This window comes from Clostridium sp. NSJ-49, assembly GCF_014287725.1.
GTDB classification, from domain to species: Bacteria; Bacillota; Clostridia; order Clostridiales; family Clostridiaceae; genus Clostridium; species Clostridium disporicum_B.
This window is the reverse complement of record NZ_JACOOP010000003.1, coordinates 1-115,343: the sequence shown is the minus strand read 5'-3', so window position 1 is coordinate 115,343 and position 115,343 is coordinate 1. Positions and strand designations below refer to the sequence as shown.

Here is a 115,343-nt window from a genome sequence, read left to right as displayed (position 1 = left end):
GGCTAGTCCAACTCCTACGATTACTCTACCCACTTGTTCTAATATTTGAGATACTCCAGATGGGGTCATGTTCTGTAATCCCTGAAAAAATCCTCTAAAAATAGTCATAATAGAAACTGCTATAGGTGCAAATGAAATTCCTATTAAAGCGTAATAAGATTTTGGATCCCATTTTAGAAAAGAAATAATAGGTTTTGCAAAGAAAAATAATACACAGGACGTACCTATTCCTAACACTAACATTAAATAAGTTGATTCTTTAACTATTTCGTATGTACCTTCTATATCTCCTACTGCATTTCTTTCTGATATCATCTTAGACATAGCTACTGGTACACCTGACGCTATAGCTACAAAAAACATATATAATGGATAAGATAATTGATAATATCCTATTCCTTCATCACCTATTAATAATATAAGTGGCCACCTAAAAAATAATCCTAAGAACTTGGCTATTATTCCAGCAGCTCCTAGAATTATACTTCCTTTAATCAAAGATTGCTTTTTCATAAAATACCTCCAAACTTATAAAGTTTTTTATCACTAATAATAATTATTATTTTAAGTTTAGAGGTATTATTACTAATTTATTCTGTAACATTAATTTTTTACAATTACGATTGCTTAATATCAACTTTATTGTTCCATTTGTTTTCCTAAAAAAGCAGCCGCAGTTTCTGCAAGCTTTAATTCAAGATCAGTGAATTTTTCATTCTCTTCTTTTGAAATTATTAATACAGCTCCTATTGCATCTCCTTCAGCAATTATTGGTGCTACAACTTGATTTGAATATAACTTTTCATCCTCATCATTATGTAGAGGGATTGTCTTGTTTTGCTCTGTAATTATTACAGCTTTTCTATCATTCATAACGTTTTCTAATTCAGAACTTATTTTTCTTTCTAAGTAATCTTTTTTAGGCGCTCCACTCGCTGATATAAATGTATCTTTGTCCGCAATTAACACAATATGTCCAATTGATCCTTGTAAGCTTTCGGCATATTCCTTTGAAAAATCAGTTAACTCGCCTATTGGAGAATATTTTTTAAGAATTACTCCACCTTCTCTATCGGTGAATATTTCCAATGGGTCTCCTTCTCTTATTCTTAAAGTTCTTCTTATTTCTTTTGGTATAACCACTCTTCCCAAATCATCAATACGTCTAACAATTCCTGTTGCTTTCATTACTTTGAGTTACCTCCTTAAATAATTATAAATATCTTACTGCAATATTATTATTTGAGTTATTAGAAATTTTATACACATATACCCAATATTTATCCGTATCTAATCAAAGAGGAATTAATTCAATTCTATGGCAAGAAATCTAATGTTAGCTTATTTTAATATATTTTTATAATAAAAAAATTCAGAGAATAATAACATTCTCTGAATTTTAATTATATTTTATTTAATTAAAGTCTATTTTCGTAAAGTTTTACTTTATATTCTTTCTTTAATGAAGCTAATTCATTTTCATATATACTATTTTTCTCTTCATTTTCTAAAGTAGCTTTTATTTCCTCTTTTAGTTCATCATTAAACTCTTTTGGAGTTGTTTCTGTAACATTTGTAGCCTCTATTATATGATATCCATAATATCCTTTAATAGGTTCTGAAACTTCTCCTTCTTTAAGAGGTTTTAATCCTTCTAAGAATAAAGGATCATAATTAGATTGATTATGAGAAACTGTACCTAAATCTTCAGCTATAGGTAACGCTTGATCTTCTTCAGTAGCATCTGTAGCTGTAGCTTTTGCTTTATTTCCTTCATATTCTGTAAATAAAGCATCAAAAGTAGTTTCTCCACTCTTTATTTTTTCACTTGCAGCATTTGCTTCTTCTTCCGTTTGGAATAATAAATGTCTTGCGTCAGCTTGCCCGTAATTTACATATTCATCTTTGTGTTCTTCATAATATTTATTTATTTGGTCATCAGTTATGTTTATATCTTTAAACATATCATCTTTAACCTTTTGAATTACTACTTGATTTTCTAAAAACTCTTTAAAAGTTTCATCAGTATATCCATAATACTCTTTAGCTTGTGCAAATGCTTCTTCTCCACCCCAAGCTTCTTGTATTTCAGCTGTTCTTTCAGCTACTTCTTTATCTAATTCTTCTTGAGTAGGTACTAAACCTCTCTTTTCAGCTTCTAAATAAAGTACTTTTTCTTCTACTAAAGCTTCTAAAACTTGTTGTCTTACTTCTTTTAGTCTAGCTTTAAGATCATCATCTATATTTGATTCAAAGTCTTCACCATATTGTTTCTTTAGATAATCAATATCAGCCTTTAACTCAGTATCAACATCACCTAGAGTTATTTTTTCGCTTCCAACTTTAGCTAAAACAGTATTTTGTATAGCTTCTGGAGTCTTTTGTATTAAATTACATCCTGCCATTGAAAAAGCCATTGTTGCAACGACTGCAGCAAGTACTATTCTTTTTATTCTTCTCAAATCATTTCCCTCACTTTACATATTATAGTTGCTATCTATACTAGTATATCAATAATATTCCTTTTATTCAAACTTTACCATCTGATTTTTCTATGAATTTTCAATAACCTTTAATAGCATTTCTCTATAGAATTTTAATGCTTCTTCCTTCTTTATTGTGTTTAGCTTAACTGCAAAAGAAGGGTTTTCTCCAAAATATATAACTACATTTTCTTTATAATGTTTTAATAAAATCTTATATATATTGTTGTATCCTTTAAAATCTGATGCAAATTTAAATCTAATTTCTTTTGGAATTTCTTTTATTTCTTCTATAGACAATTCCTTAGCTAAGCTCTTAATATAAGCTATATCCATAAGATTATAAACAGCATCTGGTATACTAGAATATCTATCTTCTAGTTCCTCTTTAATATATTGATAATCTTCAATATTACTTATAGCAGCAATCTTTTTATAAACTTCAATCTTTTGAATTTCATCTTCAATGTATCTTGAAGGAACATAAGCATCAACCTTTATATCCACTGTTGTTTCAACAGGTTCCTTATCAATCTCTCCTTTAATAAGTTTTACTGTATCTTCTAGCATTCTACAATATAAATCATACCCTATAGTAGCCATATGTCCATGCTGTGCTGATCCCATCATATTACCAGCACCTCTTATCTCTAAGTCTCTCATTGCAATTTTAAATCCTGATCCAAGTTCCGTAAAATCTTTTAGGGCTTTCAATCTTTTCTCTGCAACTTCAGTTAGCACCTTATCTTTAGTATAGATAAAGTATGCATAAGCAATTCTATTAGATCTACCTACTCTTCCTCTTAATTGGTAAAGTTGGGATAATCCCATCTTATCTGAGTCATGAACTATCATGGTATTAACGTTTGGAATATCTATACCAGTTTCTATGATCGTTGTACATACAAGAACATTATATTCCTTATTCATAAATGCAATCATTTCTTTTTCTAATTCCTTTTCAGTCATTTGACCATGAATTATTCCTACTTTACATTCTGGAACTAAATCTTTAATATAATTAGCCATATCCTGAATAGTGCCTACTCTGTTATAAACAAAATACACCTGACCATCTCTACTTATTTCTCTTAATATAGCATCTTTTATCAATTGGTCCTTTTGCTCTACTACATATGTCTGGATAGGATATCTCTCCTCCGGTGGTGTTTCAATAACCGAAATATCTCTCACCCCAGTCAATGACATATGCAATGTTCTAGGAATTGGCGTTGCACTTAATGTTAATACATCAACATTTTTCTTTAATCCTTTAATCTTTTCTTTTTGAGCGACCCCAAATCTTTGCTCTTCATCTATAATTAATAAACCTAAATCCTTAAACATTATATCTTTTGATACTAATCTGTGGGTTCCTATTAAAATATCAACATTACCTTCTTTTAAAGATTGTAAAGTAGCTTTTTGCTGTTTTGCTGTTCTAAATCTACTTATCATATCAATCTTAACAGGGAAGTCTGAAAATCTCTTTATAAAGTTTTTATAGTGCTGTTCAGCTAAGATAGTTGTAGGTACTAAGAATGCAACTTGCTTTCCATCCATAACAGCTTTGAATGCTGCTCTTATAGCTACTTCTGTTTTACCATATCCAACGTCTCCACAAAGCAATCTATCCATAGGTTTATCTGATTCCATATCATGCTTTATTTCCTCTAATGATGTCAATTGGTCAGGTGTTTCTTCATATGGGAACTCATCTTCAAACTGTCTTTGCCACTCTGTATCTTTAGAATATTTATAACCAGTCAAAGTAGACCTAGCTGCATATAACTTCACTAAATCTTCTGCAATTTCATTTATAGATTTTCTTACTTTAGCTTTAGCCTTTTGCCACTCAACTCCTCCAAGTTTATTTATCTTTGGAGTTTTTCCTTCACTTCCAATATATTTCTGAACTAAATCTAATTGATCTACTGGAACATATAGTTTATCACCTTTATCATAAACTATATCTAAATAATCCCTTGTACTTCCAGCGACTTCAATTTGTTTAATACCTTTAAATACACCAATACCATGATTAGCATGTACTACATAATCCCCAGGCTTTAACTCTGCAAAGCTTCGTATTTTTGAAACACCTTTTCTTTGTGCTACTTTTTTAGTAAGCTTTCTCTTAGCTTCTCCAAATACTTCTTTATCTGAGATTATGCATAAATTTAAATCTGGATATTCAAATCCTTTAAGTAAATTACCAAAAGTAATTACAACTTCACCTGGTTTAATATCTTCTATTACATCTTTATAAACACTTTCAACTTCTCTATCTCTTAAGGTCTCAACTAACCTTTCACCTCTTACCCTTGTACCTGATAATATAACAGTTCTGTAGCCCTTACTTTTTTTATCTTTGATATCATCTATCAATAAATCTAACTGACCATGATAATGGCTTAATGTCATTTGATTAAACCCTATATCTTCATATGTCGATATCAAATCAGTATTTTCTAAAAATGTGTTTACAACAATAACATCTTCTTTATTTATATTTATAGCAAGCTCTTCTTTATCTAATAACAACTTATTTTGAGATGGAAGAATATCTCCCCTTTGAAGAAATGCAGTATAATTTTCGCTAAATTCATAATATATACTATCAATTTTGCCTTTACATCTCTTTATATCATCTATTATAAATAAATACCCTTCTAAATAATCAAATAAGCTTTCAGGTTTATCATAAAAATAAGGTAGATAACTATCTACTGTCTCAAATGTATAACTTTCTTTTAATGATTCTAAGTTCTTTCTAACAATATTAGTTAACTTATCTATTCTCTCATTATCATTTTTACTAGTGTTATCTAATATAGTATTTAATTCTTCTCTTATTTTTTCACTTGCTTTTTCTTGAACCTGAGAGTTTATTATTATCTCTTTAGCAGGGAATATATCAAAACTCTTTATCTTTTCTATACTACGTTGAGATTCAGTATTAAACGTTCTTATAGAGTCTACCTCATCTCCAAAAAGTTCAACTCTATAAGGATAAACAGACGTAGGAGGAAATACATCTAGTATCCCTCCTCTATAAGAAAATTCACCTTTTCCTTCAACAGCTTCAACTCTCTCATATCCACATTCTATTAACTTTTGAGATAATTCCTTTAAATCTAATTCAGACCCTTGTGCAATATTTATACTATAATTATAGTAATATTCTCTCGGTGTATATAAAGATGTTAAAGCATCAATAGAAGTTATAATTATCTTCTTCTCTTTATTTTGTAAAATCTCCTTAATAACTTTTAATCTAGCCCATCTCAAATCACCCGAAATAGCATCTATGTTATAAAAAACTACCTCTCTTACTGGGAAATAGTAAACATCAGTTGAGTAAAGACTTAAATCTTCATATAAATTCTTAGCCTCAATATCACTATGTGTAACTATAACTATAGAGTTTTCTCTATTTTCAAAAATACCATTTATTAAATAGCTTTTTCCAGATTCTGATAATCCATAAGCACTTAGTGGATATTGACCTTTATTCATACATCCTAATAAACGGTTAAATTCTTCATTATCTCTTAAGGGCTTCATTATCCCCTCTAATCTCATCAAAATACACCTTCCTTAATCACTTATGGCACTTGCCTTAAACCCGTTAAATTTATTCATCGCTTCTTTTGTATCTTTTGATAAAATAGTTGTAACTGCTTCTGATGTTGCCATTATTGATTCTCTTAGGATTTCTATTTCACTATTTGAAAACTTTCCTAATACATGAGAAACTAGGTCTCCCTTTGGACCTCCTACACCTATCTTAACTCTTGGAAATACATCGCTTGATAAATTGGCTATTATGCTCTTTATCCCATTATGTCCACCATGACTTCCTTTTTCTCTAATTCTTAATCTTCCTACCTCTAAGCTTATGTCATCGTATATAACAATTATTTCTTCATTAGATATTTTATAAAAATTAACTACTTCTCTTATACTTTCTCCACTTAAGTTCATATATGTTGTTGGTTTAAGTAAGATAACCTTTTTACCATTTATCATACCTTCCCCAAATATACCTTTAAATTTTATCCTATTTAATTCTATATTATACTTATCAGCTATATAATCTACAGCTTCAAAACCTATATTATGTCTAGTTCCTTCATATTCTTTTCCTGGGTTTCCTAATCCTACTATTAAAAACATCTTATAATTTCCTCCTAAGCATATAGACCTATTGTATATTATACCATTTTATCGCTACGTTTTATTATACATTTTATTTTCAATATAAAAAAGTACAAAACATCTTAACCTAAATGACAAATAAAAAAACGGCAAATTATAAATAATTTGCCTTTAATTATGTATGACCATATATCTATTATCTTAGTTTTAATTTATATTTACCTCTATCTCTTCTATAGTTCCTTCTCTTAAAACCGTACATTTTAGAACATCTCCAGTTTTTTTATTTTGAAGTACAGCAGTGGCATCATCTACAGTTATTATTGGAGTATTATCTACTTCTAGTATTATATCTGTCGGTTTAATTCCAGCTTTATAAGCATCTCCATTCTTATCTAAATCCTGAACATAAAATCCTTTATACTCAGTGTTTTTATCTGCTATTATACCACCTTCATTAATTCCCAGAACACTTTTAAATGCATTACTAGAATTAATTACAATCTGCAAATCTCTTATTTGAATTCCATAATAAAACCCACTATCTTTATTAGCCTCTGATAAACTATAACTTGCTAAACCTATTACTTCACCTTTAGAATTACAAATAGGTCCACCTGCATTTTTCTTATTTATAGGTGCACTTATTTGAAGTAATTGATATGATTTTCCTTCTAATCTTGTATTTTCTCCTATAGATGTTATTATTCCTGGGCTGACAGTATCTACAGTATTATCACCTACAGTTTTACCTAATACTGCAACCCCCTGTCCTATAAGCAACTCATCGCTTTTAGCAAATTTCACAGGAACTAACTCCTCATCAGTTTTTATTTTTATTATAGCTAAATCGATATCTTCATTTTTTACCATTAATTTTGCATTTATAGGTTCAACGCTATTATCTGATAACTTAACAACTATATTAGAAAAATCTTTTATCAAAGAATAATTTGTAAGTATGCTTCCACTTTCATCTAAAATTATCCCAGTAGTATTATTTTCATTATTCAAATTAAATCCTTCTGATGAATTTTCAATAGTAACAATTGAAGGATTTATAGTATTTATAATCTTTGTATAATCCGTTATAATCATTTCATCATTAGCAAATTCTTCAATAATCTTTATAGCATTTCCATACTTAATATCCATCATTATTCCTGAAAAAACTGCTCCTGATCCTGCTGCAATAATTAAATATATAAAAAGCTTAGCTCCAAATCTAATACTTGATTTAGTTCTCTTTTTTTTAAAACTTATATTATAATCTTTCTCTTCATAATTTTTAATTTTTTCTCTTTGAACCTTATTACGGACCATAGCATCCCCTCCAAATGCATCTTAGTTAATCAGCTCTTTTTAACGAAAAAGTAAATTTTACCCCTTTTCCGTCTATATTTTCCACCCAAACATCTTCATTATGTTGAGATAAAATCAATCTTACTATAGGTAGCCCTAATCCCGTACTTACTTTATTGGTTCTTGATTTATCACTTTTATAAAATCTATCCCAAATATTATTTAAATCTTCTTTTGATATATTTTCACCTGAGTTAAATATACTTATATATATCTTTTCTCCTTTTGTATAAGTAGTTACTTCTATTTGCCCTTTATCATTACTATATTTTATAGCATTTTCAAGAAGATTTGTTAGAACTTGAATTATTCTATCTCTATCAGCTATTACATAATTTCTCTTCTCTTCAAAAACAGCTCTTACATCTAATCCTTTACTTTTAATTTTCCCTTCAAGATTTAATATACAAAGACTTATAACTCCATTTATATCAAAATCAATCTTTTGTAAATTAAACTTACCTGCTTCCATTGCAGATATATCTAATAAATCATTTACTAATCTAGCAAGTCTATTTATCTCTTCATATACTATTTTAAAGTAATACGTTTCCTTATCCTTTGGTATAACACCATCTAAGATTCCTCCAACGAAACCCTTTATAGAAGTTATCGGAGACCTCAGCTCATGAGACACATTTGATATAAATTCTTTTCTAGTATTATCAACCTTTTCTAATGATTCAGCCATACTATTAAAAGATTCCGCTAATTGACCAATCTCATCATTTGATCTTACATCAACTCTTTCATTAACGTTTCCTTGAGTTAACCTTTTAGCGGCATTATTTATTTCTTCTAAAGGCTTAACTACTAATCTATTTGCGAAGTAATTTATAATCAAACCTGAAATTATCATTGCAACTACTATCGATATCCATATCATCCACATTATATTTTTACCTGCATAAGCACTATTAGGAATCATGATTATAGATCCTTCTATTTCCCCATTAGAATACATAGGCTTAACATAACTTAATAACTGTCCATTTTTTAATAGCACAACTGCTTTCCCATACTTTTTCATTTCATCAATTTTAGATTTAATGTTTTCTGGTATTTGAACTTTTGTATACTTAATATCATCATACTTAGAATTTGAAACTATATAAATATACCCTAATTTATCTACTACTATTCCATCAGTATTACTTGCCATACTTGCCATAGTCAAGATTTTCTCTACTTCATTATAATCATTCTCTTGTCTTAAATACCCTCTTACCGTTTCCTCTACTATAGCTATTTGTTTATCAATAATCTCTATTCTTTGTTCTGTATAACTAACATTAATCCATACAGTTGATATAAGTCCAACTAAAGTTAGTACTCCACCTGTTATTGAAGCAAAAGTTATTATTAGCTTTCTTACTATACTTCTTTTTTTCAAGCTTACTTCACCTCAAATTTATAGCCAACGCCCCAAACAGTTTGAACTTCCCAACCTTCTCCGCCTTTTATCTTTTCTCTTAATCTTTTTATGTGAACATCCACAGTTCTTGAATCTCCTGGATAATCATATCCCCATACTTCATACATTAGTTGTTCTCTTGTAAATACCTTATTAGGATTACTAGCCATAAAGTGAAGTAATTCTAATTCCTTAGGAGCTAACTTTACATTATTCCCTTTATAAACTACCTCATATGCACCAATATCTATAGTTAATCCATTAAATTTTAATAAATCATCATTTGTTGTTGGTGTAGTATATCTTCTTGAAACAGCCTTAACTCTAGCCATAAGCTCTTTTGGATCAAAAGGCTTTACTATATAATCATCTGCTCCAAGCTCTAAGGCTAATACCTTATCAAAAACTTCACCTTTAGCTGTAAGCATTATCACAGGTATGTTAGACGTCTTTCTTATATATTTAAGAACTTCCATTCCATCTTTTCCTGGTAACATAATATCTAATATTACTAATCCAATATTTTGTTCATTAACAATATTACATGCATCTATTCCATTAAAACATTGTCTTGTTTCGTATCCTGAACTTTTTAAATACATATCTATTAATTCGTTTATATGCGTATCATCATCTACAATTAAAACTTTTCCAAATTTATCATCCATTCCAATTCCACCTTCCCTTATAAATATTTTATACTATAAATATTTAAACAATAATAGTTTTCTCATAAAGTTTACATTTGTTACACAATATTAATAAAAAAAGGAGTTATTTTTGAATAACTCCTCTTTTTTTATCTCTATGTTATTAGTTCTCGAATAATTTACTTATTGGTTCATCATCGTAAATTCTCTTTATTGCTTCTGCAAATAAAGGAGCTACAGATATTGATTGGAACTTTTCTAAGTCATCTCTTTCTGGTAATGGAATAGTATTTAACATAACTAATTCCTCTATAGCAGAACCATTTATTCTTTCGAAGGCAGGTCCTGATAATACTCCATGAGTACAACAAGCATAAACATGAGTTGCGCCTAGGTCTTTTAACGCATTTGCAGCATTTGCTATAGTTCCAGCAGTATCAATCATATCATCGATTAAGATACATCTCTTTCCTTCAACATCTCCGATTATGTTCATTATTTCAGAAACATTAGCCTTTGGTCTTCTCTTATCAATTATAGCTATAGGAGCATGTAATTTATCTGCAAACTTTCTAGCTCTTGTAACACTTCCTAAGTCTGGAGATACAACAACTACGTCATCTTGATCTTCAAATCCTTTGTTAACGAAGTACTTAGCTAATATTGGTGAACCTAACATGTGATCAACTGGAATATTGAAATATCCTTGAATTTGAGCTGCATGTAAGTCCATAGTTAATACTCTATCTGCTCCGGCTGCAGTTAAAATGTCAGCAACTAATTTTGCTGTTATTGGATCTCTTGATTTTGCTTTTCTATCTTGTCTTGCATACCCATAATAAGGCATAACTGCTGTAATTCTTCCTGCAGATGCTCTCTTAAATGCATCTATCATTATTAAAAGTTCCATTAAGTTATTATTAACAGGAGAGCTTGTAGATTGTACTATAAATACATCACATCCTCTTACTGTTTCACTTATATCTACAGATATTTCTCCATCACTAAAAGTAGAAACTTTAGCTTGCCCTAGTGGAATACCTAGTAAATCAGCAATCTCTTTTGCTAATTCTGGGTGAGAATTTCCTGTAAATATCTTTATACTCTTTCCATGCGTTATCATAAGTATGAGAACCTCCTTAAAATTGCTTTACATAGTTTGTTTATAAACAAAATAAATATATATTAATTTAAATTATTTCTTTAATAATCCTCTTTTTTCTACCCATCCTGGAATATTTCTTTGTTTTGCTCTTGCTACTGCAAGTTCCCCACTCTTAACATCATCTGTTATAGTTGATCCAGCTGCGATATAAGTGTTATCCTCAACTTTAACTGGTGAAATTAAATTTGTATTACATCCAATAAAGCTATTATTTCCTATAATAGTTTTATTTTTATTTTTACCATCATAATTTACAGTAACCGTACCGCAACCAAAGTTACAGCTTTCTCCAACTTCAGCATCTCCAACATATGTTAAGTGAGATACTTTAGTATTGTTACCAATTATCGATTTCTTTATTTCAACGAAATCTCCAATTCTTACATGACTACCTATAACTGAATCTGGACGAATATATGCAAATGGTCCAACAGTAGTATTATCACCTATCTTACTATCTAAAATAACTGAAGATTGAATTTCAACTTCATTTTCTATAGTACTATTATTAATTCTTGAATTTGGATATAATGTGCATCTTTCTCCTATAACTGTATTACCTTCTAATACGTTACCTGGATATACTATTGTATCTTTTCCTATAATAACGTCAGCACCAATATAAGTATTATTTGGATCTATTAACGTAACCCCATTATCCATATGCTTTGCATTTATTCTTTTTCTTAGTATAGCTTCAACCTGAGCTAATTGAGCTCTTGAGTTAACACCTAAAGTTTCTTCAAAATCTATAACTACAGCTCCAACTTTTTCTCCTTGAGATTTAAGTATTCCTATAACATCAGTTAAGTAATACTCTCCTTGTGAGTTATTGTTAGATAACTTATCTAAAGCTTCTAATAATTTTTCTATATCAAAGCAATATACTCCCGCATTCATCTCTGTAACTTTTAATTCTTCTTCGTTACAATCTTTATGCTCAACTATCTTTAATACTTCATTTCCATCTCTGATTATTCTTCCATAACCTGTCGCATCATCTAAAATTGAAGTTAAAAGAGTTGCTTTATTATTATTTGAATTATGTTCTTCAAATAAGCTAACTACTGTTTCTTCTGTAATCAATGGCGCATCTCCACAGAATATAGCAACTGTTCCCTTCTTATCTTTTAAGAAATCTACAGCACACTTTACTGCGTGTCCTGTTCCAAGTTGCTCTGCTTGAAGCGAGTAGCTTACTTCTCTTGATGAAGTCTTTTCCTTAACTAATTCTGAACCTTTACCTATTATTACATTGATATCTGAAATGTCAGCTTTTCTTAAAGTATCAATAACATGATTAACCATTTCTTTTCCACAAACTTTATGTAGAACCTTAGGTAAATCTGATTTTATTCTAGTCCCTTGCCCAGCTGCTAAGATTAAAGCACATTTATACATAAATTCACCTCTTTTATATAAATCAAGGACAAAATTTTAATTTTATCCAAAAACGTTCGTATGTATTCTTATATATTATATTTCATAAGAATAATTATTTCAACCTTTGCTAAAAGAATATATATCATTAATTTATCCAAAAAAATAAAAGGAGTTTCATCTCCTTTTATTTTTGCAATTATTCGTTTACAACATTGACATCTTCTTGCATAGCTTCTTCATAAGCCGCTAATATAGAAGATTGCATTTTTTCTCTTGTGTCAGTGTTTATAGGATGTGCGATATCCTTAAACTCTCCATCAGGTGTCTTTCTACTTGGCATTGCAATGAATAAACCATTTTGTCCTTCGATAACTTTAATATCATGGACAACAAATTCATTATCAAAAGTTACAGAAACTATAGCTTTCATTTTTCCTTCTGTAGCTATTTTTCTGATTCTAACGTCTGTGATTGTCACTTCACTTCACCTCCAGTTGCTTTATAATAGATATATTTCTATAAAAAGTTTTAAAACCCTTTTTTTTACTAAAATTTCTTATTTATCTAAAAGCAACTGTAGATTTTATATTATTTAATAAATTCTGATGGTCTTACATGTAGTTCTTCTGTATTCTCATCAAATTCTAATTCAATAAGGGCTATGTACTCACTAGCTCTCTTATTTTTTATACCTATATTATCAACTAACACACCTGTTCCTACTAATTCAGAATCAAATTCTTTTAAAAGGTCTTTTATCCCTTGAGCAGTTCCACCACCTCTTAAAAAGTCATCTATAAATACACATTTGCTTGATGGTTTCATTGACTTTTTAGCTAAGGACATTTGTTGAATTCTTCCGCTTGTTCCTGAAACATAATTTATAGTAACAGTTGGTCCTTCTGTTATTTTGTTATCTCTTCTTATTATAACTAACTCAATTCCTAAACATTTAGCAACTTCATAAGCTAATGGAATACCTTTAGTTTCTACAGTTACTATATAATCAATATTCATATCTTTAAAATATGAAGCTAAAATTACACCTGCTTTACTAATTATTTGAGGATTATACATTATATCTGTTAAGTAAACAAAATTTCCTGGTACTATTCTGCCTTCTTCTGTTAGTAAATCACATAATTCATTGCAAAATTCTAACTTACTTGCACTTCCCATATCTGGTATAAACTTTATTCCACCTGCTGCTCCTGAAATAGTTTCAATTTTACCCATCTCTAATTTTTCTAATAATTCTCTTACTATTACTATATCTTCACTTATTGTAGATTTAGCAGCATTTAAAAGTTCCGAAAATTTATTTAATCCAACAACTTTGTTAGGAGTCTCTGTCAATATCTTCGTAATGGCAACAACTCTATTGTTTCTACTTAATTTTTCCATAACCCTTTTCCTTCCTTTTTATTCAAAATCCGAATTATTCCAACTTCAATTCGCCCTAATATTCATATTCTATTCTATATTACTTCTATTATCAATAGTTTTAACTACTTAATTTTAAATAATTCTTACAATTATAATTGAATTTTATATTTATATCCATAATTTTTTTATATATTTATGAAAATTTGTGTTCAACTTCATAAATTTGTATATAATTATAAATGAAACTATTCTATTTAAAAGGAGTTGATATTTTGTCTTTTGATTTAAATACTGATAAAAACAAGAAAGTTCACTTCATCGGTATAGGCGGAGTAAGTATGAGTGGACTTGCTGCTGTTTTATTAACTAAAGGATATAAAGTTTCTGGTTCTGATGCAAAAGAATCTGAAGTGTTAAATAAATTAAGAAAATCTGGTGCTGAAATATACATAGGTCACAATAAAAACAACATTAAAAATGTGGATTTAATAGTATATACTGCTGCAATTCCTGCTAGTAATCCAGAAATAATAGAAGCAAAAGAAAAAAACATTGAACTAATGGATAGAGCCGAGTTCTTAGGATATATAATGAAAGGTCATAAATATAATGTAGCTGTAGCTGGTACTCACGGTAAAACTACAACTACTTCTATGCTTTCGCATATAACTTTAAATGCAAACCTTGACCCAACTATTTTAGTTGGTGGTGATGTTGACGCTATACATGGTAATTTTAAAATAGGTGAAAGTGAATATTTCGTTACTGAAGCTTGTGAGTATAAGGCATCTTTCCTAAAATTCTTTCCTTACATAGGAATAATATTAAATATTGATGCAGATCACTTAGATTATTATAAAGATATAAATCATATAGAAGACACATTTAAAAAATTCTCTGACTTAATTCCATCAGATGGATATTTAGTTGGTTGTGCAGAAGATGCTAGAGTTATGGAAGTTTTAAATTATGCAAAATGTAATACTATAAGTTATGGTATAAATAAGGGTGATGTAACTGCACGTAATATAAAGTTCAATAATAGAGGTTGCGCAAGCTTTAGAGTATTTAAAGATGATACCTATCTTTTCGATATTGAATTAAATACAACAGGATCGCATAATATATTAAATGCATTAGCTAGTATTTGTACTTCTCTTATATTAAATATACCTCATGAATATATAGTTGAAGGTTTATTTGATTGTAAGGGAGCTCACAAACGTTTCGAGCATAAAGGTGAATTTAATGGGGCTACAATAATTGATGATTACGCTCATCATCCTGTAGAAATTGCTGCTACTTTATCAACAGCTAAGATTATTCCTCATAAAAAAATATATTGTGTTTTCCAACCACATACTTACACAAGAACTAAAACTCTTTTTGAAGAGTTTACTAATTGCTTTAAAGATTCAGATGAACTTATTTTAATGGACATATATGCTGCAAGAGAAAAAGATACTGGTCTTATTTCATCTGATCAATTAGGAGATGCAATTAGAGCAACTGGTTTAAATTGTATAAATCTTCATACTCATAAAGATGTTGCAGATTATCTTGCTTCAAAGGTTGAAAAAGACGATTTAATTCTTACTGTTGGAGCTGGAGATGTTGTTAAAGTAGGAGAACTTTTACTAAATAGATAAAAATTAAGAGGTGATTTTAATGGATTTATTAACTCAAATTAAAGCTTCTGCTGATTTCATATTAAGCAAAAGTAATTACAAACCTGAAATTGGACTAATACTTGGTTCTGGACTAGGATCTTTAGCTGATTCTATAGAAAACCCAGAATTCTATAATTACTCTGATATTCCTAATTTCCCTACTTCAACTGTTGAAGGCCATGCTGGAAGATTAGTTATAGGAACTTTAGGTGGAAAACAAGTTGTTGCAATGCAAGGTAGATTCCACTATTACGAAGGATATTCTATGGAAAAAATAACTTTTCCAGTAAGAGTTATGAAATTATTAGGAGTATCAAAGCTTATAGTAACTAACGCTTGTGGTGCTGTTAATAAAGATTTTAACGCTGGAGATTTAATGGTTATAACTGACCATATAAACTTCTCTGGTTCAAATCCTTTATTCGGACATAATTTAGATGAGTTTGGGCCAAGATTCCCAGATATGTCTGAGGCATATAACTTAGAATTAAGAAATAAGGTATTAAATGTAGGTAAAGAACTTGGAATAGATTTAAAACAAGGTGTATATGTAATGTTCTCAGGTCCAACTTATGAAACTCCAGCTGAAGTAAAATTCGCTAGAATTATGGGTGGAGATGCTGTTGGTATGTCTACTGTTCCTGAAGTTATAGTTGCAAATCACTGTGGAATCAAAACAGTTGGTATCTCATGCTTAACTAACATGGCTGCAGGTATTTTAGATCAACCTTTAAATCATGAAGAAGTTATCGAAACTTCTGCTAGAGTTAAAAATGACTTTATAAAATTAATGAATAGAGTTATTGAAGTAATTTAATACTTAAAAATATAACTTTCTAATAAAAAGTCGGCATAAAGCCGGCTTTTTCATCTTTTTTTCTCAATTTTGAAAGAAAATTTTTTTCATTTATTCTCATAACATTCCCCTTACTGAGCCTCTACTTTATATAACGAAATATTTATATTAATCTTACACTTTCCATATAAAAATTTTATCATAAAAAAATAAGAGCTAAGTTTAACTTAACTCTTATTATAATTAACTATCTTTTACATATTACCTAATTAACTATTGCCTATTTAAATTACAGTAATTTCTTTAGTAACTGAATTTAGAACTTCACATCCATCCTTTGTTACAAGAACTAAATCTTCAATTCTTACTCCTATATTATCTTTTAGGTATATACCAGGTTCTACAGAGAATATCATTCCAGCCTTTACTTCATCATGATTTACTGAACTTACATTACCAAAATCATGAACTTCAATTCCTATACTATGCCCTGTTCTGTGAGTAAAATATTCTCCATATCCAGCATCAGTTATTAAGTTTCTAGCAGCCTTATCTATATCTGAGAATTTAACTCCTTCTTTTATTATAGAAATAGCCTTTTCATTAGCATTTTTAACTATATTATAAATTTCAGCATGCTCTTTACTTGGTTCTTTCCCTATAAAGACTGTTCTAGTCATATCAGAGCAGTAGTTTTTATATCTTCCACCAATATCTAAAACTACACTATCTCCAACTTTAATCTTATCCTTACCTGTTCCATGATGAGGATCTGCTCCATTTGGACTAGTAGCTATTATTGGAGAGAATGAAAATCCTGATGCACCTTCTTCTTCATATATCTCTGATAAAAGATTAGCATAATATTTTTCAGAATTTCCTGGTTTTAAATTCTTCCAAAGCTTTAGCATAACGGCATCATTAATTTTAGAAGCTTCTTTCATTATTTGAATCTCTTCTGCATCTTTAATAGCTCTTAACATATCAATTATTGGTGATGAATTTGTAAATGTTTTAACTACATTTCTCTCCATTAAGTCAATTAAGAAAGTTGCACGAAGATCTTTATCTACACCTAAAACTTCCCCAGCCTTAACTATCTTAGCTAATCTATCTATTGGATTTTCAATATCATCGTACCAAACAATTTCTACACCTAAGTCTTCGTGTATAGGGAAAAGCTTATTTACTATAAATTTATGATTTCCATTAGCATCTAAATATAATGCTAAAAATCTCTCACCTGGATGAATCATTTTTCCTGTTAAGTAAAAAATAGATTCAGGCGATGTAACAAGTATTTGAGATAAATTATTTTTTTCCATTTGAACTAATACATTTTTAACTCTTGAATCTTTCATTTTTCATACCTTCCATTCATATTCCTATTTAATCATTTTAATTTATAAAAAAATGAGTTTCTTTAATAAATAATACTTCAAAATTTTTATAATATCTATAACTTTGAATTTATTCTTTTATTAATAAATTTGAATGTTATAATTATATTATTAGTAAATAGGAGGAAATAAATTTATGAAAATAGCTGCAATCTCAGACATTCACGGAAACTTATATGCACTTATGAAAGTGCTTGAAGATATAGATGAACAAAAAGTTGATAAGATAATCTGTCTTGGTGATTTAGTAGGATATGGACCACATCCTAATGAAGTAGTTGCTTTAATAAGAAGAAGAGAGATTCCATGTATAAAGGGTAATTACGATGCTTCTGTTGTAGATGGTGATTATACTTATATTAGAAATACAACTATAAATTCTTTTTCTTTACCTTGGGCTGTTAATGAAGTTAGAGTTTCTAATAAATACTATTTAGATTCTCTACCTCTTAAATTAGAATATTCTATTAATGGAGTTAATATAGTATTTACTCACGGAAGTCCTGAAAAAATAAATGAGTACTTATTTGAAAATGGAGAAAATACCGTTCAAGCAATGAACAACTTTACAGGTGATGTTTTAGTTTGTGCACATACCCACATACCTTCTTGCAAAAAATTTGATAATAAACTTTATATTAATGTAGGTAGTGTAGGAAAACCTAAAATTGGTCGCCCTAACTGCACTTATGCACTTATAGATATTTCTGATGACGGTGAAGTAAATGTTTCTATTAGAGAAATTGAATATGAATTCAAAAGAATAGTTAAGGATTGTGCTATGTTAAACTTCCCTAATTCAATAACTCACTCTTATGAAAGTGGCCAAGAATAACTTTTAGTACCGTTAGTTAAATAATTATATTTCTTTGATGTTTAGAAGTAATTTGCTTATTCAAAGAGATAAATATAGCCTTCAGCTAGTGTATATTCTAGCTGAAGGCTTTTTTATTAATTAAATTTATATTTTTCATTCTATGACTCTTTAAGTGTACCTACAACAGTTCCATTTTTTAATATATCCAAATTATTTGAATGACACCCTTCAAAGTATGCTGTTAAATCCTGTCCTGCCATTAAACCATAATGCATTCCACCTTGCCATTGTAGAATTTTTGTAAAGTCATATACGACTCCATTTACAGCTGCATAAACTGGCATTCCATTTTTACCATTATACTTGCTTAATTCCTGCTTAGTAAAAACCCTATCTCCTCTATTTTCTTCTTTTAACTTACCAACTACTCTTGCTTTCTTTATTAAATTTAACTTTTTACTATGACACTTATAATACTCTTCAGTTAATACTTGGCCTGCTAACATTCCATGATGTTGTCCATTTTTCCACTTATTTATTTTACTTACATCATAAATTATCCCATCTATAGCTATATAAGGCGGCTTTCCATCTTTCCCATTAAACTCAGAAAGCTCTTGCTCTGTAAGTATAATCTCCTCTCTTTCAATATTATGTTTCTCGTTACTCTTTTTCTTTCTTTTCCTATTTTCATTACTATCATTTTCTTTCTCTTCGATATTATTATCAATACACTCATCATTATAATCATTTTCATTATTCTCTTTAGTATTCTTAATATCCTTATCCTCTTTATGTTTCTTATTTTCTAAATGTTTGTTTATCTCATCACATATATTACTAATAGATTTAAGTATGTTATCTATAGATTCTTTAGGATAGTCTTGAATTGATATCTTTAGTCTATTTAGTTCTTCATATTTTTCTTGTAAAAAATCCTTCTTATTCATTACAACCTCCAATGAATACTCTATAAATATATATTATGAATTTAGGTTGCAAATGTTAGTAAAGTATTGTAAAATCGAATTATTAAAATTAAGGTAGAGTTTAATAAATCTAACTTATAACCTTAACACTAATTAAGATTTATTCATATAATTATATTAACTATGATGAGAAGAGTAACTTTTAAATGTAGTCTTAGCGAGTAAGGGATGGTGTAAGCCTTATACGAAGTTAAAAGCGAAGAACATCTCGGAGTTTCTAACCGAAAAAGCAATTGCTTGTGTAGGCTTAGACGGCTAAATACCGTTAATAATTTACTAAGTGGCCTTTTTAGGCAATTTGGGTGGTACCACGTAAGTAATCCTTTCGTCCCATATTTTATGGGAACGAGAGGTTTTTTATTTTATTTAATAATGTTACAAGGAGGTAAAATTTTATGAAAAACGAAGTTTTAGTTAAATCACTTTACAGAAATTCTGAAGAGTTTTTCTCTAAGGATATTGTTATATCTGGATGGATAAGAACTTTAAGAGCATCTAACGCATTTGGGTTTATAGAAGTAAACGATGGTAGTTTCTTCAAAAACGTTCAGGTGGTTTTTGATAATAATTTAGAAAACTTTAAAGAAGTATCAAAGCTTCCAATAAGTTCATCTATAAAAGTAATGGGTACTTTAGTTGCTACACCTGAGGCTAAACAACCTTTTGAAATACAAGCAAAAGAAGTAGTTATTGAAGGTATGTCTGATTCAGATTATCCACTACAAAAGAAAAGACATACATTTGAATATTTAAGAACAATAGCTCACTTAAGACCAAGAAGTAATGCTTTCTCTGCAGTATTCAGAGTACGTTCAGTAGCTGCTTATGCTATCCATAAGTTCTTCCAAGACCAAGGATTTGTTTATACAAACACTCCAATCTTAACAGGTAGTGACTGTGAAGGTGCTGGAGAAATGTTTAGAGTAAGTACTTTAGACTTAGATAACATTCCAAGAACTGAAGATGGAAAAATAAACTATAAGGAAGATTTCTTTGGAAAAGAAACTAACCTTACAGTTTCTGGTCAATTAAACGCTGAATGTTACGCTTTAGCATTTAGAAATGTTTATACTTTTGGACCAACTTTCAGAGCTGAAAATTCAAATACAGCTAGACACGCTGCTGAATTCTGGATGGTTGAACCTGAAATAGCTTTTGCTGACTTACAAGATGATATGGAGTTAGCTGAAGCAATGTTAAAATACGTAATCAAATACGTTATGGATGAATGTCCTGAAGAAATGGCATTCTTTAATCAGTTTATAGAAAAAGGACTATTAGATAAATTAAATCACATAGTATCTTCTGATTTCGGAAAAGTTACTTATACTGAAGCAGTTGAAATGTTAAAGAATTGTGGTAAGACTTTCGAATATCCAGTTGAATGGGGAATTGACCTTCAAACTGAACATGAAAGATATTTAACTGAAGAAATATTCAAAAGACCAGTATTCGTTACTGACTATCCAAAAGACATTAAGGCATTCTATATGAGACTTAACGATGATGGAAAAACTGTTGCAGCAACTGACTGTTTAGTTCCTGGAATAGGAGAAATCATCGGTGGAAGCCAAAGAGAAGAAAGACTTGATGTATTAAAGGCTAGAATGGCTGAATTAAATCTTAAAGAGGAAGATTACTGGTGGTATTTAGAGCTTAGAAAATACGGAGAAACTAAGCATGCTGGATTTGGTCTTGGATTTGAAAGATTAATAATGTACATCACTGGTATGTCTAACATAAGAGACGTAATTCCATTCCCAAGAACAACTGGTCAATCAGACTTCTAAAAAAATAGAGCCCTAAAAGGGTTCTATTTTTTTAACTTTTTTTATTTTTTTACAAATATGTTGTATATAAATTCTAATTTAAGTCCATACTTATAATGTAATAACAACTTGCATTTAATGCAGGTCCCATCCCCCCATTATTAATGAAAAAGCGCGCAAGCGCTTTTTTTGTGTTCTTTTATAATAATCCATCTAAAAACTTAGTTATTAAGCAAATTCTAATATTCTAAAATAGATATTTTGTCTCTAAGTAAGCTCTCTTTTACATCTATTATTCTTTGATTACTAGACCCTCTAAATCTAAGTCCATCCTCCTTTTTATCCAATTGAAATTTTCCATCTACTAATACATCAATATTTTCAAGCAATTCTCTAACTTCATTATCATTTTCCATCTTTTCTAATAGACTCTCAAATGTATATCCTGTATAACACCATATATTTAATCCAGCATCTTTAAAAGCCTTAGCCATATATGCAAATTTATCTGCTTGTTCTAAAGGGTCTCCTCCACTAAAAGTTACACCTTTTATCATTTTATTTTTTAATACATCTTCTATAAGCTCATCCATATTTCTTACTTCTCCACCTGAAAAGTCATGTGTTTCTGGATTAAAACAACCTTCACAATTATGTTTACAACCTTGTGAAAAAAATACTCTTCTCATTCCCGGTCCATTTACTAAACTTTCATAAGCAATACCTGATAATCTTACTTCCTTTACCAATATAACCACCTCATATATCATTAAACCTATTTATTCTTAGCTAATTAATATATCTGCAAAACTCTTCAACAACTTCTATCGTAGATACAGTTTCACCTAAATCTATTATTAACTTTATCTACGACACTCATAACCTCCCTATCTTAATTTTAAAATATATTATTGTATTATTTTGACTTTATCCATATTTTTAAAAACACTAAACTAACTATAATAATTATTAAAAAAATAAAGTTACCTACATTAATGCTAGTAACTTTATTTCTTTGAAATCATCTATTTATAAGAATTTTTCTTTCCGCTAAAATGACAATACCTATCTTGTCTTTCTTCATATTTTCCTGGGCCAAACCTTTCATCTAAACTTAAATATCCTGTTACTCTGGATACTCCTTGAATATTACTTCCTTTGCAGTTTGGACAAGTTACTTCATGACTAAATAAATAATTACCACAATCCTTGCAATATCTTATATGAAAATTTATTCCTACATAGCTTATATTAGTTTCTTTATAAGCATAGTTTAATATATCCATGATAGTCTCCGGTGATGGCCTATCATCAACTTCTATATAAGATATATGTCCTGCGTTACAAAGCTTATGATAAGGTGCTTCAATATCAATTTTATCCTTTATTGATATTGGGTATTTTACTGGTATGTGATAACTATTAGTGTAATATTCCTTATCCGTTACACCTTCTATAATTCCATAAACCTTTTTATCATTTTTTATAAATTTTCCTGATAAGCCTTCTGCTGGAGTAGCATAACAGCTCCAATTTAAATTAGTCTCCTCAACTAATCTATCTGTATATTGCCTAATAAAACCTACTATCTTTAGTCCTAATTCTCTTGACTCTTTACTCTCACCATGATGCTTTCCAGTTAAAGCAACTAGTGCTTCAGCAAGGCCTATAAAACCAATTCCCCAAGTTCCTTGCTTTAATATTGGTTCAATAGAATCATCCTCTTTTAACCCTTCTGAGCCCCTTAGTAGTCCTTGACCTGCTACAAAAGGTAAATCCTTAACTTTAAGATTTTTAAGAACTCCATATCTATTTAGGAGTGCTTCTTTTGCTAATGATAATCTTTGTTGTAATATTTCAAAAAACTTATCAATATTTTTTCCTGATTCTATAGCTACTCTTGGAAGGTTTATTGTAACTGGTGCTATATTTCCTCTTCCTTTACAACCTGGCTCTCCATTAACATTTTTCATTAAATAAGTCCTACATCCCATAGTTGCTGGCATATATCCCTTATCATAAAATTCTTTATTGAAATCTGCATCTATATTCATAAATGTAGGATTCATTCTTTTAGATGCTACTCTACATGCTAATTGATATAGATAATGATATGGATCTTTAGGCTCCCTATTTACACCTTCTTTTACTCTAAAAATGATATTAGGGAATATAGGTTGTTCTCCCTTTCCTAATCCTTTTTCATATTCTTCTAAAAATGCTTCGCATACAAGTGCAGCATCTCTTGTATATGGAATACCTAAATTTATAGAACTAAATGGAACCTGTGATCCTGCACGAGAATGCATAGTATTTAGATTAAATACTATTCCTTGCATAGCTTGATGAATTCTCTTATTTAATTTTTTTTCTACTAATTCATCTAATCTTTCCTCGTCAATTCCAAGCTCCTCTAATTCCTTTCTTATTTCTTGTCTTGTAGGTTCTATGAATACACTTATATCGTTATCGAAATCTGGATGAGATTGACCTCCAAACATATCATTTTGACTTGATTGAAGTAATATGCAAGAAAGTTCCGCTGCAGTTTCTATTCTTTTTGGAGGACATATTGTTCCATAACCTGTATTAAAGCCTTTTTCCAAAATCTCTTTTGTTGGTATATGAAGACAATTTATTGTAAGATTATAAGAGTCTAAATCATGAAAATATAACTCTCCATTTTCATGTGCCTTTGCTAAGTGCTTAGGCATAGTAGCTAAATTGTGCCATTTATTAGATTCAGAAGCTATTCTCAATAACTTTGAACTAAAATTATTCCCAACATTCGCGTTATCTCTATCAGTTTCGATTCCTATCTTATTAATCGCTTTCATCAAATCTGATTTTATCTCTCTAACTCGTGTTCTTTCAATTCTGTAAGTTGAATATACCTTTTGAATTTTTTCATATCCGCTATCATTTAAAGCTTTTTCAACTAAATTTTGTACTTCTTCTACAGATACTTTTTCTTTTCCAGTCATCTCTATATAATTTATAGCTTTTTGTACGATATCTAATACTTGGCTTTCTCTAAGGTTATATTCAATCTCCTTAGCAGCTTTTTTTATAGCATTAGCAATTTTATCTGAATTAAATCTTACTTCTCTACCATCCCTCTTTACCACATATAGCATTTTCTTCACTCCCTACACACAATATCTTGTATTATAATTATAATTTTTTTAAAATTTTAAAGCAATTTCGATTTACCTATATAGCTGGTAATCTAGCCTTATTTTTGAATGTTTTTTTATTTTATCTTCCTTTTTTAACACTTATTAAATATGTCTATTTTATTTTAAATTGTACAAAATATATAACAGATATTATCAATACTGATAACTATATATACATTATCAATATTGATAATGATATCTTTTATGATATAATAAAATTAATAAAATAATTTCGGAGGATTAATTATGCAAAAAATTGCTTTAATAACCGATAGCGGTAGTGACCTAAGCTTAGAAGAACTTAGAGAATATAATGTAAACTTATTACCACTTAGAATTTCTTATTCTACTGGTGAATATCAAGATAAAATAGATATAAAAGCTAGTGATGTTTATGCGAACTTAGATAAAGAGGTACCAAAAACATCTTTACCAAGCCCAGAAACAACTGAAAAAATACTAACTAAATTAGAAGAAGAAGGATATACTCATGTAATAGCAATATGTATATCTGGTGGTCTTTCTGGAACAGCTAATTCATTAAGATTAAGCTTAGAAGATCATCCTAACCTTACTTCTTATGTTTACGATACTAAAATCTTAGCTTATCCTGAAGGTGAAATAGTTATAGAAGTATCAAAGCTTATAAAGTCTGGAAAAACTTTCGAAGAAATAATCGAAGCTCTACCTAAAATTCGTGAAAAAATAACTGGTTACTTTACTATAGATACCTTAGAATATTTAAAAAAAGGTGGAAGAATCGGAAGAGTTGCCGGAACTCTTGGAGAAATGTTAAATTTAAAACCTATAATTACAACAGATGAAAATGGTGTATACTACAATATTGTTAAAGCTAGAGGCAGAAAACAAGCTTTATCAAAACTTACTGATATATTAAAAACACACCTTGCAAAAAACAAATGTGATGTAACTGTACTTCAAGGTGGTTGTGAAGCTGAAGCCATCAAATACATGGAGTCATTAAAAGGATTAGACAACATTAATAGCTTAAAACTTTCTGAAATCAGTCCTGCTCTTGGTGTACATGGCGGTCCAGGATTAATGGGCTTCTGTGTAAAGGTTGTTGATTAATAATTATGGCTAATTATGATTTTAGCAACATAGAAGATCTAAAGGCAGAAGAAAAGAGGCTCCATGAAGAGTATAAGCAAAAACTTTCTGAACTAAAAAAGGTTCAGAAAGAAAAAGAAGCTGTTGGGCAAGTATTCGCTAAAGGACTTTTACCTATATATGTTTTATATATATTAAGTATGGGACCTACTAACGGCAACGACATATCAACAAAAATATCTGAAAGAACAAAAGGACTTTGGTCTCCTAGTACTGGTGGTATATATCCATTATTAAAAAAGCTAGAAAAAGAAGGCCTAGTTGTTGGTGAATGGAATGATTTAAAAAAGAAAACTCAAAAATTGTATTCTTTAACTCCTCTGGGTGAAAAGGAGTTTTCTTACAGAAAATCTTTATTAAAGCCAAAGATTGAAGAATCTTTAAAAGTATTTAGATTAGTTTATGGTGATTTGTATTTATAAATTTTACACTTAAGGGAAAACCTTAGGTGTATTTTTTTTTAAAATTACATAAACTAACACAAAGTTATCTAAGGAGGAATAAATATGAAAGGAACTATTTTAGATTATACGCCAACGGAAGTATTTGTCTTATTAGAAGATGACTCAGTTGTTACTCTACCATTATCATCATTCAGCCATACATCTCCAATAGGTAGTAATATAAGTTTAGATAGATTGTACAACGGCACTTATAGTATTAATTATAAACCTTCTAACATACATGATAAATCTATTGACTTTTTTTAGAAATTTATATAATATATCTTATATAAGGTGCTAGGGGTGCCAATTGGCTGAGAGATGATTTTATCATTAACCCTTCTTTACCTGATCTGGGTAATACCAGCGTAGGGAAGCTATATACGGATTTTTATTATTTTCGTTTAACTGGTACCTCTTGCGCAAAACAAGGAGGTATTTTTTTATGACAAATTTTCTAGCAACCTTATCAGAAAATTTTAAAACACTATTTAGTAGTCCATTAACACTACTAACATTACTTGCATGCGGTATTTTACTAATTGCATTTATCAAATTTAAATCTATAAAATTTAATGCTCAACTTATGGCTAGAATTGGACTAGCTTTAGCATTAGCTATCATATTAGATATGATAAAGCTTTACACATTCCCTAATGGTGGTGGAAGCGTATCTCTTGGTAGCATGATTCCTATATTTATAATCTCATATGTTTATGGACCATCTGTTGGGATATTTACAGGATTCCTTTTTGGCTTATTAAAGCTAATGATTAATCCGTATATATTAAGTCCTATTCAAGTACTATTTGATTATCCTCTTCCATTTATGGCTGTAGGGATAGCTGGCTTCTTTAGGGATAAAAAACTAATTGGAGCTACTGTAGGAATGTTTTTAAGATTTATATGCCATTTTATTTCTGGAGTTGTTTTCTTTGGTGAATATGCACCTGCTGGTATGTCTCCTGCAATATATTCATTAGCAGTAAATGGTCCAGCTGTAGGTGTAGAACTTTTAATTTGTTTAGTAATATTAGGATTACTACCTTTAAATCAAATATTAAAAACACTTAATCCGAGTTCAAATATTAATATATAAAAAAAGATGCCCATTAGGCATCTTTTTTTAATCTACTGATATTGCACTTACTGGACAGCTATTAGCTGCATCTTGTGCTTCATCTTCTTTTCCTGCTGGAACTTCATCCACTATTGTATGTGCTTTTCCGTCATCATTCATATCAAATACTTCTGGACAGATTGATGGACACATTCCACATCCAATACAAGTTTCTTGATCTACGTTTGCTTTCATAATTATCACCTCTTATAAAAAATCACAATACTAATTTTCCCCAGATGGTGATTTTTATGTATCGCTTTTTACTTTTTAATATAATCCTTCAAAAATTAAACTATATAAGCTATTATCTTTTATATATTCCTCTGCTCTTCCTTCGTTGACAGCCTCAGTTAATTCTAAGTTTATAGGTAATTCTCCTAATAAAGGCAATCCTAAATATTCTGCATGCTCCTCTGATGACTTATTGCTAAATACTTTTAATTTCTTATCACAATCTGTACATACTATATATGCCATATTCTCAATTAAACCTTTAATTTTTATATTCATTTTCTCAGCCATAGATACTACTTTCTTAACTATCATAGAAACCATATCTTGTGGCGTTGATACTACTACAAGCTCATATATAGGAAAACTTTGCATTATAGTTAGCGTTATATCTGAAGTTCCTGGTGGCATATCAATTATTAAGTAATCTAATTCTCCCCAATTTGTATCAGTAAACATTTGAGTAAGAACTCCAGTTACTACTGGTCCTCTCCATATAACTGGCTCATCTTCCTTTGGTATTAAAAGATTCATAGACATTACTTTTATTCCACTCTTAGTTATAACTGGTTCAAAAATCGCATTATTTTCATCCACAGCTATCATTCTAGCTCTTTGTTCATTTATACCAAAGAATCTTGGCATTGATGGTCCTGTTATATCGGCATCTAATACTCCAACCTTATATCCTTTTTTAGCTAAATTAACTGCTAAAATCCCTGATACTGTAGACTTTCCAACTCCACCTTTTCCACTTATAACTCCAATTACATTTTTTATTTTTCCATGTTTTATTGATATTTTTCCACAATTATTTTCTGCTGATTTACTAGCATTGCAGCTTGCTTTACTTGAACATGTTGAACAATTTCCCATTTCTCTCTCCTCCTTACCAATCTTTAGGTTTATTGTTTGCTTCACTTACTTTAATATTCCATTCCTTAAATTCATTCACTGCAGTTATGAAATATTCATCAGTGTATTTTTGTATTCTATCATTAACAGTTATCTTCGTTTTATAATTTGTACTATCATATCCTCTATTTTTAACTGTTATTACTAAATCAAAATTTTCATCATTGTTTTTTACTAAGTCTATATTAGGAGCTATTTTTCTAGCTTTTTCTAAAAAGCTCTTTAAATCAATTGAAAATACGTATTTTAAACATTCAATATCTCCTTGAATATTTATTCCTATATTATAATCACTTAGCTTTATTTTATCTTTAATAACATTTAATACATCTAAAATTGATTGATAGTATATATAATCAAAATCTCTTGGTTTTCTTATAAATGAAAGATTCTGTATTATTCCTTCATCTAACCTCTTAGATGTTGTGAAAATATCATTATCATTGTAAAAATTACCTTCATCAGAACCAACTACATAATAAAAGTTTCTTACTTCTTCACCTATTTGAAATTCAAATATATAATCAGGCTCTAATGTTGACTTACTTTCGCTTACTTTTGATTTTGCTAAGAGTTGATACATATTTTTTATAGCACTATCCTCTGTTACAATAAACTTAAAACCTGGATCTCTAGTACTTTGAATACTAATTTTACTTACATTATTATTATTTAAAAACTCAAAATACTCATTCCTAATTCCAAATTTTTTCTCTATACTTTCTATAGGATTACATCCTCCTAAGATAGTCATAGTTACTAGAAAAATTGATAACAAAGTTACTTTTGCTTTTCTTGTCATTTTTTTCTCCTTTATATACCTTTTAATTAAAGTAATTAGGAGAAGTATAAATACTTCTCCTAATTATAAATAATTATAATACTTTAATTAATTAATCGCAAACATTAATGTTACATATTTCCTATACATTTCCCAATTATTGCATAGGAACAACCACAGTTGAGTTCTTATAATCATAGAACATTAACCAACATCCTACTTCATCACTGTCATTATCATTTACCCATGTAACAAATCCAGTCTTTCCATCATAAGGTTGTTCATCTTTATCTTTCTTTCCTGGAATTCCATAAACTATATATTTTAAGTTTCCTTCAGAATCACATTTATATCCTAACATAAAATATCCATGTTTTTTAATATAAGGATAGTAGTTAAGCATAGGATAATACGCTAAAGTATATTTATTATAATTAGACATATTACACATTTCATATAAATCATTTACAGGAACCTTATACCATTTTGTATATTTAACTTCCTTATATTTACCCTTACATCTTTCGAATCCGTTAGCTACTGCTTCAAAATATTCTCCTATACTACCTCTTATATCAGAAGCATCTGGGTCAAATTCCTTAACGGCTTCTATTTGTTCTTCATACTCTTCAAACTTACCTCTTAAGTTTTCCCTAGGAACATATGGAACTTCCTCTACCTTCGGCTCTTCTACTTTTTCTTCTTCTACTTTAGTCTCTTCTGTATTTACTTCTTCTGCCCTAGGTTCTTCTTGAACCTTATCATTATTATCATCTTTACTAATTGAAGAAATTTCTACAGGTTTATCATCATCATCTCTCTTTTTATGTTCACACTTATCTGATTTCTTTTCTGATTTTTTATCTGACTTTTTATCATCCTTACAGTCATCTTTCTTAGGCTTTTTCTCCATAGTTATTGGTTTATGTTCATTGCATTTTACAACCTTATAATTCTTCCAATTGTCTGAAGGTTGTTCACTATTTAAAAATCCACACATAACATATATAGGTAGTCCATCTTTCATTTTAGTCACAGCAGCTCCACATATCTTATCAAAGCTAACTCCTAATCCACCTATATTAGACGCATCATACTCTTTTGTTATTTCTCCCTTACCAGTATCACTTATTACTATTTTTCCAAGATCGATTATTTGTTTGCAATCTTTCTTACAGCAGATAAGTACCATATGATAATCATCAGTATCTTTTTTCAAGTTTTGAGCATAGAAAGAAACTTTGCATTTTTCTGCTCTTGCTTCAATCTTAGAATATCCTGATAGCGTTTTACCTGTTGCATTAGAATATCCTCTCTCGTCTTCTTGCAATATTATAAAGTTTCTATACAATTTATTGTTACTTGCCACTCTATAGAACCTCCAATTTATATAAATTCCATATATTATATGCATTGCATAGCCAAATATGTTAATAATTAAAACTGAAGAATTTATAATTATTAATTAATGAAAAAAGCCAGCTTTCGCTGACTTTAATTATTAATTATTTAAATTATTTCATTTATACAATTAGATAATGTTGCAAATTCTTGTATAGTTAGTGTTTCTCCTCTTCTCTTAGGATCAACTCCAGCCTTTTCAAATGCCTCTTCTAATTTTTCTTTTGCTGGTCCAATGCTCTTTACGCCATTCCATAAAGTTTTTCTTCTCATATTAAATGAATTTCTTATTATATCAAAGAATAATTTTTCATTATCTACCTTTACTTTTGGTTCATCAAGTTTATCTAATCTTATAACTATAGAATCTACCTTTGGTCTTGGTATAAAACAAGCAGGTGGTACTTTTCTAACAATCTTAGTATTACAATAGTATTGAACCAATAAAGTTAATGCACCATAATCCTTATTACCAGGTTCTGCATTCATTCTCTCTGCTACTTCCTTTTGAATCATTATAGTTAATGATTTAAACTTATGCTTTTCCTTCAATAGCTTTACTATTATTGGAGTTGTAACATAATATGGAAGATTAGCAACTAGTTTTACGCTTTTCTCGTCACCTATTATCTCATCAAAGTTTACTTTTAATGCATCATTATGTATAAGACTAAAATTAGAATATCCTCCTAATTCTTCTGTAAGTATTGGTATTAGGGTATCATCTAATTCTATAGCTACAACTCTTTTAGCTATTTTTAATAATTGAGCTGTTAATGTACCTACCCCTGGTCCTATTTCTATAACTAAATCCTCTGGACCAACATCAGCTCCATCTACTATGTCTCTTGGAACAGATTGATCTACTAAAAAGTTTTGTCCTAAGCTTTTAGTAAATTTAAAATTATATTTTTTAACCAATTCGGCTGTTTTTACATCTTGTATATCCATCTATTTACCCTCTTCTAATTTTTTATCTATTTTATTTATAGCATTTATAAATTCTTCTTTAGTAATTCCGTAATTATTTAATCTAGATAACATTTGATTTGCATTACCATATCCTATTCCTAGCTCTTTTCCTAGTTCAATTCTTCTTGCCTTAGAATTACTATCTCCAGTAAGCTTGAAATAAATCATATCCTCATAATCAAATACTTTTTCTTTTACTTCTAATGTTACCTTAGCTCTATTTAATGCTTCTATTATAACTTCAGGAGTTGCATTTTCTACACCTATATCATCGCCCTTAATTCCGTCTTCTTGAGCAATATAAGCATGCTTTATCCCTGGCACTCTTTTAGCTATTATTTTTCTTATTTTTTCTCCAGCGAAATCTGGATCAGTAAGAACTATTACACCTTTTCTCTTTTGGGCTTCTTTAATTCTTGCTATTACCTTTGCATTAATTCCAAATCCACCAACTGCTATCATTTCTGCATCTACTGCTTGCTTTACTGCAGTAATATCGTCTCTTCCCTCTACTACTATAACTTCTTTAATCAAAGTACTATCTTCCTTTCATAGTATATCTTATATTACTGTATCCCTATATCTCTATTATGTCAAACTTTATAATAGCAAATCCACTCTTATAAAAAATTAGAATTTACATTTTTTATAATATATATTTTTATTTGTACACATATAAAAAGAGGCTAGTCCAAACTAACCTCTTTCCTTTACCATTCTCCTGGATAAGCTAATATATATACAGGCACACCATATTTTCTACCCCAACTGGTAGCGTGATCGTGACTATTTACATATATATCAATTATACTTCCTTGAATAGCTCCTCCTGTATCTGCGGCAACAGCTTTTCCATAGCCATCAACATATACTAATGATCCTAGCGGAATTACTCTTGGATCGACAGCTATAGTACTTATACCATTAGGGTTGTACACTGGAACAGTTCCAGTAGCGGTGATTCCATCACCTGTATAAGCTGTAGACTCACAATACAGAAGTTCTTTATAATCAAGAACCTCTCCACTTCTACTTGCGAAGGTCCTTCTTGTTCCCTGAACAATTATTTCATTTACTGGTTCGGCTACTACCTTAGAACCTACTACTTCTCTAGAAACCTCTTTGCCATCTTTTTTCAGTACTCTATAAGTAATTTCTTTTTGCCCAGGAACTCCTTCTTGTCTAATTTCTTCAACACTTATGTCTAAACTTCCATCTTCTTCTGTAACTGTATCAAATTGAATTGTCTCAGTTGCGACTTCTTTTACCTCTTCAACCTTAACTAATTTAATTTGTAAATTCTTTTGTATTTTTGTATCAAGATTAGGCTCAACCTCATCTATATTCTTTATAAATTCAATTCCTTGTGACTTAAGCGCTTCGTATTCAGCATCTAACATATCTTCTACAGTTTTTTCAGCTGTTAAAATTGATAATTCCTTATCCATTGTTATTAACTGAACCTCTACAGCTTTCGTAATTGTTATCTTTTCGCCTTCTGATAATCTGTCATCTAAAGCTGGCTGCACTTTGTCCTTTTCAGTAAGTTCTATTCCTTGATCTAATACTAGATCTTTAACAGTCCCTTTAAACGTTGTAACTTTTACTTCATTTCCATCTACAACTAACGTTACAGTTTTTCTCAGACTCGCTACAGATAATGCTATAACTACCGTCACAATAGCACATAACAAAATCTTTGCCTTAGGACTATTAGAAAAATTTCTTTTAAGGTATTCCTTACATTTTTCTATCATCTACCTAAACCTCCTTTGGCAAGAGTGTATTTGAATTATATTATAATTCAATACTTTTTGTCAAATTTACCACTCTTACTATATTTAACTACTAAAAATGTACCACTGTACATAAAAAATAAAATAAATAAAATGATAGCTGTTTTTATAGTTATTAAAATGTTAAGTTTTTGATGATATTATGTTAATTTTGATGGAAATAAAAGGAAAACCTGTAGTATTATTTTACTTTACTTTTCTCTTGAAATCAACCTCTCAAAATTCTCATTTAATTTGATATTTGCATTAATCGGGTCAATTTTCTTTATTTCAGCTATTTGTTCTATTATACATTCAATATAATCCGATTTATTCCTTTTTCCTCTATTAGGTACTGGTGCCATATAAGGGCAATCAGTTTCAACTAATAATCTATCAATAGGAATTTCATCCACTACTTCTACTATTTTTTTAGCATTTTTAAATGTAACTACTCCTGTTACTCCTATATAATAACCTAATTTTACACATTCTTTAGCAAATTCTACACTACCTGAAAAACAATGAACTATCCCCTTAACCTCTGGATATTCCTTCATTATATCTAGTGTATCTTTATGTGCATCCCTATCATGAATAACAACTGGAAGTTTTAACTCTCTAGCTAATTCCATCTGTTCTCTAAAGACTCTTTTTTGAGTTTCTCTATCTGGATTCTCTTCCCAATAATAATCTAATCCTATTTCTCCAATAGCTAATATCTTTTTATTAGAATTAGCCTTTTCTATAATCTCAGCTCTAACGTCTTCATTATAATCATAAGCATCACTTGGATGTATCCCTAATGCCCCATATATAAAATCATACTTTAATGTTAATTCATTAGTTGTAGTTAAGCTTTTTCTAGAGCAAGCACAATTTAATACTCCTATAACTCCAGCTTCTTGAATCTGTTTTAATACCTCTTCTCTATCTTCATCAAAAGCCTCATCATCATAGTGAGCATGTGTATCAAAAATCTTATATTTAGGTTCCATAATATATCTCCTTATTTTTCAATTTAAATCATTATTCTTATTATACCAAAGCTCAAAATTTTGATAAGTATATAAACATTAAATTTCAATCTTATATATTCTTATGTGGAACAAGAATAGGAACAATTTCCATTTTTTCCTATACGCGTGTATATGCGTGTACGCGCACCTATAATTACTTATTATTTATTATTCGTTCTTAATATATAATTCTTGTTCCAATTTCCTTTATGGTGTAACACCTCTCATTAATTGAATCTTACATAAAATGAACCTTTATAATCATTTAGATAAACTTCTACCTTTTGTCCTGGTTCTACAAACATTCCTTCAGTAAATTCTTCAGCTGAAATTTTATCTGTTTCTGATTTTAAATTTCCATCTTTATCGTATACCTTCACCACTATATAGCCTTTTTCTCTTTCTCCCTTACACCAAAAGCTATGCTGATTAGATGTAATTGTATATTCTAAAACGTCTGTTGTTCTTTCATTAAATACCCTACCTTGATATCCGCTTGTATCAAAAGTGTTAATCTCTTCAGCGTAGCTTCCAGTAATTCCAGAGAAACTAACGTAGCTTACTACGAACATACCCACAAATAAAATTGCTAATACTACTATTATAGAAACTACTATTATAATAGGTTTATTATTTATTTTTCTTTTACTATTAGCTATTTCATCAGGTAGTTCTGTTGTACAATTAGGACAGAATCTCCACCCCGGTTGAACATTTTGTCCACAGTTAGGACAAAAGTTTCCACACCTTTCCCCACAGTATGGGCATAACTTTAAGTCTTTTGGTACTTCTTTTCCACAGTTATTGCATCTTCTTCTATCGCTTCTACTAACTATTGCATAAACTATAATTCCAACTGGAAATGCTATAAATGCAGCTATAGTCCATAGCCACCAATACTCTTCTCCTCTTTTTCTTGAATCAAGAGCAACCCAAATAGCTTGCCATATAAATAATCCAAAAATTATAGCCATAAAAATCATTGGCATAAACATAATTAACATAAAATTTCTCCCCCTTTTCTAATAAGACTTCTTTCTTTTTATTATAGGTATAATAAGTAACATCATCATTGATACAGAAACAAAATAATATCCTATAATTAATTTAGGTATATTCATAATCCTTTTATCAATAACTGCTATCCTAGGCATAATTATAGCTAAGCATGTTATTAGTGATACAAATACAACTATTAATATAGAAATAAAAATCGCTCTTTTTACTCTCTTTCTTTCACGCTTTTTATCAAACTGTTTATCTACTATAGAAAATATGTCTAACTCTTTTATATATCCTAACTTATCTAAGCTTTCATCATTTAACATATTACTATCATCCATTTATATCACACCTCACTTCCTACTAATTTCTTTTTTAACCTTGATGCAGTATAGAACACTCTAGATTTTACAGTTCCCTCAGAACATTTAAATACCTTAGAGATTTCTTCATAAGAATATCCATAATAATGTTTCAATATAAATGATATTCGTTTTTCATAAGGCATTTTTTTCAACTCTTTAAGCATCTCTTCCACTTGTAGCCTATCTAATATAGTGTCGGTTTCATTATTTTCAATGTGGCTTAACTCTATTTCATAACTATAATCCATTTTTTTATTTTTTCTTATAATATCTCTATAATAATTAATAGATATTGATATTAACCATGATTGAAATTTCGATTTCCCTTTGAACTTATTTATATTAACAACAGCTTTTAAGCAAACTTCTTGAACTATATCTTGAGTTAGATCTTCATTAGCAGTCATTTTCAGGGTAAATCCATATAGAGCTTTATAATTATTCTGAAGCAATATGTTCATGGCATGTTTATTGCCATCTTGAGCTTTTTTGATTAGCTCTATCTCCTCCACTCTTAATACCCCCTTAAATTAACTTTCATTATTAAGACGTAATATCTTCAAAATAGTTCATTTTAATTTCAAAAAATTTTGTTAATATTTTCTTTCCTTTTTTGACACTTAATTGACACAAAGAAAGGGTAATATAATACTTGTAAAGTAGTTAAAGCATTATTATTTACCCCTAAAAAACCACCTTAAATGAAACTCAAAATCTCTGATTTTATTAGTTGAAGTTACATTTCAGTAGAAAGAGTTTCCTTATAAAGAATGGTAACTAGAGCCGACGTCCCCCAACTTAGGCTCTAGTTTTTTTTAATTTCTTTTCTCTTTTAATCTTAAAACTTCATCAATAGCTCTTCTTTTATCAATTCTCTTTAGTTCTAAATCAACCTCTTTTAATATTCCATCTCTTTTTTCTATAAGACTCCATATAGGTTCATTAATACTTAAGGAAGTTCTTATATTTTCACAAATATTAGGCATAAATGGTTCTAATAAATTAGCTATATTAGCTACTATTTGAATATTATTATAGACCTTATTCTTGCAGTAATCAGGATTCTTCTCTGCCATGTCCCATAATAAATTTTCTTTAAAATCTTTATTAGCCTTTCTGCAAAAAGCCATTATATTATTTAACGCACTATTAAAATGCCCCTCTTCAATATCGTCTCCAACGCTAAAATATAAATCTAAAATTTCATTTTTTAAACTTTCCTCTATAATTCCACTTGGTATTCTCGGCCCATAATTTTTTCTTGAGAAAGTTATGACCCTTTGTACATAGTGCGAAAAAGTACTTACCAAATCAAAATTATTTACATTTATATAATCCCTCCATGAAAAATCAGTATCCTTATCTTCTGGAGAGTTTAGCATAAGATAATATCTAAAACTATCTACGTTATAATTCTTTGTAATATAATCAGCCCATAATGCCCAATTCTTAACTGATGAGAATGGTTTTCCTTCTAGTTTTAAATGCTCACTTGATATCATTCTTAAATTAGGATTTTTAATTCCTACTCCACATAAAATAGCTGGGAAAATAACAGTATGGAAAGGTATATTATCTTTTCCGTGAACAAAATAAACCCTTGAATCATCTCCGCTCCAATATTCTTTCCAATCCTCTCCTCTTTCACTTAGACATTTCATACTGGCAGTAAGATATCCCATTACCGCTTCAATCCATACATATATTTTTTTATCTTCATATCCGTCTAACGGTACATCAACGCCCCAATTAAAATCTCTTGTTACAGCTCTATCCCTTAATCCTTCATCAAGATATCTTTTTAATATTTTTTTGGCATTTTCTCTCCATCCATCTTCATTATCAAATATGTACTTTACATCATCCTCAAACTTAGATAAAGCAAAGAATAAATGTTTTGACCCATCTACTATTTCTTCATATATATATCCTTTTTCATATAAATCTAAAATAAATTTTTTTACCTTTTCTTGGTGATATTCAGAATGAGTTTTTTCAAAAATATCAAAAGAAAATCCTAAAGATTTAAAACATTTTTGAAATTCCTTATGATATTTTTCTACAGCTTCTAACGGAGATATCCCCTCTTCTTCTGCTCTATTAGTAACAGGAGTACCATGACAGTCAGTTCCTGATATAAATACAACATTATCTCCCATCATTCTATGATACCTAGCTAAAATGTCCCCAGGTAACCATACAGCAATTCTTCCTAAATGAAGTGGTCCATTAGCATAAGGCCATGCATTTCCTATAATTATATTCATTAAATAACCCCCTTTTATTGCTACAAAGATGAAAAGTTCACCTACAGTGAAAGTGAAAATATTGCTTTAGCAAAACTTTTCACTATAAAATAAGGAGCCTAATGGCTCCTTTGTTTTAAGTGAAACTTCCTCTATCGTCAAATCAATACACTTATAGTGTAACTTCAAAATACCCAATCACAGACTTGAGCTTTTAGTCAAATTCAACTAACTAAATCAAAGATTTAAAATCTAGAGGAAACACCGACTCACATACGTTCGTCTGTGTAAGTTCGACTGGCTAAATCAGAGATTTAGAGTCTTAGAGGAAACACCGACTCACATCCGTTCGTAGGTGTAAGTTCGACTAGCTAAATCAGAGATTTAGAGTCTCACTTATCTTACTTGGCTTCCTGTTGGTAGTTCACCTGGACTTACTAGGTTTAATACACTATCATCGTCTGTAGCTGCAGCAAGTATCATACCTTGAGATAATTCTCCTCTTAATGTTACTGGCTTTAAGTTAGCTACTAAAACAACGTATTTTCCTACTAATTCTTCTGGTTTATAGAATTTAGCTATTCCTGATACTACCTGTCTTTCTTCACCATTTAAATCTACTTTTAATTTTAATAATTTTTTTGCTCCCTTGATTGGTTCACAAGCAGTTACTTTAACTACTCTTAAGTCAAGCTTAGCAAAATCATCTATTGTGATTTCCTCTTTAATTGGAGTTATTTCTCTCTTTTCTTCAACTTTTTGTTGTGCTGCTAATTGTTCTGCTTTTTTCTTTTCAACTACCTCTAATATTGCTTTTACATCTAGTCTTGGGAAAATTGCTTCACCTCTATTAACCTTTGTTCCAGCAGCTGTTCCATCAAATGAATGTAAGCTTTCTAAATCTGTTTTTGAAATATTAACTTGTTCATTGATTTTTGCACTTGTTTCTGGTAAGAATGGTGCAATTAAGCTTGATATAAATCTTATACTTTCACATAAATTATAAAGTACTGTAGCAAGTCTATCCTTTTGAGATTCATCTTTTCCAAGAACCCAAGGAGTAGTTTCATCTATATATTTATTTGTTCTTCTAATTAAGTTCCATATTTGATCTAAAGCATCTGCAATTCTTAAATGCTCCATCTTATCTGCAACTTTTTTAGGAGTTTCAAGCGCTAATGAGATAAGCTCATCATCTACAGCTTCTTTAACCATTGGTACTGGAATTACTCCGTCAAAATACTTTTCAACCATTGTAACTGTTCTAGAAACAAGGTTTCCTAAAGTATTAGCTAAATCTGAGTTAACTCTTTCAGTAACTAATTCCCAAGTGATTGTTCCGTCATTATCGAATGGCATTTCATGAAGAACGAAGTAACGAACTGCATCAACACCAAATAATTCTACTAAATCATCAGCGTATATAACATTACCTTTAGACTTACTCATTTTTCCGTCACCTTGTAATAACCATGGATGACCGAAAATTTGCTTTGGTAATGGAATATCAAGAGCCATTAACATAATTGGCCAGTAAATAGTATGGAATCTTAAAATATCCTTACCTATTAAGTGTAAATCTGCTGGCCAGAATTTTGTATACGCTTCTGCATGATTTCCATCTAAATCATATCCTAAACCAGTTATATAGTTTGAAAGAGCATCAAGCCATACATATACAACGTGTTTATCATCAAAATCAACTGGAATACCCCACTTAAACGATGTTCTTGATACACATAAATCTTGTAATCCTGGTAATAAGAAGTTGTTCATCATTTCATTTTTACGTGATTCTGGTTGAATAAACTCTGGATGAGTGTTTATATGCTCAATTAATCTATCTGTATATTTGCTAAGCTTTAAGAAATATGCTTCTTCTTGAGCTGGTTGAACTTCTCTTCCACAGTCAGGACACTTACCATCAACTAATTGTGATGAAGTAAAGAAAGATTCACATGGTGTACAATATAATCCTTCATAGTGACCTTTATATATATCCCCTTGTTCGTAAAGCTTCTTGAATATTTTTTGAACTTGTTTTTCATGATACTCATCAGTTGTTCTGATAAATTTATCATAAGAAGTATTCATTAAATCCCAAATTCCTTTAATTTCACCTGCTATATTATCAACAAATTCCTTTGGTGTAATACCAGCTTCTTGAGCTTTTAACTCAATTTTTTGACCATGTTCGTCTGTTCCTGTTTGGAATTGAACATCATAGCCTTGTAATCTCTTATATCTTGCTATACTATCAGCTAAAACTACCTCATAAGTATTACCTATATGTGGCTTACCTGAAGTATATGCAATTGCAGTAGTTATATAATATGGTTTTTTAGTCATATTTCTTCCTCCTTTTTTCTAATTAATAATTAAGATATAGGAATTTAAATTTTGATATTTTCGTTAAATATTCACTTCTAATTATTAATTTTTAATTATAAAAAAATCCTCTATATAGGTTAATTACCCATATAGAGGCGTTATATACGCGTTACCACTCTATTTTTACATTTATCTCACAATAAATATCTCACTAGGTGACTATCATCACCGTGCAATATAACGGTTGCTACCGTATTATCCTAATCATAAGACTCAGATAATCTGCTCCAAGACCATCTTCATAAAGTTCAATGACGCTAGCTTTCACCAAATCCTAGCTCTCTTTAGACATATTCCTAAACTACTCTTCTTTTCTATGCATTTATTAATTTTATAATATGCTAAAATGTAAAAACTGTCAATAAGCAAAAATAAAAGCTGTGCCCCCATGCACAGCCTTTATATAGCCCCTATTATTTTCTTATTTTGCTAAAGCGCCTGTTTCAGCTTCTATGTTAGCTTCATCTACCTTCTTACCAAATATTTGTACCCCAACATATACAGCAACTAGTGCTAATGGTAATACTAGATATATAGGTAATCCTAAACCTGCTGGAATATAACCAAATAATATTGTTATTGTTGCAACAAATAATGAATACCATATTTGTGTATTAACGTGATTTATGTGGTTACATCCTGCACCCATTGATGAAAGTATTGTTGTATCTGAAATTGGTGAACAATGATCTCCAAATATTGCTCCTGTTAATACTGCACTTGTAGAAACTACTATAAATGACATTTCAGGATTAATTGAATGTGCAAGAGGTATTGCTAATGGCATTAATATACTCATTGTTCCATATGCAGTTCCAGTTGAGAATGATATTACTGCTCCTAGAACGAATATTAAACTTGGTAATAAAAATGCTGGTATAGCACCTTGTAAAGCTTCAACTAAATAATATGCAGTTCCAAGTTCTTTAATTACTGAACCTAAAGACCAAGCTAATATAAGAATAACTCCTGTAATAATTAGCCCTTTCATTCCATCTACCCAAGTTTCTATAGCTTCACTTAAAGTAAATATCTTTTTACTAACAGCCATAATTATAGTTACAACTGATGCAAATAATGCTGATTGGAATAATGCTACTGAAGCATCTGCTGCTGAGAAAGCTTCCATTATTCCTGCAAATGACATTGGTGAGTTAGTCATTATTTGTTGAAGTGCTACGTTATCTCCACCCATTATTGAGCTATATCCACTATAGTAGAATGCTACTAACGCTGAAATAATTAGTGTCCCTATTGGAATAATTGCATTCCATATGCTAAGCTCTACACCTTCTTTTGGTTCTAATTCATCCATTTGTGAAGATGATGCTGCTATCTCTTCAACAATATCTTTATTTCTCTTTCTTGCAGCTATTTCAGCTTTTCTCATTGGTCCAAATTCTTTTAAAGTAACTGCTGTAATAATTATAAATGCAAGAATTAATATGTTGTAAAATCTATATGGTATAGTTTGAAGGAATACTCCAAATCCACTTGCTTCTACACCTATTTGATTAAACCCTTCACCTATTAAGCTAACTTCTAATCCAATCCAAGTTGATATTATTGCAAGTCCAGCTACTGGCGCTGCAGTTGCATCAATTATAAATGCTAATCTTTCTCTTGAAATCTTCATCTTATCAGCTACTGGTCGCATTATAGGTCCAACTATAAGTGAATTTGCGTAATCATCAAAGAATACGAATAATCCTAATAACCAAGTTATTAATTGAGTGCTTCTTGCAGTCTTTGCTTTTTTTGCTAAAGCTTCTGCTATAGCCTTAGCTCCACCCATTTTACCTACTAGATTAATAACTCCTCCAATTGCCAATACCTGAAGTATTATACCTGCATTCCACGGATCTGCTAAAGAATTTAATGCTCTTGTAACAAAATCTAAGAATGCTTGTATAAGTGCATAAAACACATTATATCCTGTAAGGCTAATTAAAAAACTACCTGATAAAATCCCTATAAATAAAGAAATAACAACGTTCTTAGTAATAAATGCTAATACTATCGCTACTATTGGTGGTATTAAAGTTAATAACCCAAATCTTTCTGCATTTACTGCTGCTGGTTCTAACTCACTGGCAAATGCCATTGTTGTTGATAAAGTAAAAATAATCATTGTTAGTAGGATTACTCTAAATCCCGTCTTTTTCATTTTTGTTTCCCCCTAATTAATATATTTTTTGTGAATAATTAAAGGGTTTTGCTTTTGTGCAATAAAAAGAGCCTTGAGTTAACACTCAAGGCCCTAAAATTGCATTAAAAAATTAGGTCTTCCTCAAATGATAGCTCACCACAAAAACAAGTTTGTGACAGTGATATATATATTATATACATCCCCAGCTATACAACCTTAAAGCATTAGTTGTATGCTTCGGCGATAATTCCTTTCCTATTAACTCACAGTGCTTACCTCATCAATAGTACTCTTAAGTATCGCGCCTCTACCTTTATTTATTCACGATTAATTTATTATAATTATACACATTATATTTGTTCTTGACAATACCATTTTATAACTTTTTTAAGTATATTTATTTAATGTTATTATTATACTTAGCCATAAAAGTTTCTATTTCTTCCACAGTCTTTATCATTCCACTTGTCAAATTTACTACTCCATCTTTCGTTACTAGAATATCGTCTTCTATTCTTATGCCCATATTTTCTTCTTCAATATAAATTCCTGGTTCTACTGTATATACTACACCTTCTTTAAATGTTATATCTCTATGAGGTGTTTCTAAATCATGAGTATCTAGTCCTAAACTATGTCCAATGCTATGAAAATAATACTTACTAACCTCTGATTTTTCTTTTATAAGTCCAAGTTTAATACATTCTTCAGCTATTAGATCAGTAGCTTTTTTATTGATATCTCTAAATGTTTTTCCTGGTTTTATATCATTTATTATTTCTTCGTTAACCTTTAAAACAGCATTATAAACAGCTTTTTGTCTCTCTGTAAATTTTCCGTTTACAGGGAAGGCTCTCGAAATATCTGCATTATAAAAGTTATATTGTGCTCCTAAATCAAACTGAATTAAATCTCCGTCTTTTAATTCTGAATCATTTGCTACATAGTGTAATGTAGCTGCATTTTTTCCTGCAGCTGAAATAGTTTTAAATGCAAAATCCTTTACCCCATTATTTTTACATACAAAATCAAAATATGATTCTAATTGATATTCTTTTATTCCTGCTTTAGAATTTTTCATTAAAGCTTCAATACCTTCGATAGTTATTGATATAGCTTTTTTTATGTTATCAACTTCTTCTTCACTTTTTACTAGTCGTAATTCTCCAAATATACTAAATATATTTTTAATCATTACTTGTGGATATTTAGAAATTATATTCTTAGCAAATTCATTTGCTATACTAGATGTTGAAGAAATATTATCTCTTTCTAAATCTAAGTATAGATTCACTTCTTCTTTTAAGCAAAGCAATCTATGAATCTCTGAATCAAATTGACTTTTAAATTTTACGTCTTCAATACCACTAATTTCAGTAGCTTCATCTTTACGAATACTCTTTCCTATCCATCTCTCTAAATCAGGGTCTATATCTTTTATAAATAATGTACTCTTCTCACTTCCACCTACTTTACTCATTACAAGAATATGATTTTCTTCACTTATCCCTGTTGAATAGTAAAAGTTTCTATTAGGCGTAAATGGATATGCTTCATCTGCAGTCTTTTTAGGCGCATTACCTGCAAATAAAATCACAATTGAATTATATTTTATTTTTTCAAATAATCTTTTTCTATTATTTTTAAAAAAATCTGCCTTCATATACTTTTTCTCCTTTGCGTATTAAATTAACAGCTACAATTAATAAATATTATATCTATAAAAACAAAATTTTTCCATAAACTTTTAAAATATAAGAATTTTTACCATTAATATTGCCATAATAATTGCTGTCATATCAGCCATCACTGCAGCCCAAACTGTATGTCTTACTTTTTTAATTTTAACTGCACCAAAGTATACCGTTACAGTATAAAATATAGTTTCTGTAGTTCCCATTATTACTGATGATACTAACCCTATAAACGTATCTGGTCCATAATTTTTAAGTATATCAGTAAATATCCCCATAGCTCCACTTCCTGACAGAGGTTTTACTAAAACAAGAGGAACTACTTCTTTAGGTAAACCTATTAATCCTGATATAGGAGAGATAAGATTATTTAACATATCTAAAAGCTTAGCTTCCCTAAATATATGAACCGCCAAAATCATAGCTAAAAGATAAGGAAAAATATTCATACATACCTTTAATCCATCTTTTGCACCTTCAACAAACCAATCATAAACCTTTCTTCCCTTAAACATCCCATAAGTTATTATTATAAATACTATTATAGGAATTATACTTTTAGTTATATATTGAAACATACTCTATCCCTCCTTAAAAATATCTCTGAAGAATTTTAGCACATATAACACCTACAATAGCCGCCACCGTGGTTGATATAATCGCAGGTAAAATTATTACCCCAGGATTTGTAGACCCTGCTGCCGCTCTTATAGAAATTACCGTGGATGGTACTAACTGAACACAAGCCGCGTTAAGTACAAGAAATAACGCCATATCATTACTAGCTCTTCCTTTATCTCTATTTAATCTATCCATTTCTTCCATCGCTTTTATCCCAAAAGGTGTAGCAGCATTTCCTAACCCCATCATATTAGCAGTTATATTCATTACAATTGCCCCTAATGCTTTTTCATCCTTTGCTGCTTCCTTAAAAATCACTTTAAGTATCGGTTTCATAAGCTTTGCTAACTTCTCTGTTAATCCACTTTTTTCAGCAACCTTCATTACTCCACACCAAAAGCACATTAATCCAACTAAACTTATAATAAAAGTAACGGTACTATCTATAGAACTAATTATTGTATTAGACATAGCTTCCCCATTGCCAGTAAATATACTAACTAGTATTCCTAGAAAAATCATTATAAACCATATGTAATTTATCATTTACTATCCCCCCAATTTAATTAATAGTTAATAGTTAAGATTTAGTAGTTATTAGCTTTTATAAAACCGTTCCTTATTTTTATTAATAGTGTAAAATAACAAATTAAAAGTTATGAATAAAACTATTCCGTAATTTTTATATTATGTTTTAAATTCAGTTCAGCTGAATTTAAACCTTAACTTTTTACTTTTAATTATTAATTTTATAAACGCGTGGAACTGTTGATTTTTCACTTCTTAACTTTTCTCTTTTAACTGTTAACTATTTAAAATATATGCCTTGCAACGTCTATTTATTAGTGATAGGATAAAGATAAATACTATATTAGTTTTACTTTAAATATAAGGAGATGTACCGATGAAAGAATCAAACTTAAAATTAGCTCAAAGAGACATAGAGGAAGCATTAAAAACGGTTGAAGAAATGGAAGAATTCGTTGATACAATAGATGCCCCAAAAGAAGTTTTAAAGGAAAAATTCTATACTTTAACTCAAAAGGTACAACAATTAGAAGATATATTAAAAAATGAAGGAATATTATAAAATAACATATTTTATTCAAAATAAAAAAAGATAGCTTACCCATAGCTATCTTTTTATTATCTTGTTTACTAAATTATTATTACACCCATTTAACTTATACTCTCATAAAATAACACATACATAGTTGAATTTTTTAACCCATTTTATCTTATTTAGTAAACGTTATCAACCTTATGTATATAGTTTACCATATTTTCTTTATTATTACAATCTTTATAAATAAAAAAAATAAGTCGTATAAAACGACTTATTTACAACTTTCTCTTTGTATTAACTTATAATCTAATACATATTGACCTTCTTCTAAAGGTTTATTATTTAAGATTTTAATTAACATTCTCATAGCTACAGATCCCATATCATAACTTGGTTGATTTACTGTAGTTAATCTTGGATAGAAATATGATGCTACAGCGTTATTATTAAATCCTATAACACTAACGTCATCTGGAGTATTAATTCCCTTTTCTCTTAATCCATTTATAACTCCCATAGCTATTTCATCTGATGCACATACAACCCCTTCAAATTTTTTAGAAAGGCTTAAGAATTTTTCCGCAGCATCACTACCTGTCTTGTATTTAAGATTTTGAAGGTATACTAAATCTTCATCAACTTCTAATCCAGCTTCTTTTAAAGCTTTTTCGTATCCTAAGAATCTATCTCCCCAAGCATTAGCTACCTCTTTCTTTACTCCTACAAAGGCAATATTTTTTATTCCTTTTTCAAGTAAATGCTTAGTTGCTTCATATGAAGCCTCTATGTTATCTATAGTTACGCTTGGTAATCTTCCTTCTCTGTCTTTTGTTTCAACTAAAACAGTTTTTAAATCTAAATCATTAATAATATCTAGAGATTCTTCTTGTAATGAAGAGCTCATGTAGATAACTCCATCTACCATTTTCTCTTTCAATACTCTTAAGTAATCTTTTTCTTTATCGTAGTCAAAGTCTGAGTTACATAATATAACGTTATAATCATATATATTAGCAACATCTTCTGCTCCTCTAACTATTTCAGGATAAAATCCACTTGATATATCTGGAACTAATATTCCTATTGTCTTCGTTCTTTGAGTCTTTAAGCTTCTAGCTACGATATTTGGTCTGTATCCTAATTTTTTTATTGCATCCAATACCTTTTTCTTTGTATCTTCATTTACAACATCTATATCATTAAGTACTCTAGAAACCGTAGCTATTGAAACGCCCGCTTCTCTTGCAACATCTTTAATAGAAGTAGCCATGTCAACATCACTCCATTTTTTTCATTTTAATTATTAATTATACCGTTTTTTCATTAGTTGTACAAGAACATATAAGTATTTTATTAATATAATATAATTTTGAACTAATTTATCTATCTTTATATATTCTTTCAAAAAAAGAAGGGAATTATGAGTTAATTCCCTTCTTTACCATAATATTTTTAAATTATTTAACTACTTCTACTGTCATATTTAATTTTTCACCATTAATAACAGTTTCAGTATAATCATAATCTCCATTAAATACTATTTCTTGAGTTAAAGTTTCTTTCTTTATAGTATCAGCAAACTTTTTGATAACGCCTTCTAGCATTTCATTTCCTGCTACATATAAATTAATCTTATCTGCAACTTCAAATCCTTTATCTTTTCTCATATTTTGAATCTTAGAAATCATTTCTCTTACGTGACCTTCTTCTCTAAGTTCTTCTGAAATATGAGTATCAAGAACAACACCTATTGAACCTTCACCAGCAAATGCATATCCTTCTAAACCTTGCATTGTAACTAATAAGTTTTCCTTATTAAGTTCAATTTCAGTTCCATCAACATTTATAGTTACTGTTTCCCCATTTTGGATAGCTTGAGCTAATTCCATTTGGTTTCTAGCAGCTATTTCTTTTCTGATTCCAGGTATCATCTTACCATAAGCTCTTCCTAATACAGGTAGGTTTGGCTTGATTTCAAAGTTAACATATTTAGAAAGGTCAGCACCAAATTCTACTTCTTTGATATTTAACTCATCAGTTATGATATCTCCGTAGTATTCTGGAAGTGAATCTGTTGAAATAAGCATCTTAGAAAGTGGCTGTCTATTCTTAATGTTAGCACCATTTCTTGCACTTCTTCCAAGCTTAACGATTGTGTAAGCTAAATCCATTTCCTTTTCTAAATCTTTATTTATAGCACTTTCATCAACTTGTGGCCATGAACATAAGTGAATGCTTTCTGGAGCATTATTGTCTAATCCAGTTACTAAGTTTTGATAAATTTCTTCTGTTATAAATGGTACGAATGGAGCTGCAACCTTTATTAAAGTAGTTAATACTCTGTATAAAGTTACATAAGCACCAATCTTATCATCAGTTAATTCTTGAGACCAGTATCTTCCTCTATTTCTTCTTACATACCAGTTTGATAACTCATCTGTGAAATCTTCAATAGCTAAAGCAGCTTGAGTTATTTGGTATGAATCTAACATAGAGTCAACGTCCTTAACTAATGTGTTAAGCTTAGACATAATCCATTTATCCATAACATTTTCTGATACGAAATCAGCATAGTTAAGCGGATTGAATTGGTCTAATTCAGCATATAGAACGTAGAATGAGTAAACATTCCATAATGTTCCCATGAACTTTCTTCCTGCTTCACCAACATCATCAACTGAGAATCTTGTTGGTAACCATGGAGCACTTGCAGTGTAGAAATGCCATCTTGTAGCATCAGCACCTTGAGCATCTAATACTGTGAATGGATCTACAACATTACCCTTAGATTTTGACATCTTTAAGCCCTTCTTATCTAGAACGTGACCTAAGACTATACAGTTTTCAAATGGATTTCTATCAAATATAGCAGTTGAAATTGCTAATAATGTGTAGAACCATCCTCTTGTTTGGTCAACAGCTTCTGATATAAATTGAGCTGGGAAGTTTTCCTCGAATAATTCCTTATTTTCAAATGGGTAGTGTAATTGTGCAAATGGCATTGAACCTGAGTCAAACCAACAGTCAATAACTTCGTTAGTTCTTGTCATTTCTTTTCCACACTTTTCACACTTTAAGTGAACATTGTCTATATAAGGTTTGTGTAATTCGATATCTTCTGGAACATTTATTCCCTTTTCTCTTAATTCTTCGATGCTTCCGATACATTCTTTATGTCCGCATTCACATCCCCAAATTGGAAGTGGAGTTCCCCAATATCTATCTCTTGAAATACCCCAGTCGATAACATTTTCTAAGAACTTACCAAATCTACCTGTTCTTATGTTATCTGGGTACCAGTTAATCTTATTATTGTTTTCTAAAAGCTTATCTCTTAGAGTTGTCATTGCAACAAACCAGCTTTCCTTTGGATAGTAAAGAAGTGGTGTGTCACATCTCCAACAATGTGGATATGAGTGAAGGTGTCTTTCTGATTTAAATAACTTGTTGTTTTCTTCAAGCCATTTACAGATGCTTTCATCACATTTCTTAACGAATTTTCCTGCCCATGGAGTAACTTCTTCTACGAATCTACCTTCTCTGTCAACTAAGTTAATGAAAGTGATTCCATTAGCTTTAGCTACTAAGCTGTCATCTTCACCGTAAGCTGGAGCTATATGAACTATACCAGTACCATCTGATAAAGTAACGTAATCACCGTGAATTACTTCAAATGCTTTACCTTCAACTTTACCGAAAGGCATTAATTGTTCATACTTAGTTCCTAAAAGTTCAGTTCCAGGGAATTCTCTAACTATTTCATAATCTTCGCCTAAAACTTTCGCTGCTAAATCTTTAGCTAATATTAATGTTTCTTCTCCAACTTTTGCTTCTACATAAGTGTATGCTTTGTTTATACATAAAGCTAAGTTTGAAGGTAATGTCCAAGGAGTTGTTGTCCAAGCTAAGATATACTTATTCTCTTCTCCTTCAACTTTAAATTTAGCTATACAAGTTAAGTCCTTAACGTCTTTATATCCTTGAGCAACTTCGTGAGATGATAATGCAGTTCCACATCTTGGGCAGTATGGCATTACTTTGTGTCCTTCATATAAAAGACCTTTATCCCACATTTGTTTTAATGCCCACCAAACTGATTCGATGTATGGGTTATGATAAGTTACATATGGATTTTCCATATCAACCCAATAACCGATTTGGTTAGTCATCTTTTCCCACATACTTACGTAAGTAAATACGCTTTCTTTACATTCTTTAACGAATTTTTCAACTCCGTACTCTTCTATTTGTTCTTTACCTGAAATTCCAAGCTTCTTTTCGATTTCAAGTTCAACTGGAAGTCCGTGAGTATCCCAACCAGCTTTTCTTATAACCTTATATCCCTTCATAACCTTGTATCTTGGGATTATATCCTTCATAACTCTTGTTAAAACGTGTCCTACGTGAGGTCTACCGTTTGCTGTTGGAGGTCCATCATAGAAAGTGAAATATTCACCATCTTGGTTCATATCAAAATTCTTTTTTATGACATTTCTTGCAGTCCAAAGATTTGCAACTTCTTTTTCTAAGCCAACAAAACCATTTGGAAGTTCTACTTTTTTGTACATATTGCTTCTCCCTTCTCTTAATGTAATTACTTATTTTGCTTTAAATTGAAATAATAAATATTTTTACATTATCCTTAGTATCAACATCTTTAGTATCAACCTTTAAATAAGAAAAATTACTTAAATTAAATATATATAATTTTTATATAATAAAAAAACTCCATCCAAAAGGACGAAGTGTTATTCGCTATACCACCTATGGTTATTAAGCTCACATTATATATAAAACGAGCCATATCTTCAGATACTATCATATCCTATCCTTTAACGCAGGATTACGGGATAGCTTAATTGTCAAACTTTCAGCCTCCAACTCATAGGTGATTTTCTTAAAGCATTTCTATGATTTCACACCAACCAATCACTCTCTTAAAGAAAAAACTTAAATACTTTTCCTAATCATAGTTTTTAACGGTTCTATTATATATTATGAAAAGTTCATTGTCAATTACATCCAAAAACTGTTTTATTTTATAATATTAGTTTTAATAAAATACTTTACTATCAAAAGACGAATAATAATAGCATACTTAGTATAAAGTTTGCATTAATAATCATTATTAATTAATATTGACTTTTGTTTTTTCTATTATTATAATTAAATCATAGATTATTATATTAGTTCTCTAATAAGATGGTTCTTAATATTTAGGAGTGGATACACTATGGAAAACAATAATTTAAATCAAGAGATTCTTGATAAGATAACTAAGGTTTGTGTATGTAAAGCTATTTCTAGAGCAACAATTAAAGACGTAATAGCTAAAGGAGCTCATACTGTTGATGATGTTGTAAAAGTAACTGGTGCTTGTACTGGTGGCTGCAAAGGCTTTAGATGCAAAGATAAAATTCAAACTTTAATAAACGATCATTTAAATAGTAATTAACATTAACTTTAATATACATATCCCCAAATATGTAGAATATCCTATAATTTATATTGTAGGATATTTTTTTGCAACTAAAATGAACTAGCAATATAAAATATTACTAGTTCATCTACAGTAGCATAGGTATTGAGTTATCTTTACCCATCCTTGCTACATTAATAGTATGTGATTTTTTCTTTTAATTATACATAAGTGAAATCTAAGTTTTCGATTCACTCATACAAACTTGACTAAAAGTCCAAATTTTAATTTGGTTACTTGAAGTTACACTGTAAGTGTACATCTACTAAATATATATTGGTAGTATTTTTCACTACTTATTATTTTTCTGTTCTTCTATTTTTTGAGCTAAATCATTTAAATATTCCCATCTTTCATATTTATGTTCTAATTCAGCTTCAACCTCTTCTTTTTCCTTCATCAATTCTTGAAGTTTTCCAAAATCTCTAGAGTTTTTTTCCATTAATATATCTATTTCAGATATTTTATTTTCTAAGTTTTCTATATCTTCATCAATAGTTTCAAATTCTCTTTCTTCTTTATAAGTAAATTTTAACTTTTTCTCTTTTACTCTTTCTTTTTTCTCAGATAAATCTTTAGGCTTCTCTGAAGCTTTTTCTTGTTTATTTATAGCTTCCTCATATTCTTTAGTTAATAGGTAATCGCTATAGTTTCCTGTGTATATTCTTATATTACCATTACCTTCATAAGCAAAAATTTTATTACATATTCTATCTAAGAAATATCTATCATGGGATACAGTTATAACTACTCCACCGAAGTCATCAAGATAATCTTCTAATCTCTTAAGAGTTTCTATATCTAAATCGTTAGTAGGCTCATCTAATAAAAGTACATTAGGGGAATCCATAAGAACTCTTAAAAGATGAAGTCTTCTTCTTTCTCCACCTGATAACTTTCCAATTGGAGTCCATTGTAAAGTTCCATCAAATAAGAACTTTTCACACATTTGAGATGCAGTTATTCTTTCTCCTGTAGCTGTTTGTAAATACTCTGCTACTTCTTTTATATACTCAATAGCTCTCATATCTGGATTCATGTGCTCATCATCTTGAGAGAAGCAAGCTATTCTAACTGTTTCCCCTTTTACGATTTCTCCACTATCAGGTTTTAATTTCTCTTCTAACATTTTAATTAATGTAGATTTACCTACACCATTTTCACCAACTATACCTATTCTATCTTGTCTAGTCACAATATAGCTAAAATCTTTTATTAACTGCTTATCGCCAAAGCTCTTAGATATATTTTCAATTTCAATTATCTTCTTACCAAGTCTACTTCCCATAACTGATATTTCAACATTTTCAGATTGTTCATATACCTTTCGATTAACAAGTTCATCAAATCTATCTAATCTTGCTTTTTGTTTAGTTGTTCTAGCCTTTGCACCTCTTCTAACCCACGCAAGCTCTTTTCTTATAAGGTTTTGTCTCTTTTCTTCTGATGCTTGCTCAATTTCCATTCTCTCCATCTTCTTTTCCAAGAAAACAGAGTAATTACCTTCATAGCTAAACAGTCTTCCTTGGTCCAATTCTAAAATTCTGTTTGTAACTCTATCTAAGAAATATCTATCGTGAGTTATCATTAATAAAGCACCTTTTCTGCTATTTAAATATTCTTCTAACCAGTTTATAGTTTCATTATCTAAGTGGTTAGTAGGCTCATCTAGTATTAATAATTCACATGGAGTTATTAATGCAGAAGCAAGCATTACTCTCTTCTTTTGTCCCCCAGAAAGAGTACTTACTTTTGCTTCAAAATCATTTATTCCAAGCTTAGTTAATACAACTTTTGCTTCACTTTCTAGTCCCCAAAGATTTAAAGCATCTATTTTTCCTTGAAGCTTTATTAACTTATTATTTAAATCTTCATTAGAAGGATTTTTACTTATTTCTTCTAATACTTCTTCATAATCTCTTAATAAACTCATTTCTTCAGAGTTTCCTCTAAATACTTGCTCTATAACTGTTGCATTTTCATCATAGTTAGGACTTTGTGAAAGATATTCTATTCTTACTCTATTTCCTTTAGTTACAGTTCCTGAATCTGGCTCTTCAACACCTGCAATTATTTTTAAAAATGTTGATTTCCCAGTACCATTCACTCCTATGATACCTATTTTTTCACCTTCATTTATTCCTAATGATATATTATCTACTAATATTTTTTCCGAATAACTTTTACTTATATTTTCTAATGTAATTAAATTCATAAAATCATCCTCTTCATTTTCGAATCTTATGTTCTTATTATAATATAACTACTAGTTTTATTAAATGTTATGTATAATAAAATAATACTAAATAAAAATCAAAGGAGTCATTTATGGATAAAAATAAAATGATAAAGAATACTAAAGACTTCGTAAAAGAAAAGCTATACGGTGAAGGTGGTGGCCATGATTGGTTTCATATAGAAAGAGTTTATAATTTAGCTAAATTTATTGGTGAAAAAGAAAATGCTGACCTTTTTATAGTCGAAATGACTGCATTATTACATGATATTGATGATTGGAAATTTTCAGATGGTACTGAAACTAATACTACTGTTACAGAAAACTTTTTAAATTCTATAGATGTATCTAAAGATGATATAAATAAAATTATATCTATTATTAAAACTATGTCCTTTAAAGGTGGTGTAGTAGATTCTACTCAAATTTCTATTGAAGGTAAGGTCGTTCAAGATGCTGATAGACTAGATGCCATTGGTGCTATTGGAATAGCTAGAACTTTTGCTTATGGTGGTAGTAAAGGAAGACCTATTTATGACCCATCTGTAGCTCCAATCAACTTTGAAAGTTTAGAACAAGTTAAAAACCTAGAAAATCATACTGTAAATCATTTTTACGAAAAACTATTAAAGCTAAAAGACCTAATGAATACAAAAACAGCTAAAGAAATAGCTAAAAAAAGACATGAATTTATGGAAAGCTTTTTAGATGAGTTTTATTCTGAGTGGAATTTTCCTGGGAAATAATATTAGGCAATAATTGTTGCAGTTATTATAGTTAATAATATTCATAATAACAAATTACTATTAAAACTTATATAAAAAACATTAAAAGTAGCCTTAGTTAACCACTATAAATAACTAAAGCTACTTTTCACATCTATTTTAATTATATATTATTCTTACACTATTAATCATTATCTTTAGATATTATTACTCTCATATTTTCATCATATTTAATCCCTAATTCTTTAGATAGCTTATCATTTAACTTTGTAAGTTTATCATGATACTCTTTATACTCACTACTTAATATTTTCATGTTAGGTAAAAATATATCATAGTATCCACTGCTATTAAAAAATTCATTAAGTTGCTTTTTAAACTTATAAAAAGGATTCATAACTTTTAATAATGATTTATCATTTTGTTTTTCTATATTATCCAATAATTTTTGCTTATACTTTTCTAACTCTTCGCCTTCTGCATTTAGCATATTGTTTATTTCATTTCTTGTATCATCATTTATTTTCTTTGATATTTCATCACTTATATTCTCATATCCAATTTGAATAAATCTAGGTATTTTTATTTCAGGAACATTATCTAAAAATTCAACAATATTAATCCATGCTTCATATTTATCAGGAGTATCTATAGGTTCATTTAAGTATGGTGCAAAATGATATGCTAAATATTTTCCCATTCCATCAGGAAAAGCTCTAATCAACTCTCTCTTAATAAATTCTCCATTATTTTTTTCACTTTCAATAATCTCATCATTTAATTGTTTTATTGAAATTCTATCGAAGTTATTTTCTATTATTTCTTCTAAATATCTCTTTTGCATTTTTATTTGAATTTCTTTATTTTGTTTATCTTTAATAATGTTATTAATTATATCTTTCTTATCTCTACTCTTTATTATTACCTTAATATCTTTAATGCTTATATCTAATTTTCTATACAAGGATATTTCATTTAATAAAGCTATATCCTCTTGTGAATAATTTCTATATCCATTATCGCTCTTTATAGGCTTTATTAATCCTTGTTTTTCATAATATTCAATTGCTTTCTTTGTTAAGCCTGTTAATTTACATACTTCATTTATTAACATATAACCACCTCTAATTTAGATGTTAATCTAATGCCCTAGGTATCAGTCAATAACAATTTATTACTTTTAAATTTTCATATTCTTTGTGATACGGTTCTCAGTAACTATTGCAAGTACTAATAGTTTTACCATTTTATTCTTCTGTTTGTTTTCTACATAATTATGGTATAATTCTAAAGTACAATTTAAAAGTTGAATGTGGGCTACTGGTATCACTCACCTTTCTTGTGAAAGGAGGTGATACTAATGAGTAACGATGATTTAATGTTACTATTTACAGCAGGTATATTCTTAATAGCATTATTAACATTTATAGTGTTACTTATAGAAAAAATCTCAAAAAAATAGTAGCCCCATCTCGCAATTGGAAAGCTACTATTTTTTATCTAATAAAAACATAGTGATACCAGTTGCCTAAGCAACTAGAATTGTATATTTAGTAGAGTGTTGACGCACTCTACTTTTTTATTTTCTGAACTTCTTATTTATATTATATCAAATTTTTATAAAAAATAAACTTAAATATATTTAATAATAATATCTTTATAAAAATATGTTGTGGCAAAAAAGTGCTCCCCTATTTAAGAGTAGCACTTCTTTCTTAGTATACGCTAATCCTGCTCATAAGCCAATATATCTCCAGTATTAGCATCTACTTCATAACTATATTCTCTATTATTATAATAAAATTCTACTTCATATTTTTGAATCCCATAATCAAAATCTAATTCTGTCCTTTTGAAAGTAACTTGATTACTTGTTAAACCTGCATGTGATAATACAATTTGTTTTGCTTCTTCTACTGAAATCTTAGCTATGTTATTTACATTGCTTTGATTATTATTGTTTTGAATATAATCATACTCCATATCATAATCATATTGTATAATTTGTCCATTATATGCGTTAATTTCATAATCATATTCTTTACCATTACAATAAAACTCTATGTCGTATTTTTGAATTCCATCATCAAAATCCTTGTTTGCTTGAACAAATGTTACTTGATCACTACTTAATCCTGCATGTGATAATACAATTTGTTTTGCTTTATCTAATGAAATATCACCTGTATTATTTACATTATTATTTTGTATACTAGATTCAGTGTTATTCCCATTACCGTTATTTGCTACACCTGAATTTGTACATCCTATTAAGCTAATACTAACTGTTACTATAATCGCTGCTAAACTTAATTTTTTCATTTTTTCTCCTTTTGTTAAATATAATTTATATCACTTGAAATATACACTTATCCTCGTATATTTATCTAATTCACTATCTATTTGAATTTTAGCATTATAATTATTTGCTATTCTATTTGCAATGGATAATCCAATTCCAAAAGAATTATTATTTACTCTAGATTTATCAATCTTGTAGAATCTCTTCATTACATTATTAATTTCATTCTCTGGAATTCCAATCCCATTATCCTTAACTTCTAATTTTAATTTACTAGCTTCTTTTTTTAATGTTATTTCAATTTCTATATTATCCTTATTGTTATATTTTATAGAATTATCAATAAATATAATTAATAATTGTTTTAAATCATTTGGGTCAATTTTCATATTTATATCTTCATCAGTATTAACGATATATTTTACATTTGGCTTTAAAACTCTATATTCTTCTATAACCTCATCAACTACTATTATCGGATTAATTTCTTCTAATTTATCTAAGTTTATTTCTGATTTTTCTGCTTTAGATAGTAATAACATATCATTTACTAATTTTTTTAATCTTTCAACTTCTTTTAAACATATATCCAATGATTTCTCTAAACGATCTTTATCATTCTTTCCCCATCTTTTAAGCATACTTAAGTGTCCATGAAGTGCTGTCAGCGGTGTTTTTAATTCATGTGATGCATCTGACACAAATCTACTTTGCTCATGAAATGCTTCTTCTAATTCATCCATCATTGAGTTAAAAACAATATTTACTTTATCAATCTCATCATTTAGTCCTGAAATCTCAGCTCTTTTATTGATACCATTTTCCTTTATTTCATTCATAGTTGTTGTAAGCCTTCTAAGTCTATTTATAAAATTCTTTGAAACGTAAATAGCTCCTATACCACTTAAAATCAATCCTAAAATTAATGTAAAAATTAAAATTTGAAAAGAGTTTTCAGTAAAATCCTTCAACATCTCATTTTCTCTAGCTATCTGTAATGTATATTCGGACCCTGCTATATTTATTGGGGCTGTTAGTACCATATATATATCAGAATCAAAAAATCTAGGTTTAATTGAAATATCTTTATTTAAATAATCAAATTTAATATTTTCCCATACTTCAGATAGAGATTCATAGTATATTTTGTTTGATGAATAAATCCTAATATATTCATCATCATTTGCTAAATGTTGTAAGTATTGATAAAAACTATTTTCTGATATTTGTACGTTTATATCTTGAGATAAACTAACTATCTCTTTATACCTATCTTTTAATAAATCTCTTTCATATTCATCTGTAAACATACCAAATGCAATTAGTTGACCAATTGTATATATAAATAAAATTAAACCAATTATAAAAAATGATTTTTTCATAAATTCTAAAAATATAGGTACCTTTTTAGTTTTCATTATTAGCTCCTCATAATATAACCAACTGATCTAACTGTTTGTATATATTGTTCCTTATTCTCATTATTTAACTTTGACCTTAAATATCTGATATATACATCTATAACATTAGTTTCTGGTTCATATCCATATCCCCATATTTTTTCTAATAGTTCTTCTCTAGTAACCACCTTATCCTTGTTATCTAGCAATATCATTAATAATTCATACTCTTTATTAGTTAAATTTATCTCATTACCATCTTTTTTAACAATTCTTGAACTTTTATTAATTGTGATGTCCTTAAATTTTATTATGTAATTATTTGAATTATCTTGCCTTCTAAATACTACTTCAATACGTGCAAGTAATTCTTCTATTGCAAATGGTTTTGCTATGTAATCATCCGCTCCTATTTGAAGACCATTAACCTTATCCATTACACTATCCTTTGCACTGAGCATTATTACCGTGGACTGTTTTTCTCTCTTTAATCTTCTACATATTTCAAAACCATTCATAGAAGGTAACATAACGTCTAATATTATAAGATCATATTCGTTTTTTAAAGCTTCTTCCAAACCTTCTCTACCATCTTCTTTAATGCAAACATTATATCCTTCATATTCTAATTCTCCTTTTACAAAGTCAGAAATATTTGCTTCATCTTCAACAATTAATATGTTTTTCACAGTGATTGCTCCTTATTTAATTCATATTTGAATTTTAATCATAATAGCTATCTAAATCTGTAATAACACCTAGGCTAGAATTTACATCAGCCTTTATCAGCATATTATTTTTATCTTTTATTTTAAATTCATATTCAAAACTAAAAGTATCTAAATCTAATCTTTTATTAACTCTTACTATTTCTCCTTGAACTGATTGAAGTACTATTGCTTTTGCTTCTTCAACTGTATAATTAATATTAGATTTTGCTATACTATAAACAGTTGCAAATGCTGCAATACCTAATCCAGCTATTATGGCTACTACTATTGATGCTCTTTTTATTAATTTTCTTTTATTTGTTTTTATTTTATCTCTTATTGTTTCTAAATATTCATTCATATTATCTTCTCCTTCTTGCTAATCTGTAATTGAATTATATAATACAAGCTAATATCTTTCATGAAGACAAAATTAGAGTAAAATTAAAATTTTTTAATCTTTTTACACAAAATATACACCAACTGTAATTATTAATATTAAGTGTAATTTCTTTTTCTAGTAATAAAAATATAAATTCAACTAACAAAACTCAAATTTTAAGTTTCTCCATTATACTTATTAAAAATTTCAAAAAAAAATAGTAGTCTTTTCATATAAAAAGATTCTACTATTTCTATAACTTATTTATTAATACTACTATTTTTAATATTCACTTCTCTTTATTCTAAGATTTAATTTCTAATCGCTGACATTCACACATCAATTTTTCTATTAATTAATTCTAACTTCTCTTTTCTCTTCAATTGCTTTATCTCATATTCTCTCTTCATTGCATCTATCTTATCTTCAAACTCTTCATAATATACTAATTCCACTGGTAATCTAGCCTTTGTATATTTTGCTCCTTTACCAGTGGAATGCGCTTTAAATCTTTTCTCCAAATTGTTTGTCCAACCAGTATATAGACTATCATCACTACACTTTAAAATATAAACATAATTCATATCAACTTATCCATCCACATCTTTATTGTATACATTTATTATAATATTCCTTATTTATATGTAAAAGGCATTGTATAAAAGTAAGAATCATTTTTTTAATTGCACCTTATTTTCACATAAGTAAAGAGCTGTTCATCGAACAGCTCTTCTTACTTAGTATTTAATATTATAAATCTTTTTCATCATATAAATGACAAGCTATTTTATGTCCATTTTTCATTACTCTTAATGTTGGTGCTTCTTTAGTACAGATATCCATACATTCTGGACAACGTGTATTAAATTTACATCCAACTGGTGGATTAGCTGGAGATGGAAGATCTCCCTCTAATATAGTTCTATCCATCTTAACATCTGGATCCGGTACTGGAACTGCACTTAATAATGCCTTAGTATATGGATGCATAGGATTATTAAATAGCTCCTCAGTTGTTGCATATTCAACTAAATTTCCTAAGTACATTACACCTATTACATGAGAAATATATTTTATTACTGATAAATCATGCGATATAAATAAATAAGAAATACCTCTCTTTTCTTGAAGTTCTCTCATTAAGTTTATTATTTGTGCTTGAATAGAAACATCTAATGCACTTACTGGTTCATCAGCAATAATTAAACTTGGATTAAGAGCTAATGCACGGGCAATACATATACGTTGACGTTGTCCTCCTGAGAATTCATGTGGGTAACGATCTATATGATATGGTCTTAATCCACAATCCTCCATTATTTGCATTATATATTCTCTATACTGCTCTTTTGGAACTATTCCATGTGCTCTTACAGCTTCACCTATAATTTCACCAACAGGCATACGAGGATCCAATGAAGAGTATGGGTCTTGGAAAATAATTTGAGCTTGTGGTCTAATTTTTTGAAGCTCTTTTTTAGACATTTTAAATATGTCTTTTCCATTTAATATAGCTTCACCTTCTGTAGGTTCTACTAATCTTAGTATTGTACGTCCTATTGTAGTTTTTCCACAACCAGATTCACCTACTAGCCCAAATGTTTGTCCTTTTTTTATTTCAAAAGACACCCCATCAACTGACTTAACATGTCCAACAACATGTTGGAATACACCAGCTTTTATAGGGAAATGCTTCTTTAAATTTTTAACTTCTAAAATATTTTGGCTACTCATAATTACCTCCTTAGTTATTTATAAAGATGACAGCTTACTTTATGTGTTTGTGTTATTTCCTTAATAGGAGGGTAATCTCCAAAACATTCATCATTACACTTATCACATCTATTTTTGAAGTAACAGTGATTTGGCATATTAATTGGATTTGGAACATTTCCAGGTATAGAATATAGCTTATCATTACCTTCATTCATACTTGGTAAAGACTTAATTAACCCAATAGTATATGGATGTTTAGGATCTTTAAATATTTCATGTACTGTTCCTTTTTCTATTACTCTACCTGCATACATAACAACTACATAATCACACATACTAGCTACTACTCCAAGGTCATGAGTTATAAGCATTATAGATGCATTTATTTTATCCTTCAAATCACGAAGTAAATCTAATATTTGCGCCTGAATAGTAACGTCTAATGCTGTTGTAGGCTCATCTGCAACAATTAATTGAGGGTCGCAGCATAATGCCATTGCAATTACAATTCTTTGTTTCATACCACCACTTAATTCGTGAGGATATCTATTAACTATACCTTCTGGATTAGCTATACCTACTAGTTTTAATAATTCTATTACCCTAGTTTCTACATCTGCTTTTTTCATCTTAGGGTCATGCAACATAATTGGTTCAGCTAATTGATCACCAATTGTAAACACTGGATTTAAACTAGTCATAGGTTCTTGGAAAATCATTGAGATTTCATTTCCACGTAACTTTTGCATTTCTGTTAAAGGAAGTTTAGCAATATCTACTGCCTTTCCTGAACTTTTATTATTAAATCTTATTTCTCCACCAACAATTTGTCCTTGTGGTCCTTGTAATAATCTCATTATAGAAAGACTAGTTACAGATTTACCACATCCTGATTCACCTACTACACCTACTGTAGCTCCTCTTGGGATATCAAAAGATACTCCATCAACAGCTTTTACAGTTCCTGTATCAGTAAAGAAGTGAGTTTGTAAATTATGAAACTCTAATATATTATTTTCATCCCTCATAGTTACTGTATAATGAGATTCTGGTACATTTTTAAGTTTCTTATCCTTATTATACTTCTTATACATCTTTGAGTTGAATTTCTTTATTTCTTTCATTTTAGCTCTTTGTTTCTTTTTATATTCTTTATTATTCATTTCCACTTCTACTCACCTACCTCTTCATCCTTGGATCGAATGCATCTCTTAAACCATCACCAATAAAGTTAAAGGCCATAACTATGAATAATATCATTATTCCTGGTGGTAACCAAATATTTAAGTAATTTTTCATTATTACAGTACTATTAACCGCATTAACCATATTACCTAATGATGCATATGGGAATGAAAGTCCTACTCCTAAGTAGCTTAAAGCTGATTCAGTTAATATGAAACTACCAAGATCCATAGTAGCCATTACTATGATTACTGGAGTAACATTAGGAATTAGATGCTTAAATATCTTACGACTTACACTTAAACCACAAGCTTCTGCTGCTTGCATATAATCCATTTCACGTATTGAAAGAATTTGTCCTCTAATCATTCTCGCAACACCTGCCCAGTTGAATACCCCCATTATAAGCATTAAGAAATAAATCTTCATCTGAGGCTTTACTCCAAAGGCAGCCATCAATGATGATGTAACAAGCATTAACGGGAAGAATGGTATACAATAGAATATTTCAACTAATCTCATGATTAACATATCTATCTTTCCGCCATAATAACCAGCTATTCCTCCTAAAGTTACTCCTAACAGCAACTCAATGATTGTTACAACTACACTGAACATTATGGATATTCTTCCACCGTACATAAGTCTAGTTAATACGTCACGACCATCAGCATCAGTACCTAAAGGGTGAGAAGCTGACATTGGAGCTTTTACATTAACTCCTACATTCTTCCCTTTAATTCCTTCCGTATCAGTCATTCTTATTTCTTCACCAGTTGTTTGATTTATATAAAATATTTCATATTCTCCATAAGGTGAAAATAATGGTCCTACAAATGAGAACAAGGAAATTGCTAAAATAATACATACCCCTAAAATAGCTAACTTGTTTCTTAAAAATCTTTTCATTATTAGCTGACCTGGAGTTTGAATTATTTGGTTTTTCTCAAAACTATCTTGTTCTTCTTGGTTAGATTGCTTAATGTTTTTTAATTCTTCTGCAGTTATCATCAAAACCCCTCCTAATTATATCTAACTCTCGGATCAACTACTGCGTATAATATATCTGAAATAAGTGTTCCAAGTAATGTAAGTACAGCCATAAACATTAGGTATCCCATTAAGAAAGGTAAATCCTTATTTTGAACTGCATCAAGAGCTGCTTTTCCTAATCCAGGAATAGAGAATATTCCTTCTGATATTATTGCTCCTGCAAACAAGCTTGGTATTGTTCCTCCGATAAATGTTACTATTGGAATTAATGTATTTCTAAATCCATGCTTTCCTATTACTTTACGCTCAGATAAACCTTTAGCACGTGCAGTTCTTATATAGTCAGCATTTAATACTTCTAACATATTTGTTCTAACATATCTTAACCATCCACCAATACCAGTTATTACAAACACTGTAATTGGTAAAATAAAATGGTATCCAATATCTAAAGTTAATCTAAATCCTGTAAAATTTTCTCTTGCCGTTACCATACCTGATAAAGGAACCCATCCCAGTCCCATAGCAAAAACTCTTTGTAAAACAGCTGCTAAGAAGAAGCTTGGTAAGGATATTCCTGCTAATGCAAGAAAAACTATAAGATAATCTGTTTTTGTATATTGTTTTGTAGCCGCAAGTATTCCGAGCGGAATCGCTATACAGAGCTGTATAACAAAAGCAATTGCTGCTAATGAGAAAGATGTCCACATTCTGCTCTTTATTACTTCAGTAACAGGCTTTGCATAAAGGAATGATTTTCCGAAATCTCCTGTGATAGCTTTTTTTATCCAAGTTACATATCCTTCAATAACAGTTCCATTTAACCCATAAGATTCTCTTAAAAACTCTTTTTGTTCCGCTGTTATACTTGGATTTCCTGATGTCATTTGCTCAATAAAGTCCCCAGGCATTAAACGTAATATCCCATAAATCATGAATGATACTCCGAAAAGAACAACTATACTAATTAATATACGACGTATAACATATTGCTTCATAGATACACCTCTTTCGTTCAGATTTAAAATTATTTAATGATATTTTTTATATTGGCTAATTAATACTTTATTCACACATTTGCAATAAATAAATTACATTTAAAGTATTTAATGATATTAGTTACTACAGTATTTACTTTTACATTTCAATTAAATTTTAGTTTTATAATCATTGCACTAGATAACTTAAATTTAATTTATTTATTGTAACTATATGTAAAATATGAGGATGCTAATTAAAACATCCTCATACATTAATACTATAGAACTAATTTAATTCTAATAAATGAATTTCATTTACATAATTGTAATAAGTTGAAGTATTTGAAGGAATTGTGTCAACGTTAATTGTATTAGGGTTATAAATTAATAAGTTTTTACGTTGGTAAACTGGCATATAAGTAGCCCAACTCATAATTTGGTCTAACTCTTCTGCAACTAATTCTTTTCTTTCCTCAATGTCAAGAGTTTGCATTACTTGTTTTAAATATTCATCAACTTTTGCATCTTGTACCCAAGTTCTATTAGATCCACCTGATTTAGTAGATTCACTACCGAAGATTTGAGTTAAGTCACAGTTTGTAGATTTACCCCAAGCCATAACCCACATATCAACGTCATCGTTGTTTATACGGTTAGTTAATATTGAGAAGTCAACGTCACTAACTATTAATTCAGCTCCTAACTCTTCCATATCAGATTTCATTTGAGTTAAGATTGGTGTAGATGGATGTGATGAAGCATCTCCTATAGCAACTTCTACTGAAAGTTGTTTTCCATCTTTCATTAACTTACCATTTTCTTGTACATATCCAGCTTCTAAGAAACAAGCTAAAGCTTTTTCTTTATCATATCCCCAATATTCTTCTGCATCTTGTGGATATTCTGCTAATGTTGGAGTCATTGGTCTTTCTATAACTTGAGCTAATTCACCATAGTAAGTATTTACTGCTTGTTCTCTAGTCATTAAGTGCATTAAACCTTCACGAACTTTTAACTCTGGAACTCTCTTAGCAGATATTGCTATATATCCATATCCAGGGTTACCAACTAAAGAATATTCAATTCCGTTAGCTTCTAATTCATCCATTAATTCTAAAGAAGCACTTGGATCTGTTATATCTATATCACCTGAAATAATTGCATTAACTTTTTGTTGTTCATCAATTACTTGGTATTTAATATTTTCTATCTTAGGAGTACCTAAGAAGTAATCATCAAATCTTTCAACGTGTACAACGTTGTTATTGTATCCAACCCATTTGAATGGTCCAGAACCCATTGGAGTACCACTCTTAGCTTTTACCATTGATAAGTCACCTTTAACAAATCCCTCACCATAGTAATGTTCTGGTGTTAAGTAAGTTTGTGCTAATTGACGGTCTCCGATTATATTGATTCCATTAACTAATACTGTACAAGTTAAATCATCAACTTTCTTAATACCTTCGATTTCTGGAACATCAATACCATCAGCTAAACCTTGGTTTATATAGTCTTCAGAATATACATTTGTCCAGTAAGTAACTGCATCATATCCATCAGCATACTTTTCATATTCACATTTAGCTAATAATTTTAAGAATTCATCACTCTTTGAAGCAACGCTATCAGCCTCATATCCTTCATCCTTTAAATATTGAACGAAAGTTCTTCCATCTCCAACATCTCCATTTGGATCCCCAGCATACCAACCTTCACAGTTAGTAGCAATTAAATATTCTATAAACCCTTCTTCAGTTGCAGCTTTTGCATTAGCTTCTTCAGAAATTTTAGCTACTTTTGATGTATAATCAGCATCATCATAGTAGTATTCCTTTAAACCAACTATATCTAAAGAAGTAACGAATGTAGACATACCATCATATGTTGGGTCTGCCATTACATAATAACTAAATATTAAGTCATCAATAGTAACATCTTCACCATCATGGAACTTCATTCCTTCTTTTAATTTAATTGTATAAAGTGTTTGTACAGTTCCATCTTCAGCTTTAACTTCTTCTGAACTTATGTGACCAGCCTTGTCCACTAATTCATTATTTTCATTTAATTCTGATACTACGCTGAATACTGTTTCAAATGCTTGTGCATCATATGCTGTAGTATAGAAAAATGGATTAAATACTCCATTAAATGATTGAGTACCAATAACTAATGTATTATTGCTACTACCACCAGAATTGCTACTGTCCCCACCGTCGCTAGTTGATTTATTACCACAGCCAACAGTTAGTAACATAGTACTGGCTAATAGTAATGCAAGTATCTTCCTTTTCATGTTATTTCCCCCTTTTTATCTTTGTCATTTTTATAAATTTATATAAAGTGCTAAATTTTATAGCAATTATACTCTTTTATTCTAATTTATATTGTGTTTACTACTATTTTTACTTATTTTACATTTTATTACATATATATGTGTTGGTAAAATTTTACCATAATCATTTTATTAAGTCAATCATGTTTTTTATATTTTTTTAATATTTATTTTTATCATTTATTTTTAATTTGTCACAAAATGTGCTTTTTTAGTTTCATTTTGTTATATTAATATAATTTTAATAGACTTGTTTTAATAAATTGATTTTTAATTATTGATTTATTAATAGTTATGTTATAATCTTATAAGACTTATTTCATAAAGGAGATGTTTACAAATGAATTGTAAATTTTATTTACATAAAGGTAAAAATAAGAGAGCAGAACAAGGTCGTCCTTGGATATATATAGATGAAATAAATGAATATGATGGCGATTATGAAAATGGCGATATAGTTGAGGTATATAATCATAAGAATTATTTTATTGGAAAAGGTTATATAAATGACCAAAGTAAAATCACTATCAGAATAATGACTAGAGATATAAATGAGGAAATCAATGAAGATTTTTTCAAAAAGAGATTTGCTGCTGCATGGGATTACAGAAAAACTGTAATAGATACATCTTCTTGTAGATTTATATTTGGTGAAGCTGATTTCTTACCTGGATTAACAGTTGATAAATTTGGTGATTATTACGTAATTCAAATTTCTACTTTAGGCATGGACAAATATAGAGATATAATCGTTAAAATATTAGTTGAAGAATATGGTGCTAAAGGTGTTTATGAAAGAAGTGACATAAAGACTAGAGAAATTGAAGGTTTAGAACAAACTAAAGGATTCTTAACAGAACCTTTCGATACTAATATTGAAATAGTTGAAAATGGAGTTAAATATATAGTTGATTTAGAGAATGGTCAAAAGACTGGATTCTTCCTAGATCAAAAGGAAAATAGAGCTGCAATGCATAGAATATGCAAAGGTAGAGATGTTTTAGACTGCTTTACTCATACTGGTTCATTTGCTTTAAACGCTGGAATAGCTGGGGCAAAATCTGTATTAGGTATAGATGTTTCTCAACATGCTATAGACTGTGCAACAAGAAACGCAGAGCTTAATAATCTTCAAGATACTGTTAAATTTGAATGTCATAATGCTTTTGATGTTCTTGGTGATTGGTCAAGAGAAGGAAGACAATTTGATGTTGTTATCTTAGATCCCCCAGCCTTCACTAAATCTAGAAATACAGTTAATGCTGCAATAAGAGGTTATAAGGAGATTAACCTTAGAGGACTAAAAATGGTTAAACCAGGTGGATACTTCGCTACATGCTCTTGCTCTCACTATATGAGTGAAGAACAACTTAAAAAGACAGTTCTAGAAGCTGCTCACGATGCTAGAAGAACTTTAAGACAAATAGAGGTAAGAACTCAAAGTTCAGATCATCCAATCCTTTGGAATTCAGATGAATCATACTACTTAAAATTCTTCATCTTCCAAGTAGTTTAATCAATTAAGCATAAATAATTAAAAAATAAAGCCAGCAAAGCTGGCTTTATTTTTTTATAAACTAATTTCATCATTAATCATTAATTTTTAATTCTTACTTATTAATTAAAGTTATCTATGTTAATAAGTAACATTACAATATTTTATATTTTTTTCTTCGTAATTTAAATTATCATAAATATTTCTTATAATTTCTGAAATATCTTCATTTGACTCGTAACATCTATTATCTATATTTATTAAATTTCCTTTAACTTCTATAGTATGATTAACCTCTCCAGTTGTTTGTATTAAAAAATCCCACTCTGATATTCCTTGGTCAATTACTTCAAATTTATATAATTTATTAATTGACTCTATAATATTATTAATATCTTCTTCTTTATTAACAAATTTAAATTTTGCCTCCCCAGATAGTGACTTAATAGTTAATTCTTTTACCTCATTTTGATTAATAATAAAATCTTCACTATTTTCTAAACTATAATTTGATATTTCTGGTTCAGGTATACTACTCCTTTGAACACTATCTGATTGCATATCCATAGTAGTACTCTCATTTATTGTTAAACTACCATTAAATACTGTATATCTTAATCCAACAAAAAATACTAACGCAAAACAAGCTACCATAGATATTATTTTTCTATTCTTATACCACTTTTCTTTTTTATTATCTTCTAAACACTTTAAAGTTTCTTCTATTTTGAGATTAAAAGATTCTGGTAAAGTGAATTCATTATTTTCATCTTCAGTTTTTTTCTTTAAAAACTCATCAAACTTATCCATGAAGATCCTCCCTTAAAATATTATATAACTTCTCTTTCGCTCTCGATAATCTCGACTTTACTGTACCTTCTTTTATCCCTAAAGCATTTGCTATATCTTTATATTTCATATCTTCAAAATAAAATAATATAGTTGTAGTTCTCAAGTCCTCATCCAATGAATTTATAGCATTATACAATGTTAAATCCTTATATTTATCATTAACTTGTACATTAATAAAATGTTCATTTTCAACACTTATCTCTTTACTTCTCTTTTTATAAATAGTATTGCTTTCATTTATTACTATTCTTATAAGCCAAGTCTTAAATAAACTCTCATCTTTTAAGGATTTTATATTTTTATATGCTTTTAGTATTGCTTCAGAAACAGCATCTTCCACATCTTCTTCTTTACTTAATATAGATTTTGCTACTCTATACATTGACATTTTATTTATTCTGATTAGATTACAAAAAGCATCTTTATCACCATTTTTTGCTCTTCTTACTTCTATGCTCACAACTTTATTATTCTGAGTCTCCATTGAAGCTTCCACATAATCCGCTCCCTTCAAAAATTAGACTTTTAACATCTTTAATTTGTTCCCTTAAATGTTATTTTAAATTAAAAAAGAGTGCTATGCACTCTTTATTTGTAAAAATAAAACATTCTTACTTTTCTATATAATTTTTCCCTTGATAAATATCATTATCTTCTAATGCTTTATCTATAGAATTTAAAACTTCCCACTTCTTTAAACTCCACATTGGTCCAATTAAACTTTCTCTTGGAGCATCTCCTGTTAGTCTATGTACGACCATTTCTTGTGGTAACATAGCTATTCCTTTACATATTAAATCAATATAGTCTTCTTGACTTAATAATTGTAATTCTCCGCTCTCATATTGTTTAACCATTTGTGTTCCTTTCATTAAATGAAGTAAATGGAACTTTATTCCTTGAGCTCCTGAATGAGCTACATAATCAACAGTCTTTAGCATGTCTTCTTTAGTCTCACCTGGTAATCCAAAAATAGTATGTACTACAACTTCGATATTTCTATCCTGAAGTTTCTTTATTCCTTCTTTAAAAACTTCAAAATCATATCCTCTATTAAAGTTTCTTGCACTTTCATCATTAACAGTTTGAAGCCCAAGCTCTACCCAAAGATATGTTTTCTTACTTATCTCTTCAAGTAAATCTACTACATCATCATCTAAACAGTCAGGTCTTGTTGCTATAGATAATGCTACTACATTTTCTTGGCTTATTGCTTCTTCATACTTTTGACGTAACTCTTCTACTGGAGCATAAGTATTAGTATAGGCTTGAAAGTAAGCAATATACTTTCCATCTTTCCACTTTTTCTCCATCATCTTTTTTCTATCAGCAAACTGTTCATTAATAGATAATATTCTACTACCAGCATAGTCACCTGAACCTCTAGCACTACAGAATGTACATCCTCCCTTAGCTACTTTCCCATCTCTATTAGGACAAGTAAATCCACCGTCTAATGATATTTTATATATTTTCTCATTAAATTTATTTCTTAGGAAATAATTTAAGCTATGATATCTCTTACCATTCCATTCTTTTCTCATATATAACTCCTATTTTAATGATATTAAAAGGAAATCAGCTAAATACTGATTCCCTTTTAATTAATTTTATTATTAACTATTTTAAAACACTCATCTATTAATTACAACTTATTAATTTCCAAGTTTTCTAAATCTAAAATATATTCCCCACTTAGAGCTTCTTGTTGTCCTTCAGAAGTCGTTACTTTAAATTTAAAAACATCTTCTTCAAACTTTCCATTAGAAATATTATATTTTTCTTCTGGGAACATAGTATCTAACTCAGTTTGAATTAATTCTCCATTATCACTTTTATATAGTCTAACTCTTTCTTTATTATACTTATTGTTATAGTTTACTTGTAAGATATCCTCTTCTTCTGAAAAAACAAATTTTGTTACTTCGCTATCCTTCAATAAATCTATAGTAACTAACTTTTGTGCAATAGGTTTTTCTAAAGCGTCCTCTAATACATCAATATTTTCAGTACCTAAACTTGCTCCTGAATTACCACCTTCATTTCCTGGTTGAGCACTAGTCATTAATGCTTCATCTATGTACGCTATACATATATATGAATCTTTATTATCGGTTGTTGTTATTGCAATTCTTTTTCCTGTAAAACTTAAACAAACCTTTCCAAATGACTGCTTAGGAACTATATCTTTGTAAAGCATTATATTATTATCTTTTAAGTATGTATCTTTAGGTAAATTGCTTAAACTAATAATTAAACTACTCTTGCCACCTTCTTCTCCTATTACACGTAACCCATTACCCTTTGTATAAATTTCTTTTTCTGATTTAGATTTTATTTCATCAATCTTATATTCGTTATGTTGTTTTTTTATTTTAAAAGTAATATTCTCTAAATCACTTTTAGGTTCAACATCTGAACTTCTTACTATATTATAAATAAAATATGCATAATTACTACCTTCTATAGATTCATCAGATTTAAAAGAAATAATTTTTGAAACACCTTCTCCTGTGTTTTTATTAGAACTTACTAACTCTTCTGAAAGCAAATTATTTGCAGCATCAAGATTTCCTGAAATAACATTATTCAAATAATCTTTTACTATATTATTTGCTTTTTGCATATCAAATAAGTTAATAGCTACATCATCTTTATCTTCTACTTTAGAACATCCAGTTAAAATTGATATTGTTAGCATTATAATTACAATTAGTGATTTATTTATTTTCAATTTGATAACCACCTTTAATATTATTCTTTCTAAAACTAGTTATATAATTTTATTTTTTCTATAAAATTCTCTCTTATTCATAAATAAAGAATAAAACTAATGTAAAACTTATATATTTTATATTAGGAATATATTGGAGGGATGTAATTGAAAAAAGATTTAACTAAAATTTTTCAGATAGCTGTAGTATTTATAGGGACTATTGTTGGAGCTGGGCTTGCTTCTGGTAAAGAAATAACTCAGTTCTTTACATCATATGGATTAAGTAGCTTTATTGGCATAATATGTTGTGGTATTTTTTATATCATAATGGGCTCTATTATTTGTAAAATAGGAATAGCTTATAAACTTAATTCTTATACTGACGTATTAAAAGTAATTAGTCCAAATTTATTAGGAAAGATAACTGGAATAATAACTACTGTTTACTTGCTTTCTAGCGCATCTATAATTTTAGCTGGAAGTGGGGCTTTAATTAATCAATTTTTTGGTATACCTAAAATTGTCGGAACTTTAATTATGCTTGGAGTAGCATCTATATTTTTGTTAAGAGATACAAACGGTTTAATTGAAGTAAATTCTTTTATTGTTCCATCACTTATAACAACTATTTCTGTAATCTTCATACTTTATTGCCTATTCTCTAATGATACACTTAGTTTTGAATTTATTAATAGTTTTGAACCTCAAAAAAGCGGAATTGTTTTATCTACTATCCTTTATGCTGGATACAATGTTCTATGTTGCTCTGGAGTTCTAGTTCCTTTAAGTAATGAAGTAAAAAAACCTAAGATTATGACTTATGGAGTTATTTTCGGTGCATTAGGTTTAACAGTTCTTTCTTGTATAATTAACTTATTATTATTTATAAATCAACCATATATATATCAATACGAAATACCTCTATTATTAGTAGCTCAAAGATTTGGTAATATAATTCAAGCTATATTGCTAATAATAATCTGGTTAGAAATGTTCTCTACAGAAGTTTCTGATGTTTACTCTATAAGTAAAAGTTTAGAACAAACTTTTAATATAAAATTTAAACATGGTATTTTCTTAGTACTTGCAGTAGCACTACCTATATCACAAATAGGATTTAGTAATTTAATATCTATACTTTACCCTCTATTTGGGATATTAAGCTTAATATTTATCTCTCAATGCATTTACTTTTACATTAAACATAAAAAAGAACTTAACTGTTAATCATGTTAACAGTTAAATATTTATTTGAATACACTTATAAAAAATATGCCTACGGCACAATTTCTCTGCCGTGGGCATATTTCTTTTCATATAAGATAAACACTTCTCTGTACAAGCCACTCTTATCTTCACTTAGTAACTAAATTAGTCTTCAAAATAAGTTAAGCTAGGTATATTCTTGTTATTCATTATATCAAATGATACTGGTGGTATAAATGTTCTCTTAACTGATCCTCTTAATTCTGCTATTCTTGTTACTCCAACATATACGTCTGATATCTTATACCATGTTGCATAATCGACTATCCCTGTCTGTGGTAGATTAAATATGCTTTGAAATACCTTTACTGATTCTTTGGTTGAATCTCCATAGACTCCATCAACAGCGACCTTAGGTATAAGCGGATAATTCTGTGCTATTCTATTTAGTTGCTCTTGTATAGTTTGAACCTCTGGTCCACTTGATCCTACAGTTAAATCATAACCAGGATAAGATTTAGGTGAACCTTCAACAACTTCAGCTGTTACAAGTTCTATATCATCTCCATAAAAATGAGTTAGTATATCATATGGTGTCTTTCCTTGATCACCAAGATATTTACTTCCCCATTGAGTCATCCATCCAGGACATTGAACGTTTTTACCATCACAATATTGAGTTAATAAAGGTTGCTTTCTTCCATATCTCCTAATATAACTTGAAAATATATCATCGACTATAACACTTATGCTGTCATATAAATTTCTACCATAATTAAATGCATGGTCATATGCAGTAGAGTTAGTTATGTCGTAATTTTTTCCTTTTCCCCTATACCATTCTGTATATATTCTATTAAGAGTAAAAGATATTATTGCATATACATTAGCTCTTATTGTACTTTCAGGCCAAGTAGAATAAATTTCACAAGAAGCTACATTTTTAATGTAATCTTTATAAGGAACTTTGTAATTAGGTGCAGAATCATTATTTGGGCTTCCATCATGAACTGTTATATATTCAGGTACTACTGGTTTTGGAAGTACAACCCCACTTGTTGGTGGTGGTAATGGTTTATCTACTTCTTCTGGTATCTTTGATGGATAATTACCGTTTAAGGTATGTGGGGCTATATTTATAATATCAGCTCTTGTCTTTCTACTGATAATATCGCTAGCCGAAATTAAATAACAAGGTTGAATTGCAAGAGATTGAGAAAAGATTTGAATTCCATTTACTGTTAAATCTTGAAATCCAGCTCTCTCAATTCTTAAATCATATAAACTGTATGGTGTTGGTCTTGATGGCTCCTGAGAATATGCAAATGGAGGAGCATCTAATTCTATTATTTCAGTTTCTCCTGATGAATTTGTGACAAGATTTACTTCTTTACTTTCCCCTTCTTGACCTGCTGATGGCTTCAATATAGCTTTAGTCCCATCTACTGGGATATAGGTATCATTTACGTAACATTGTATCTTTAATCTTCCCTTTTCAGCCATAATTTCTCCTTAATATATTTCTCCACTAATATAAATATGATTTCTAATCTTAATTAGTTACTACATTAATCTTCTTTAGGCTTTCGTACAAATAAACTTCCAACGTTATATTCATCATACCTACTCTGATTATCAAATTTCGGTGAATATACATCCCTTATTACATCAAAAACTTTTTCTAAATCAAACATTCCATAACCCCAATCTCTATTAGGATATATATCTCCCTGCCTTCCATTTGCTCCACTTATAATGTATGATTTTATCTGATTAGAATATAAAGTTGGGTCATTACCATCTACTATTGCCCACTGTAATATTAATGCACATCCTCCCGCAACAACAGCTCCTCCCACAGATGCTCCTGTAATTGTAGTAGTTCCTCCACCTGGTCTCGCAACTAAAGCATTTACTCCTCCTGCTGCAATCTCTGGTTTTATTCTTCCATCTCTTGTATATCCTCTTCCTGACTCTCCAACTACTGAGTTATTATTTTGATTATAATATGCTACTGATATAGCTCCAGATGCTGTGCTCGGAAGTGTTAATGTAGTATCCTCAACCGGACTTAAAAACTTTGTATCTGCATCTATTAATTCTCTTTGAGGTATCCATGCATAGTAATTTCCATTTACTATATATTCACCTGTCAATCTAAACTTCCAAATACCTTCTCTTATGTTTGATGCTTGTATAGATATCAATCCATCTCCTGTAGTTTGCTCTGGACTTGTAAAATTAACAATCATTTCAGTTCCTTCATAAGTAAACTTTATTCTTTCCTTATTGGTGTTTTTCGATGTTAGATTAGGAATAATTTCACCTGAAGGAGATATGATTGAAAGAACTACTCTATTAGGTTTGTTCATCCATATTTCAATAGGCAACACTTTTTGTTTAGAGCCCATTCTTATTTGTATATCCTTATAATCACCAGTTTTTTCGATTACACCTTGTGTATGCGTCTCAGTATTACCTTGATTTCCAGTAGGAGTTACTAAAACTGTACCAATTCTTCCACTATTATTATTAATACTCCCTTCTACAATACCGTTTCCTGTATGTGAGCCCATATTGCTACCAAGAGGAATATATACAACTACTGGTCTATTGACTTCCTTCGCAACAGCTGTTATATATCTAATACCTAGTAATACACTCCATGGAGTATAGCTTGGAACATTTGAATCTATGAATGCTCTCTCTAATTCAGTTTTACTAGCTTGAGTTAGCTTAACTATTACAAACTCACAATCTGGTGCTGCTCCTTTTAAATCTGGATTTATTCCCCGACCTCCAATAATACTAGCCATAGCCGTTCCATGGCCTATAGTATCTTTAGTTGCTACTAATGTATAAGGATCTCCTCCACTTTTTTGTAACTTTATAGCTTCTGTTATTTGTTCCTCAGTATATTCTATTCCATAATTTAAATTATAAATTTCTTTATTTCCTTGTATAGTTTGGTCCCATATTCTGAATATCCTTGATGTATCATCTTCCCTCATAAATTCTTGATTTAGGTAGTCAATTCCAGTATCTACTATTCCTACAAGTACTCCTCTTCCATTTAATCTTAAATAAGGATTCTGCCTTATACTCTCTATCCCACTAGCTTCTAATGGTGTAATTTGATTTAAAGTTAATATTGTAGATATTTCTATATCAATTATTTTTATACCTAATTTTTCTATATCAGGAATGTTATTTTCAGGAGTAATTAATATAGCAAATGTCTCAGATATAATAACACCTTTAGTATCTGGCAATTTTAAAGCTTGTAAAAAAGCTTCTCTCGTCGGAATCTCAACTAATAAAAATACATCATTCTTATCGGTATTACTTGAAGTAGTAGGTGTTACAGTATTTGTAGCATTATTACCTGTATTTATGTTTGTATTGCTACTTGGCTGATTATTATTTGTTACTGTATTTGTACCATTTGTGCTTGGTACAATATTTTCTTGTCTATTACCTTTTTCTTTTTCATTTTTGTCTCTAAGTAAACTATTAATAACCTCAGTTATTAAACTTAAACTATCATAAGCACAAACTTCTCCATATCCCCAAGATGGATCTGGGTAAATAACATCTCTTCTATCCCTCTTAGCTCCTAATAATATATAATATCTTAATCTCTCTCCATATAAATATGGATCATTAAACTTTACAGTCCCCCATTCCATCATTAATGCACATATTCCTGTTACACTAGGAGTTGCCATTGATGTTCCTGATTTAGCTGCAAAGCTTCTATTAGGTATAGCTGATTCTATGTTTTCACCTGGTGCAACAATATCTGGCTTTATTTCTCCTCCGTTATATAATCTTCCTCTTCCGCTAAAAGGCGAAATAGTATTTGTTAAAAAGTTATAGCTTCCAACAGATATTACATTTCTAACAGTTGCAGGAATACCTAATGTATTATATACAGTAGGATTTAAGAATTTTGTACTTACATTTAGCCCCTCAGATATAGGGAGCCACATATCAAAATTTCCCTCATAATCATTTATTCTTCTTAGAACTATTGTCCATTGTCCACTAGAAATAAAAGTATTTACTCCAAATAATACAATTCCTATTTCACCGCTAATATCAAATGGCTTAGGTCCTGTATCATATATATCATACCTACTTGAACCAACAACTCCACTATTAAAGCCTTCAATTAAATTTATTATGCCACTACTTTTCCCTTCGGGAGATATAAGCTCTAGGCTCAATTGTGGTAAAACTGATTTATATAAATTTATAGAAACCATAGTTTCATCGCTAGCAACGTTAAAATTTATTCTATTTTCATTATTTATGTCTCCACCTATATGGTGAGCTGCTTCCCCCTCATTTCCTGCAGCAATTACTATAGTTATTTTCTCTAAAGAGGATACAGTTTGAATATATTGTTCTAAAAGACTACTTCCATTATGAGCTCCATCATTAGTGCTTAAGCTAATATTAACTACCAGTGGCATTTGTAATTCTTTTGACCTATCAACAAGAAATTTCAAACCTCGCATTATTAATGTACTTAATGAAAACCTAGTCCTTGTTACCTTTACCATTGCAATAGAACTCTTTGGTGCAACACCATAATAGTTTTTATCTATTTTACCTCCAGCACAAGCTATTCCAGCTACATGAGTTCCATGTCCTACTACATCTGTTAAGTTAACTACTGATAATGGATCGTTAGAATTTAATGCTTGATTTATCATTTCTTTATCATATACTTTACCGTCACCATCCAGGTCATATATATATTCAATTCTAGTTGTTCCATCATCATTTCTAAATGCTGGATGAGTATAATCTATTCCAGTATCTATGAATCCAACTAATGTGCCTTCTCCTAACAAACCATAAGCTCCTTGAGCTGTTTGAACACATGAAGCCCTATTTGCTTGTGCATCTGTTAAATATAAACTCTTTGGTAGCTCTATATATTGAATTACAGGACTAAGAGTTAAATCCACAATCTTATCCACATGTATTTTTACTAAACCGAAGTTATAGCCTAAATCTTCATAAGTTCCACCTAAGTTATCCACAGTTTGTCTAACTTTATCCACAGCTTCGCCAGAAATAATAACAACCTCTATTAAATCATCTGCCGATTTATTTAAATAAGTGCTTGATATATTCAATTTATTTAGAATTTCTGCCGGTAATTTTTTCAGTGTACCTAATAGATCTTGCCTTAATTTATTATTTTCTATAATTTTCACCCCAAAAAAATTCTTTAATCTAATATATGCTTATTACTTAAACTTTGTATTTATTGCAATAAAAAAAGATGCCTTTTGGCATCTTTTATAAAGTAATTTCTATTCTTTCTAATTTTGCTACAACTTCGAATTCCTTAACTGTAACAGTTTCAGTCATTAGGGCTCCCCCGTTGCTAACTAATAGATATTTAGAATTACCTAAACTTTTTAATTGTCTTATAATTCTTTCCCCTTTATAATCAACAAGGAAAATTCCATTATTGCTAGGTTCTTTTACTAAATGAGCAAAAGCTAAATCACCTTTAATCATTCTAAATCCAGACATTTCATTATCTTGAATTTCTATGTATAGAACCTTATCCTGCGGAAAACCTTCAACCTTATTCGAGCGAACAGGCAATTCTTTTTTTCCTTTTATATTGTTTAAACTATAATCAAAAATAGGTACACTTTTTAATACTGAAGCGAAGGCATCATTCCAAACTTCAGTTGTTTCAACCTTTTTAGGCTTCTTATTAACTTCTAAAGTCTTTCTTTCTTCCATAAGAGCTTCATCAGTAACTACCATATTTATATCATTTAAATCTGTATTTAATATTTTAGCTGCTTTATCTATAAAAGATTCTTGAACTACTTTTCTACCAAGTTCAACATCATTTATATATTTTTCTGCAACACCTAATTTTTTAGCAAGTACCTTTTGAGACATCCCAGACTTTAATCTTGCTTCTTTAATTCTTTGCCCAACTCTACTCATTTGATTTTATTCCTTTCTATTTCTTAAATGCCATTCTCGCTCTTCTATTAAATGGTTTATTAAATAATTAAAAGTCCAATTAATAGAGTTTGGCGTTACCATAGCTAAAACTCCACCTTTTATTTTAGTTCTAGTTAAAGCTATAGCTTCTCTCAATTCACTCTCTGGAAAGTTATTATATATTATTGCTTTCTCTTTTATAGGATTATTATTAATAATTTCAAATCTTAATCCATCGAGTACCTCTTTTAAAGTCATTTCACACATATCAGGTAATACATTAATAACTTTATAATTAAATTCATTTAACCATTCTAATTCATCATTAGTTAGACCATAAGCTAAAATACACTTATTATTATCCAACATCTCAATCCCCCATAATTATACTATTCTATTATTGCTGGCTCATCGAACTTTTCACCAAATGTATCAACAGTTACTTTCTTCATAACTTGATCTTCGTATGGTTTATCATTGTAATCTGTTTTAGTTACAACTATCTTATCAGCTACATCCATACCTTCTATAACTTTACCAAATGAAGCGTATTGTCCATCAAGATGTGGAGCATCTGCAACCATAATGAAGAATTGGCTTCCTGCTGAGTCTGGGCTCATAGCTCTTGCCATTGAAAGAACTCCTCTTGTATGTTTTAAATCATTTTTAAATCCATTTCTAGAGAACTCACCCTTTATTGAATATCCAGGTCCTCCAATTCCCATACCTTCTGGGCATCCACCTTGAATCATAAATCCTGGTATTACTCTATGGAATATTAATCCATCATAAAATCCTCTATTTATTAAATCAACAAAGTTCTTTACTGTATTTGGAGCTACTTCTGGATATAATTCAGCTTTTATAACTCCTCCGTTTTCCATTTCGAATGTTACTATTGGGTTTTTCATAAAAAATACCTCTCTTTCATTTTGCTATAACTTATTATTATCATATTTATCTACAGCAATTCAATAATTTAGCATTAAATTGTTGAATTATTTTCAAAAAAATAAGCTTCGATAGTAACGAAGCTTAAAAAAACTGTATTATTAATTGTTATATTAAAATGTTGTTCCTAAAACAACCCTAGAATAATCTGAATAATTCGTCAAATTTTTAACAGAAATATGTTTAAAAACATACTCTCTTCCTAACTTTTCTATTAACTCTGAGAAAAGGCAAGTCAAAAATGATGTTGAAATTCTATCGTATCCTTCAAAATCTAATACTATGCCTGATTCTATATTTTTTCTTATGCTATCCTTTAAAACTATAGCATCTTCGCATGAATAGCTATTTCCTAATAAATTTTTTACCTTAATATCCTTTCTCATGATTAATCCCCCTCTATATTTTAAAATTTTCTGAAAATTCCTTCTTATGTTATTATAATACATCACACTTAATTGATTGTCAATATTTTAACGATATTTTTTTATGATTTTATATATATCTGTTTTTAGTAATAGTATTTAAAGTAAAAAAGAAGCCTTTCGGCCTCTTGCTATAAATTTATTAATTTCCAACTTAAATCTATGAATCTCTCTTCATCTGATGAATTATATACTTCTATCTTCCCTTTTTGATGAGAATCATTTAAGAGATCTTTTTCTGCTAATCTCCTTTTTATTTCTCTTGCAGTACCTAGTCCACCATCAATAATTTCTATATCATTTCCTATTACATTCTTGATTGCCTCGCTAACAAATGGATAATGAGTACATCCTAAAACTATAGAAGAAGTATTACTACTATCATATCCATGAAGTTTTTCTTTTAAATACTCTTCTAATTCTTCTCCCGTAAAATTCCCATTTTCAACGAATTCCATTAATCCCTCACATGGTATTGGAATTATATCAGCTTTATCTTTGTATCTATTTAATAAATATTTAAACTTATCTTGTTTTACTGTCATAGGCGTAGCCATCATTAATATCTTGCCTTTTTTACCCAGTTCTACTGCTGGCTTTATTGCTGGCTCTATACCTACTAATGGTATATCAGGATATACTAATCTTAATTCTGCTACAGCTGCACTAGTTGCAGTATTGCATGCTACAACTATGCCCTTTGCTCCTTTTTCTAATAAAAACTCAACAGTATTAAATGTTAAATCTCTTATTTCCTTTTTTGTCTTTGTCCCATATGGTGCATTTTTTGAGTCTCCGAAATATATATAATTCTCATTAGGCATTATCTTAAGTGCTTCTCTTAATACACTTATTCCTCCTAATCCAGAATCTAAAAAACCTATTGGCATCTCTTTCTTATTCAAGGTATTCTCACTCCAATTTATATAGTCCAAATTTATAATAAAACTTACTACTAAATTATTCAAGCAAATACACTGTATATAACTACAAAATAAAAAATCTAATTCTTTTATTATTTGTTAATATCTATGTGTAATTTTAAATTTGGAATATCACTTATATTACTTATAAATATTCTATACCTTTATAGAAAGTAAATCTACTTACTTTTTTATTATCTATTTAATATTCCATTACATCCATGATGGAATGCTAACTTTTTCTTTTTCAATAATGCTTGAGTTTATCTTTCTACTTCTCTTTTGAGAATTTCTAGTTACTAATTCTTGTGCTTCATTTATACTCTTTGCCTTAAATACTATTGTCCATCCATTTTTATCATATTTCCCAGCACACATAACATATTTATCATCATCTTTATTTACCCCGTTTGTCATGTCATACACAAAGCTATTTAACTCTCCAATATTTTTATAATTAAGTTTAACAAAAATCCCTCTATTACCTTTCATATCGCACCTCCGAACTGTTGTTCTGATGTTATTTTATCAGAACATTCGTTCTTGGTCAATATATATTTCAACATTTTTTTACAAATTTATTACCTTAAATTAACTTTACTTCTTATTTGTTTTTAAAATAATTTTTCTAGAGATAGCTCTAGGTAATAATTTATTTGCATTTACTAATACTTTATTTTTAAATCCAGGAATTATAATAACTTCTCCTTTTTTAAACTTATCATATCCTACTTTAGCTACTATATCTGCATTCATAAGATACTTCTTAGCCTTTTCTGATTTCTTTATACCTGCTTTGCTTTGAAAACTAGTTCTAACAGGCCCTGGGCAAAGACACGATATATTTATTCCATATTCTTTTACCTCTTCATGAATTGCTTCGGTAAGATTTAACACATATGCTTTAGATGCATAATATGTAGCCATTCTTGGTCCTGATGCAAAAGCTGCTGTAGAAGCAACATTTAATATTCCTCCTGATTTCTTTTCAATCATCTTTGGTAAAAAATATTTAGTTAATTTAGTTAACGCTTTTATATTTATATCTATTAACTTCTCTTCCGTTTTCCAATCTATCTCTGCAAATTCTCCAAATGAACCAATCCCTGCATTGTTAACTAAAATATTTATATCTATTTCATTCTTATTAATATATTTTATAAGCTTATCAACTTCATCTTCTCTTGATAAATCTACATCTAACATGATAATTTTATTTTTTTCATTATTTAACTTATCTACTGCCATTTGTAATTTTTCTTTATCTCTAGCTACTAATATCAAATTATAGCCATCTCTTTCAAAAAGCTTTGCTAACTCATACCCTATTCCACTTGATGCTCCTGTAATTAAAACATAATTATTATCCATACTTTTCCTCCAATTCTTATAAAACCATTATATCATCTTATATTAGCAGTAGTATCTACGAAATTAGTCGATATTTTCCCTTATTTCGCTCCCATATTATTACATTTTTCTCAATATAAGTTATGTTACTGTATATATTGTAAAGACAATCTATACAATATATACAAAGGGGGATTTTATGAAAGATGCAACAATAATGCTTCGTGTTACAGCCGAGCAGAAATTAGCAATAAAACGTACAGCTAGAAAACTTGGGCTCACTATAACAGAATTTACGCTTCTAAGTCTTATGAAAGCAATTAGTGATACTGAAACTAGCCAAAATTCCGAAGTTACATTAGATTTGCTTAGCTCTAAAGATGATTAAACATATAAATACCATATAATCGCCATATAATAACCATACAAAATTTCAATTAATTATTTTTGAACATAACTTTTTTTATGCAAAAAAGCATACTGGTGTATAACCAACATATAATCACCATACAATTACAATAAAAAAAATTTATAAAAGGATGTGATAGAAATGAGAATAAGTGCTGATATTGGATATAATACTACTAATTTTATAGGCGAAAATATGGAAGGTTCCTTCCTTTCAACAATAAAAGAACAAACTCATGAATTAGAAACTGCTAAATATGTTGTAGAATATAATAATAAAACTTATTTAATAGGAAATACTGATGGTTTTACTAGTACTGAGCAGAGCAGAGAGAAAGATGCTATATTCCACCTTTGCTTATATACTGCTATTGCTGCTTCTATGACTAATACTATAGATAATAATGTTAGATTAATCACTGGTTTACCAGCTCAATTTTTTGCTGAGCAAAAGTTACCTCTAATAAGAGCTCTAAAAGATAGACAAGTTGCTCTTAAAATTAATGGTAAATTTAAAAGTTTTACTATAACTAGTGTTATAGTCTTCCCTCAGTCTGCCGGTTTATTTTTATATGATAAGTCATTAGTAGAAAAGGATACCTTAGTTGTTGATATTGGCGGTGGTACAGTTGATATAACTTATATGAGTCAAGGACAATTTAAAGAAGCTAAAACCTACCCTCTTGGAGTTAACAGTATGTATGATACGTTACTTCAAACACTATCTAAATATGGAATTAACTATTCTAATCGCATGAAAGCGCAAGAACTAATTGATGATCGTTGCATTTATGTAGAAGGGAAAGAAATAGACATATCTAAAGATATAGATAGTATATTAAGCTTTAAAGCTAAAGAAATTATTAACTCTATAAAGCAGTCTTTTCCTGAACAATCCAAATACTCTAGATGGCTTTTTATTGGTGGTGGGTCACTCTTACTTAAAAAATATTTATCTGAATACAAAGTTCTTGATGATGCTCAAATGATAAATGTAAAAACTTATGATATTATAGGACGAACTAAGAATGCATAAGAAAATAAAAACAACTATCACCCTATCTAGCCATATTAAAGAATTTGCCACAGAAGAAGCTAAAAGCTTAGGTTTAGATTTTTCTGCTTATATAACCGTTCTTATTGCAGAAAAGCTCCGTGGTTACAATGTTATAAATACTATGCCTGCTCCTATTTCAACTAACTTAGATACATCTATTAAGGATATACCTGTTGAACCTAAAGAAGAAATTGATGAATTCCAAATCGACGAATTGGACAGGCTGTTATCATTAACAGCAGATGAGTAAAACTCATCTGCTGTTGTGTTTTTTGTATTACTTGTTATTACAATCTATACAATTTATACATTTAATTTGTGTCTTTTTAATATTTCTATATTAACTAAGAAAAAATCCTTAATTTGAGCTAAAACCTCTCTCCTCTTATATTTCTTCATTCTGTCATAAGGTCTTAAATCTGATGGTATCCCATACGCTTTTATTCCAAGCCTTCTTGCAATATATATAGCTCTTGGTAGATGATATCTATTAGTAGATATTATTGCACTATTTATATGAAAAATATCTTTTGCTCTATACATACTGTCATATGTACAAAGCCCTAATCCATCTAACAAAATTATGTCGCTATCTATCTCTTCATAATTTCTCTTAATCCATCTCTTCATTACTAAAACCTCATTATACGTTTCATCTTTTTCTTCACCTGTAAGTAAAATAGCTTTACAATCATTATTTAAATACGCTTCTACACCAGTCTTAATTCTATCTGCTAGAAGATCACATGGATTTCCATCTGCTCGCACTCCCGCCCCTAACACGATAACAGCATCACACTTACCTATTACTGAATTTTTATTTAATATATATCTTTTATCGTAACTTTTTATTATTAGTAATATAGTTATAAAACTTAAAGCTGCCAAAATAACAATTATTAAACAACCCCACAATATATATTCCATATATACTCCTAAAAAAATAATATAGTATATTGTATGTTATATTTAATTTTTTTGTATCTTTATTTTACCATGTATAACCTTATTCTATTCTTTCTTATCGCCATCAAAATGACACAAAACAGGTATATTATTAAATACATAAAGTAGTTAAAGCATTATTATTTACCCCTAAAAAACCACCATAAATAAAAAACTAGTACCAAATGTCCCCCAACTATGGTACTAGTTTTTTTTGTTATAATTCAATATTCATTTTTACATGAGGTATATTCACTTCGTCATACACATCTGAAATCACCTTAAACCCTACACTTTCATATAAGTCCTTAACGTATAATTGTGCAGATAAAACCACTGTGCTTTCATTTAGATTATTTTTTATAAACTCTAAAGAAGCTTCCATCATCTTTTTGGCTACGCCTTTTCTTCTGTGACTTTGGAGTACTAAAACTCTTCCAATGGATATATTGTCATATCCCATTCCCTTAGGAACTATTCTTGAATAAGCTACAACTATTCCCTCTTCTTTTAACATTACATGATGACATTTCTTATCTTTATCATCAAAATCTTGCTCTGAAGTAATCTCCTGTTCACAAACAAAAACCTCAAACCTAGACTTAGCAATCTCATACATCTCATCAACGGTTAAGTCATTAAAAGATTTTATTTCAAAATCCATATACTCCTCAACTCCTTTCATCTTTTACGAAATCAAACTACCTTATTTGTCCGTTTCCATAAATAATATATTTAATAGTAGTAAGTTCTTTTAATCCCATAGGTCCTCTTGCATGAAGCTTTTGAGTGCTTATTCCTATCTCAGCTCCAAAACCAAACTCTTCACCATCTGTAAATCTAGTTGATGCATTAACATAAACTGCTGCTGAATTTACCCTTTGTAAGAATTTTTGTGAATTTTCATAGCTCTTTGTAACTATAGCTTCAGAATGTCCTGAACTAAAGCTATTTATATGAGTTATAGCTTCGTCTATATCTTTAACAACTTTAACACCTATCTTATAATCTAGATATTCGTTGTACCATTCTTCTTCTGATGCAAGAATTATATCTTTATCATAAGCTATAGCACTTTCATCTCCTCTTACTTCTACTCCGCTAGCTCTTAGCTCTTTTAATATAAATGGCATAAAGTCATCAGCTATCTTTTCATTAACTAATAACTTCTCTGCTGCATTACAAACTGATGGTCTTGAAGTCTTAGCATTTATAACTATATTCTTAGCCATTTCAAAATCACATTCTTCATCAATATATATGTGACAATTTCCTGTTCCTGTTTCTATTACTGGCACAGTTGCATTATTTACTACAGCTTTAATCAGCCCTGCTCCACCTCTTGGAATAAGAACATCTATATAGTCATTTAATCTCATCATTTCAGTAGCTACTTCTCTACTAGTATCTTCTATTAATTTAATACTATTTTCTGGTAAGTCTACAGATTTTAAAGCTTCAATTAGTACCTTTACTATAGCTTTATTAGAATATATAGCTTCTTTACCACCTCTTAATATAACTGCACTTCCCGCTTTAAAACAAAGTCCTGCAGCATCACTAGTTACATTAGGTCTAGCTTCATAGATTATTCCTATTACTCCCATAGCAACTCTTTTTTGACCTATTTGTAGTCCATTTGGTCTAGTCCACATTGATACAACTTCGCCTACTGGATCTGGAAGGCTAGCAACTTGTCTTAATCCATTAGCCATTCCTTCTACTCTTTTTTCATCTAACGATAATCTATCTAACATAGCTTTAGCTGTACCTCTATTCACAGCTTCTTGCAAATCTATTTTATTTGCTTCAATTATAAAGTCTTTGTATTTTACAAGATAATCAGCCATAGCTAATAAACCTTTATTTTTTTCACCTGTAGATAAATTGCCTAATATATTAGAAGCTTCTTTTGCTTTTTGTCCTTTTAAAATTAACTCACTCATAATTCATCCTCCTAATTATTTTTAAGAAATAATGTTCCAATTTCATTGCCATTCATTATATCTAATAGAATAGTTGGTTCATTACCATTTGCTAATATCATATGTACTCCAAATGATGTTGCAGTTTTAGCCGCAGTTAATTTAGTTGCCATTCCACCAGTTCCAAGGCTACTTCCTGCACCTCCAGCACATGCTTCTAGCTCCGGAGTTATACATTCTACAACTTTTATAAGTTTAGAGTTTGGGTTTTTTCTCGGATCTGAATCATAGAATCCATCAATATCAGAAAGAATTATTAAAAGATCTGCTGAAACCAATCCAGCAACTATCGCAGATAAGTTATCATTATCACCAAATCTAACTATATTTTCTATTTCATCTATAGCCACTGTATCATTTTCATTAACTATAGGTATTATTTTATTTTCTATTAAAGTTTCAAATGTATTTACAACGTTCTCTCTTACATGGTCATCTTCTATTACATCTCTTGTAAGGAGCACTTGTCCCACAACGTGACTATACTCTCCAAAAAATTTACTATATATATGCATAAGTTCACATTGTCCTACGGCAGCTGCTGCTTGCTTCTCTTTTATCGTTTTTGGCTTTTCTTTAAGTTTTAGTTTATTAACACCTACTCCAACAGCACCTGATGTTACAAGAATAACTTCTTTTCCACTATTCATTAAATCAGAAATAACCCTTGTTAATTTCTCAATTCTAGTTAGATTTATATTTCCATTATCATAAGTAAGCGTTGATGTTCCTACCTTTACAACTATTCTGTTGCAATTCTTTAGTTCATTTCTATATTCCAAGATTCTCAGCTCCTATACTTTATACTTATCTTTATATTATAATTATTTTCAATTATTTTTACCATAAAAATCAATATTCTATTTATTCTTATTTTTATGCATAAAGACTATTGATTTTTTATATTTTTGCATATAAAATTAGTATTGTTGCATAAATATTAATTTTTACATAAAGGGGGATACAAAATGGACATATCAAATTCTAAATCATTCAGTGAAAATAAATTTAATTTTAAAAACAATATAAAATTTATCATACCTTCATTATTAGGTGTATTATTATTCATGACACCAATTAGCTATAATGGGGATATTACAATACCTGTTGCAATACTATCTAATAAGCTAACAGAATTACTTGGGGGTTCATTACCTTATATAATTGCTGCAACATTAGCTATATCAGGTATAATGACTTTTATAACTTCTGTTTTTAAACCTAAGTTTATTTTAGAAAATAATTTTTTAAAATCATTATTTAGTACAACACCTCTTTGGGCTATTTCAAGAATTGTTGGTAGCATCTTTGGTGTATTAACTTTATTACAAGTAGGTCCTGAGTTCATAATTAGTGATGTATCTGGTGGGTTTGTATTTAATGATTTATTAACTATTCTTTTCTCAATATTCCTTTTTGCAGGATTATTACTACCATTATTACTTAACTTTGGATTATTAGAATTCGTTGGTTCCCTTTTAACTAAGGTTATGAGACCTTTGTTTAAATTACCAGGACGTTCATCAATAGATTGTATCACTTCATGGCTTGGAGATGGTACTTTAGGAATAATATTAACAAGTAAACAATATGAAGATGGATTTTACACTGAAAGAGAAGCAGCTGTAGTTAGTACTACATTCTCTGCTGTATCAATAACATTTAGCTTAATTGTTATTCAAACTATAGGACTTAATGGAATGTTTATACCATTCTACTTAACAGTAACTTTTGCTGGTATAGTAGCTGCAATAATAGTTCCTAGAATACCACCACTTTCAAAGAAAAAAGATATTTATTATAAAGGTAAAAAAGCTGAAAATTCTTCAGAAGATGTTCCTGAAGGACATACATCTTTAAGCTGGGGATATAAATGTGCTATAGAAAAGGCTTCTCAAAATTCAGATGCAAAAAACTTCTTTGTAGAAGGATTTAAAAATATATTAGATATGTGGATGGGAGTTCTTCCAATAGTAATGTGTTTTGCTACAATAGCACTTGTAATTGCTGAATTTACTCCAATATTTAGAATATTAGGATTACCATTTGTACCTGTACTACAATTATTACAAGTACCTGAAGCTGTAGCAGCTTCTCAAACATTAGTTGTTGGATTCGCAGATATGCTATTACCATCAGTTATAGCTTCTACTACAATAACTAATGAAATGACTAAGTTTATAATTGCTTGTGTATCTGTAACACAGCTTATATACATGTCAGAAGTAGGTGGAGTTTTACTTGGTTCAAAAGTTCCTGTAAACTTAAAAGAAATATTAATAATTTTTGTAGAAAGAACTTTAATAACACTACCTGTTATTGTACTAATAGCAAACTTCCTTTACTAATTAAAAGTAATAAAGAATACTTAATTATAAAATCAGCCCAAGAGGCTGATTTTTTTATGATAAAAAAAGAAACTGCATAAGCAGTTTCCACCTAAATTTTTAATTATTAATTCTTCACTTTTAATTTTCTAAATCTATTATATGATGCCATTATTTCTTGTTTTCTTGGCATAGCAAAGCTTCCGTATCCACCTTTTATCTTATCTATATCTATTAGATTGTTATCTAAAACCTCATAAGCTTTATCTACAGCTTCTTTTAGGTTTAAGCCTTTATTCATTAAATTAATTTCTACGTACTTCATAAATGCACCAATGGTATTTAGTTGCTCTGAATCTACTATTTGCTCTACAGCTCTTAAATCTATATTTTCTTTATTTATAGAAATTCCATCTACTCCTAAAGACTTAGTTTTTACTCCTTTTGGTCCAAACTCTATTGTTCCTTTTTGTAAAATTCTCTTAGTATTTATAGTAACATCAATTTCCTTATTATGATCTACTATTCCTCTGCTTAATGATTTTGCTCTTTCTGTAACTTCAAAAGGCTCATAATTATCCATTTGAATTACTAAATCAGCTATATCAAAAAAGTCTCCACAACTTCCCGCTACAAGTATCGTTGAAATTCCTAATTTATTATAAAGACTTTTAGCTACATCTATATAAGGTGTTATTGGTTCCTTTTCCTTTGCCACTAATTGTTGCATTATACTATCTCTAATCATAAAGTTTGTTGCAGAAGTATCTTCATCTATTAGTAATGTATTAGCCCCTGCTTCAATTCCTTCAACAATATTAGCAGCCTGCGAAGTACTTCCACTAGCATTTTCAGTATCAAAGCTAGTTGTATTCTTTCCATTAGGAAGATTGTTTATAAAAAGACTTATATCTGTCTTACTTATAGCTCTTCCATCTTCTGCTCTTACCTTTAAAGCTGTATCTTCTGTAATTACAAATTCTCTTCCATCACCTTCTATATGGTTATATACTCCTAATTCTAAAGCTCTTAGTAATGTAGATTTACCATGATATCCACCACCTACGATAAGTGTTATTCCTTTAGGTATTCCCATTCCTCTTATAACTCCCTTATTAGGCGTATTAAATTCCACTTCAAGCTCTTTAGGTGATATAAATCTTTTTCCATCTCTTAATGGTCTTGATGATACTCCACTTTCTCTAGGAAGTATTGAATTATTAGCTACAAATGCTACTAATCCTCTATTATTAAGATTTTCTCTAATATATGTTTGGTCTTCAACAAGTTTTACTCTATTTATTAACGCTTTATAATCTATATTATTGTATATAAGTGTATTCTCTACTAAAGTAGGTACTACATTAAATAATATTTTTTCCAACTCTTTAGCTAATACACTTCTTCCTTTTGCAGGGAATCCAACATAAAATCTAACTTCTATTTTACCTTTATCAAATATAACTGAAGTCCTGTCCAAGATTTCTTGAGGACATCTACTAATTTCAATTAATCCACTTTTTCCTGAACCAAATATCTTTTCACCATATTTTCGTATATTTTTACTAAATAATCTAGTTAGAAAATCGCATACTGCTATATTTTTGTATTTTAAATCTAATAAGCTACTAGGAAATTTAGCTACATTATTATCTACTATTATTCTTACTCTTGAAGGTGATGCAAAAGGATCACCTTGAACATGATCTATACTCAAAATAAAGTTTCCAAAATCATATTGTCCTTCTAAATCTTTATATGATTTATATCCTCTGCCATCTATTCTCTGTAATTCTCTTTTTAAATCATTTTGATTTTTCATGCTACTCCCCTTTTACTTCTGAAAAAAATTCATCTATTAATTTTTCACTAGCTCTTCTATACATATTGCTCATATTTACAAATGAACAAAGAAGTAAGAATTTCTTTTCAAAATCACCCTGTAAATCAGATTTGCTTTCTATTAATGCTTCTATCTCTCTTTCTTTATCAGCAACGCCCTTTTTAAATTCTAATACATCATTTTCTGATTCATCTAGAAATGAGCCATATAATTCTCTTAAAGGATAAGATTCATCTTCTGAGAAACTATCAATTATTTTATTTAAGCTTAGCTTTATATCATTAATAGATAAAGCCCCTTTCAAATTGTATATTAATGACATAAGTATTATATGTTCTTTTGTATACTTTTTATTTTTGATAGGTAATAAAAGCTTTCCCTTAGCATAATTATTTATCATCGTCTTAGTTAGAATCTTATCATCTTCAGTTCTTTTTAATGATGATAATTTTCCTTCAAAAAGTTGAATAACTTGATCCATATATAAATCAATTTCAGGGATATCATCCATAGCTATTCCATTTATAAAATCCATATCATTTATTAATTCATTTATATCCATACTTCCTCCTAGTAGTTTTTCAAACTACATTTAATAGTTCATTATATTTTAATAATAATAGTATTTCAAAGATATTTCAAGAAAAAGCCAAATATTCAATAATAAATAAGTAAATTCTGCTAAAATCAACTTTGACTGTAAGTACCATTTGGTCAATAATATAAATATAATATCACATAGTTTTAAAAACTATATTGTATCGTGAGGTGTTTTTATGTATAAAAAATTAAGAGAACCAATTAACTCTATTACTCATTTATCTGGTGCTGTATTTTCATTTATTGCTTTATTCGCAATGTTAGCTAAAGCCTTTGTAACAAATGCTTCTAACATATCTATTGCATCCGTAACTATTTTCGGAATTAGCTTAATACTCTTATATACTGTATCAGGAACTTATCACGGTATAATTTCTTCTGATAAAATAATTAACTTTTTACAAAAATTAGATCATTCAATGATTTTTATATTAATAGCTGGTTCTTATGCTCCATTCTGTTTGATTGCATTAGGTGGAACATTAGGAAGAAATATGTTTTTAGTTATGATTTCAATAGCAATTGCAGGAATAGTATTTAAGCTTTGTTGGTTTAGTGCTCCAAGATGGTTACAAACAGCTCTTTATATAGCAATGGGTTGGAGTGCAATATTTGTTATTAAACCACTATCTGCAGCTTTATCACCTATAAGTATCTTCTTATTAGTACTTGGCGGAGTATTTTATACAATTGGTGGCGTAATCTATGCTACTAAATCACAAAAATTTAAAATAGGTAACTTTGGATTTCACGAAATATTTCATGTATTTATATTATTAGGTAGTTTAACTCACTTTATTTGTGTATTTACGTACTTATTATAAAAATAAACCGAAGTAAGGCAGGTAAAATTATGAATTTATCCTATTCACTTAGAGCTTATGAAGAAGGAATGGCTGATGGAATAAAAGAAGGCCATTTTTCCTTACTAATTAAATTACTAAAGAAAAAATTTAAACACATACCTGAAAAATATATAGATTTATTAACTGATTTAGAAAATGATACAATTATCTCTATTGCATTAAGAATTTTTGAATTTGAAACTTTAGAAGATTTAGATGTATTTCTTTTGGTTAATAAGAAATAGTGGTTGTTTTATTCGACCACTATTTTTTATTATCTTCATCCTTTTATTCCATATATAACCTATAAATTCATTTCATCCATAGCTCTTTTTTTATCGAAAATATATATTAATACACTAAAAGCTATTAAAACTCCTAATAATCTTTTTCTTCATTTTTTGTTAGGAAAATTTTTACAAAGATATTTTTTGTAATTTTCTCACTAATTCACTTGACGAATAATGTATATTTATATGTAAAGTTAAAGACTTTATGTTATAATAGCTGAAGAATAATAAATGAAATGGGGTATGTTTAGTGATTAATGTAATAAACGTAAGTTTAAGATACGGATCTCGTAAACTATTTGAAGATGTAAATATCAAATTTACTCCTGGTAACTGTTACGGTGTTATAGGTGCTAACGGTGCTGGAAAGAGTACATTTTTAAAGATATTATCTGGAGAGGTTGAACCAAATACTGGTGAAGTAATAATTGCTCCAAATACTAGAATGTCTGTTTTAAAACAAGACCATTACCAATATGATGAGTTTCAAGTATTAGAAACAGTTATAATGGGTAACAAAAGATTATATGACATAATGAAAGAAAAAGATGCTTTATACGCTAAGCCAGATTTCTCTGATGAAGATGGAATAAAGGCTGCTGAACTTGAAGGTGAATTTGCTGAGCTTAACGGTTGGGAAGCTGAATCAGAAGCATCATCATTATTACAAGGATTAGGAATAGGAACTGATGCTCACTACAAAACGGTTTCTGAATTAACTGGTGGAGAAAAGGTTAAAGTATTACTTGCTCAAGCTTTATTTGGTAACCCTGGAATATTAATTCTAGATGAGCCTACTAACCACTTAGATATAAAATCAATCAAATGGCTTCAAGATTTCTTAGGTGATTTTGAAGGAACAGTTATAGTTGTATCGCATGATAGACACTTCTTAAACGAAGTATGTACTCATATGGCTGACGTTGACTTTGGTAAGATTAAGTTATATGTTGGTAACTATGACTTCTGGTATGAATCAAGCCAATTAGCTACTCAAATGGCTAAAGACCAAAACAAGAAAAAAGAAGAAAAGATTAAAGAATTACAAGAGTTCATCGCTAGATTCAGTGCTAACGCTTCTAAATCTAAGCAAGCAACATCTCGTAAGAAGTTATTAGATAAGATTACATTAGATGATATCCAACCTTCAAGCAGAAGATATCCTTTCGTTGGATTTAAACCTGAAAGAGAAGTTGGTAACGACATATTAGTAGTTGAAGGATTATCTAAAACTATTGATGGAGTTAAAGTTTTAGATAACGTAAGCTTCAGAGTAAATAAAGAAGATAAAATTGCTTTCATCGGTAACGAAATAGCAATAACTACTTTATTTAAAATAATTAACGGAGAAATGGAACCTGATGCTGGTGCATATAAATGGGGAATAACTATTACAACTGCTTACTTCCCTAAAGATAACTCAGAATTCTTCAACGATTGTACTTTAAGCTTAGTTGATTGGTTAAGACAATTCTCTGAAGAAAAATCTGAAAGTTACATAAGAGGATTCTTAGGAAGAATGTTATTCTCTGGAGAAGAAGCTTTAAAAGAAGCTAACGTATTATCTGGAGGAGAAAAGGTTAGATGTATGCTTTCTAAAATGATGCTTTCTAACGCTAACGTATTAGTTTTAGATGGACCTACTAACCACCTTGACCTTGAATCTATTACAGCTGTAAATAATGGTTTAAAAGACTACAACAGTAACGTACTGTTTGCTTCTCACGACCACCAATTTGTGCAAACTGTAGCTAACAGAATAATTAAAATTGATGATAATGGATCAATCTTCGATAGATCTATGACTTACGACGAATTCTTAGAAAAATTCGGAGAATAATTAAAAGTGGCCAAATGGTCACTTTTTTTATTTAAGTTTATACTCTTTATAAAGCTCCCAAGTATGATTGCTCCACTTATAGATACATATGTTATCAAAATAGCTTTCAAAATAACAAGGTCTCAATTGAACATAATCCCATAGTTCAGTAAATTTTCTTCTTACATTTTTTGATGACACAGTTACATGAAATACTTTATTTTTTCCATCTTTTTTATCAAAATTAATGTAAGGTATCCTCTCTAATTCATCTATTAATCTATCATGAACCTCTTTACCCTCCTTAGACATGTTAAGCTTCATATAAACAACCCTATCATCAAAATGATCATATTCATCTATTATTAACGGAGATTTTTTTTCATGACTACAGAAATTTTCTAAAGTTTTTTCTAACAATTCAATACTACCTTCATGCTCAAAAGGTGCTTTTATAGTAAAATGTGCCGGAAGTTTAGAAGATTTAAGTCCTAAATCATTAAAGACATCTTTTCTAAGATTATTATTAAATTCTCCTGCTTCACCTTTTATTATAGCTACTATAACATATGTCTCACTCATAATACTTTCTCCTTCACTAATATTTTTAATAATTATATTTATATAATTTCCTTATTGTAATAATATAAAACTTTATTTAGCATAATAAAAAAAGCGACCCAAAGGCCACTTTTTTTATTAACACTTAAAAATTAGTTAAATAAATTTATAAGAGATTTCTCTTTCATTTACTGCTAATTTTTACTATTAATTTTTAATTAAATTAAGCTGCTTCTTCTACTTTGTGTTCTTGATGGCTTTTTTCAGCTGAAACTTCCCAATGGATTACGAAAGCAAGCACTGCTCTTAACACTATAATAGCACCTAATATCCATATTTCTTCCATTTTAGTTACTAAAACAGTTTTTAGTATCTCTGCACCCATCTTAAATTCTAGAGCTAAAGATAAAGCTTGTCCTAAATCTATTTTTATGTTGTAATGACCTTTTCCTATTAAATTCATTACGTATTCTCCAAAAGCCTTTACCCCAGCTACTAAGATAATAACTACACCTATTAGCTCTAATAAGCTAATAACTACTGGGATAACGCTTTCTAATAAATGATGTAACATAAAAAAATTCCCCCCCCCTATATTATGTAAAATTCCTTTACTATTATAATCCATATATATCATTAAATCTATATAAAGTTAACATAAATATGTTAATATAATAATAAACTTACAAGATTAAAATTTTTTTCTAGGAGAAATTATTATGATAAAAATTTATAATAGAAATACTCAAAAGTACGATGTTGAAAATGTTGCAGGAGGAAATTATATAAAATGGTGTTATGAATCTCCTGTAGGAAAAAGCTTAACAGAACTATTAATAAAGAAAAAACTCTTTTCTAAGATTTATGGAAATTACTGTGATACTAATTTTAGCAAAAAGAAGGTTTCAAGCTTTATTAAAAATTTTGATATAGATATGTCCGTATGTAAAAATAATATAGATGATTTCAAGAACTTTAATGATTTCTTTATTAGAGAATTAAAGGAAGATGCTCGCCCTATAGATAAAGATAAAAGTAAACTTATCTCTCCTGGTGATGGACGTCTAATTGCCTATACTGATATATCTATAAATGATTTAGTTCAAGTAAAAAATATAACTTATAGTTTATCAGAACTTATTCAAGATGATAGTATTGCTAAAGAATACGAAGGTGGAGTTTGCTTAATACTAAGGTTATGTCCTACCGATTATCACAGATTTCATTTTATAGATTGGGGTACTTGTGAAAAAACACACTTTATTCCAGGTAATTATTATTCAGTTAATCCAACTGCATTAGAAAGAGTTTCTAAGCTTTACTGTCAAAACAAGCGTGAATGGTGTGTATTTCATTCTGAAAACTTTGGTGACATTATTCATGTAGAAGTTGGTGCAACTTGTGTTGGGTCAATAATTCAAACTTATAAAGAAAATACTCATATTTCAAAAGGTGAAGAAAAAGGCTATTTTAAGTTTGGAGGCTCAACCACTATACTTTTATTTAAATCTAATACTATAATAGTAGATGAAGATATTCTTACTCAATCATCTTTAGGATTTGAAACAAAAGTAAATATGGGTGAAACTATAGGAAAAAAGTTTAAATAATTTTTTGGTATTTAGAATGGAGGCTTATATATGGGGGATTTAATTTATAGATTACTTTTATTTTTAAATGATAGTCGTGAAGAAACATTAAACTATACCATAGCATTAACTATGATTCGCAATATTAGGGATATACCTAATATGACTATAAATAAACTAGCTGATATGTGTTATACATCACCAGCTGCTATCAGTCGTTTTTGTCGCAAACTAGGTTATTCTAGTCTGTCAGAATTTAAAAAAGCTTTATCTATTTCAATTAATACTAATTTTGATAATAGTTTTTCTAAGCCAAGAGGATTTAAAACTAAGAGAAATAGAGAAGAAATTCTAGAATTAATGCATGATGAAATTTGTAATGAACTTACACTTACTAAAAACTCCTTAGATTTAAAACTTATAGACAGAGTTATTGATTTAATTTATAGAAGTGACCACATTTGTATATTTGGTACTTTATTTTCTCAATTAATGTGTCAACAATTACAAACTAATTTCGCAAGAGTAGGAAAACTAATAAATATAGCTACTGATATCCAAGCTCAAGAAAAGCTTGCAAGCTCATTAACTCCTAATTCTTTAGCTATACTTATTTCTCCAACTGGTAGATTCATAGCTTACCATGAACGTGTATGGAACAACCTTTTGGCTACTGATTGCAAAATTGTTACTATAACAGAAAATAGAGAAAATAAATATAAAGAAGGTTCTGATTACATAATTTATCTAGCCCAATCAGAGTACAATAATCAATACTCGCCAGAAAACCAACATGCTCTTATGATGCTAGTTGAATATCTATTTATAAGATACGCAGATTTATATAGCCACTACTAATGGCATTTAAAAGTTATACTATTAATTATAAATAATTGATAACTTTAATTTCATAAAAAATAAAGCCAGCATATGCTGGCTTTATTCATTAACTTTCACTTTTAATTTTTAACTAAAATTCAGCTCTTTCTACTTTTTCAATTTGCTCTATAACATTCTTGAATTGTGGTAAGTATTTTTTGTGAGCTAATAACATTTCGTTTAATAATTTTCTTCCTTCAGTATCATCAGATACTAATGGGTTAGTTGTCATTGCTAGTAATGCAGTATTGTAATCTCCAGTATATGCAGCTTCTGCAGCTAATCTTTCAAATGCTTTGATTTGAGAAACTAAACCTTGAGCAAAGATTGGAAGATCAGTAACTGTATCAACTGGTACTGGCCCGTCTTTAGTTATCTTACAGCTAATTTCTATAGCTGACTCATCTTCAAACATCTTTAATCTTCCGTTGTTCTTAGTGTTTACAGCTAAAACTGTTCCCTTATCATTATAGATACTTGAAATAACTTCACAAGCAACATCTGAGTAGTGAGCTCCACCTCTCTTAGATAACTCTTCTGGTTTTTCTTGTAACTCAACATTTTTATATAATTCAAATAAGCTCTTTTCAACAGCCATAACAACTTCAGCTCTTGTTTGACCTTTTTTGTATTCTTCTAATTCATGCTCAAGCATATCTCTCTTCTTATAGTAATATCTATGATATGGACATGGCATTAATCCTGTTGCTTTTATGAAAGCTGGATCCCATCCCATTGCAGCAATATTAGCCATTGATTGAGAGTTATCGCTGTTTAACATTTTTTCCATTACTTCTGCAGTAACATCATTTCCATCAAGGTATACTCTTTGACCATATACCATATGGTTTAATCCAACTTGGTCCATAGTTATTCTTGACTTATCTACTCCTAGTAAATCAGCAGCTCCAAATTCCATTCCTATTGGAACATTACATACCCCTATAACTTTCTTGTGATCACTATATCTTAATAACGCTTCTGTAACTACTCCAGCTGGGTTTGTAAAGTTAATTAACCAAGCATTTGGACATAAGTCTTGCATTTCTTTAGCTATATCTAAAATAACTGGAACTGTTCTTAAAGCTTTGAAAAGCCCACCTGCTCCATTTGTTTCTTGACCTAAAAATCCGTGACTTAGAGGAATTCTTTCGTCCTTAGCTCTAGCTTTTAATAATCCTACTCTTAATTGAGTTGTAACGAAATCAGCATCTTTTAAAGCTTCTTTTCTGTCTAGAGTTAAATGTATTTCCATTGGCACTCCAGCTTTTTCTACCATTCTCTTAGCTAAAGCTCCAACTATTTCTAATTTTTCTTTTCCTTCTTCTATATCTACAAGCCAGTATTCTGCTACTGGTAATTCACTATATCTCTTAATTAATCCTTCTACTAATTCTGGTGTATAGCTTGACCCTCCACCAATTGTAACTATTTTTAAACCTTTTTTACTCATGGCACTTCATCTCCCCTTCACATCTTATGTCTCTATTATAAAGTAATATTTGTATTATTATTTTCATTTTTTGAAAACGAAACCATGGATGTGATAAAAAGCTTTTATTTGTCTATAATTGCTTTTATGTTCTTAATAAATTTATTTTCATCTCCATCAAATATTACTATATGTATTCCCATCTCTTTTGCTCTTATTGAAACTGGTCCTTTACATGGTTCTCTTGTAGCTACAAGAATCTTATATGCATTCTTACCTCCTATTTTATTTGCATATACATTTAACTCATTTAGAGCCATTTCATTATATTTTTCACTATCTTTACAAGATATTACTATAGGCACAGAATCTTTAACAGCTACAACATCAACTTCATTTCTTACAATTCTATTTTCATTGCTCCAAAGAAATACAACACCATTTCTTGCCTCATCTATTTCTTTTATTTTTTTTATTAAATTATTAGTTGCAATCTCTAACCAAGTTCCACTTTTAAACATAAATCCTTTTATATACTTATTCAAAAATGTTACTTCAATATTTTCATTTTTCTCAGTATATTGTAGTTCATTCATATCTTCTAACTTTTTAAGTATATTATTTAATAATACTTTTTCCTCTTGAGTTAGCAACTTTATATTAATCTCTATTTTGTTTGGAGCTTCTTCAATATGCTTAAATATATTTGTATCATATAATTTTTGTTTATGCTTATTCCAAATATCTAAATGTTTATATATCTGCTCTGATAAATATATTAAATCTTTTTTATTACATAGCTCTGAAGAATCTTCTACTAATTCTCCTCCTGCTGCATTAATAATATCTTTTATATCTAAATCATCAAATTCTTCATATGTTAAATCTATTCCATTATTAAATGTATATATTTTTTTATTTTTGACATCCGTATATATAGCTTTTATATTATTTTTTATACTAAGTTCTAATAAAGCTAATGAATTTATTCTCTTTCCACCTGTAACATTAATTATTAAATCATCACTTCTATTTCTTTTAACTAAATCTGTTAGCTTATCAATTTCTCCTTCTTCAATAATTACATCATTCATTTTTACAGTAGGAAAATTTTTATTATAATAATTTTTTATATTATCAATTAAATCCACCTGATTATTTTGTCTAATAAATATAACTTCATTAACTTTATATCTAGTTGTAGCTAATATATTTCCTTCATTGTGTTCATCTAATTGGTTAATTAATAATCCCACTTGTTTTTACCTACTCTTTCTATATAAATTAGTATTATTAATTTGCCCAAAATAAAAAGCACTTATTTATAAAAATAAATAAGTGCTTGGCAGAGCGTAAAGGAATCGAACCCTTAATGCGCCGTCCGTAGCGGCGTGTTATATCCGTTTAACTAACGCTCCACATTAACAATTCCTATGATATCACAAAGATTAACATTTTTCAAGAATAAATCATTAATTATTCGCTTAGATAAATATCTGAGAATTCTATTTCTAACATTTGTATTTTACTAGATATACTATTATCAATTCCTTCTATATGTTCTTCTAAAATTCTAGGAATAGTAACTATAAACTCTGCACCTTCATTTTCTCTACTATTTATGCTTATATTTCCACCATGAGCCTTTACTAAGTAATTTGTTAAATCTAAGCCTATTCCACTTCCTATATACTCTTTAGCTGATCTATTAGAACATTGATAGAATCTATTAAATATTTTATCCTGTTCTTCCTTGGATATTCCTTTTCCTTTATCTTTTACAGATATATTAATATTTTAACTATCTATATTTAAATATACAAATATTTCAGAATCCATTGGTGAAAACTTTATTGCATTAGATAACAAATTCATAACTATTCTATCTATAGCTTCTGGGTCTGCAGAAACTATACATTCTTCTTTATTAGTATCAAATATTAATTGAATATTTTTCTCTAAAGAATACCTCTCTATGCATTCAACAGTGCCTTCAATCATTGATACAATATCCATATTTCTTTTTTCTAGTTTATAATAATTATTTTCTAACCTACTAGTATCAATTAAATTATTAATCAACTTTAATATTTTATAACTATTTCTTTTTATTATATTCATGTATCTCTTTTCATCTCTAATGTTCCAATCATTGTGCTCAATAAACTGTAAAGCAGAAATAATAACATTTAGATGACTACGCATATCATGAGTTATATTTAAAGTGAAATTTTCTTTTTTTTCATTTTCTTGTTTTAAATAATTAACCTCTTCTTCAAAATCATTTATAATCATTTGTAAATTTTCATCTAAATTATTACCTCTTATTCCCATATTTCCTCCTATATTCCCCAAGTAAACCTTTATTCAAAATTTTACCATATTTCTATTTATAAAACAAGTTTAAATAAAATTTTACTAAAAAACTAATTATTAACTGTAATTTAATGTATAAAGTTAAATTACTTTGTTAATAAAAAAATCCAGCATAACTGGATTTTTTTATTACATATCATTTTTATTTATCTTTATAATATCATCATACACAACAAAATTTATTCCAAATATTAATATTAAACCTCCAATAAACATTGTATATTTACCTATAGGCAATATTAATCCTAATATAGTTGGTAAAGTTATTGAATACATTGCAAGCTTAAATATATTTCCATAAGATAATCTTTGTTTATTTAGTAGCATACTTAATAATCCGGCTAATGACATCATGAATGAGTAGAAAAGCATATCTATAAATTTAATTATAATTATTATTGGTATCATAAAATATTTTAGTACTCTTAACTCTTTTATAAATAAATCTATTACTTGGTTATTAAAATCTATTTTATCTAACCCAAAATCAGCATATTTATAAACAATCTCTTCACTACCATTTTTAATTACAATTCCATCCTTTAAAATTACTGTAGATAAATCCTTATGAACAGTAATATTTCTTAAGCTATCTACTTCATCTACAGTTTTATCCGTATCAACTAATAACACTGTACTTCCCTGCTCTTCTTTATATGGTGATGTTTCAAAATTTAACAATCCATTCTTCATTTCAAAATTTAATTTTCCATCTTGGTATGCTTTATAAATAACCTCTTCTACTACCCCTATTGTACTAACAACTGTTATACCTTGAAATAATCCAAAAATTGTAGCCAGAATAAAAACATATAAGAAAGCTTTTCCTAATGTATCTTTTGCTAAATATATATATCTTTTAGGATTTAAACTCCACTTAAATCTATTTATCATATTTATTTTTTCTTTCATGATTCCTCCACATATGTAAGAATTTATTCTATCTTTAGTATATCATAATTCTCCATGACCTATATGTATAATTTCTGTAAATTTAAAAGTAATTGTTTATTTTTCTCAATATTGGTCAAAAATTACTATATAGCGAATTTAGGAGGGATTTTTATTGGATTTTAAAAAATCTAGAATTACTATATTAAAAATATTAATATCTACTGTATTACTATTTTTATTAACTTTATCGGTGAATTATTATATTAATTATAATTATTCAAAAACTTTAAATACTTTCTATTCAGAATTTAATCAATGTGATTTTAATGATGCAAAAGAAACTTTATCTGATAATAGTTTTGTTTTAAAACTAAAGAAAAAAGCTATGACATCAGAAGTATCTAAATACTTTACTTCTATTATAACTACATTGTGTAATGAATTAAAAAATAATAATATTACTTCTGATCAGGCTGTTACTGTATTTAAAGAAATAAAAAGCTATGATATTCTCGATGAATCTTTAGATAAATTAATCTTAACTTTAGATCAAGACTATGTATTAGAAGATTCTTCACTTTATAAACATTATTTAGATTTAGCATTAGAAAAATATAATGTAGGTCAGTATTCAGAAGCTATAGAGATGTTTTCTAAAATACCTTACTCTCAGCTTGAATATTATAATACAGCACAAGACTATATAGAAAAATGTAAGGACTCTTATAAACAGTCTCTATTTAATGAAGCTGATAAATTATCTGAAGAAGATTATTATACAAAAGCTATAGATTTATTATCAAATGTAGACGAATCAATTGTATCTTCTACTGATAAAGATATACAAAACAAAATATCTTCTATAGAAATAGCTAGAGAGGAATATTTATCTTCACAATATTATATAGATAATGCTCAACCTACTTCTACATCATTATTACAAAATCTAAATTCTGAAACAATAAATACATTAAATATAGAAAGTAATACACCGTATCTTATATATGTAAATTTAAATGATCAAAAAACTTATGTTTATGAAGGTTCTAGTAATAATTGGACCTTAGAAAAAGATTTTCCTTGTTCTAGCGGAATAGAAAGTGAGGCTACACCTAAGGGTGTATATACTATAACAGGACGTGGTGATTGGTTCTACTCTGATGAATATGAACAAGGTGGCAAGTATTGGGTTCAATTCTGGGGTGATTATTTATTCCATTCACTACCTTATGACGAAACTCAAAATACAATAGTTGATTATACTTTAGGAGTTCCTGCATCTCATGGCTGTATCAGATTGGCTGTTGAAGATTCAAAATGGCTATTTGAAAACATGCCTGATGATACAAAAGTAATAATAAACTAATAATTAAGAAAAAATAATTAATGATTAATATAGGAATTATTTAAAACATTTCTATATTAATCATTTTTTTAATTCACTAATATTAGGTAGTTTTATTTTTATTATGCTAAAATAAAATTATATTTTATTTTATAGTAAGGATGAATTTGATGAATATTAATATTCCTAAAAATGTTAAATATATTATAGATACATTTTATCAAAATAATTATGAAGCTTATATGGTTGGTGGCTGCGTTAGAGATAGCCTTTTAGGTCTTTCTCCTAAAGACTATGATATTACAACTTCAGCTACACCTAATATCACAGAAAATCTATTTTCAAAAACAATTCCTACTGGTATAGAACACGGTACTATTACTGTAGTTATAGAAAAAGAGAACTTCGAAGTAACCACCTATAGAACTGAAGGAAAGTATGTTGATAATAGACGCCCAGAATCTGTTCATTTCGTTTCAAATTTAAAAGAAGATTTGTCTAGAAGAGATTTTACCATAAATGCCTTTGCTTATAATGATAAAGCTGGCTTAGTAGATTATTTTGGTGGTTTAAATGATCTTAATAATAAGATTATTAAAGCTGTTGGTGACCCTAATATAAGATTTCAAGAAGATGCTCTTAGAATGCTTAGAGCTATCAGATTCAGTGCTCAATTAAATTTCACTATAGAGACTAATACGCTAAATGCAATTAAAGGTAATTGTAACTTAATTAAAAATATAAGTATTGAAAGAATTAGAGATGAGCTATGTAAATTACTTATAAGTGATAATCCATCAAAAGGTCTTATTCTTTTAAGAGATACAGGAATTTTAGAATTAGTTTTACCTGAGATAAATTCTTTAGTTCAATATACTCCATTGTGTAATAACCATAATAGAGATGTTTTTGAACATACTTTGAAAGTAATAAATAATACTGAATCTGACCTTCTTCTTAGACTATCAGCTTTATTTCATGATGTTGGTAAGCTTAATACCTTAGTAGCCTTACCAAATGGTCATCACTACTTTCCTGAGCACAACATAGAAAGCGCTAATATGACTAAAGACATATTAAAAAGGTTGAAGTTTGATAATGAAACTATTGATAGAGTATGTGCTATAATTTATGACCATTTAGTTCTAATGCCTAGCTATATGCCTACTGATGGTGAAATTAAAAGATTATTAAATCGAGTTGGTCCAAAAAATATATTTATTTTATTTGAATTACAGAGAGCAGATATAAATTCATTATGGGATCCTGTTCCGTTTTTAACCAAAGTAGATTATATATCAAACAAAACTAAAGAAATACTTGAAAATAAGGAACCTTTAACTATTAAAGATTTAGATATAGATGGTTCAATTTTAATAAAAGAGTTAGATTTAAAACCCGGAAAAGTTTTAGGTGATATTCTTAATTACTTATTAGAAAAAGTACTTGATGATAAAAACTTAAACTCTAAAGATAAACTTATAAACTTATCAAAAAGTTATTTAAATAACTTAAATGACTCACATTAACTTATTTAACCTATTTGTTATGTGAGTCATCTCTACCAACTGATATTGCTGAGTTTATATAATATTTTTAATACTGACATACATGACTTACCTATTTTTTATATAATATATATCTAAATGAGTTTTTCTTTTTTAATTTTTTTATTTTGCATATTATACTCATTAAATTTACGTAAGTCATGTATATCATGTTATAAAGTTAGTAATTTCAATGCTTTTCTTGACTTTCACAAAATAATTAATATAAGTTATGTAAGTCACAGTATTATATATCTATCATCTCTATGAAATGAACCCTCACTATAACCTAACAACTTTATCAATATAAAATAAATAAAGGTAACTTTCCTTTACCTGCTTTCCTGTTACTTTTTCTAAAGCTTCTTTATAATAAGCAAGTTGAGTTCTATATCTATCTATAATATCTTCTTCTTTTCCTTCTTCTACATAATCAGTTTTATAATCTACAAGAACTATTTCATTATCTTCTTGGAAGAAAAGATCTATAATACCTTGAAGTCTTACCTTTTCATCTTCGTAAATTTTTTTTTCTAAATTTTCTCCTAACTGTAAACTACTTACCTCTGTAAAGAAAGGAAACTCCCTACGAACTAAATTATTATTATTGAAAGCTTTTAATACTCTTTTTCCCAAATCGCTAGTATAGAAGTTATATATCTTTTTAAACCAAATCGTTGATGCCTCTTGTTCTGTAAGAGATTTATCTAATACCATTTCTTCAATTTGTGCTTTTATCTCACTTATAGAGTTAACTCTACTTAAATTCAGTTTTTGCATAACATAATGCATTATAGTTCCTCTTTCAGCTGCACTTAATCCTTTTTCTTCTTGTAAGAATTTTGGCTTAATTAGAGGCTTTTCTTTGAATATTTCTAAAGTTGCTATTCCATCATATTCATAATCACTCATCTTTAAATCTGATACAGATACATTACTTGGAAGCATTGCTCCTTCTTTATACTTATATTTATATCCAAGTCTTCTTTCTATTTCTTTATCTATAGATTTAATATTTTCAGCCTCTTCAATTAAATTTATTTCATTTTGTTCATCTACTACTTCAATTTCCTTGTTAGTAATTAATAAATCTTTATTCCAGAACTTAATCTTCCATTTAGAATAATCAACTCTAACAAGATCCCTTGTTACTCCTGCTACTTCTCTTAATATTTCTCCATCAGCATGCTTACACATAGCTAAGGCAATCCAATCTAAGTATGACTTTCCTTTCAATACTTCTGAAGGTAATATTATTTTTTCATCTAATGATGCTGAAGAAACCCAATTATTAATAGCTTTTTCTAAATCTCTTGTAGCTCCTGTTATTATTAACTTCTCTTTTGCTCTTGTAAATGCTACATAAAGAATTCTCATTTCTTCGGATAATGTTTCAAGTCTAATTCTTTTCTTTATAGCTTCCTTTGCTAATGTAGTATAAGCATTTCTTTTTTCTAAATTTACATAATCAGGTCCAAAGCCTAGCTCTTCATGATAAAGAATAGATGAATTTAAATCCATTAAGTTAAATTGCTTTCCTGTACCTGCACAGAATACTACTGGGAACTCAAGACCTTTACTTTTATGAATACTCATAATTCTAACTACATCTTCATTTTCTCCAAGTACCTTTGCACTTCCCATATCTCCTGAGGATTTTCTTAACTTATTTATAAAGTTTATAAAGTTAAATAATCCTTTAAAGCTTGTGCTTTCAAACTGTTTAGCTCTTTGGAATAAAATCTTTAAGTTTGCCTGTCTTAACTTACCATTAGGCATTGCTCCAACATATCCGTAATAAGCTGTATCCATATATAGATACCATATAAATTCATCTATTGGAGTGTATACTGATTTTTCTCTCCATACATTTAAGTTATCTATAATAGATATACACTTTTCTTTTAACTCTTTATTAGCTTCTATATTTCCTTCTGAAACTTCTTTTATAATTTCATAAAAATATAAATCTTTATTTAATAATCTTAAATCACTTAACTCTTCAGCTGAAAACCCTACTATTGGCGATCTTAATACTGCTATCATAGGGACATCTTGAAGTGGATTATCTATTATCTTTAATAAAGACATTATTGTTCTTATTTCTATAGACTCAAAATAACCACTACCTGTATCTGCATACACTGGTATTCCTTCATTCCCTAGCTCTTCTAAAAATATTTCTGACCAATTTTTCGTAGCTCTAAGTAAGATAACAATATCTTTATACTTTATATTTCTATATTCATTAGTATCTTTATCAAATACTTTAAAAGTTTTTCCATCTTTTTCAGTAAACAACTCTTTTATTCTTTTACTTATAATCTTAGCTTCTAGGGCTATAGAATCAACATCTTCTTCCTCTTCAACCTTTTCCCCATCTTCTCTTTCTTCTATTACCTCAACTTCTTCAACCTTAGCAATTCCTGACTTATCTAATATATGTAGTTCGATTTCTCCACCTACAACAGTATCTAAATCAGTATTTTCCTTATAGCTAGCACCTAAATTTAATGCTTCTTCATCTGTATATTCAAGCTCACCAACTATAGTAGACATAACCATCTTAAATATATAATTTGAGCCGCTAATTACTTCCTCTCTACTACGGAAATTTTTATATAATTGAATCTTTCTATCTCTACCGCCTTCTTCAAGAGGATACCTATTATATTTATCTAAGAATAGTTCTGGTTTAGCTTGCCTAAATCTATATATACTTTGTTTTACATCTCCAACCATAAATACATTAGGTTCATCTAAATTTTTTCTAGAAACTAAATCTATTATGGTCTCTTGAACATTATTAGAATCTTGATATTCATCTACTAAAACCTCATCAAAATACTCTCTAAAATGTTCTGCAACTTGTGAAGGAATTACATTGCCATCTTCATCTTTATCTATTAATATTTTTAAGCATAGGTGCTCTAAATCGTTAAAGTCTAAAAGATTCTTATCTCTCTTCCTTTGAGTAAATCTCTCGCCAAACTCTAATGTTATATTAGCTAAAGTTTTCATACATGGATAAACTCTCTTTATACCTTCTAATGCTTCTTCAGGCGTAAAAGTAAAACTATCCTCTATAAGCTTTGCAAGCTTCTTCTTTATCGAATCTCTTATGCCTTTAACTGTGGCTTGAGCATTTTCATCTGATACTTTATTTTTTCTTACTACTGGAATTCTACCAAAGCTTATTAGTTTAAAAGCTTTATACATTTCTTCTAATCCACCATTTAGAGAAGCATACGCATTATCTAAATAAGATAGCTCTGTAGTAAATGTCTCTATATACGGTTCTAAGCCATCTGTTTCTTTTATTATTTCGATAGCTTTATTCATCATATTTATAAAGCCATTTAACTCTACACCTAAATTACTTCTTAATACATTAATCCACTCGGTTTTATCTAAATCAGCAACTGTCTCTATATTAAATTCTTCTGCCTTTTCACTAAGCCATTTTTCTGGCCAAGGCCCACTCATTGAAAAGCTATATAATCTTAAAATCATATCTTTTAATTTTTCATCATCTCTTGAACCACTATAAGATTCAACTAAAGTTTTAAAATTATCGCCATCATTTTCATATAATTCTTCAAAAAGCTCTTCAATTATTTCATTTTTCATAAGAGTACATTCTGTATCATCTGCAATTCTAAAGCTTGGGTCTAAATCTATAGTATAGAAATAGTTTTTAATTACATCTAAACAAAAGGAATGCATAGTAGTAATATTTGCTCTACTTAAAAGAGTTAATTGTTTTTGAAGACTTTTAGAGTCCGGTCTATCTTCTAATTTTTTAGATATAGCATTTGCTATTCTCTCTCTCATCTCTGCAGCTGCTGCACTTGTAAATGTAACCACTAATAACTTATCTATATCTACTGGATTTTCTTCATTTGTGATTATTTGAATTATTCTTTCTACTAATACAGCTGTTTTTCCTGAACCAGCTGCCGCTGCTACTAACAAGTTACATCTTCTTGTATATATTGCTTCCGACTGTTCTTTAGTCCATTTAGTCTCTCCCATAACTCTACTATTCCTCCTTCTGAACCTTTTCTTCTATTGCTTCCCATACCTCTTCTTTATTCTTCTTAACTACTATTCTATACTTATTATCCTTTATTGAAGTATCAAACTGACATATAGATGAGTAATCACAATAGTCACAATATATAACCTTTGATGATTTACAAGGTTCTATCTTAACATCTCCACTTAGCATATCTTCACATAGTTCTACCATCTTGTCATTGACATATTTTCTTAATATATCAAACTGCTCTTCAGATATTACAGAACTACTATTTGAAAAGCTTCCATCTTTATTAAACTTAGCAGGAATTATTAATGAATAAGTCTCCATAGTATTATCCATAGCTCTAACTAAATCAGCATCTTTTAAGATTAAGCCATTCATCTTTAGCTTTTTAAGAACTTCATCCTTTATCTCATCCTCTGATAGTGATTTTTTAGACTTTATTATAGGGTCATCTATTCTGAAATAAAGAATTGCTCCTGGCATACACTGCTTACTAAGAATCTTCTTAGAGTTTCTTAATATTGCATCTAAATAAACTAAAAGCTGTATTTGAAGTCCATAATATAATTCACTTAAATCAAAACTCTTTGAGCCAGTCTTATAATCTACTATTCTTATATATGTTTCTCCATCTAGCTCAACTTTGTCAATTCTATCTACTCTACCTTTTAAATAAACACTTTCATTAGATGGTAGCTTTAATTCTATTGGGTCTGAATCTTTAAAATCTCCAAAATCAAATTCATTTTTAAATATTTCAAATTCTCCTCTTCTCATTTGCTCTGAAATAACTGTAACGGATTTAGTTATTGTCTTTTTAAATCTTTCTGAGAAATACATGTATTTTTTATTACTATTTAAAATTGAATTAGATTCATTCTTAAGCTTCGTATCTACTAATTCATTTACTATATCTCTACATTTATCCTTAGATAGTTCAGACCATAGCATATGTTCTTTCTTTATCTTGTTTGTAAACTGATCTAAGATTTCATGCATAAATGAACCTAAGTCAGGTGCTGAAAACTCATAAACCTTTCTATCTTTAGCCTTTAATCCATACTGAACATAATAGCTAAATGGACATTGAGCATATTTCTCTAATCTAGATACACTAAATATAAGCCTTCCGTTATCATTACTATATAATTTTTTGATTTTTTCTCTTGGAATCTTTTCAGCTAAATTTGAGTATTTTAATCCTTTAAAGATAATATCAGCTCTCTTAGCAAAATCATCATTCTTCTCAAACCACTTATATGCTTGTAGCCAATACTCTTCTATTTTTTCCTTTTCACATTCTCTTCTTAAAGCTCCAACAAGTTCATTAAATGTTGGTATTGGTGCTGTTATCTTATAATACTCATCACCATTTAAACCTTCATTATAAAGTTCACTTTCTTCTTTTAGACCTTTAAAAATCTTCTTTATTCTAGGAATAACTATAGATGGTCTTAAGGACTTTCCTTCAAAATCAGCCATAGGGTAAGTTATCATTAAATATTCTGATGCAATAGTTAATGCTGTATAAACCATAAACTGTTCTTCAAAAACTCTACTTCTTGTATCTGAAGCTAACTCTATTCCTAGTTCTCTTAACTCAATTCTATCCCTATCAGACAATATACCTTCATCTTTATTTGTAGAAGGTAATACACCATCATTTACTCCTACAATATATAAAGCCTTCACATCTCTACCTTTTATTCTTGCTATATCACCTATATTAACCTGGTCTAAGGCCATTGGAATTACACCAACTTCCTGCTCTTCAAAGCCAGTTCTAAGGATTCTTGTAAAAGTATTTATATCTAATACTTCATCCCCTAATACTTCAACAGCTTGATCTAAGATATCCATAACTATAGATGGTACTTGTTCATATTCCTTTATCTTATCTTGTAATCCAATACTATTGAAATTTTCAAGCCATTCTTCCATAGTTTCTAAAGCTTTTATATCTAATAAGAATTCATATATAGCTTCACAGTATTTTCTTACTGTAACATCATTTTTTATTTTTTTAGATAAAACCATTATTGGCTCTCTTATTTCCTCCATAATATCAGCCATTTGCTTTTCTTCATCAGACATTTCCTCTGCATTAGCTTCATACAAATCTCTAGTCCACTTAAAGCCCTTTATCCCATTCGCTAATATATAATTTTCTAGTCTATCAATAAGATATTGGTCTAATTTTATAAGGCCACTTTTAACATACTTAAATACACTTTCATAAGACCAATTTGATATTATAACTTCTAAAGCTGATATTATTAAAACAACTAAAGGATTATCTAATATCTCTCTCTTTTTATCTAAGAAAAATGGAATATCATATTCATTTAAAATAACAGTTGCTATTTTCTCATAACTATCTATATCCCTACAAACAACGGCTATGTCTCTATACCTATATCCCTTATCTCTAACAAGTTTAAGTATGTCTTGAGCTACATATTCAATTTCACTGTAATTATTATTTGCTTTATATATTCTTATATCTTTACACTTGCCTGTAAAAGTTCTAAAAGGATAAGAAAAGAAATGTCTTTCAAGATGCTTTAATTCTTCACTATCTTTAAATCTATAAGGAGATTTTTTATTTAAATTTATAGGTTCCATATACGATATATTATTTTCTTTCATACCTTTAAGAATCCTATTTTCAGTATTCTTTATAACATCAAAAATATCTGTATCATCTTCACTAGATAATTCTAAATTATCAGTACATAAAGTTATATTCACTGTTTTACACTTTTTAGCTAACAATAATATTACTTCTAATTGTTGTGGAGTAAATGTTGTAAATTCATCAACCCATATTTCAGCTCCATCATATAAACTACACTCTTTTAACTTATCAGCAAGAATTGTTAATACATCTTCTCCATCAATATATTTTCTATGTAAAGTCTCATTAAAGTTAGTATAAATATCCACTAAATCACTTATCTTCTCTTTTAAATCTTTATCTTCTATACTTTCTTGTTTTTCATGTAAAATTTCCTCGGAAATATTATACTTTTTAAATTCAGTGATTGTTTTAGACACTGTGCTTATAAATCCTTGTTGCTTACTTATTCTATTAAAGTATTTAAGGTCATCACCTTTTTCTTTTAAAAGCTTATAAATAAGCATGTTTTTACCCGAATCACTAACTATCTTATTTGTCCTTCCACCACATTCATCAAAAACTCTATTAGCCATTCTTTTAAAGCTTAAAACCTCAGCCCTAAGTAATGCTCTTTCTCCTATTTCACTTAATAACTTTTTTTCACTTTGAAATGTATACTGCTCTGGAACAAGGAGAATTAACTTATTATCATCATCATTGTCTATCTTTTTTCTTATCTGATCTAAGCAGAACTTACTTTTTCCAGTACCTGCTCTACCAAATATAAATCTAATACTCATAAATAACTCCTTTTAATCTTATATTTTAATACTTTCCTAACCTTCACTAAACTAACCAATTTATATATTTATTTTACTATAAAAAAGAGCAAGGTATAAACCTTGCTCCTTATTATATATAATATTATTTTTCTGTTATTGCTAACGCCGCAGCTCCTAGTACTCCCGCTTGTCCTCCAAGCTTAGCTTTTTCTATTGAACAGTTTTCTGCAAATACACTTAGGCATCTTTCTGCAACTACTTTCTTAACAGTTTCAAGAACTATATCTCCACCGTTAATTACTCCACCACCCATAACAACTTTTTCTGGGTCTAAGTGGCTCATTACATTTCCTACTGTAATTCCTAAGTAATATAAAGCACTGTCTAATATTCTCTTAGCTTCTGCATCTCCTTCAGCAGCCTCTATAAATACTTCCTTAGCTGTAACATTATTATATTTCTTTAAAGAAGTAACTACTTTACTAGCAACAGCTTCCTTTGCTCTCTTTCCTATTGCAGTACCTGAAGCAAAGCTTTCTGCACATCCAACATTTCCACAACCACATCTTGGACCTTCTTTGCTTACAGTCATATGACCTACTTCTAAAGCATTAGCTGTATTTCCTCTATATAATTTTCCATTGATGATTGCTCCACCACCGATTCCAGTACTTACAGTTATATAAACCATATTTTCAGTACCTTTTCCAGCACCAAACATAAATTCTGCTAATGTAGCAACATTTGCATCATTATCTAAATAAGTTGGTAAATCATATCTTTCCTTTAAAACATTAACTATTTCAAAATTTTTAAATGGTAAATTAGATGTTTCAATTATTATCCCTTTTTTAGCATCTAAAGGTCCTGGTGAGCCTATTCCGATAGCTTTTATTAAATCTTTATCTACCCCAGCTATAACAGAATCTATAGTGTTTATAATTCTTCCAGCAACTGCTTCTTCGCCTTCTTCAGCAAGAGTTTCAACTATTTTTTCGTTTATTATATTTCCTTCTAAATCTACTAGAGCTGTGTATATTTTAGTCCCACCTAAATCTACACCTACAACATATTTTTTTTCCATATAATATCCCCTCCACTTAATTTACACTTTAATAATTTTAAGTATACCATTTTAACATTACGTTTACAATTGTTAGTATAATCCTTTAGTAAAATTTATAATAAATTTTTTGGACACAAAAAAACAGCATCTTATTAGATGCTGCTTGGCGGAGAACAAGAGATTCGAACTCTCGCACCGGTTTAACCCAGCCTACTCCCTTAGCAGGGGAGCCTCTTTAGCCACTTGAGTAATTCTCCACTTTTGGCGGAGAGAGTGGGATTCGAACCCACGGTACGCTCACACGCACGCCGGTTTTCAAGACCGGTGCCTTAAACCAACTCGACCATCTCTCCGTGTTACAAGAATTATTATATCAGCGGTGTTTTATACTGTCAACATATTTTTTATATTTTTTTATATTTTTTTTCACATAATTTTTATCATATTGATAACATTAACAATTGTAATGGTAATCTTGAAAAATTTAAACAAAACTAACTTTTATATAACAAGTCTTATTCTCAATTGATAATTATAATTGAGAATAAACTCTTGTTTTACTAAGGATTTTATATTATTATTTAAATATCAATTGAAATTAGTTTATCGGAGGTTTATATGAATACTCGATTTGACGAGGCTAATAAAGTCACTATGCTCTCCATTCTATGGAATGTAATATTAACTATAATAAAAATATTTGCTGGTATTTTAGGTAGATCTAGTTCAATGATTGCTGATGCAATGCATTCAGCATCAGATATAATAAGCTCCATAGGAGTTTTGATAGGAAATAAGATATCAAAAACTCCAAATGATAAAGGTCATAATTATGGTCATGAAAAAGCCGAAACTCTAGTTTCATTTTTGCTTTCAATTTTACTAATATATGTTTCACTTAAAATAGGTTTTAATGGAGTTAAATCATTGTTTCACTTAGATCAAGTTAAAATTCCAACTATTTTACCTCTAATAGTATCAGTTATTTCTATAGCTATAAAAGAATATCAATATAGAATAACTATTAAAGTAGCTAAAAAAATTAACTCACCATCATTAAAAGCCGATGCTTGGCATCATAGATCAGATGCATTATCTTCTATTGCAGCTTTTATAGGAATTGGTGGTTCAATGTTAGGTTTTAAAGCTTTAGATCCTATTGCTGCTATAGTAGTTGCACTTTTTGTTGCTAAGGTTGGTTTTGATATATTTAAAGATTCAGCTAATGAGCTTATGGATTGTTCTATAAGTGAGGAAGAAGAATCTAAAATAATTGAAATAGCTAAAGAAACTGATGGAGTTATTCACTTAGGTGAGCTTAAATCTAGAAAGCATGGAGCTATGGCATATTTAGATTTAACTATTTGCGTTGATAAAAATCTAACTGTTTTTGAAGGCCATGAAATAGCTAATAATTTAGAAAAATGTTTACTTGAAAAGATGAGTTTTATAAAAGGTATAACTGTTCACGTTGAACCTTGTATAAATTGCAATGATACTATTTGCTTAAAATAATATTAAAATAATAGAAGGGGCTGTATCAAAAAAAATTTGATATTTGCCGATAAAGAAAAGGAAGTTCGAATTTGAACTTCCTTTTTTGCGCATAGTAATAATATGAAAAACTTCACAAAAAATGTGATTCCTATGCAACAAATAGGATTTGCATTACAGGTTCCTTTTATACCAAGTGAAGATGATTCAGTAAGATTGCTATTTGAAGTTACGGAGGGATTAGATTTTACAGATTTATATAAAACATACTCTACATTAGGTAGAAATCC

102 protein-coding genes, 3 tRNA genes, 2 riboswitches and 3 other annotated features (1 of these 110 running past the window's edge) are annotated in these 115,343 nt (G+C 29.2%); of the genes, 26 read left to right on the top strand and 79 right to left on the bottom strand.

Annotation, left to right across the window (positions count from 1 at the left end):
- From H8S10_RS01885 to purR, 12 genes are all read right to left on the bottom strand, one after another.
- On the bottom strand, positions 1-513 hold the beginning of the coding sequence (locus H8S10_RS01885; protein ID WP_186837761.1) for a polysaccharide biosynthesis protein. It extends 1,017 nt beyond the left edge of the window; 513 of the gene's 1,530 nt are visible here — the first part of the coding sequence; the start codon lies at positions 511-513; the stop codon falls past the left edge of the window.
- A 126-nt stretch (positions 514-639) separates the two neighbouring features.
- Positions 640-1,188 carry a stage V sporulation protein T gene (gene spoVT / locus H8S10_RS01880; protein WP_055265051.1) on the bottom strand — a complete coding sequence of 183 codons (549 nt, stop codon included), beginning with the start codon at positions 1,186-1,188 and terminating at the stop codon, positions 640-642.
- A 230-nt stretch (positions 1,189-1,418) separates the two neighbouring features.
- Positions 1,419-2,462, bottom strand: coding sequence for a peptidylprolyl isomerase (locus tag H8S10_RS01875; protein ID WP_186837760.1), 1,044 nt, complete (start codon positions 2,460-2,462; stop codon positions 1,419-1,421).
- 90 nt (positions 2,463-2,552) lie between these two features.
- Positions 2,553-6,068 carry a transcription-repair coupling factor gene (gene mfd, locus H8S10_RS01870; protein ID WP_186837765.1) on the bottom strand — a complete coding sequence of 1,172 codons (3,516 nt, stop codon included), beginning with the start codon at positions 6,066-6,068 and terminating at the stop codon, positions 2,553-2,555.
- 15 nt (positions 6,069-6,083) lie between these two features.
- The gene (pth, locus tag H8S10_RS01865; protein WP_186837759.1) at positions 6,084-6,662 is read right to left on the bottom strand and encodes an aminoacyl-tRNA hydrolase; all 579 of its coding nucleotides are present in this window, start codon (positions 6,660-6,662) and stop codon (positions 6,084-6,086) included.
- A gap of 189 nt (positions 6,663-6,851) precedes the next feature.
- Positions 6,852-7,967: a S1C family serine protease gene (locus tag H8S10_RS01860; RefSeq protein WP_186837758.1), complete on the bottom strand. Its 1,116-nt coding sequence runs from the start codon at positions 7,965-7,967 to the stop codon at positions 6,852-6,854.
- 25 nt (positions 7,968-7,992) lie between these two features.
- Positions 7,993-9,399, bottom strand: a complete 1,407-nt coding sequence (locus H8S10_RS01855) for a HAMP domain-containing sensor histidine kinase (protein WP_186837757.1) — start codon at positions 9,397-9,399, stop codon at positions 7,993-7,995.
- Positions 9,400-9,401: 2 nt separating this feature from the next.
- Positions 9,402-10,088, bottom strand: a complete 687-nt coding sequence (locus tag H8S10_RS01850) for a response regulator transcription factor (RefSeq protein ID WP_055265063.1) — start codon at positions 10,086-10,088, stop codon at positions 9,402-9,404.
- 145 nt (positions 10,089-10,233) lie between these two features.
- Positions 10,234-11,193: a ribose-phosphate diphosphokinase gene (locus H8S10_RS01845; protein WP_186837756.1), complete on the bottom strand. Its 960-nt coding sequence runs from the start codon at positions 11,191-11,193 to the stop codon at positions 10,234-10,236.
- A 72-nt stretch (positions 11,194-11,265) separates the two neighbouring features.
- Positions 11,266-12,636 (bottom strand): bifunctional UDP-N-acetylglucosamine diphosphorylase/glucosamine-1-phosphate N-acetyltransferase GlmU, encoded by a 1,371-nt coding sequence (glmU, locus tag H8S10_RS01840; protein ID WP_186837755.1) that lies wholly within the window; start codon positions 12,634-12,636, stop codon positions 11,266-11,268.
- Positions 12,637-12,814: 178 nt separating this feature from the next.
- Positions 12,815-13,096 carry a septation regulator SpoVG gene (gene spoVG / locus H8S10_RS01835; protein WP_055265069.1) on the bottom strand — a complete coding sequence of 94 codons (282 nt, stop codon included), beginning with the start codon at positions 13,094-13,096 and terminating at the stop codon, positions 12,815-12,817.
- A 110-nt stretch (positions 13,097-13,206) separates the two neighbouring features.
- A complete protein-coding gene (purR, locus tag H8S10_RS01830; RefSeq protein ID WP_186837754.1) occupies positions 13,207-14,022 on the bottom strand; it encodes a pur operon repressor in 816 nt (271 codons plus the stop codon).
- 254 nt (positions 14,023-14,276) lie between these two features.
- Between purR and murC the strand changes: the two genes are divergently transcribed.
- Together murC and H8S10_RS01820 are read left to right on the top strand one after the other, a co-directional pair.
- Entirely contained in the window at positions 14,277-15,653 is a 1,377-nt protein-coding gene (gene murC, locus H8S10_RS01825) for a UDP-N-acetylmuramate--L-alanine ligase (protein WP_186837753.1), read from the top strand.
- Positions 15,654-15,672: 19 nt separating this feature from the next.
- Positions 15,673-16,491, top strand: coding sequence for a purine-nucleoside phosphorylase (locus tag H8S10_RS01820; protein WP_055265075.1), 819 nt, complete (start codon positions 15,673-15,675; stop codon positions 16,489-16,491).
- A 263-nt stretch (positions 16,492-16,754) separates the two neighbouring features.
- Here H8S10_RS01820 and H8S10_RS01815 read toward each other — a convergent pair whose 3' ends face one another.
- The gene (locus H8S10_RS01815; RefSeq protein WP_055265077.1) at positions 16,755-17,831 is read right to left on the bottom strand and encodes a Xaa-Pro peptidase family protein; all 1,077 of its coding nucleotides are present in this window, start codon (positions 17,829-17,831) and stop codon (positions 16,755-16,757) included.
- 175 nt (positions 17,832-18,006) lie between these two features.
- Between H8S10_RS01815 and H8S10_RS01810 the strand changes: the two genes are divergently transcribed.
- On the top strand, positions 18,007-18,705 hold the full coding sequence (locus tag H8S10_RS01810; protein WP_055265079.1) for a metallophosphoesterase family protein: 699 nt from the start codon (positions 18,007-18,009) through the stop codon (positions 18,703-18,705).
- Positions 18,706-18,845: 140 nt separating this feature from the next.
- Here H8S10_RS01810 and H8S10_RS01805 read toward each other — a convergent pair whose 3' ends face one another.
- Positions 18,846-19,637: a cytochrome b5 domain-containing protein gene (locus H8S10_RS01805; RefSeq protein WP_186837752.1), complete on the bottom strand. Its 792-nt coding sequence runs from the start codon at positions 19,635-19,637 to the stop codon at positions 18,846-18,848.
- 153 nt (positions 19,638-19,790) lie between these two features.
- Positions 19,791-20,012: a binding site (T-box leader), on the top strand.
- Positions 20,013-20,071: 59 nt separating this feature from the next.
- On the opposite strand from H8S10_RS01805, the gene asnS reads away from it, so the two are divergent.
- Positions 20,072-21,466, top strand: a complete 1,395-nt coding sequence (asnS, locus tag H8S10_RS01800) for an asparagine--tRNA ligase (RefSeq protein ID WP_055265083.1) — start codon at positions 20,072-20,074, stop codon at positions 21,464-21,466.
- Between the two features lie 218 nt (positions 21,467-21,684).
- On the opposite strand, the gene nrdG is transcribed toward asnS, so the two are convergent.
- Positions 21,685-22,194 carry an anaerobic ribonucleoside-triphosphate reductase activating protein gene (nrdG, locus tag H8S10_RS01795; protein ID WP_186837751.1) on the bottom strand — a complete coding sequence of 170 codons (510 nt, stop codon included), beginning with the start codon at positions 22,192-22,194 and terminating at the stop codon, positions 21,685-21,687.
- Between the two features lie 276 nt (positions 22,195-22,470).
- Positions 22,471-24,582 (bottom strand): anaerobic ribonucleoside-triphosphate reductase, encoded by a 2,112-nt coding sequence (gene nrdD, locus H8S10_RS01790; protein ID WP_055265087.1) that lies wholly within the window; start codon positions 24,580-24,582, stop codon positions 22,471-22,473.
- 288 nt (positions 24,583-24,870) lie between these two features.
- Here nrdD and H8S10_RS01785 point away from each other — a divergent pair, with 288 nt between their 5' ends.
- From H8S10_RS01785 to thiT, 4 genes are all read left to right on the top strand, one after another.
- A complete protein-coding gene (locus H8S10_RS01785) occupies positions 24,871-25,716 on the top strand; it encodes a DegV family protein (RefSeq protein WP_055265089.1) in 846 nt (281 codons plus the stop codon).
- 5 nt (positions 25,717-25,721) lie between these two features.
- Entirely contained in the window at positions 25,722-26,177 is a 456-nt protein-coding gene (locus H8S10_RS01780) for a PadR family transcriptional regulator (RefSeq protein ID WP_055265091.1), read from the top strand.
- 84 nt (positions 26,178-26,261) lie between these two features.
- The gene (locus tag H8S10_RS01775; RefSeq protein WP_055265093.1) at positions 26,262-26,465 is read left to right on the top strand and encodes a hypothetical protein; all 204 of its coding nucleotides are present in this window, start codon (positions 26,262-26,264) and stop codon (positions 26,463-26,465) included.
- Between the two features lie 22 nt (positions 26,466-26,487).
- A riboswitch (TPP riboswitch) is annotated at positions 26,488-26,590 on the top strand.
- A gap of 53 nt (positions 26,591-26,643) precedes the next feature.
- Entirely contained in the window at positions 26,644-27,297 is a 654-nt protein-coding gene (thiT, locus tag H8S10_RS01770; protein ID WP_055265095.1) for an energy-coupled thiamine transporter ThiT, read from the top strand.
- A 27-nt stretch (positions 27,298-27,324) separates the two neighbouring features.
- Here thiT and H8S10_RS01765 read toward each other — a convergent pair whose 3' ends face one another.
- From H8S10_RS01765 to H8S10_RS01685, 17 genes are all read right to left on the bottom strand, one after another.
- On the bottom strand, positions 27,325-27,513 hold the full coding sequence (locus H8S10_RS01765; protein WP_055265097.1) for a ferredoxin: 189 nt from the start codon (positions 27,511-27,513) through the stop codon (positions 27,325-27,327).
- A gap of 75 nt (positions 27,514-27,588) precedes the next feature.
- Entirely contained in the window at positions 27,589-28,428 is an 840-nt protein-coding gene (locus tag H8S10_RS01760) for an Mrp/NBP35 family ATP-binding protein (RefSeq protein WP_055265099.1), read from the bottom strand.
- Positions 28,429-28,441: 13 nt separating this feature from the next.
- Positions 28,442-29,269 carry a hypothetical protein gene (locus H8S10_RS01755; RefSeq protein ID WP_055265101.1) on the bottom strand — a complete coding sequence of 276 codons (828 nt, stop codon included), beginning with the start codon at positions 29,267-29,269 and terminating at the stop codon, positions 28,442-28,444.
- Positions 29,270-29,405: 136 nt separating this feature from the next.
- A complete protein-coding gene (locus tag H8S10_RS01750; protein ID WP_055265103.1) occupies positions 29,406-30,617 on the bottom strand; it encodes a hypothetical protein in 1,212 nt (403 codons plus the stop codon).
- Positions 30,618-30,757: 140 nt separating this feature from the next.
- Positions 30,758-31,600: a 16S rRNA (adenine(1518)-N(6)/adenine(1519)-N(6))-dimethyltransferase RsmA gene (gene rsmA, locus H8S10_RS01745; RefSeq protein WP_055265105.1), complete on the bottom strand. Its 843-nt coding sequence runs from the start codon at positions 31,598-31,600 to the stop codon at positions 30,758-30,760.
- Positions 31,601-32,155: a ribonuclease M5 gene (rnmV, locus tag H8S10_RS01740; protein ID WP_055265107.1), complete on the bottom strand. Its 555-nt coding sequence runs from the start codon at positions 32,153-32,155 to the stop codon at positions 31,601-31,603. It abuts the gene before it with no gap.
- A 176-nt stretch (positions 32,156-32,331) separates the two neighbouring features.
- On the bottom strand, positions 32,332-33,378 hold the full coding sequence (locus H8S10_RS01735) for a 3D domain-containing protein (RefSeq protein WP_186837750.1): 1,047 nt from the start codon (positions 33,376-33,378) through the stop codon (positions 32,332-32,334).
- Between the two features lie 230 nt (positions 33,379-33,608).
- Complete coding sequence (locus H8S10_RS01730) at positions 33,609-34,394, bottom strand: TatD family hydrolase (protein WP_186837749.1); 786 nt, start codon at positions 34,392-34,394, stop codon at positions 33,609-33,611.
- A gap of 248 nt (positions 34,395-34,642) precedes the next feature.
- On the bottom strand, positions 34,643-35,419 hold the full coding sequence (locus tag H8S10_RS01725; RefSeq protein WP_186837748.1) for a zinc ribbon domain-containing protein: 777 nt from the start codon (positions 35,417-35,419) through the stop codon (positions 34,643-34,645).
- Positions 35,420-35,437: 18 nt separating this feature from the next.
- Entirely contained in the window at positions 35,438-35,758 is a 321-nt protein-coding gene (locus H8S10_RS01720; RefSeq protein WP_055265115.1) for a hypothetical protein, read from the bottom strand.
- A gap of 5 nt (positions 35,759-35,763) precedes the next feature.
- Positions 35,764-36,294, bottom strand: coding sequence for a sigma-70 family RNA polymerase sigma factor (locus H8S10_RS01715; protein WP_186837747.1), 531 nt, complete (start codon positions 36,292-36,294; stop codon positions 35,764-35,766).
- A gap of 303 nt (positions 36,295-36,597) precedes the next feature.
- Complete coding sequence (locus tag H8S10_RS01710) at positions 36,598-38,049, bottom strand: class I tRNA ligase family protein (RefSeq protein ID WP_186837746.1); 1,452 nt, start codon at positions 38,047-38,049, stop codon at positions 36,598-36,600.
- A gap of 375 nt (positions 38,050-38,424) precedes the next feature.
- Positions 38,425-40,377, bottom strand: a complete 1,953-nt coding sequence (gene metG, locus H8S10_RS01705) for a methionine--tRNA ligase (RefSeq protein ID WP_055265121.1) — start codon at positions 40,375-40,377, stop codon at positions 38,425-38,427.
- A 130-nt stretch (positions 40,378-40,507) separates the two neighbouring features.
- Positions 40,508-40,745, bottom strand: a binding site (T-box leader).
- Positions 40,746-40,840: 95 nt separating this feature from the next.
- Complete coding sequence (locus tag H8S10_RS01700; RefSeq protein ID WP_055265123.1) at positions 40,841-42,586, bottom strand: Na+/H+ antiporter NhaC family protein; 1,746 nt, start codon at positions 42,584-42,586, stop codon at positions 40,841-40,843.
- Positions 42,587-42,709: 123 nt separating this feature from the next.
- Positions 42,710-42,886: riboswitch (Lysine riboswitch) on the bottom strand.
- Between the two features lie 79 nt (positions 42,887-42,965).
- Positions 42,966-44,231: an aminopeptidase P family protein gene (locus tag H8S10_RS01695; RefSeq protein ID WP_186837745.1), complete on the bottom strand. Its 1,266-nt coding sequence runs from the start codon at positions 44,229-44,231 to the stop codon at positions 42,966-42,968.
- 84 nt (positions 44,232-44,315) lie between these two features.
- The gene (locus tag H8S10_RS01690; protein WP_055265127.1) at positions 44,316-44,840 is read right to left on the bottom strand and encodes a nucleoside recognition domain-containing protein; all 525 of its coding nucleotides are present in this window, start codon (positions 44,838-44,840) and stop codon (positions 44,316-44,318) included.
- Positions 44,841-44,853: 13 nt separating this feature from the next.
- Positions 44,854-45,429, bottom strand: a complete 576-nt coding sequence (locus H8S10_RS01685; RefSeq protein WP_055265129.1) for a nucleoside recognition domain-containing protein — start codon at positions 45,427-45,429, stop codon at positions 44,854-44,856.
- A 358-nt stretch (positions 45,430-45,787) separates the two neighbouring features.
- On the opposite strand from H8S10_RS01685, the gene H8S10_RS01680 reads away from it, so the two are divergent.
- On the top strand, positions 45,788-45,973 hold the full coding sequence (locus H8S10_RS01680) for a hypothetical protein (RefSeq protein ID WP_055265131.1): 186 nt from the start codon (positions 45,788-45,790) through the stop codon (positions 45,971-45,973).
- A gap of 247 nt (positions 45,974-46,220) precedes the next feature.
- On the opposite strand, the gene H8S10_RS01675 is transcribed toward H8S10_RS01680, so the two are convergent.
- Positions 46,221-47,219 (bottom strand): LacI family DNA-binding transcriptional regulator, encoded by a 999-nt coding sequence (locus tag H8S10_RS01675; RefSeq protein WP_055265132.1) that lies wholly within the window; start codon positions 47,217-47,219, stop codon positions 46,221-46,223.
- 187 nt (positions 47,220-47,406) lie between these two features.
- Positions 47,407-50,517, bottom strand: coding sequence for an isoleucine--tRNA ligase (gene ileS / locus H8S10_RS01670; protein WP_186837744.1), 3,111 nt, complete (start codon positions 50,515-50,517; stop codon positions 47,407-47,409).
- Between the two features lie 165 nt (positions 50,518-50,682).
- Positions 50,683-50,929: a binding site (T-box leader), on the bottom strand.
- Between the two features lie 253 nt (positions 50,930-51,182).
- Here ileS and H8S10_RS01665 point away from each other — a divergent pair.
- Positions 51,183-51,404 (top strand): (2Fe-2S)-binding protein, encoded by a 222-nt coding sequence (locus tag H8S10_RS01665; RefSeq protein ID WP_055265136.1) that lies wholly within the window; start codon positions 51,183-51,185, stop codon positions 51,402-51,404.
- Positions 51,405-51,720: 316 nt separating this feature from the next.
- Here H8S10_RS01665 and H8S10_RS01660 read toward each other — a convergent pair whose 3' ends face one another.
- Entirely contained in the window at positions 51,721-53,643 is a 1,923-nt protein-coding gene (locus H8S10_RS01660) for an ABC-F family ATP-binding cassette domain-containing protein (RefSeq protein WP_055265138.1), read from the bottom strand.
- Between the two features lie 113 nt (positions 53,644-53,756).
- Here H8S10_RS01660 and H8S10_RS01655 point away from each other — a divergent pair, with 113 nt between their 5' ends.
- The gene (locus H8S10_RS01655) at positions 53,757-54,410 is read left to right on the top strand and encodes an HD domain-containing protein (protein ID WP_186837743.1); all 654 of its coding nucleotides are present in this window, start codon (positions 53,757-53,759) and stop codon (positions 54,408-54,410) included.
- Between the two features lie 163 nt (positions 54,411-54,573).
- Here H8S10_RS01655 and H8S10_RS01650 read toward each other — a convergent pair whose 3' ends face one another.
- Positions 54,574-55,503 carry a MerR family transcriptional regulator gene (locus H8S10_RS01650; protein ID WP_186837742.1) on the bottom strand — a complete coding sequence of 310 codons (930 nt, stop codon included), beginning with the start codon at positions 55,501-55,503 and terminating at the stop codon, positions 54,574-54,576.
- Between the two features lie 246 nt (positions 55,504-55,749).
- On the opposite strand from H8S10_RS01650, the gene H8S10_RS01645 reads away from it, so the two are divergent.
- The gene (locus tag H8S10_RS01645; RefSeq protein WP_041081648.1) at positions 55,750-55,851 is read left to right on the top strand and encodes a putative holin-like toxin; all 102 of its coding nucleotides are present in this window, start codon (positions 55,750-55,752) and stop codon (positions 55,849-55,851) included.
- A 263-nt stretch (positions 55,852-56,114) separates the two neighbouring features.
- On the opposite strand, the gene H8S10_RS01640 is transcribed toward H8S10_RS01645, so the two are convergent.
- The 10 genes from H8S10_RS01640 to H8S10_RS01595 all read right to left on the bottom strand — a co-directional run bounded on the left by H8S10_RS01640 (position 56,115) and on the right by H8S10_RS01595 (position 66,356).
- Positions 56,115-56,711, bottom strand: coding sequence for a PepSY domain-containing protein (locus H8S10_RS01640; protein WP_186837741.1), 597 nt, complete (start codon positions 56,709-56,711; stop codon positions 56,115-56,117).
- A 30-nt stretch (positions 56,712-56,741) separates the two neighbouring features.
- Positions 56,742-58,109, bottom strand: a complete 1,368-nt coding sequence (locus tag H8S10_RS01635; RefSeq protein ID WP_186837740.1) for a HAMP domain-containing sensor histidine kinase — start codon at positions 58,107-58,109, stop codon at positions 56,742-56,744.
- Between the two features lie 2 nt (positions 58,110-58,111).
- Positions 58,112-58,780, bottom strand: a complete 669-nt coding sequence (locus H8S10_RS01630; RefSeq protein WP_055265148.1) for a response regulator transcription factor — start codon at positions 58,778-58,780, stop codon at positions 58,112-58,114.
- A 34-nt stretch (positions 58,781-58,814) separates the two neighbouring features.
- Positions 58,815-59,162, bottom strand: a complete 348-nt coding sequence (locus H8S10_RS01625) for a hypothetical protein (RefSeq protein ID WP_186837739.1) — start codon at positions 59,160-59,162, stop codon at positions 58,815-58,817.
- A gap of 353 nt (positions 59,163-59,515) precedes the next feature.
- Positions 59,516-59,767 (bottom strand): GIY-YIG nuclease family protein, encoded by a 252-nt coding sequence (locus H8S10_RS01620; protein WP_186837738.1) that lies wholly within the window; start codon positions 59,765-59,767, stop codon positions 59,516-59,518.
- Between the two features lie 166 nt (positions 59,768-59,933).
- A complete protein-coding gene (locus tag H8S10_RS01615) occupies positions 59,934-60,917 on the bottom strand; it encodes an ABC transporter ATP-binding protein (protein WP_186837737.1) in 984 nt (327 codons plus the stop codon).
- Positions 60,918-60,931: 14 nt separating this feature from the next.
- The gene (locus H8S10_RS01610) at positions 60,932-61,927 is read right to left on the bottom strand and encodes an ABC transporter ATP-binding protein (protein ID WP_347707658.1); all 996 of its coding nucleotides are present in this window, start codon (positions 61,925-61,927) and stop codon (positions 60,932-60,934) included.
- Positions 61,928-62,078: 151 nt separating this feature from the next.
- Positions 62,079-63,095, bottom strand: coding sequence for an ABC transporter permease (locus H8S10_RS01605; protein ID WP_186837736.1), 1,017 nt, complete (start codon positions 63,093-63,095; stop codon positions 62,079-62,081).
- Positions 63,096-63,106: 11 nt separating this feature from the next.
- Positions 63,107-64,075 (bottom strand): ABC transporter permease, encoded by a 969-nt coding sequence (locus H8S10_RS01600; RefSeq protein ID WP_186837735.1) that lies wholly within the window; start codon positions 64,073-64,075, stop codon positions 63,107-63,109.
- 268 nt (positions 64,076-64,343) lie between these two features.
- On the bottom strand, positions 64,344-66,356 hold the full coding sequence (locus tag H8S10_RS01595) for an ABC transporter substrate-binding protein (protein WP_186837734.1): 2,013 nt from the start codon (positions 66,354-66,356) through the stop codon (positions 64,344-64,346).
- 379 nt (positions 66,357-66,735) lie between these two features.
- Between H8S10_RS01595 and H8S10_RS01590 the strand changes: the two genes are divergently transcribed.
- Positions 66,736-67,911, top strand: a complete 1,176-nt coding sequence (locus H8S10_RS01590; RefSeq protein WP_186837733.1) for a class I SAM-dependent rRNA methyltransferase — start codon at positions 66,736-66,738, stop codon at positions 67,909-67,911.
- Positions 67,912-68,031: 120 nt separating this feature from the next.
- On the opposite strand, the gene H8S10_RS01585 is transcribed toward H8S10_RS01590, so the two are convergent.
- The 4 genes from H8S10_RS01585 to H8S10_RS01570 all read right to left on the bottom strand — a co-directional run bounded on the left by H8S10_RS01585 (position 68,032) and on the right by H8S10_RS01570 (position 71,476).
- Positions 68,032-68,700, bottom strand: coding sequence for a hypothetical protein (locus tag H8S10_RS01585; RefSeq protein ID WP_186837732.1), 669 nt, complete (start codon positions 68,698-68,700; stop codon positions 68,032-68,034).
- Positions 68,693-69,238, bottom strand: a complete 546-nt coding sequence (locus H8S10_RS01580) for a sigma-70 family RNA polymerase sigma factor (RefSeq protein WP_242855889.1) — start codon at positions 69,236-69,238, stop codon at positions 68,693-68,695. Before H8S10_RS01580 ends, H8S10_RS01585 begins: the two co-directional genes overlap by 8 nt.
- 115 nt (positions 69,239-69,353) lie before the next feature.
- A complete protein-coding gene (locus H8S10_RS01575; RefSeq protein ID WP_055265167.1) occupies positions 69,354-70,286 on the bottom strand; it encodes a TIGR01212 family radical SAM protein in 933 nt (310 codons plus the stop codon).
- Positions 70,287-70,387: 101 nt separating this feature from the next.
- Positions 70,388-71,476: a hypothetical protein gene (locus tag H8S10_RS01570; protein WP_186837731.1), complete on the bottom strand. Its 1,089-nt coding sequence runs from the start codon at positions 71,474-71,476 to the stop codon at positions 70,388-70,390.
- A 147-nt stretch (positions 71,477-71,623) separates the two neighbouring features.
- On the opposite strand from H8S10_RS01570, the gene H8S10_RS01565 reads away from it, so the two are divergent.
- Complete coding sequence (locus H8S10_RS01565) at positions 71,624-72,685, top strand: hypothetical protein (RefSeq protein WP_055265170.1); 1,062 nt, start codon at positions 71,624-71,626, stop codon at positions 72,683-72,685.
- A 144-nt stretch (positions 72,686-72,829) separates the two neighbouring features.
- Here the strand turns inward: H8S10_RS01565 and H8S10_RS01560 are convergent, their stop codons facing one another.
- From H8S10_RS01560 to H8S10_RS01520, 9 genes are all read right to left on the bottom strand, one after another.
- Positions 72,830-74,167 carry a peptidoglycan-binding domain-containing protein gene (locus tag H8S10_RS01560; RefSeq protein ID WP_186837730.1) on the bottom strand — a complete coding sequence of 446 codons (1,338 nt, stop codon included), beginning with the start codon at positions 74,165-74,167 and terminating at the stop codon, positions 72,830-72,832.
- A 65-nt stretch (positions 74,168-74,232) separates the two neighbouring features.
- The gene (locus H8S10_RS01555) at positions 74,233-77,895 is read right to left on the bottom strand and encodes a S8 family serine peptidase (RefSeq protein ID WP_186837729.1); all 3,663 of its coding nucleotides are present in this window, start codon (positions 77,893-77,895) and stop codon (positions 74,233-74,235) included.
- Positions 77,896-77,980: 85 nt separating this feature from the next.
- Positions 77,981-78,652 (bottom strand): helix-turn-helix transcriptional regulator, encoded by a 672-nt coding sequence (locus H8S10_RS01550; RefSeq protein ID WP_055265176.1) that lies wholly within the window; start codon positions 78,650-78,652, stop codon positions 77,981-77,983.
- A gap of 6 nt (positions 78,653-78,658) precedes the next feature.
- Positions 78,659-79,021: a DUF3783 domain-containing protein gene (locus H8S10_RS01545; protein ID WP_055265178.1), complete on the bottom strand. Its 363-nt coding sequence runs from the start codon at positions 79,019-79,021 to the stop codon at positions 78,659-78,661.
- Positions 79,022-79,041: 20 nt separating this feature from the next.
- Positions 79,042-79,563: a peptidylprolyl isomerase gene (locus H8S10_RS01540; protein WP_186837728.1), complete on the bottom strand. Its 522-nt coding sequence runs from the start codon at positions 79,561-79,563 to the stop codon at positions 79,042-79,044.
- A gap of 153 nt (positions 79,564-79,716) precedes the next feature.
- A complete protein-coding gene (locus H8S10_RS01535; protein ID WP_186837727.1) occupies positions 79,717-79,989 on the bottom strand; it encodes an STAS-like domain-containing protein in 273 nt (90 codons plus the stop codon).
- Between the two features lie 170 nt (positions 79,990-80,159).
- On the bottom strand, positions 80,160-80,933 hold the full coding sequence (gene murI, locus H8S10_RS01530) for a glutamate racemase (protein ID WP_186837726.1): 774 nt from the start codon (positions 80,931-80,933) through the stop codon (positions 80,160-80,162).
- A gap of 231 nt (positions 80,934-81,164) precedes the next feature.
- On the bottom strand, positions 81,165-81,443 hold the full coding sequence (locus tag H8S10_RS01525; protein ID WP_070205668.1) for a hypothetical protein: 279 nt from the start codon (positions 81,441-81,443) through the stop codon (positions 81,165-81,167).
- Positions 81,444-81,548: 105 nt separating this feature from the next.
- A complete protein-coding gene (locus H8S10_RS01520; protein ID WP_186837725.1) occupies positions 81,549-82,322 on the bottom strand; it encodes an SDR family oxidoreductase in 774 nt (257 codons plus the stop codon).
- Between the two features lie 178 nt (positions 82,323-82,500).
- Here H8S10_RS01520 and H8S10_RS01515 point away from each other — a divergent pair, with 178 nt between their 5' ends.
- The 3 genes from H8S10_RS01515 (at position 82,501) to H8S10_RS01505 (ending at position 84,016) form a co-directional block, all read left to right on the top strand.
- Positions 82,501-82,689 (top strand): DUF1778 domain-containing protein, encoded by a 189-nt coding sequence (locus H8S10_RS01515; RefSeq protein ID WP_186837724.1) that lies wholly within the window; start codon positions 82,501-82,503, stop codon positions 82,687-82,689.
- Positions 82,690-82,851: 162 nt separating this feature from the next.
- Positions 82,852-83,745, top strand: coding sequence for a ParM/StbA family protein (locus tag H8S10_RS01510; RefSeq protein WP_055265190.1), 894 nt, complete (start codon positions 82,852-82,854; stop codon positions 83,743-83,745).
- The gene (locus tag H8S10_RS01505) at positions 83,738-84,016 is read left to right on the top strand and encodes a hypothetical protein (RefSeq protein ID WP_186837723.1); all 279 of its coding nucleotides are present in this window, start codon (positions 83,738-83,740) and stop codon (positions 84,014-84,016) included. Before H8S10_RS01510 ends, H8S10_RS01505 begins: the two co-directional genes overlap by 8 nt.
- Before the next feature lie 53 nt (positions 84,017-84,069).
- Here H8S10_RS01505 and H8S10_RS01500 read toward each other — a convergent pair whose 3' ends face one another.
- From H8S10_RS01500 to proB, 4 genes are all read right to left on the bottom strand, one after another.
- Positions 84,070-84,693 (bottom strand): YdcF family protein, encoded by a 624-nt coding sequence (locus H8S10_RS01500; protein ID WP_186837722.1) that lies wholly within the window; start codon positions 84,691-84,693, stop codon positions 84,070-84,072.
- A 235-nt stretch (positions 84,694-84,928) separates the two neighbouring features.
- Positions 84,929-85,375 (bottom strand): GNAT family N-acetyltransferase, encoded by a 447-nt coding sequence (locus H8S10_RS01495; protein ID WP_186837721.1) that lies wholly within the window; start codon positions 85,373-85,375, stop codon positions 84,929-84,931.
- 37 nt (positions 85,376-85,412) lie between these two features.
- The gene (locus H8S10_RS01490) at positions 85,413-86,657 is read right to left on the bottom strand and encodes a glutamate-5-semialdehyde dehydrogenase (RefSeq protein WP_186837720.1); all 1,245 of its coding nucleotides are present in this window, start codon (positions 86,655-86,657) and stop codon (positions 85,413-85,415) included.
- An 11-nt stretch (positions 86,658-86,668) separates the two neighbouring features.
- Positions 86,669-87,478 carry a glutamate 5-kinase gene (proB, locus tag H8S10_RS01485; RefSeq protein ID WP_055265200.1) on the bottom strand — a complete coding sequence of 270 codons (810 nt, stop codon included), beginning with the start codon at positions 87,476-87,478 and terminating at the stop codon, positions 86,669-86,671.
- Between the two features lie 186 nt (positions 87,479-87,664).
- Between proB and H8S10_RS01480 the strand changes: the two genes are divergently transcribed.
- Positions 87,665-89,044: a YjiH family protein gene (locus H8S10_RS01480; RefSeq protein ID WP_186837719.1), complete on the top strand. Its 1,380-nt coding sequence runs from the start codon at positions 87,665-87,667 to the stop codon at positions 89,042-89,044.
- 106 nt (positions 89,045-89,150) lie between these two features.
- On the opposite strand, the gene H8S10_RS01475 is transcribed toward H8S10_RS01480, so the two are convergent.
- The gene (locus H8S10_RS01475; RefSeq protein WP_055265204.1) at positions 89,151-90,845 is read right to left on the bottom strand and encodes an ABC-ATPase domain-containing protein; all 1,695 of its coding nucleotides are present in this window, start codon (positions 90,843-90,845) and stop codon (positions 89,151-89,153) included.
- Position 90,846: 1 nt separating this feature from the next.
- Positions 90,847-91,428 carry a DUF1836 domain-containing protein gene (locus H8S10_RS01470; RefSeq protein ID WP_055265206.1) on the bottom strand — a complete coding sequence of 194 codons (582 nt, stop codon included), beginning with the start codon at positions 91,426-91,428 and terminating at the stop codon, positions 90,847-90,849.
- Between the two features lie 214 nt (positions 91,429-91,642).
- Here H8S10_RS01470 and H8S10_RS01465 point away from each other — a divergent pair, with 214 nt between their 5' ends.
- The 3 genes from H8S10_RS01465 to H8S10_RS01455 all read left to right on the top strand — a co-directional run bounded on the left by H8S10_RS01465 (position 91,643) and on the right by H8S10_RS01455 (position 94,441).
- On the top strand, positions 91,643-92,290 hold the full coding sequence (locus tag H8S10_RS01465) for a hemolysin III family protein (RefSeq protein ID WP_186837718.1): 648 nt from the start codon (positions 91,643-91,645) through the stop codon (positions 92,288-92,290).
- Positions 92,291-92,319: 29 nt separating this feature from the next.
- On the top strand, positions 92,320-92,556 hold the full coding sequence (locus tag H8S10_RS01460; RefSeq protein ID WP_055265210.1) for a DUF4351 domain-containing protein: 237 nt from the start codon (positions 92,320-92,322) through the stop codon (positions 92,554-92,556).
- Between the two features lie 295 nt (positions 92,557-92,851).
- A complete protein-coding gene (locus H8S10_RS01455; protein ID WP_055265212.1) occupies positions 92,852-94,441 on the top strand; it encodes an ATP-binding cassette domain-containing protein in 1,590 nt (529 codons plus the stop codon).
- A gap of 27 nt (positions 94,442-94,468) precedes the next feature.
- On the opposite strand, the gene H8S10_RS01450 is transcribed toward H8S10_RS01455, so the two are convergent.
- Together H8S10_RS01450 and H8S10_RS01445 are read right to left on the bottom strand one after the other, a co-directional pair.
- Entirely contained in the window at positions 94,469-95,002 is a 534-nt protein-coding gene (locus H8S10_RS01450) for a 2'-5' RNA ligase family protein (protein ID WP_186837717.1), read from the bottom strand.
- 202 nt (positions 95,003-95,204) lie between these two features.
- Positions 95,205-95,555: a DUF1622 domain-containing protein gene (locus H8S10_RS01445; protein ID WP_055265216.1), complete on the bottom strand. Its 351-nt coding sequence runs from the start codon at positions 95,553-95,555 to the stop codon at positions 95,205-95,207.
- A gap of 145 nt (positions 95,556-95,700) precedes the next feature.
- Between H8S10_RS01445 and H8S10_RS01440 the strand changes: the two genes are divergently transcribed.
- Positions 95,701-96,591 (top strand): phosphatidylserine decarboxylase, encoded by an 891-nt coding sequence (locus H8S10_RS01440; protein ID WP_186837716.1) that lies wholly within the window; start codon positions 95,701-95,703, stop codon positions 96,589-96,591.
- A gap of 30 nt (positions 96,592-96,621) precedes the next feature.
- Complete coding sequence (locus tag H8S10_RS01435) at positions 96,622-97,428, top strand: MurR/RpiR family transcriptional regulator (protein ID WP_186837715.1); 807 nt, start codon at positions 96,622-96,624, stop codon at positions 97,426-97,428.
- 112 nt (positions 97,429-97,540) lie between these two features.
- Here H8S10_RS01435 and H8S10_RS01430 read toward each other — a convergent pair whose 3' ends face one another.
- The 6 genes from H8S10_RS01430 to H8S10_RS01410 form a co-directional block, all read right to left on the bottom strand.
- Positions 97,541-98,902: a 6-phospho-beta-glucosidase gene (locus tag H8S10_RS01430; protein WP_055265222.1), complete on the bottom strand. Its 1,362-nt coding sequence runs from the start codon at positions 98,900-98,902 to the stop codon at positions 97,541-97,543.
- A gap of 104 nt (positions 98,903-99,006) precedes the next feature.
- Positions 99,007-100,137: a DUF1887 family CARF protein gene (locus H8S10_RS01425; protein WP_186837714.1), complete on the bottom strand. Its 1,131-nt coding sequence runs from the start codon at positions 100,135-100,137 to the stop codon at positions 99,007-99,009.
- A gap of 87 nt (positions 100,138-100,224) precedes the next feature.
- Positions 100,225-100,299, bottom strand: a tRNA-Arg gene (locus tag H8S10_RS01420).
- A gap of 58 nt (positions 100,300-100,357) precedes the next feature.
- Positions 100,358-100,669, bottom strand: coding sequence for an ATP-binding protein (locus H8S10_RS18040; RefSeq protein ID WP_347707657.1), 312 nt, complete (start codon positions 100,667-100,669; stop codon positions 100,358-100,360).
- A gap of 9 nt (positions 100,670-100,678) precedes the next feature.
- On the bottom strand, positions 100,679-101,215 hold the full coding sequence (locus tag H8S10_RS18035; protein WP_243175815.1) for a HAMP domain-containing sensor histidine kinase: 537 nt from the start codon (positions 101,213-101,215) through the stop codon (positions 100,679-100,681).
- Positions 101,216-101,386: 171 nt separating this feature from the next.
- On the bottom strand, positions 101,387-102,169 hold the full coding sequence (locus tag H8S10_RS01410) for a DUF1189 family protein (protein WP_186837713.1): 783 nt from the start codon (positions 102,167-102,169) through the stop codon (positions 101,387-101,389).
- Between the two features lie 154 nt (positions 102,170-102,323).
- On the opposite strand from H8S10_RS01410, the gene H8S10_RS01405 reads away from it, so the two are divergent.
- Together H8S10_RS01405 and H8S10_RS01400 are read left to right on the top strand one after the other, a co-directional pair.
- Complete coding sequence (locus tag H8S10_RS01405) at positions 102,324-103,517, top strand: L,D-transpeptidase (RefSeq protein WP_186837712.1); 1,194 nt, start codon at positions 102,324-102,326, stop codon at positions 103,515-103,517.
- 149 nt (positions 103,518-103,666) lie between these two features.
- Entirely contained in the window at positions 103,667-105,025 is a 1,359-nt protein-coding gene (locus tag H8S10_RS01400; RefSeq protein WP_186837711.1) for a CCA tRNA nucleotidyltransferase, read from the top strand.
- A gap of 300 nt (positions 105,026-105,325) precedes the next feature.
- Here H8S10_RS01400 and addA read toward each other — a convergent pair whose 3' ends face one another.
- The 5 genes from addA to H8S10_RS01375 form a co-directional block, all read right to left on the bottom strand.
- Positions 105,326-109,078, bottom strand: coding sequence for a helicase-exonuclease AddAB subunit AddA (gene addA, locus H8S10_RS01395; protein ID WP_186837710.1), 3,753 nt, complete (start codon positions 109,076-109,078; stop codon positions 105,326-105,328).
- Positions 109,079-109,085: 7 nt separating this feature from the next.
- On the bottom strand, positions 109,086-112,511 hold the full coding sequence (addB, locus tag H8S10_RS01390) for a helicase-exonuclease AddAB subunit AddB (protein ID WP_186837709.1): 3,426 nt from the start codon (positions 112,509-112,511) through the stop codon (positions 109,086-109,088).
- Positions 112,512-112,635: 124 nt separating this feature from the next.
- A complete protein-coding gene (locus H8S10_RS01385; protein ID WP_055268517.1) occupies positions 112,636-113,577 on the bottom strand; it encodes an ROK family protein in 942 nt (313 codons plus the stop codon).
- A gap of 146 nt (positions 113,578-113,723) precedes the next feature.
- Positions 113,724-113,816, bottom strand: a tRNA-Ser gene (locus H8S10_RS01380).
- Positions 113,817-113,821: 5 nt separating this feature from the next.
- Positions 113,822-113,912 (bottom strand) — tRNA-Ser (locus H8S10_RS01375).
- A 265-nt stretch (positions 113,913-114,177) separates the two neighbouring features.
- Between H8S10_RS01375 and H8S10_RS01370 the strand changes: the two genes are divergently transcribed.
- Positions 114,178-115,074 carry a cation diffusion facilitator family transporter gene (locus H8S10_RS01370; protein WP_186837708.1) on the top strand — a complete coding sequence of 299 codons (897 nt, stop codon included), beginning with the start codon at positions 114,178-114,180 and terminating at the stop codon, positions 115,072-115,074.
- The last annotated feature ends 269 nt before the right edge of the window (positions 115,075-115,343 follow it).

Excerpts from the sequence above, each read along its gene's own strand:
- ileS (WP_186837744.1), bottom strand. The coding sequence starts at position 50,517 with ATGTACAAAAAAGTAGAACTTCCAAATGGTTTTGTTGGCTTAGAAAAA.
- H8S10_RS01535 (WP_186837727.1), bottom strand. The coding sequence starts at position 79,989 with ATGAGAAAGGATATTAAGGTAAAAAATTTATTAGGAAATAGCTATTCA.
- H8S10_RS01585 (WP_186837732.1), bottom strand. The coding sequence starts at position 68,700 with ATGGATAAGTTTGATGAGTTTTTAAAGAAAAAAACTGAAGATGAAAAT.
- H8S10_RS01680 (WP_055265131.1), top strand. The coding sequence starts at position 45,788 with ATGAAAGAATCAAACTTAAAATTAGCTCAAAGAGACATAGAGGAAGCA.
- H8S10_RS01710 (WP_186837746.1), bottom strand. The coding sequence starts at position 38,049 with ATGAATATAATTATAGGAAATGCATGGCCTTATGCTAATGGACCACTT.
- rsmA (WP_055265105.1), bottom strand. The coding sequence starts at position 31,600 with ATGGATATACAAGATGTAAAAACAGCCGAATTGGTTAAAAAATATAAT.
- spoVT (WP_055265051.1), bottom strand. The coding sequence starts at position 1,188 with ATGAAAGCAACAGGAATTGTTAGACGTATTGATGATTTGGGAAGAGTG.
- H8S10_RS18035 (WP_243175815.1), bottom strand. The coding sequence starts at position 101,215 with ATGGGAATAAGAGGTAATAATTTAGATGAAAATTTACAAATGATTATA.
- H8S10_RS01515 (WP_186837724.1), top strand. The coding sequence starts at position 82,501 with ATGAAAGATGCAACAATAATGCTTCGTGTTACAGCCGAGCAGAAATTA.
- H8S10_RS01500 (WP_186837722.1), bottom strand. The coding sequence starts at position 84,693 with ATGGAATATATATTGTGGGGTTGTTTAATAATTGTTATTTTGGCAGCT.
- H8S10_RS01505 (WP_186837723.1), top strand. The coding sequence starts at position 83,738 with ATGCATAAGAAAATAAAAACAACTATCACCCTATCTAGCCATATTAAA.
- H8S10_RS01775 (WP_055265093.1), top strand. The coding sequence starts at position 26,262 with ATGAAAGGAACTATTTTAGATTATACGCCAACGGAAGTATTTGTCTTA.
- H8S10_RS01725 (WP_186837748.1), bottom strand. The coding sequence starts at position 35,419 with ATGTTAATTATGTTTATGCCAATGATTTTTATGGCTATAATTTTTGGA.
- H8S10_RS01735 (WP_186837750.1), bottom strand. The coding sequence starts at position 33,378 with ATGATAGAAAAATGTAAGGAATACCTTAAAAGAAATTTTTCTAATAGT.
- nrdD (WP_055265087.1), bottom strand. The coding sequence starts at position 24,582 with ATGCTATATGTGGTAAAGAGGGATGGTAGAGAAGTAAGATTTAATTCA.
- H8S10_RS01590 (WP_186837733.1), top strand. The coding sequence starts at position 66,736 with ATGAATTGTAAATTTTATTTACATAAAGGTAAAAATAAGAGAGCAGAA.
- H8S10_RS01525 (WP_070205668.1), bottom strand. The coding sequence starts at position 81,443 with ATGAAAGGTAATAGAGGGATTTTTGTTAAACTTAATTATAAAAATATT.
- purR (WP_186837754.1), bottom strand. The coding sequence starts at position 14,022 with ATGGAAAAATTAAGTAGAAACAATAGAGTTGTTGCCATTACGAAGATA.
- thiT (WP_055265095.1), top strand. The coding sequence starts at position 26,644 with ATGACAAATTTTCTAGCAACCTTATCAGAAAATTTTAAAACACTATTT.
- H8S10_RS01400 (WP_186837711.1), top strand. The coding sequence starts at position 103,667 with ATGAATATTAATATTCCTAAAAATGTTAAATATATTATAGATACATTT.
- H8S10_RS01760 (WP_055265099.1), bottom strand. The coding sequence starts at position 28,428 with ATGGGAAATTGTTCAACATGTTCAAGTAAAGCAAGCTGCAATGCTAGT.
- H8S10_RS01850 (WP_055265063.1), bottom strand. The coding sequence starts at position 10,088 with ATGGATGATAAATTTGGAAAAGTTTTAATTGTAGATGATGATACGCAT.
- H8S10_RS01720 (WP_055265115.1), bottom strand. The coding sequence starts at position 35,758 with ATGGATGATAGTAATATGTTAAATGATGAAAGCTTAGATAAGTTAGGA.
- addA (WP_186837710.1), bottom strand. The coding sequence starts at position 109,078 with ATGGGAGAGACTAAATGGACTAAAGAACAGTCGGAAGCAATATATACA.
- H8S10_RS01610 (WP_347707658.1), bottom strand. The coding sequence starts at position 61,927 with ATGAGGGATGAAAATAATATATTAGAGTTTCATAATTTACAAACTCAC.
- H8S10_RS01665 (WP_055265136.1), top strand. The coding sequence starts at position 51,183 with ATGGAAAACAATAATTTAAATCAAGAGATTCTTGATAAGATAACTAAG.
- H8S10_RS01620 (WP_186837738.1), bottom strand. The coding sequence starts at position 59,767 with ATGAATTATGTTTATATTTTAAAGTGTAGTGATGATAGTCTATATACT.
- H8S10_RS01685 (WP_055265129.1), bottom strand. The coding sequence starts at position 45,429 with ATGATAAATTACATATGGTTTATAATGATTTTTCTAGGAATACTAGTT.
- H8S10_RS01440 (WP_186837716.1), top strand. The coding sequence starts at position 95,701 with ATGATAAAAATTTATAATAGAAATACTCAAAAGTACGATGTTGAAAAT.
- H8S10_RS01820 (WP_055265075.1), top strand. The coding sequence starts at position 15,673 with ATGGATTTATTAACTCAAATTAAAGCTTCTGCTGATTTCATATTAAGC.
- H8S10_RS01370 (WP_186837708.1), top strand. The coding sequence starts at position 114,178 with ATGAATACTCGATTTGACGAGGCTAATAAAGTCACTATGCTCTCCATT.
- H8S10_RS01450 (WP_186837717.1), bottom strand. The coding sequence starts at position 95,002 with ATGAGTGAGACATATGTTATAGTAGCTATAATAAAAGGTGAAGCAGGA.
- pth (WP_186837759.1), bottom strand. The coding sequence starts at position 6,662 with ATGTTTTTAATAGTAGGATTAGGAAACCCAGGAAAAGAATATGAAGGA.
- H8S10_RS01645 (WP_041081648.1), top strand. The coding sequence starts at position 55,750 with ATGAGTAACGATGATTTAATGTTACTATTTACAGCAGGTATATTCTTA.
- H8S10_RS01495 (WP_186837721.1), bottom strand. The coding sequence starts at position 85,375 with ATGGATTTTGAAATAAAATCTTTTAATGACTTAACCGTTGATGAGATG.
- H8S10_RS01550 (WP_055265176.1), bottom strand. The coding sequence starts at position 78,652 with ATGAGTAGAGTTGGGCAAAGAATTAAAGAAGCAAGATTAAAGTCTGGG.
- H8S10_RS01445 (WP_055265216.1), bottom strand. The coding sequence starts at position 95,555 with ATGTTACATCATTTATTAGAAAGCGTTATCCCAGTAGTTATTAGCTTA.
- glmU (WP_186837755.1), bottom strand. The coding sequence starts at position 12,636 with ATGTATAAATGTGCTTTAATCTTAGCAGCTGGGCAAGGGACTAGAATA.
- H8S10_RS01730 (WP_186837749.1), bottom strand. The coding sequence starts at position 34,394 with ATGGAACCTAAATATAAGATTTTTGATACACATGCTCACTATGATGAT.
- H8S10_RS01540 (WP_186837728.1), bottom strand. The coding sequence starts at position 79,563 with ATGAAAAACCCAATAGTAACATTCGAAATGGAAAACGGAGGAGTTATA.
- H8S10_RS01435 (WP_186837715.1), top strand. The coding sequence starts at position 96,622 with ATGGGGGATTTAATTTATAGATTACTTTTATTTTTAAATGATAGTCGT.
- H8S10_RS01675 (WP_055265132.1), bottom strand. The coding sequence starts at position 47,219 with ATGGCTACTTCTATTAAAGATGTTGCAAGAGAAGCGGGCGTTTCAATA.
- H8S10_RS01615 (WP_186837737.1), bottom strand. The coding sequence starts at position 60,917 with ATGAGTAGCCAAAATATTTTAGAAGTTAAAAATTTAAAGAAGCATTTC.
- H8S10_RS01575 (WP_055265167.1), bottom strand. The coding sequence starts at position 70,286 with ATGAGAAAAGAATGGAATGGTAAGAGATATCATAGCTTAAATTATTTC.
- H8S10_RS01640 (WP_186837741.1), bottom strand. The coding sequence starts at position 56,711 with ATGAAAAAATTAAGTTTAGCAGCGATTATAGTAACAGTTAGTATTAGC.
- H8S10_RS01520 (WP_186837725.1), bottom strand. The coding sequence starts at position 82,322 with ATGGATAATAATTATGTTTTAATTACAGGAGCATCAAGTGGAATAGGG.
- H8S10_RS01510 (WP_055265190.1), top strand. The coding sequence starts at position 82,852 with ATGAGAATAAGTGCTGATATTGGATATAATACTACTAATTTTATAGGC.
- H8S10_RS01545 (WP_055265178.1), bottom strand. The coding sequence starts at position 79,021 with ATGTTGGATAATAATAAGTGTATTTTAGCTTATGGTCTAACTAATGAT.
- H8S10_RS01655 (WP_186837743.1), top strand. The coding sequence starts at position 53,757 with ATGGATAAAAATAAAATGATAAAGAATACTAAAGACTTCGTAAAAGAA.
- H8S10_RS01695 (WP_186837745.1), bottom strand. The coding sequence starts at position 44,231 with ATGAAGGCAGATTTTTTTAAAAATAATAGAAAAAGATTATTTGAAAAA.
- H8S10_RS01755 (WP_055265101.1), bottom strand. The coding sequence starts at position 29,269 with ATGACAAGAAAAGCAAAAGTAACTTTGTTATCAATTTTTCTAGTAACT.
- H8S10_RS01560 (WP_186837730.1), bottom strand. The coding sequence starts at position 74,167 with ATGGCTGAAAAGGGAAGATTAAAGATACAATGTTACGTAAATGATACC.
- H8S10_RS01475 (WP_055265204.1), bottom strand. The coding sequence starts at position 90,845 with ATGAAAAATCAAAATGATTTAAAAAGAGAATTACAGAGAATAGATGGC.
- H8S10_RS01700 (WP_055265123.1), bottom strand. The coding sequence starts at position 42,586 with ATGAAAAAGACGGGATTTAGAGTAATCCTACTAACAATGATTATTTTT.
- mfd (WP_186837765.1), bottom strand. The coding sequence starts at position 6,068 with ATGAGATTAGAGGGGATAATGAAGCCCTTAAGAGATAATGAAGAATTT.
- H8S10_RS01430 (WP_055265222.1), bottom strand. The coding sequence starts at position 98,902 with ATGAGTAAAAAAGGTTTAAAAATAGTTACAATTGGTGGAGGGTCAAGC.
- H8S10_RS01690 (WP_055265127.1), bottom strand. The coding sequence starts at position 44,840 with ATGTTTCAATATATAACTAAAAGTATAATTCCTATAATAGTATTTATA.
- H8S10_RS01470 (WP_055265206.1), bottom strand. The coding sequence starts at position 91,428 with ATGGATATAAATGAATTAATAAATGATATGGATTTTATAAATGGAATA.
- H8S10_RS01410 (WP_186837713.1), bottom strand. The coding sequence starts at position 102,169 with ATGAAAGAAAAAATAAATATGATAAATAGATTTAAGTGGAGTTTAAAT.
- H8S10_RS01780 (WP_055265091.1), top strand. The coding sequence starts at position 25,722 with ATGGCTAATTATGATTTTAGCAACATAGAAGATCTAAAGGCAGAAGAA.
- H8S10_RS01765 (WP_055265097.1), bottom strand. The coding sequence starts at position 27,513 with ATGAAAGCAAACGTAGATCAAGAAACTTGTATTGGATGTGGAATGTGT.
- H8S10_RS01465 (WP_186837718.1), top strand. The coding sequence starts at position 91,643 with ATGTATAAAAAATTAAGAGAACCAATTAACTCTATTACTCATTTATCT.
- asnS (WP_055265083.1), top strand. The coding sequence starts at position 20,072 with ATGAAAAACGAAGTTTTAGTTAAATCACTTTACAGAAATTCTGAAGAG.
- H8S10_RS01650 (WP_186837742.1), bottom strand. The coding sequence starts at position 55,503 with ATGTTAATAAATGAAGTATGTAAATTAACAGGCTTAACAAAGAAAGCA.
- H8S10_RS01635 (WP_186837740.1), bottom strand. The coding sequence starts at position 58,109 with ATGAAAACTAAAAAGGTACCTATATTTTTAGAATTTATGAAAAAATCA.
- addB (WP_186837709.1), bottom strand. The coding sequence starts at position 112,511 with ATGAGTATTAGATTTATATTTGGTAGAGCAGGTACTGGAAAAAGTAAG.
- H8S10_RS01845 (WP_186837756.1), bottom strand. The coding sequence starts at position 11,193 with ATGATAACGCATGGAAAGAGTATAAAGATATTTACAGGAAATTCTCAC.
- H8S10_RS01595 (WP_186837734.1), bottom strand. The coding sequence starts at position 66,356 with ATGAAAAGGAAGATACTTGCATTACTATTAGCCAGTACTATGTTACTA.
- H8S10_RS01810 (WP_055265079.1), top strand. The coding sequence starts at position 18,007 with ATGAAAATAGCTGCAATCTCAGACATTCACGGAAACTTATATGCACTT.
- H8S10_RS01600 (WP_186837735.1), bottom strand. The coding sequence starts at position 64,075 with ATGAAGCAATATGTTATACGTCGTATATTAATTAGTATAGTTGTTCTT.
- H8S10_RS01625 (WP_186837739.1), bottom strand. The coding sequence starts at position 59,162 with ATGAATGAATATTTAGAAACAATAAGAGATAAAATAAAAACAAATAAA.
- metG (WP_055265121.1), bottom strand. The coding sequence starts at position 40,377 with ATGACTAAAAAACCATATTATATAACTACTGCAATTGCATATACTTCA.
- H8S10_RS01460 (WP_055265210.1), top strand. The coding sequence starts at position 92,320 with ATGAATTTATCCTATTCACTTAGAGCTTATGAAGAAGGAATGGCTGAT.
- H8S10_RS01805 (WP_186837752.1), bottom strand. The coding sequence starts at position 19,637 with ATGAATAAGAAGGATTTTTTACAAGAAAAATATGAAGAACTAAATAGA.
- H8S10_RS01660 (WP_055265138.1), bottom strand. The coding sequence starts at position 53,643 with ATGAATTTAATTACATTAGAAAATATAAGTAAAAGTTATTCGGAAAAA.
- H8S10_RS01480 (WP_186837719.1), top strand. The coding sequence starts at position 87,665 with ATGGACATATCAAATTCTAAATCATTCAGTGAAAATAAATTTAATTTT.
- H8S10_RS01490 (WP_186837720.1), bottom strand. The coding sequence starts at position 86,657 with ATGAGTGAGTTAATTTTAAAAGGACAAAAAGCAAAAGAAGCTTCTAAT.
- H8S10_RS01815 (WP_055265077.1), bottom strand. The coding sequence starts at position 17,831 with ATGAAAGATTCAAGAGTTAAAAATGTATTAGTTCAAATGGAAAAAAAT.
- H8S10_RS01605 (WP_186837736.1), bottom strand. The coding sequence starts at position 63,095 with ATGATAACTGCAGAAGAATTAAAAAACATTAAGCAATCTAACCAAGAA.
- H8S10_RS01785 (WP_055265089.1), top strand. The coding sequence starts at position 24,871 with ATGCAAAAAATTGCTTTAATAACCGATAGCGGTAGTGACCTAAGCTTA.
- H8S10_RS01385 (WP_055268517.1), bottom strand. The coding sequence starts at position 113,577 with ATGGAAAAAAAATATGTTGTAGGTGTAGATTTAGGTGGGACTAAAATA.
- H8S10_RS01860 (WP_186837758.1), bottom strand. The coding sequence starts at position 7,967 with ATGGTCCGTAATAAGGTTCAAAGAGAAAAAATTAAAAATTATGAAGAG.